This is a genomic window from Lysinibacillus fusiformis (genome assembly GCF_002845985.1).
Lineage (GTDB): Bacteria > Bacillota > Bacilli > Bacillales_A > Planococcaceae > Lysinibacillus > Lysinibacillus fusiformis_D.
In genome coordinates, this window is the sequence record NZ_PDFK01000005.1 from 115,343 (window position 1) to 209,310 (window position 93,968).

At 38.9% G+C, this 93,968-nt stretch carries 106 protein-coding genes, 1 tRNA gene, 2 pseudogenes and 2 other annotated features; of the genes and pseudogenes, 99 read left to right on the forward strand and 10 right to left on the reverse strand.

The window, feature by feature from the left end; all coding sequences use genetic code 11:
• Window positions 1-123: 123 nt before the first annotated feature.
• The 3 genes from CRI88_RS16565 to CRI88_RS22545 all read left to right on the forward strand — a co-directional run bounded on the left by CRI88_RS16565 (window position 124) and on the right by CRI88_RS22545 (window position 1,898).
• Entirely contained in the window at window positions 124-1,080 is a 957-nt protein-coding gene (locus CRI88_RS16565; protein ID WP_058845143.1) for an AAA family ATPase, read from the forward strand.
• A gap of 20 nt (window positions 1,081-1,100) precedes the next feature.
• Window positions 1,101-1,736 carry an RNA ligase family protein gene (locus CRI88_RS16570; RefSeq protein WP_036123890.1) on the forward strand — a complete coding sequence of 212 codons (636 nt, stop codon included), beginning with the start codon at window positions 1,101-1,103 and terminating at the stop codon, window positions 1,734-1,736.
• 94 nt (window positions 1,737-1,830) lie between these two features.
• Window positions 1,831-1,898: transfer RNA gene (locus tag CRI88_RS22545), tRNA-Ser, on the forward strand.
• Between the two features lie 52 nt (window positions 1,899-1,950).
• On the opposite strand, the gene CRI88_RS16575 is transcribed toward CRI88_RS22545, so the two are convergent.
• Window positions 1,951-3,141, reverse strand: a complete 1,191-nt coding sequence (locus CRI88_RS16575) for a coenzyme F420-0:L-glutamate ligase (protein ID WP_058845142.1) — start codon at window positions 3,139-3,141, stop codon at window positions 1,951-1,953.
• A gap of 122 nt (window positions 3,142-3,263) precedes the next feature.
• Here CRI88_RS16575 and CRI88_RS16580 point away from each other — a divergent pair, with 122 nt between their 5' ends.
• Entirely contained in the window at window positions 3,264-4,181 is a 918-nt protein-coding gene (locus CRI88_RS16580) for a LysR family transcriptional regulator (RefSeq protein WP_058845141.1), read from the forward strand.
• Between the two features lie 17 nt (window positions 4,182-4,198).
• Here CRI88_RS16580 and CRI88_RS16585 read toward each other — a convergent pair whose 3' ends face one another.
• A complete protein-coding gene (locus CRI88_RS16585) occupies window positions 4,199-5,080 on the reverse strand; it encodes a LysR family transcriptional regulator (RefSeq protein WP_058845140.1) in 882 nt (293 codons plus the stop codon).
• 113 nt (window positions 5,081-5,193) lie between these two features.
• On the opposite strand from CRI88_RS16585, the gene CRI88_RS16590 reads away from it, so the two are divergent.
• On the forward strand, window positions 5,194-6,213 hold the full coding sequence (locus tag CRI88_RS16590) for a YeiH family protein (RefSeq protein WP_058845139.1): 1,020 nt from the start codon (window positions 5,194-5,196) through the stop codon (window positions 6,211-6,213).
• A gap of 85 nt (window positions 6,214-6,298) precedes the next feature.
• On the opposite strand, the gene CRI88_RS16595 is transcribed toward CRI88_RS16590, so the two are convergent.
• Complete coding sequence (locus CRI88_RS16595; RefSeq protein WP_036123876.1) at window positions 6,299-6,631, reverse strand: heme oxygenase; 333 nt, start codon at window positions 6,629-6,631, stop codon at window positions 6,299-6,301.
• Between the two features lie 220 nt (window positions 6,632-6,851).
• On the opposite strand from CRI88_RS16595, the gene CRI88_RS16600 reads away from it, so the two are divergent.
• From CRI88_RS16600 to CRI88_RS16655, 12 genes are all read left to right on the forward strand, one after another.
• Window positions 6,852-7,538 (forward strand): response regulator transcription factor, encoded by a 687-nt coding sequence (locus CRI88_RS16600; protein WP_058845138.1) that lies wholly within the window; start codon window positions 6,852-6,854, stop codon window positions 7,536-7,538.
• Window positions 7,522-8,937 (forward strand): HAMP domain-containing sensor histidine kinase, encoded by a 1,416-nt coding sequence (locus CRI88_RS16605; RefSeq protein ID WP_058845137.1) that lies wholly within the window; start codon window positions 7,522-7,524, stop codon window positions 8,935-8,937. Before CRI88_RS16600 ends, CRI88_RS16605 begins: the two co-directional genes overlap by 17 nt.
• A 295-nt stretch (window positions 8,938-9,232) precedes the next feature.
• Entirely contained in the window at window positions 9,233-9,934 is a 702-nt protein-coding gene (locus CRI88_RS16610) for a polyphosphate polymerase domain-containing protein (RefSeq protein ID WP_058845136.1), read from the forward strand.
• Between the two features lie 20 nt (window positions 9,935-9,954).
• Window positions 9,955-10,638, forward strand: a complete 684-nt coding sequence (locus CRI88_RS16615; RefSeq protein ID WP_036123865.1) for a DUF4956 domain-containing protein — start codon at window positions 9,955-9,957, stop codon at window positions 10,636-10,638.
• 72 nt (window positions 10,639-10,710) lie between these two features.
• Window positions 10,711-12,474, forward strand: coding sequence for a CotH kinase family protein (locus CRI88_RS16620; RefSeq protein ID WP_231745140.1), 1,764 nt, complete (start codon window positions 10,711-10,713; stop codon window positions 12,472-12,474).
• A gap of 87 nt (window positions 12,475-12,561) precedes the next feature.
• Window positions 12,562-13,164: a hypothetical protein gene (locus CRI88_RS16625; protein WP_058845134.1), complete on the forward strand. Its 603-nt coding sequence runs from the start codon at window positions 12,562-12,564 to the stop codon at window positions 13,162-13,164.
• 378 nt (window positions 13,165-13,542) lie between these two features.
• Complete coding sequence (locus CRI88_RS16630) at window positions 13,543-14,763, forward strand: ABC transporter substrate-binding protein (protein WP_036123848.1); 1,221 nt, start codon at window positions 13,543-13,545, stop codon at window positions 14,761-14,763.
• Between the two features lie 146 nt (window positions 14,764-14,909).
• Window positions 14,910-15,785 (forward strand): branched-chain amino acid ABC transporter permease, encoded by an 876-nt coding sequence (locus CRI88_RS16635; protein WP_036123845.1) that lies wholly within the window; start codon window positions 14,910-14,912, stop codon window positions 15,783-15,785.
• A 12-nt stretch (window positions 15,786-15,797) separates the two neighbouring features.
• Window positions 15,798-16,733 carry a branched-chain amino acid ABC transporter permease gene (locus CRI88_RS16640; protein WP_036123842.1) on the forward strand — a complete coding sequence of 312 codons (936 nt, stop codon included), beginning with the start codon at window positions 15,798-15,800 and terminating at the stop codon, window positions 16,731-16,733.
• Complete coding sequence (locus CRI88_RS16645) at window positions 16,733-17,512, forward strand: ABC transporter ATP-binding protein (protein ID WP_036123840.1); 780 nt, start codon at window positions 16,733-16,735, stop codon at window positions 17,510-17,512. The genes CRI88_RS16640 and CRI88_RS16645 overlap by 1 nt, the downstream gene beginning before the upstream one ends.
• Window positions 17,512-18,219 (forward strand): ABC transporter ATP-binding protein, encoded by a 708-nt coding sequence (locus CRI88_RS16650; RefSeq protein WP_036123837.1) that lies wholly within the window; start codon window positions 17,512-17,514, stop codon window positions 18,217-18,219. Before CRI88_RS16645 ends, CRI88_RS16650 begins: the two co-directional genes overlap by 1 nt.
• Before the next feature lie 146 nt (window positions 18,220-18,365).
• Window positions 18,366-18,866, forward strand: a complete 501-nt coding sequence (locus CRI88_RS16655) for a cupin domain-containing protein (protein WP_036123834.1) — start codon at window positions 18,366-18,368, stop codon at window positions 18,864-18,866.
• A 41-nt stretch (window positions 18,867-18,907) separates the two neighbouring features.
• Here the strand turns inward: CRI88_RS16655 and CRI88_RS16660 are convergent, their stop codons facing one another.
• Together CRI88_RS16660 and rluF are read right to left on the reverse strand one after the other, a co-directional pair.
• Window positions 18,908-19,627, reverse strand: a complete 720-nt coding sequence (locus CRI88_RS16660; protein WP_036123832.1) for a DUF6904 family protein — start codon at window positions 19,625-19,627, stop codon at window positions 18,908-18,910.
• Between the two features lie 23 nt (window positions 19,628-19,650).
• Window positions 19,651-20,352: a 23S rRNA pseudouridine(2604) synthase RluF gene (rluF, locus tag CRI88_RS16665; protein WP_036123828.1), complete on the reverse strand. Its 702-nt coding sequence runs from the start codon at window positions 20,350-20,352 to the stop codon at window positions 19,651-19,653.
• A 240-nt stretch (window positions 20,353-20,592) separates the two neighbouring features.
• Between rluF and adh the strand changes: the two genes are divergently transcribed.
• From adh to CRI88_RS16690, 5 genes are all read left to right on the forward strand, one after another.
• A complete protein-coding gene (gene adh, locus CRI88_RS16670) occupies window positions 20,593-22,113 on the forward strand; it encodes an aldehyde dehydrogenase (protein WP_058845133.1) in 1,521 nt (506 codons plus the stop codon).
• 21 nt (window positions 22,114-22,134) lie between these two features.
• Entirely contained in the window at window positions 22,135-22,494 is a 360-nt protein-coding gene (locus CRI88_RS16675) for a DUF779 domain-containing protein (protein ID WP_101966871.1), read from the forward strand.
• Window positions 22,495-22,827: 333 nt separating this feature from the next.
• Window positions 22,828-23,796 carry a DUF4003 family protein gene (locus CRI88_RS16680; protein ID WP_101966872.1) on the forward strand — a complete coding sequence of 323 codons (969 nt, stop codon included), beginning with the start codon at window positions 22,828-22,830 and terminating at the stop codon, window positions 23,794-23,796.
• A 43-nt stretch (window positions 23,797-23,839) separates the two neighbouring features.
• The gene (locus CRI88_RS16685) at window positions 23,840-25,267 is read left to right on the forward strand and encodes an aldehyde dehydrogenase family protein (RefSeq protein WP_101966873.1); all 1,428 of its coding nucleotides are present in this window, start codon (window positions 23,840-23,842) and stop codon (window positions 25,265-25,267) included.
• A gap of 69 nt (window positions 25,268-25,336) precedes the next feature.
• Entirely contained in the window at window positions 25,337-25,816 is a 480-nt protein-coding gene (locus CRI88_RS16690; protein WP_016992152.1) for an acyl-CoA thioesterase, read from the forward strand.
• 43 nt (window positions 25,817-25,859) lie between these two features.
• Here CRI88_RS16690 and CRI88_RS23140 read toward each other — a convergent pair whose 3' ends face one another.
• Window positions 25,860-27,170, reverse strand: coding sequence for a globin-coupled sensor protein (locus tag CRI88_RS23140; RefSeq protein ID WP_036123811.1), 1,311 nt, complete (start codon window positions 27,168-27,170; stop codon window positions 25,860-25,862).
• Window positions 27,171-27,453: 283 nt separating this feature from the next.
• Here CRI88_RS23140 and CRI88_RS16700 point away from each other — a divergent pair, with 283 nt between their 5' ends.
• Window positions 27,454-27,663 (forward strand): hypothetical protein, encoded by a 210-nt coding sequence (locus CRI88_RS16700; RefSeq protein WP_036123806.1) that lies wholly within the window; start codon window positions 27,454-27,456, stop codon window positions 27,661-27,663.
• 50 nt (window positions 27,664-27,713) lie between these two features.
• Here the strand turns inward: CRI88_RS16700 and corA are convergent, their stop codons facing one another.
• Together corA and CRI88_RS16710 are read right to left on the reverse strand one after the other, a co-directional pair.
• The gene (gene corA, locus CRI88_RS16705) at window positions 27,714-28,676 is read right to left on the reverse strand and encodes a magnesium/cobalt transporter CorA (protein ID WP_101966874.1); all 963 of its coding nucleotides are present in this window, start codon (window positions 28,674-28,676) and stop codon (window positions 27,714-27,716) included.
• 37 nt (window positions 28,677-28,713) lie between these two features.
• Window positions 28,714-29,397 carry a class I SAM-dependent methyltransferase gene (locus tag CRI88_RS16710; protein ID WP_101966875.1) on the reverse strand — a complete coding sequence of 228 codons (684 nt, stop codon included), beginning with the start codon at window positions 29,395-29,397 and terminating at the stop codon, window positions 28,714-28,716.
• 124 nt (window positions 29,398-29,521) lie between these two features.
• Here CRI88_RS16710 and CRI88_RS16715 point away from each other — a divergent pair, with 124 nt between their 5' ends.
• The 75 genes and pseudogenes from CRI88_RS16715 to CRI88_RS17085 all read left to right on the forward strand — a co-directional run bounded on the left by CRI88_RS16715 (window position 29,522) and on the right by CRI88_RS17085 (window position 91,654).
• Entirely contained in the window at window positions 29,522-29,827 is a 306-nt protein-coding gene (locus tag CRI88_RS16715) for a DUF4870 domain-containing protein (protein ID WP_036123796.1), read from the forward strand.
• Between the two features lie 265 nt (window positions 29,828-30,092).
• On the forward strand, window positions 30,093-30,563 hold the full coding sequence (locus CRI88_RS16720; protein WP_058845128.1) for a CtsR family transcriptional regulator: 471 nt from the start codon (window positions 30,093-30,095) through the stop codon (window positions 30,561-30,563).
• A 13-nt stretch (window positions 30,564-30,576) separates the two neighbouring features.
• A complete protein-coding gene (locus CRI88_RS16725; RefSeq protein WP_036123855.1) occupies window positions 30,577-31,119 on the forward strand; it encodes a UvrB/UvrC motif-containing protein in 543 nt (180 codons plus the stop codon).
• Window positions 31,116-32,225: a protein-arginine kinase McsB gene (locus CRI88_RS16730; protein WP_036123789.1), complete on the forward strand. Its 1,110-nt coding sequence runs from the start codon at window positions 31,116-31,118 to the stop codon at window positions 32,223-32,225. Before CRI88_RS16725 ends, CRI88_RS16730 begins: the two co-directional genes overlap by 4 nt.
• On the forward strand, window positions 32,215-34,659 hold the full coding sequence (locus CRI88_RS16735) for an ATP-dependent Clp protease ATP-binding subunit (protein WP_036123786.1): 2,445 nt from the start codon (window positions 32,215-32,217) through the stop codon (window positions 34,657-34,659). Before CRI88_RS16730 ends, CRI88_RS16735 begins: the two co-directional genes overlap by 11 nt.
• Before the next feature lie 91 nt (window positions 34,660-34,750).
• Window positions 34,751-36,127, forward strand: coding sequence for a DNA repair protein RadA (radA, locus tag CRI88_RS16740; protein WP_036123854.1), 1,377 nt, complete (start codon window positions 34,751-34,753; stop codon window positions 36,125-36,127).
• Between the two features lie 285 nt (window positions 36,128-36,412).
• The gene (locus CRI88_RS16745; protein ID WP_036123784.1) at window positions 36,413-37,498 is read left to right on the forward strand and encodes a PIN/TRAM domain-containing protein; all 1,086 of its coding nucleotides are present in this window, start codon (window positions 36,413-36,415) and stop codon (window positions 37,496-37,498) included.
• Window positions 37,499-37,509: 11 nt separating this feature from the next.
• Window positions 37,510-38,205 (forward strand): 2-C-methyl-D-erythritol 4-phosphate cytidylyltransferase, encoded by a 696-nt coding sequence (gene ispD / locus CRI88_RS16750; RefSeq protein ID WP_058845127.1) that lies wholly within the window; start codon window positions 37,510-37,512, stop codon window positions 38,203-38,205.
• 271 nt (window positions 38,206-38,476) lie between these two features.
• On the forward strand, window positions 38,477-38,953 hold the full coding sequence (gene ispF / locus CRI88_RS16755; protein ID WP_058845126.1) for a 2-C-methyl-D-erythritol 2,4-cyclodiphosphate synthase: 477 nt from the start codon (window positions 38,477-38,479) through the stop codon (window positions 38,951-38,953).
• A gap of 90 nt (window positions 38,954-39,043) precedes the next feature.
• The gene (gene gltX / locus CRI88_RS16760; RefSeq protein ID WP_058845125.1) at window positions 39,044-40,504 is read left to right on the forward strand and encodes a glutamate--tRNA ligase; all 1,461 of its coding nucleotides are present in this window, start codon (window positions 39,044-39,046) and stop codon (window positions 40,502-40,504) included.
• A 50-nt stretch (window positions 40,505-40,554) separates the two neighbouring features.
• Window positions 40,555-40,774: a binding site (T-box leader), on the forward strand.
• Between the two features lie 197 nt (window positions 40,775-40,971).
• Entirely contained in the window at window positions 40,972-41,622 is a 651-nt protein-coding gene (gene epsC / locus CRI88_RS16765; protein WP_036123753.1) for a serine O-acetyltransferase EpsC, read from the forward strand.
• Window positions 41,619-43,019: a cysteine--tRNA ligase gene (cysS, locus tag CRI88_RS16770; protein ID WP_058845124.1), complete on the forward strand. Its 1,401-nt coding sequence runs from the start codon at window positions 41,619-41,621 to the stop codon at window positions 43,017-43,019. Before epsC ends, cysS begins: the two co-directional genes overlap by 4 nt.
• A 5-nt stretch (window positions 43,020-43,024) precedes the next feature.
• On the forward strand, window positions 43,025-43,444 hold the full coding sequence (locus tag CRI88_RS16775) for a Mini-ribonuclease 3 (RefSeq protein WP_036123747.1): 420 nt from the start codon (window positions 43,025-43,027) through the stop codon (window positions 43,442-43,444).
• Window positions 43,444-44,196, forward strand: coding sequence for a 23S rRNA (guanosine(2251)-2'-O)-methyltransferase RlmB (rlmB, locus tag CRI88_RS16780; protein WP_036123745.1), 753 nt, complete (start codon window positions 43,444-43,446; stop codon window positions 44,194-44,196). The genes CRI88_RS16775 and rlmB overlap by 1 nt, the downstream gene beginning before the upstream one ends.
• Before the next feature lie 2 nt (window positions 44,197-44,198).
• Window positions 44,199-44,711, forward strand: coding sequence for an NYN domain-containing protein (locus CRI88_RS16785; RefSeq protein ID WP_036123742.1), 513 nt, complete (start codon window positions 44,199-44,201; stop codon window positions 44,709-44,711).
• Window positions 44,712-44,779: 68 nt separating this feature from the next.
• Window positions 44,780-45,427: an RNA polymerase sporulation sigma factor SigH gene (gene sigH / locus CRI88_RS16790; RefSeq protein WP_036123738.1), complete on the forward strand. Its 648-nt coding sequence runs from the start codon at window positions 44,780-44,782 to the stop codon at window positions 45,425-45,427.
• A gap of 77 nt (window positions 45,428-45,504) precedes the next feature.
• Entirely contained in the window at window positions 45,505-45,651 is a 147-nt protein-coding gene (rpmG, locus tag CRI88_RS16795; RefSeq protein WP_004233588.1) for a 50S ribosomal protein L33, read from the forward strand.
• Between the two features lie 48 nt (window positions 45,652-45,699).
• Window positions 45,700-45,885, forward strand: coding sequence for a preprotein translocase subunit SecE (gene secE / locus CRI88_RS16800; RefSeq protein WP_036123733.1), 186 nt, complete (start codon window positions 45,700-45,702; stop codon window positions 45,883-45,885).
• 349 nt (window positions 45,886-46,234) lie between these two features.
• Window positions 46,235-46,768, forward strand: a complete 534-nt coding sequence (nusG, locus tag CRI88_RS16805) for a transcription termination/antitermination protein NusG (protein ID WP_036123731.1) — start codon at window positions 46,235-46,237, stop codon at window positions 46,766-46,768.
• Between the two features lie 230 nt (window positions 46,769-46,998).
• On the forward strand, window positions 46,999-47,424 hold the full coding sequence (gene rplK, locus CRI88_RS16810) for a 50S ribosomal protein L11 (protein ID WP_004233593.1): 426 nt from the start codon (window positions 46,999-47,001) through the stop codon (window positions 47,422-47,424).
• 116 nt (window positions 47,425-47,540) lie between these two features.
• Window positions 47,541-48,239: a 50S ribosomal protein L1 gene (rplA, locus tag CRI88_RS16815; RefSeq protein ID WP_036123728.1), complete on the forward strand. Its 699-nt coding sequence runs from the start codon at window positions 47,541-47,543 to the stop codon at window positions 48,237-48,239.
• A gap of 53 nt (window positions 48,240-48,292) precedes the next feature.
• Window positions 48,293-48,439, forward strand: a sequence feature (ribosomal protein L10 leader region).
• Window positions 48,440-48,471: 32 nt separating this feature from the next.
• Window positions 48,472-48,972, forward strand: a complete 501-nt coding sequence (gene rplJ, locus CRI88_RS16820) for a 50S ribosomal protein L10 (protein WP_004233596.1) — start codon at window positions 48,472-48,474, stop codon at window positions 48,970-48,972.
• A 73-nt stretch (window positions 48,973-49,045) separates the two neighbouring features.
• Window positions 49,046-49,405 (forward strand): 50S ribosomal protein L7/L12, encoded by a 360-nt coding sequence (gene rplL / locus CRI88_RS16825; protein ID WP_004233598.1) that lies wholly within the window; start codon window positions 49,046-49,048, stop codon window positions 49,403-49,405.
• 76 nt (window positions 49,406-49,481) lie between these two features.
• Window positions 49,482-50,084 (forward strand): class I SAM-dependent methyltransferase, encoded by a 603-nt coding sequence (locus tag CRI88_RS16830; RefSeq protein ID WP_058845123.1) that lies wholly within the window; start codon window positions 49,482-49,484, stop codon window positions 50,082-50,084.
• 241 nt (window positions 50,085-50,325) lie between these two features.
• Window positions 50,326-53,901: a DNA-directed RNA polymerase subunit beta gene (rpoB, locus tag CRI88_RS16835; RefSeq protein WP_170829859.1), complete on the forward strand. Its 3,576-nt coding sequence runs from the start codon at window positions 50,326-50,328 to the stop codon at window positions 53,899-53,901.
• A gap of 203 nt (window positions 53,902-54,104) precedes the next feature.
• On the forward strand, window positions 54,105-57,788 hold the full coding sequence (rpoC, locus tag CRI88_RS16840) for a DNA-directed RNA polymerase subunit beta' (protein WP_058845122.1): 3,684 nt from the start codon (window positions 54,105-54,107) through the stop codon (window positions 57,786-57,788).
• 137 nt (window positions 57,789-57,925) lie between these two features.
• A complete protein-coding gene (locus tag CRI88_RS16845) occupies window positions 57,926-58,174 on the forward strand; it encodes a ribosomal L7Ae/L30e/S12e/Gadd45 family protein (RefSeq protein WP_036123715.1) in 249 nt (82 codons plus the stop codon).
• 98 nt (window positions 58,175-58,272) lie between these two features.
• On the forward strand, window positions 58,273-58,692 hold the full coding sequence (gene rpsL, locus CRI88_RS16850; RefSeq protein WP_010860613.1) for a 30S ribosomal protein S12: 420 nt from the start codon (window positions 58,273-58,275) through the stop codon (window positions 58,690-58,692).
• Window positions 58,693-58,841: 149 nt separating this feature from the next.
• Window positions 58,842-59,312: a 30S ribosomal protein S7 gene (gene rpsG, locus CRI88_RS16855; protein ID WP_036123710.1), complete on the forward strand. Its 471-nt coding sequence runs from the start codon at window positions 58,842-58,844 to the stop codon at window positions 59,310-59,312.
• Between the two features lie 80 nt (window positions 59,313-59,392).
• Window positions 59,393-61,471 (forward strand): elongation factor G, encoded by a 2,079-nt coding sequence (fusA, locus tag CRI88_RS16860; RefSeq protein WP_036123709.1) that lies wholly within the window; start codon window positions 59,393-59,395, stop codon window positions 61,469-61,471.
• A 136-nt stretch (window positions 61,472-61,607) separates the two neighbouring features.
• Window positions 61,608-62,795, forward strand: coding sequence for an elongation factor Tu (gene tuf / locus CRI88_RS16865; RefSeq protein ID WP_036123706.1), 1,188 nt, complete (start codon window positions 61,608-61,610; stop codon window positions 62,793-62,795).
• Between the two features lie 155 nt (window positions 62,796-62,950).
• Entirely contained in the window at window positions 62,951-63,640 is a 690-nt protein-coding gene (locus tag CRI88_RS16870) for a response regulator transcription factor (RefSeq protein ID WP_080717086.1), read from the forward strand.
• A 5-nt stretch (window positions 63,641-63,645) separates the two neighbouring features.
• Complete coding sequence (locus tag CRI88_RS16875; RefSeq protein ID WP_036123704.1) at window positions 63,646-64,662, forward strand: sensor histidine kinase; 1,017 nt, start codon at window positions 63,646-63,648, stop codon at window positions 64,660-64,662.
• A gap of 96 nt (window positions 64,663-64,758) precedes the next feature.
• Entirely contained in the window at window positions 64,759-65,520 is a 762-nt protein-coding gene (locus tag CRI88_RS16880) for an ABC transporter ATP-binding protein (protein WP_036123701.1), read from the forward strand.
• The gene (locus CRI88_RS16885; protein ID WP_058845121.1) at window positions 65,510-67,489 is read left to right on the forward strand and encodes an FtsX-like permease family protein; all 1,980 of its coding nucleotides are present in this window, start codon (window positions 65,510-65,512) and stop codon (window positions 67,487-67,489) included. Before CRI88_RS16880 ends, CRI88_RS16885 begins: the two co-directional genes overlap by 11 nt.
• Before the next feature lie 160 nt (window positions 67,490-67,649).
• A complete protein-coding gene (locus CRI88_RS16890) occupies window positions 67,650-68,960 on the forward strand; it encodes a Na+/H+ antiporter family protein (RefSeq protein WP_101966876.1) in 1,311 nt (436 codons plus the stop codon).
• A gap of 351 nt (window positions 68,961-69,311) precedes the next feature.
• Window positions 69,312-69,620 carry a 30S ribosomal protein S10 gene (gene rpsJ / locus CRI88_RS16895; protein ID WP_004233624.1) on the forward strand — a complete coding sequence of 103 codons (309 nt, stop codon included), beginning with the start codon at window positions 69,312-69,314 and terminating at the stop codon, window positions 69,618-69,620.
• A gap of 46 nt (window positions 69,621-69,666) precedes the next feature.
• The gene (gene rplC / locus CRI88_RS16900) at window positions 69,667-70,296 is read left to right on the forward strand and encodes a 50S ribosomal protein L3 (protein ID WP_036124665.1); all 630 of its coding nucleotides are present in this window, start codon (window positions 69,667-69,669) and stop codon (window positions 70,294-70,296) included.
• 26 nt (window positions 70,297-70,322) lie between these two features.
• Entirely contained in the window at window positions 70,323-70,946 is a 624-nt protein-coding gene (gene rplD, locus CRI88_RS16905; protein ID WP_004233626.1) for a 50S ribosomal protein L4, read from the forward strand.
• A complete protein-coding gene (rplW, locus tag CRI88_RS16910) occupies window positions 70,946-71,230 on the forward strand; it encodes a 50S ribosomal protein L23 (protein WP_036124663.1) in 285 nt (94 codons plus the stop codon). Before rplD ends, rplW begins: the two co-directional genes overlap by 1 nt.
• A 48-nt stretch (window positions 71,231-71,278) precedes the next feature.
• On the forward strand, window positions 71,279-72,109 hold the full coding sequence (gene rplB, locus CRI88_RS16915) for a 50S ribosomal protein L2 (protein WP_036124661.1): 831 nt from the start codon (window positions 71,279-71,281) through the stop codon (window positions 72,107-72,109).
• A 60-nt stretch (window positions 72,110-72,169) separates the two neighbouring features.
• Window positions 72,170-72,448, forward strand: coding sequence for a 30S ribosomal protein S19 (rpsS, locus tag CRI88_RS16920; protein WP_008181911.1), 279 nt, complete (start codon window positions 72,170-72,172; stop codon window positions 72,446-72,448).
• Window positions 72,449-72,470: 22 nt separating this feature from the next.
• The gene (rplV, locus tag CRI88_RS16925; protein WP_004233639.1) at window positions 72,471-72,815 is read left to right on the forward strand and encodes a 50S ribosomal protein L22; all 345 of its coding nucleotides are present in this window, start codon (window positions 72,471-72,473) and stop codon (window positions 72,813-72,815) included.
• Between the two features lie 3 nt (window positions 72,816-72,818).
• On the forward strand, window positions 72,819-73,472 hold the full coding sequence (gene rpsC, locus CRI88_RS16930) for a 30S ribosomal protein S3 (protein ID WP_025116438.1): 654 nt from the start codon (window positions 72,819-72,821) through the stop codon (window positions 73,470-73,472).
• A gap of 1 nt (window position 73,473) precedes the next feature.
• Entirely contained in the window at window positions 73,474-73,908 is a 435-nt protein-coding gene (rplP, locus tag CRI88_RS16935; RefSeq protein WP_025116437.1) for a 50S ribosomal protein L16, read from the forward strand.
• A complete protein-coding gene (gene rpmC, locus CRI88_RS16940; RefSeq protein ID WP_004233646.1) occupies window positions 73,898-74,098 on the forward strand; it encodes a 50S ribosomal protein L29 in 201 nt (66 codons plus the stop codon). Before rplP ends, rpmC begins: the two co-directional genes overlap by 11 nt.
• A gap of 18 nt (window positions 74,099-74,116) precedes the next feature.
• Complete coding sequence (gene rpsQ / locus CRI88_RS16945) at window positions 74,117-74,380, forward strand: 30S ribosomal protein S17 (protein ID WP_008181723.1); 264 nt, start codon at window positions 74,117-74,119, stop codon at window positions 74,378-74,380.
• A 42-nt stretch (window positions 74,381-74,422) separates the two neighbouring features.
• Complete coding sequence (gene rplN / locus CRI88_RS16950; protein WP_004233650.1) at window positions 74,423-74,791, forward strand: 50S ribosomal protein L14; 369 nt, start codon at window positions 74,423-74,425, stop codon at window positions 74,789-74,791.
• Window positions 74,792-74,826: 35 nt separating this feature from the next.
• Window positions 74,827-75,135, forward strand: a complete 309-nt coding sequence (gene rplX, locus CRI88_RS16955; RefSeq protein WP_004233652.1) for a 50S ribosomal protein L24 — start codon at window positions 74,827-74,829, stop codon at window positions 75,133-75,135.
• 29 nt (window positions 75,136-75,164) lie between these two features.
• On the forward strand, window positions 75,165-75,704 hold the full coding sequence (gene rplE / locus CRI88_RS16960; protein WP_008181719.1) for a 50S ribosomal protein L5: 540 nt from the start codon (window positions 75,165-75,167) through the stop codon (window positions 75,702-75,704).
• A gap of 22 nt (window positions 75,705-75,726) precedes the next feature.
• On the forward strand, window positions 75,727-75,912 hold the full coding sequence (locus CRI88_RS16965) for a type Z 30S ribosomal protein S14 (protein WP_004233656.1): 186 nt from the start codon (window positions 75,727-75,729) through the stop codon (window positions 75,910-75,912).
• A gap of 29 nt (window positions 75,913-75,941) precedes the next feature.
• Window positions 75,942-76,340, forward strand: a complete 399-nt coding sequence (gene rpsH, locus CRI88_RS16970; RefSeq protein ID WP_008181717.1) for a 30S ribosomal protein S8 — start codon at window positions 75,942-75,944, stop codon at window positions 76,338-76,340.
• A 30-nt stretch (window positions 76,341-76,370) separates the two neighbouring features.
• Window positions 76,371-76,910, forward strand: coding sequence for a 50S ribosomal protein L6 (gene rplF / locus CRI88_RS16975; RefSeq protein WP_008181715.1), 540 nt, complete (start codon window positions 76,371-76,373; stop codon window positions 76,908-76,910).
• Window positions 76,911-76,942: 32 nt separating this feature from the next.
• On the forward strand, window positions 76,943-77,302 hold the full coding sequence (rplR, locus tag CRI88_RS16980; protein WP_101966877.1) for a 50S ribosomal protein L18: 360 nt from the start codon (window positions 76,943-76,945) through the stop codon (window positions 77,300-77,302).
• Between the two features lie 21 nt (window positions 77,303-77,323).
• The gene (rpsE, locus tag CRI88_RS16985; RefSeq protein WP_008181711.1) at window positions 77,324-77,827 is read left to right on the forward strand and encodes a 30S ribosomal protein S5; all 504 of its coding nucleotides are present in this window, start codon (window positions 77,324-77,326) and stop codon (window positions 77,825-77,827) included.
• A 13-nt stretch (window positions 77,828-77,840) separates the two neighbouring features.
• Window positions 77,841-78,023 carry a 50S ribosomal protein L30 gene (rpmD, locus tag CRI88_RS16990; RefSeq protein ID WP_004233668.1) on the forward strand — a complete coding sequence of 61 codons (183 nt, stop codon included), beginning with the start codon at window positions 77,841-77,843 and terminating at the stop codon, window positions 78,021-78,023.
• A 34-nt stretch (window positions 78,024-78,057) separates the two neighbouring features.
• Window positions 78,058-78,498, forward strand: coding sequence for a 50S ribosomal protein L15 (gene rplO, locus CRI88_RS16995; protein WP_036129082.1), 441 nt, complete (start codon window positions 78,058-78,060; stop codon window positions 78,496-78,498).
• The gene (secY, locus tag CRI88_RS17000; RefSeq protein WP_036129079.1) at window positions 78,498-79,793 is read left to right on the forward strand and encodes a preprotein translocase subunit SecY; all 1,296 of its coding nucleotides are present in this window, start codon (window positions 78,498-78,500) and stop codon (window positions 79,791-79,793) included. Before rplO ends, secY begins: the two co-directional genes overlap by 1 nt.
• Before the next feature lie 70 nt (window positions 79,794-79,863).
• Entirely contained in the window at window positions 79,864-80,517 is a 654-nt protein-coding gene (locus CRI88_RS17005; RefSeq protein WP_101966878.1) for an adenylate kinase, read from the forward strand.
• A gap of 252 nt (window positions 80,518-80,769) precedes the next feature.
• Window positions 80,770-80,844, forward strand: a pseudogene (locus CRI88_RS17010) (type I methionyl aminopeptidase); the annotation flags it as partial.
• Between the two features lie 86 nt (window positions 80,845-80,930).
• Window positions 80,931-81,149 carry a translation initiation factor IF-1 gene (gene infA / locus CRI88_RS17015; protein ID WP_004233690.1) on the forward strand — a complete coding sequence of 73 codons (219 nt, stop codon included), beginning with the start codon at window positions 80,931-80,933 and terminating at the stop codon, window positions 81,147-81,149.
• Between the two features lie 37 nt (window positions 81,150-81,186).
• A complete protein-coding gene (gene rpmJ / locus CRI88_RS17020) occupies window positions 81,187-81,300 on the forward strand; it encodes a 50S ribosomal protein L36 (protein WP_000868344.1) in 114 nt (37 codons plus the stop codon).
• A 24-nt stretch (window positions 81,301-81,324) separates the two neighbouring features.
• A complete protein-coding gene (rpsM, locus tag CRI88_RS17025; protein WP_004233729.1) occupies window positions 81,325-81,690 on the forward strand; it encodes a 30S ribosomal protein S13 in 366 nt (121 codons plus the stop codon).
• Window positions 81,691-81,715: 25 nt separating this feature from the next.
• Window positions 81,716-82,105, forward strand: coding sequence for a 30S ribosomal protein S11 (gene rpsK, locus CRI88_RS17030; protein ID WP_004233731.1), 390 nt, complete (start codon window positions 81,716-81,718; stop codon window positions 82,103-82,105).
• Between the two features lie 139 nt (window positions 82,106-82,244).
• Window positions 82,245-83,189 carry a DNA-directed RNA polymerase subunit alpha gene (locus tag CRI88_RS17035; protein ID WP_004233733.1) on the forward strand — a complete coding sequence of 315 codons (945 nt, stop codon included), beginning with the start codon at window positions 82,245-82,247 and terminating at the stop codon, window positions 83,187-83,189.
• A 56-nt stretch (window positions 83,190-83,245) separates the two neighbouring features.
• The gene (gene rplQ, locus CRI88_RS17040) at window positions 83,246-83,626 is read left to right on the forward strand and encodes a 50S ribosomal protein L17 (RefSeq protein WP_012296051.1); all 381 of its coding nucleotides are present in this window, start codon (window positions 83,246-83,248) and stop codon (window positions 83,624-83,626) included.
• Between the two features lie 426 nt (window positions 83,627-84,052).
• Window positions 84,053-84,898, forward strand: coding sequence for an energy-coupling factor ABC transporter ATP-binding protein (locus CRI88_RS17045; protein WP_036129072.1), 846 nt, complete (start codon window positions 84,053-84,055; stop codon window positions 84,896-84,898).
• Entirely contained in the window at window positions 84,874-85,746 is an 873-nt protein-coding gene (locus CRI88_RS17050) for an energy-coupling factor ABC transporter ATP-binding protein (protein ID WP_036129071.1), read from the forward strand. Before CRI88_RS17045 ends, CRI88_RS17050 begins: the two co-directional genes overlap by 25 nt.
• Window positions 85,743-86,540 (forward strand): energy-coupling factor transporter transmembrane component T family protein, encoded by a 798-nt coding sequence (locus CRI88_RS17055; protein WP_036129069.1) that lies wholly within the window; start codon window positions 85,743-85,745, stop codon window positions 86,538-86,540. Before CRI88_RS17050 ends, CRI88_RS17055 begins: the two co-directional genes overlap by 4 nt.
• 14 nt (window positions 86,541-86,554) lie before the next feature.
• Window positions 86,555-87,295 carry a tRNA pseudouridine(38-40) synthase TruA gene (gene truA, locus CRI88_RS17060; protein ID WP_101966879.1) on the forward strand — a complete coding sequence of 247 codons (741 nt, stop codon included), beginning with the start codon at window positions 86,555-86,557 and terminating at the stop codon, window positions 87,293-87,295.
• A 178-nt stretch (window positions 87,296-87,473) separates the two neighbouring features.
• Window positions 87,474-87,911 (forward strand): 50S ribosomal protein L13, encoded by a 438-nt coding sequence (gene rplM, locus CRI88_RS17065; RefSeq protein WP_004233742.1) that lies wholly within the window; start codon window positions 87,474-87,476, stop codon window positions 87,909-87,911.
• Window positions 87,912-87,936: 25 nt separating this feature from the next.
• Complete coding sequence (gene rpsI / locus CRI88_RS17070) at window positions 87,937-88,329, forward strand: 30S ribosomal protein S9 (protein ID WP_004233744.1); 393 nt, start codon at window positions 87,937-87,939, stop codon at window positions 88,327-88,329.
• Window positions 88,330-88,856: 527 nt separating this feature from the next.
• Window positions 88,857-89,681 (forward strand): annotated as a pseudogene (locus tag CRI88_RS17075) (DUF4822 domain-containing protein); the annotation flags it as partial.
• Between the two features lie 131 nt (window positions 89,682-89,812).
• Complete coding sequence (locus tag CRI88_RS17080) at window positions 89,813-90,526, forward strand: N-acetylmuramoyl-L-alanine amidase (RefSeq protein WP_036129063.1); 714 nt, start codon at window positions 89,813-89,815, stop codon at window positions 90,524-90,526.
• A 72-nt stretch (window positions 90,527-90,598) separates the two neighbouring features.
• Entirely contained in the window at window positions 90,599-91,654 is a 1,056-nt protein-coding gene (locus CRI88_RS17085) for a P-loop NTPase (protein ID WP_036129061.1), read from the forward strand.
• A gap of 54 nt (window positions 91,655-91,708) precedes the next feature.
• Here CRI88_RS17085 and gerD read toward each other — a convergent pair whose 3' ends face one another.
• On the reverse strand, window positions 91,709-92,317 hold the full coding sequence (gene gerD, locus CRI88_RS17090) for a spore germination lipoprotein GerD (protein WP_036129059.1): 609 nt from the start codon (window positions 92,315-92,317) through the stop codon (window positions 91,709-91,711).
• A 151-nt stretch (window positions 92,318-92,468) separates the two neighbouring features.
• Between gerD and CRI88_RS17095 the strand changes: the two genes are divergently transcribed.
• Window positions 92,469-93,143: a KinB-signaling pathway activation protein gene (locus tag CRI88_RS17095; RefSeq protein ID WP_009374014.1), complete on the forward strand. Its 675-nt coding sequence runs from the start codon at window positions 92,469-92,471 to the stop codon at window positions 93,141-93,143.
• A gap of 35 nt (window positions 93,144-93,178) precedes the next feature.
• Here the strand turns inward: CRI88_RS17095 and CRI88_RS17100 are convergent, their stop codons facing one another.
• On the reverse strand, window positions 93,179-93,835 hold the full coding sequence (locus CRI88_RS17100) for a hypothetical protein (protein WP_101966881.1): 657 nt from the start codon (window positions 93,833-93,835) through the stop codon (window positions 93,179-93,181).
• Window positions 93,836-93,968: the final 133 nt, after the last annotated feature.

Consider the following 93,968-nt stretch of genomic DNA (forward strand, 5'->3'; position numbering starts at 1 on the left):
TAATGAAGGCATGAGTATTGGTGTGGTAATGGCTCATGCCTTTTAAATTGCTTACAGTATGTATTGAAAACTAAAGGATTGTTCTTTTAATACGATATAGAAACTTGAAGGGAGGTGCAGAGGATGAAGGTAATCTTTACAGTGGGGTTGCCTGGAAGTGGAAAAAGTACATTTGTGAAACAGCTAGCGAAAAGTGAAAATGCGATTATTCTTTCCAGTGATGCAATACGTCAAGAATTGTTTGGTGATGCCACCAAGCAAAAATCACGAGTAGTCTTTCGCACGTTATATGAGCGTCTGAATGATTTAGTGGCAAAAGGTTATTCTGTCATTGTAGATGCCACCAATATAGAGCGGGAGCGCAGAATGTTTGCACTCCGCAAATTGTCGAGTGCGGTTAAGAAGGAATGCTATTACTTTGATACCCCTTATTCAATCTGTGTAGCCAGAAACCAACGGCGGAAGCGGCATGTACCATTATTGGTGATGGAAAAAATGAGAAAGCATCTAGAGTTTCCTACAGCAGGAGAAGGGTTTGATGAAGTGCATATTGTACATGAATCAAGTCCCTATGATATCTCTCGACAGCAATTTGTCTCACTTATACAAAGCCAACCCACTTATGAAGAACTGTTTCAAACACTTCGATCAGTCCCACTTTTTAAAGAAATTTATCATTTCAATCAAGAAAATCCATACCATCAATTTTTACTATGTCAGCATACGTATTTCGTGTTTGCCTATATCAATGAATACTACTTGGAAAGCGATAAACTGGCACTACAATTGGCTGCATTGTTCCATGATGTCGGCAAACCATTTTGCAAAAAATATAAACCATTGCAACAACGATATGGCTATTATGGGCATGAAAATGTATCTGCCCAATTGGTTTGTCATTTTCTCGTAGAGTTGGGCTTTGAAGAGGATTTTGTGTTGAAGGTTGTTCATTTAGTGCAATTTCATATGTTAATCCAGTATGGGGGCGATAAAGGCGGAAGCCAAATTTATCACTTATTAGATGGTGATTTATTAACAAGACTTTATTTCTTCCGAGAGGCAGATCAATTTGCTAAATAAAAAGGAAAGGAAGTGGAACTATGACGAAATTAATGAAATACCCAAGAAGCTTTCATTTACCCTGGAGCAGGGGCTATACCCATGATGATAAAGTTGCTAAAAATGTGAATCATTTTATAGGAAAAGAAGTGGTGGTCACTGAAAAACTAGATGGGGAAGGCACTACGCTTTACAAAGACTATATGCATGCCAGAAGCATCCATTCAGCCAATCATCCTTCTAGACATTGGATAAAAACATTTCATGCAAGTTTTGCGTATCGAATTCCTAATGATTGGCGCTTATGTGGAGAAAATATGTATGCGAAGCATTCCATTTATTATCAAGCCTTAACAAGTTATTTTTATTTATTTAGTATTTGGAATGAAGATAATATTTGTTTAAGTTGGGATGAAACGGTCGCTTTTGCAGCTGAGTTAGGTATTGAAACAGTACCCGTTTTATATCGGGGTATTTTTGATGAAGAACAAATAAAACGGACATTTACTGGTAAATCCATTTTTGATGGTGAACAAGAGGGGTATGTGATTAGAAACGCTGCCTCATTCCATTATGATGATTTTCGCTATAATTTAGGGAAATTTGTGAGACCGCAACATGTTCAAACAAGCGATCATTGGCTACAGGAAGAAATGATTCCAAATGGCTTAAAATAAAATGGATCTAACAAAATTACTTTGATTAAAGATTAAATAAAAAGGACTGAGAAAAATGTAATACTAAATCAATTACTCCAAAAATATATAATATGAGGAAGTGTGCAAGGAATGCATATCCCTTTTGAAAAGGGCTTACAGGTTCGATTCCTGTCATCCTCACGCAAAGGTAAATAAAAATGAACTCTCATTTCTACACGAGAGTTCATTTTTTTTATTTAGTATAGTTATCGAAGTAACCTTGAATATAAATCATAGGTGTTCCTTTGTCACCTGAGCCAGATGTTAGATCAGATAGCGAACCGATTAGGTCTGTTAAGCGACGAGGTGTTGTTCCTTGTGCAGCCATTTGACCCGTTAAATCTTCATCTTTATTTTGAATGTATTCAGAAATAGCGGCTTTTAATTCTTCACCTCGAAGGTTAGCAAAGTCGTTATCTGCTAAGTATTTCAATTTAACCTCGTTTGGTGTTCCATGCAATCCAGCCGTAAACGCTGGTGAAACAACAGGGTCTGCAAGCTCCCAAATTTTACCCACTGGATCTTTAAATGCACCGTCACCATAAATCATGACTTCTACCGTTTTGCCTGTTGCCTCTTTAATTTTTGCTTGGATTCCATCAACAATTGGCTGACAAGTATGGGGGAATAGTTTTACACTATCCTCTGTCGCTTTGTTAGAGCCAAGAAGACCATATTCTGCATTGAAGCCAGACCCATTAATAGACTCAGCTAAAATATTATCAAGGCTGTAAACTTTTTCAGCACCATTTGCTGTTAAAATGCGCTTTGTACGGAAGCGTGTATGAATATCACATGTTAATACACTCTTTGTATAATTTAAAATTGTTTTTGGGTTATTAGAGAAGATGACTTCACATTTAGCGCCTTCTGCTTCAATTAACTCTTTATAGTATTCGATATAATCTACACCCGTGAATGTATGTTTTTGGTAGCCAAAATGTTCACGGAATTCAACCTCATTTAATGTATCTGTCCAAGGGTTAATGCCTTTTACATCTAACTCATCAATATCTACAAGGTGATTACCTACTTCATCGGATGGGTAGCTTAGCATTAGTACAACCTTTTTAACACCTTTGGCAATACCACGTAAACAGTTGGCAAAGCGGTTTCGACTTAAAATCGGGAAAATAACGCCGACAGTATCATCGCCGAACTTAGCTGCCACATCTACAGCGATATCATCTATTGATGCATAGTTACCTTGTGCACGTGCTACAACAGATTCAGTTACTGTGACAATATCACGATCCTCGATTGCATAGCCTTCAATTGTCGCAGCATTTAACACTGTATCTACAACGATTTGTTCAATATTATCGCCTTCGTTAATAATAGGACCACGAAGACCTCTTACAACTGTACCGATTACACGTTCCAACTTAATCTCTCCTCATTCTATCAATCGTAAAGTGAAATAAAATCCATATGATTTTACTATACGCTCCAGTAATGATATAAGTAAAATTAATAGTTCATATAATAGCTATAAGAGGTGCTTATATGATAGGGAAATTAGATTTATATCGTATTTTTAGTGTTGTAGCAAAAAATAATAGCTTTTCGAGTGCGGCTAAGGATTTATATATGACACAGCCTGCTGTTAGTCAGGCAATGATGCAATTGGAGAAGGAGCTTGGAACACGTCTTTTTAATCGAACTCCAAAAGGTGTGACGCTGACAACAGAGGGTAGTCTTCTCTTTGAATATACGAATTCAGCTTTAGGGCTTTTAGATGCTGGTGAAGAAAAGTTGCTAGAGTTTAAAAATTTAACAACAGGGCAATTAAAACTAGGAGTAGGGGATACCATTTCACGCTTCTTTTTAATGCCTTATTTAGAAGCATTCCATACAATGTATCCGAATATCAAATTACAAATGTTGAATGGTACAACATCTGAAATATGTAATTTTATTAAATCGGGTGAGGTCGATATCGGATTTTGCAATTTTCCAATAGAGGATTCAACATTACAGTTAACCGTATGCACGAATATTCAAGATATCTTCGTGTGTGGGGAGAAATACAAGACACTTGCGTCTAAAAGTTTAAGCTATGAGGATCTTTTGAAATTTCCACTTATCTTTCTAGAGAAAAAATCGAATTCACGAAAGTATGTGGAAGACTATCTCTTTGCAAGAGGTATCCATATTGAACCCGAATTTGAGCTAGGTTCACATGATTTGGTGTTAGAGTTTGCTCGTAGTAATCTCGGTATTGCGTGTGTAACCAAGGAATTTTCAAAGGACTATCTCCAGCGAGGTCTTCTCTATGAATTAACCTTAATGGAAAGTATTCCAACAAGGAGTATTGGTATGTGTTATTTGAAAACAGTACCTCTTTCTAGAGCAGCGACAAAATTTGTGGAAATCATTGAAACTAAGCGTTTGAATACGAGAAGAACCATAAAGAAAGCTTAGCGACGAGAAAAAGTCAGCTAAGCTTTCTTTATTAATATATCTATGAGTATGTCGACATTGCGCTTATTTTTCATCGTTGGTGAGCAAAGATAAGAAAATGTCCGCAGAAAATGCTGTCCTTCAAGGGGCAAAATGGTCATATCTTCATTTTTTAATTCACGTTCAATAACACAAGCGGATAGTAAGGAAAGACCAAGTCCCTGCATAACGCTCTCTTTGACCCCCTGATTACTACTAATCGTCAAAAGTGATTGGATTTGTAGACCGTTAGCTCTGAATAAATGATCTAAATAATAACGTGTCCCAGAGCCTTCTTCACGGGCAACCCAGTTTTGCTGTTGAAGTTTATCAGGGGTAATGGGTTGTTGCTTTGTCAGTGGATGATTACTGGCACTGACAATAAATAGTTCATCCTGCATAAATGGCTTAATTACCAGTTCATTATCCTGTGCTTGCCCTTCTATCAGACCAATATCAACTTGCAATAATTTTGTATATTGAATGATTTCTTTTGTATTGCCAATAATAATTTGAAGCTCAAGTTGTGGGAACTGTTGCTGCAAGCTTGCTATGATGGGGGGCAATATATATTCGCCAATCGTAAAGCTTGCTCCAATGACTAATGTACCTTGTACCTCTTGATGATAGGCCGCAATATCCTCTTTCGCCGCTTCAGTTATAGCCATGATTTGCTTCCCTCGTTTATAAAGAATTTCGCCAGTTGGTGTAATTTGTACGGATTTTGGTGAACGAATAAACAAGGTTGTTTGTAATTCTTGCTCTAGGTTTTTAATGTGTAAGCTAACACTTGGCTGTGAAATATGAAGTATTTCAGAGGTTTTCGTAAAATTATTGACCTCAACTAGTGTGACGAACGTTTTTAAAGCTTCGTATTGCATAGTTTCACCTCTATTATTAGAAATGTTAATGATAATGATTATATATATGTATTTTACTAATAGTTCGCTTTTTATTAAAGTAATAATCAACAAGGGAGAAAGAAGTGAACAACATGGTTAATAGACAGAATAAAGTGAAATCCACCCTTAATCCTAATTTCTTGAAGGGAGTATTGTTAACACTCCTTATTGCTTTAGTAGCGAAATATATTGCCACATTTCCTTTCTTTTCAATATTAGGTCAGTTGGTTATTGCCATTATATTAGGAATGGCTTGGAGAGCAGCTTTTAAAGTACAAGATTCATGGCAAGTGGGTATTGCCTTCTCTAGTAAGAAGCTATTACGGCTTGGCATTATTTTATTGGGCATGCGCTTAAATTTGGCAGACATTTATCATGCAGGGGCAAATGTTTTTTTGATTGCAGTCATTAATTTAGTATTTGCTTTACTAGTTGTGTACGGATTAACAAAAATGTTTAAAGTGGAACAGAAGCTAGGGATATTAACGGCTTGTGGGACAGCAATTTGTGGGGCTGCTGCTGTAGTGGCAATCGCACCTCAAATAAAAGCAAATGAAAAAGAAACGGCAGTAGGGGCAGCAATTGTTGCCTTATTAGGGACTATATTTACGCTTATTTATACGGTTATCTATTCCATCATCGACTTAACGCCAACAGAGTACGGTATTTTTGCAGGTGGTACATTACATGAAATTGCCCATGTTATTGCAGCAGCGTCTGCTGGTGGAAATGAAGCCATTGATATAGCGGTTATTGTGAAATTAACACGTGTTGCCCTACTTGTACCAGTAGCAATTATGATCGGTATTTTCTATCGAAGAATAGACAAAAATAAAGAGAAAAAGGCATTTTCCTTCTCCATCATTCCGTGGTTTATTTTAGGGTTTTTAGCGATGAGTGCTATTAATTCATTGGGGATTATACCAGCTAATGTAGCACAAGCATTTGTCAATATTGCGTATATTTTAATCGCTATGGCCATGGCTGGCCTTGGGTTAAATGTGGAGATTAAAACCTTTAAGGAGCTTGGTGTAAAGGCATTTATTGCTGGTTTAATTGGCTCTGTTTGTTTATCCGTTTTGGGTTATATACTAGTCATTATTTTATCTTAAAAAAAGACCCTGCATAGTCGTTCAACATGCAGGGCTTTTTAGATAGAATCAGAAGATAATGTATAAATAATTTAATTGTCGTTCATTAACGTAAAGCTTCGATGGAAGATGCTAATTCAGCCACCACAATTTTGCTGCCAATCATTGGGCTGTCCGCTTTTTCTCCCTCAGAACCCGAACTTGGACGCTGATGGGCTGCTGCGAATGCATCGCTATTACGCCATGCTTGGAAATGCTCTTTGGATTCCCAATACATATTAACACTCATCTCGTCATAAGTAGGATCGTCGGTCGAAATTAACACCTCTACTTTATGGAAGCCTTCAAATTGTTGTAGTGGACCTGGCTTTGTAAAGTTAGGTGCCATTTTCGCAGCAAAACCAGGTTTCACTTGAATACGATTAGTTACAATAATCATGCTTTTACCCCCCTTAATTTCATTTACTTAAATTTTGAATGAATTATCATTGATTATCATTCGCAATCAATGATAAGTGGCTTAGGAAGACATTGTCAATAGATGCCCCTCTATATATTATCTCATAGCAGTTTATGGGCTGTATATAGGCTGACATTTAACTGACATAATCTGGTGCTATAATGAATGTAAGAGCGAACTAGTATCGAGGTGAATGCCTATGGCAAATATTTTAGTAGTAGAAGATGAATATGCAATAAGTCAGGTGTTAAAGGTATATTTACAAAAAGTGGGTTATGATGTGACACAATGTTTCAAGGGTGGTGAAGCCTTGGACATGTTTCGGGAAATACAGCCAGACCTAGTGTTACTAGATATTATGTTGCCAGAGAAAAACGGCTGGTCCATTTTAAAGGAAATTAGAGAGCTAAGTACTTGCCCTGTTATTATGTTGACAGCATTAGGTGAAGTAAACTACCGCTTAGAAGGGTTTGACCATGGGGCAGACGATTATATTGCTAAGCCTTTTATTGCAGATGAAGTTGTTGCAAGGGTGAGGGCTGTTTTAAGACGTGCTGAAGGAAGCACAGATTCATCCGTTATAAAACGTTATGGTTCTTTAACCATTGATAGTAAAGCACATAGGGTATTTCTTGGTGAAGAAGAGATTGTATTAACGCCAAGAGATTTATCGGTGCTTATGTTTTTAGCAGACCATCCCAATCAAACATTTACCCGTGATCAGCTCATAGATCAAGTTTGGGGTTGGGAGTATGAAGGTAGTGATCGAGCAGTAGATTTAGCTATAAAGAGGCTTAGAAGGGCATTAAAGGAATGGGATGGGGCAGAAGGAGAAATAAAGACACTACGTGGATTGGGGTATCAGCTAAGTGTTCAAAAAAAATAAGCGAATATCTTTACTCCAATATTGGACGAGCCGTTATTTATTAACACTTTTTATTGGCTTAGCTATAATTTCCTTCATCTCGGCTGCGTGGATTCGTCATACAACATTTGAAAATCGATTAGAATTGATGGCGTTTTTAGCAGACGAGACGGTCTATCGTTTAACTGATACAACAAATCCTAATAATGGGCCGATAAATGGTATTCCAGGCTTTATTGGGGATCGTGAGCGCTTCAATATGAGAGAGATTGATCCGATTTTGTATGTTGTTGACACAGAAGGCAATATACTGACGAGTAACCGCCCTGTGCCTCCTGGCAGTGCCAAAAATGTGACTGGTTTGTTGGATGGAGAAGAAGGAACGAAGGAAGTAACTGGGGAAAGAGAGCCCGAATATGTGGTTATAAGAAAGATAGAAAATAATGATCAGTTATTGGGCTGGGTTCTCGTGATGGAGAAGAAGGTAAATTTAACAAGGGTTAACCAAGCATATGGTCAGCTCGCCTTATTGATTGGAGCATTGGCTTTATTAGGCTGGATAGCCATTTACTTTTTATCAAAGCGTTTAGCCCGTCCAATCAAGCAAGTAGCAGAGGCAGCCAAGCATGTCCAGGAAGGTCATTATGCTGTTGATTTACCTCAAGATAGTAAAGAAAAAGAGGTCTATGAGCTTGTTACATCCTTTAAAAATATGGCGAGTAAGCTAGAACAACTGGAGAAAACGCGAACGGAATTATTAGCAGGTGTCACTCATGAGTTGAAAACACCTGTTACCTCGATAAGTGGTCTATTACAAGCTGTAAAAGATGGCGTTGTAACAGGGCAGGATGCGATAGAGTTCATTGAAATGGCGATGGTTGAAACAACAAAAATGAAAACAATGGTTGGTGATTTACTTGCCTTTAACCACTTTGCTGTGGATGCTATCCCCGTGAAGATCGAATCTGTAGATGTTAATCAGTTATTGCGTGATGCAGTGGCTCAGTGGGAAGTCATGCAGGATGATGAGCTTGTAAGTGTGAATTTGCACTTATTAGATCAACCTGTACTGGTAGAGGCTGATATTGTTCGTATCCAACAAATCATGACAAACCTTTTAACGAATGCCAAACAGGCGATGGACAAAGGAACAATCACCTTAACGCTGACAGATCAAGGGGATACGTTATCGATGATAGTCAAAGATACAGGGCGCGGTATCCCTCAGGAGGAACAGGCATTTATTTTTGAGCGTTTTTATAGAGGAGAAAATAAAAAATATACAGTTCGAGGCTTGGGTTTAGGACTACCACTTAGTAAAATGATGGCACAATCTGTCGGGGGGGATTTACGATTAATCGAAAGCAAGACCTCTGGTACATCCTTTGAATTAGTATTACAAAAGGCTACTACGCTGTAAGAGCGTGGTAGCTTTTTTATGTTGATGCAGCCAATCATTGTACCGAGAGTAGAGGAAGACGATAGTTATTTTTTTGCATGTCTCATAGAGATGGTGGTGAGCATTGAATTGTAAAAAATAGTTGAAGAATATGTAAAGCCGACATCTGCCTGACACAAAAGCTCTTTATAGTAAATGGTGTAGACGACGAGTACGAGCCTTATGAAGGTTTTGTCATCTTCATGTACTAGTTGGTAAACCATTCAAATGGGAAAGTAGCTGTCAGTATAACACTAAGACAAGGGAGCGTGATGAGATGCCGATAGTAACTTCATTTAATCCAAATGGTCGCCAAGAAATTAAACAAGCGATATCCTACCCAGATTATGCTTTATTAAAAGCTAAGCTTCAGCATGTTATGCAGCTAGACCAGCATGCGGGCAAGGACGGTAAATATTTGATCCGTAGTACGTATTTCGATAATTTGGCCAATAAAGTGCTAAATGAGAAAAAAGAGGGCTATATCAATCGGGATAAATATCGGGTACGCATATACGGGAAATCTAGTGCCATTATTAATTTAGAGCGAAAAAGTAAGCGTAACAATGTCACTTTTAAATCGAAGTGTAAGATATCTCAGGCTGAGTATGAACAAATGCGTGTCGGGGATATATCCTGGATGGAGAATGACGACCGAGCGCTAATTCGAGACTTATATCAAGAAATGAATTATAGCCAGCTTAGACCTACAACAGTAGTAGATTATGAGCGAGAGGCATACATTTATCCGTTTGGAAATGTCCGCGTTACGTTTGATAGTAAGGTCCAATCGAGTCTACGCAACACAGATATGTTTAATCAAAACCTGCCGATGGTAGATGTACTGGAGCCGAACCTTGTGATTTTAGAGGTAAAGTATGATGAATATTTACCAGACATTATCAAGTATTTACTACAATCTGTAGATACACGTGCAGAGGCCTATTCCAAATATCAGCTTAGTCGTATGTACGGCTAAATACAAAGGAGAATGAACAAATGGATACAATTAAATTTAGCGATATATTTAAATCCAACTTTTTAGAAAAAACAACATCATTTTCATTAATCGATTCTATTATTGGCTTAGTAGTGGCATTTTTTATAGGGCTTTTCATTTACGCCGTTTATAAGAAAACTTTTAATGGTGTCATTTACTCTCATTCATTCAATATCTCATTACTTATTATGACAATGGCAACTGCACTTGTAATTATGGGGATTAGTTCAAATGTTCTGTTATCACTTGGTATGGTTGGTGCTTTATCCATCGTACGTTTCAGAACACCTATTAAAGATCCAATGGATTTAGTCTATATTTTCTGGGCAATTGTTTCTGGTATTTTATGTGGAGCAGGGTTTATTCCATTAGTAATTATCGGTGCTGTGTTAATCGGTCTTGTACTACTAGTGTTCGTGAATAAAATTACGGTAGAGAATCCTTATTTATTGATTGTAAAGTTTGAAGAAGAGCTAGCAAATGCTGAGGTGGAGCGAATTATTGCTGCACAAACAAAAAAATTCGCACTCAAATCAAAATCCATTATGCATAATGATGAAATTGAAACAACTTACGAAATTCGTGTAAAGCAAAATGATGCGAAGCTGATGGATGAACTAACAAAAGTTGCTGGTGTTAAATCAGCCATTATGCTTAGCTACGATGGGAATTTCACAGCGTAATGACCTCATTAACAAAAAGGACTACGATGAGAGGTGATGGCTATGATTAAAACACGAATTGTCTACCTGTGCATGGCAATTTTACTCCTTCTCTTTGTCGTGATATATGCTGTACTTCCAAATGCAGGAATTGAAACGAAAAATTCCGAGTTCTCCTATGAGGATATGGTATTTAATAGCAATAAAGTAACCACTGTCGATATCGAGATTGCTGAGGAAGATTGGACTGACATGCTTGAAAATGCAGCGGACGAGGAATTAAAACAGGCGGATATTACAGTAAACGGCAAGAAAATTGAGAATGTTGCTATTCGCACAAAAGGCAATTTATCATTACGATCAGTTGTCAATAGTGACTCGGATCGTTATAGTTTAAAAATCGATTTTGATTACTATGATGATACTCAAAGCTTATATGGTTTGAAAAAATTAAATTTAAATAATAATTATAGTGATGCTACATTGATGCGGGAATATATCTCCTATGAAATGATGGAGCAAATGGGCTTACCAACACCAGCACACTCCTATATGTATGTCACAGTAAATGGTGAGGAACGGGGCTTGTTTTTAGGAGTGGAAGCAGTAGATGAGACATTCCTAGCCAATAACTATGGTTCTAATGATGGCTTTTTATTTAAGCCAGACGGAACTGGCAGTGATTTGAAATATATTAGTGATGATATTGCAGACTATACAGGCATGGGATTAAAAACAAATGAAGGTCATATGGATCAATCCAAGCTTGTGGAGATGCTAAATGCTATTAATAACGGTGGAGACATCGAAAAATACCTTGATGTCGATGAAATGTTACGTTATTTCGCTGTCAATACAGCACTTGTCAATTTAGATAGTTACCAGGGGAATATGAAACATAACTATTATTTGTATGAACAGAATGGTGTGTTTTCAATTATTCCATGGGATTACAATATGTCCTTCGGCGGCTTTGGTGTTGGCGGTGGAGGCGGTAGAATGGGTGGAGAAAACAGTCAAAATCCAGCTGATGCTCCGACAACTTTAGAAGAATCAGGAGCACAAAACAATGAACAACTTAATCAGGCAGGTGGGGGGAGGTTACAACAGCCAGATGGAGGCTTCAATAGGGGAATGGAAATGGGGATGTCAAGCAACCTGTTAGCCGAGAGTGCTATTAATTTTAGTGTGAAAACCCCTGTTTCTGGCACAACGTTAGAGGAGCGGCCACTGCTGAATGCCTTGCTTACTAATGAAGAGTACCGTGCTAAATATGAAGGTTATCTAGAAGAGCTAGCGACAACCTATTTAACAGAGGATTATGTACAAGCTATTACTAAAAACTTAGCACTATTAATAACGACCTATGTGGAGGCAGATCCCACAAAATTCTCTACTACAGAGCAATTCTTAGAGGCAGTTGAAGGTGAAAATAGCTTACCTGAATTCGCTAAACAGCGCTCCCAATCTATTTTAAAGCAGCTATCTGGAGAGCTGGTTGTAGAAGCGTCTACGACATCACAAGGAAATATGGGCGTACCAACTCCAAATGAAAATGGTGAGATGAATTCAATGCCAGAGAATTTTGACCCGAGTCAGCTACCAGAGGATTTTGATCCATCACAGAGCCCACCGTTTAATAGAGAAGGCAATGGCCCACGAGAAGGACAAAATGGCGAATCAATGCAACGTCCTGATGGAAGCGGAGGCCCAATCAGTATGCCAGGTGAAAATGATGGAGCGTCTAATCAAGCAACTGTAATTGATAAAAATACAGTGTTTACAGCCGCAGCCTGCCTTGTATTGCTTCTCTTAGCACTTCTCTTTGTTGTTAAATTTAAACGCAGAGGTCGTTGAAAAATAACCATATCCAACATGTTTGGGTATGGTTTTTGCATTTTATCGTGTTAAAATAAAGCATTCTTTTCTGAGGAGTCTTTTCATATGAATGAACAGCAGTTTGATAAATATTTGCATATTAACACAGTGGGAGAACAATACGGTTTCCCAAAACTCGCACACTATCACCGATATGAGCCAACACCATATAGGGGGTTGGAACAATTGTTTGAAGCGTACGAGATGCCGGACAATCCAGTATTCATTGATATGGGATGTGGAAAAGGAAGAGTACCCATTTATGTGCATCATAAGTTCCGTATTCCGACTATTGGGATAGAAATGGATGCAGGATTTTATGCAGAGGCTGAAGAAAATAAACGTAGTTATCTCCAAAAAATGAAAGCACATGCACCCATTTCGTTTATTCATACAATAGCTGAGGCTTATGAAATAAAGTCACGTGATAATGTGTTCTTCTTCTTCAACCCTTTTTCGATTCATATTTTTCGTACAGTCATTCATAATATTTGGAAATCCTATGAACAGCGAATGCGAGATATTCATTTAATTTTATATTATCCGCCTTATGATTATTTACAATTTTTACATCACGGAACATCATTTGAATTACTTCATGAGGTTCATTTAGAAAATGAAACCAATATTAATGAACGTCTTTGTGTGTTTGTCTTAAAAAGAGCTTAGAGCTTGGGAAACCAACTCTAAGCTTTTCTAATTTAAATAAAGTAACATCGCAGTAATTATTTTCAGGGAAATAATGATATGAGAAAATGAACGCTCTTACTTAGACTTTATTGTAAAAAAGTAATTTCATCTAATAGTTTTGTACTAGTCTTTATGTAAAATTAAAAGATAATTCACAAATAACTAATTATACTGAAAAATCACTCTAGACTAAATATAAAGAATGTTTTACAATGTAAAAGGCTTATATGAATAATATTTTTCATTCGTTTTAGGATAGTTATAAATAATTATTTTTGCTATTGAGTAAATGAATTTAATTGTTTATAATTATCAGAAATATCTAATATTTTAGAAATTTTCAGGGGGAATTTAATTATGAGAGAGAGCAAAAAGCTTAAGAAGTTCGGTTCACTTTTAGTAGCATCTTCATTACTTGCTGGTGTTCTTGCAGGTTGTGGTAACGGAGACGATTCAAGTTCTGGCGGAGGCTCATCATCAGGCGGAGGTTCATCTGATGGCGATACAATTAAAATTGGTGCCAACTTAGAGCTTTCGGGGAATGTAGCATCTTATGGTTCCTCTATTGGGCTAGGTGCAGAACTGGCTGTAAAAGAAATTAATGATGCTGGCGGTATTGACGGCAAGAAAATTGAACTGATTAAAGTAGATAATAAATCAGAGAACTCTGAGGCAACCTCAGCTGCTATTAAACTAGCAACGCAAGATAAAGTAGTAGCAATGCTAGCGCCTGCAACTTCAGGAAATACAGTAGCAACGGTTCAAATAGCCAATGATAATAAAATTCCAATTGTAACTGGTTCTGGTACAGCGCCAAATATTACAGTAAACGAAGATGGCAGTGTGAATGAATATGCATTCCGTACATGCTTTATCGATCCATTCCAAGGAATTGTAGCGGCTAACTTTGCCTCAGGCGAGCTAGATGCGAAAAATGTAGCTATTTTCGCAGATAATGCATCAGACTATGCAAAAGGTTTGGCAAAATCCTTTAAAGAAACAATTACTAAGAGTGGCGGAAAAGTTGTGAAAGAAGAAGCTTATGTAGCGAAGGATACAGACTTCCGTACACAGTTAACAAATATTAAAGCATCAAATCCAGATTTCATCTTTATCCCAGGATACTATGAAGAAGTTGGTTTAATCGTTAAACAAGCACGTGAAATGGGTATTGATGTACCTTTAATGGGTGCTGATGGTTGGGATTCTCCAACTTTAATAGATTTAGCTGGTGCGGATGCATTGAATAACACATACATCACAAACCACTATTCTGCTGAAGACCCAGACCAAAAAATTCAAGATTTCGTAAAGGCATTTAAAGCGGCAAATGGTGACAAAGCACCTGACGCATTTAATGCACTTGGTTATGACTCAATTTACTACATTGCAGATGCGATTAAACGTGCAGGCTCTACGGATGGTGAAGCAATTAAAAATGAATTAGCTGCAACAAAAGATCTTTCTTTAGTAACAGGTACTTTCTCAGTTGACGAAAACCATAACCCAATTAAAACAGCAACAGTTCTTGAATTCAAAGACGGTAAACAAGTGTTCAACTCTAAAGTTAATCCTTAATGTTTTGTAAGCAAGGGGGAGGCGGGTAAACACGCCTTCCTTTTTATGTTTTAGATAACTAGAATGCTAACGTAATTCATAACTTTCTAGTATAGATGCATGTACAGATTTCTCATTTTTCAGAAAATTCAAAGGAGTGAATGCGCATGGAATGGATACAGCAACTTGTGAACGGTATTTCACTTGGAAGTATCTACGCGTTAATAGCGTTAGGGTATACGATGGTATACGGTATTATCAAGCTGATTAACTTTGCTCATGGTGATGTTTTCATGATCGGGTCATTTATTGGCTTTTACGCAATTGCTAAATGGGAGCTTGGTTTCTTCCCGGCTCTATTATTGGCAATGACCGTTTGTGCGATCTTTGGTGTTTTAATTGAACGTATTGCCTATAAACGTTTACGAAATGCAACACGTATCGCAGCATTAATTACAGCGATTGGTGTGTCATTGTTAATTGAATACACTACTATTTTCTTCAGAGGTGCTCAACCAGCAGCTTATCCTGAAGTTTTCAAAAATAAATCATTTGATATTTTTGGTGTACAAATTAGCAGTACATCCATTTTAATTTTATCAGTCGCAGTTGTACTGATGATTCTTTTACAATTCATCGTACATAAAACAAAAATCGGTAAAGCGATGCGTGCCGTTTCTCACGATGCAGATGCAGCTCGCTTAATGGGTATAAACGTTGATAATACAATCTCTGCAACATTTGCTATTGGTTCAGCTTTAGCTGGTGCAGCGGGTGTTATCTTCGGTGTTTATTATACAAAGATTGATCCTTTAATGGGTGTTATTCCTGGCGTTAAAGCATTTATCGCAGCTGTTCTTGGTGGTATTGGTATCATTCCGGGCGCTATGGTTGGTGGTATGTTACTAGGCGTTGTAGAGTCCTTAGTAAGTGCGCTTGGCTTCTCATTATGGCGTGATGCAGCGGCATTCGTAATTTTAATTTTAATTTTAATCTTCAGACCATCGGGTATCTTTGGTAAAAATGCCCGTGAGAAAGTGTAGGTGAGCGGTTTTATGAAAAAGTCTAAAATTTTTTGGGGCTATGCCGTAATAGCGCTAGTCATCTATGCAGTTGTGCAATTATTGATTACAACAGAAGTAATTGATTTGTACTACAAAAATATGTTAATCACAATGTGTATTAACATCATGCTGGCTGTCAGCTTGCATATTGTTATTGGGGTTACTGGACAATTCTCAATTGGGCATGCTGGGTTCCTAGCAGTTGGTGCATATGTGTCCGCTATCATTACCACAAAATTAATGCTGCCATTCCCATTGGCTATCCTTTTAGGGGCAGTCGCAGCAGCGGTTGCTGGTCTAATAGTAGGGATTCCCACTCTGCGTTTAAAAGGAGATTATTTAGCAATTGCGACACTAGGCTTTGCTGAAATTATTCGTATTATCTTTTTAAATACGGATTATGTTGGTGGCGCAGCGGGGATGCAGGTTAAATATTTATCTAACTGGACATATGCATTTTTTGGTGTTGTGTTAACGATTCTCGTTATCTCGAACTTTACAAATTCTCGTCATGGTCGTGCGTGTATTTCCATTCGTGAGGATGAAATTGCAGCGGATGCTATGGGTATTAATACGACCTATTATAAAGTTGTTGCATTCGCGATTGGGTCTTTCTTTGCAGGTCTAGCTGGAGCTATTTTCGCACATAACTTTTATATTATCCAACCGACAACATTTGGTTTCTTAAAATCATTTGATATTTTAATTTATGTTGTACTCGGTGGCTTAGGGAGTCTTTCTGGTTCAGTGATTGCAGCGATTTTCTTAACTTTTGTATCAACTTATCTAGCAAACTTCCCTGAAACTCGTATGATTATTTATAGTTTAGTATTAATTATTGTCATGCTTTATCGTCCAACCGGCTTAATGGGAACAAAGGAAATTACGCAGTTATTTAAGTTTGGTAAAAAAGGAGGTACAAAATAATGACTGGAAACCTTCTTATAAAAGTTGAAAACATGGGGATTCAATTCGGTGGTTTAAAGGCGGTACAGGGTGTGAATATGTACCTTAATCAAGGTGAATTAGTAGGGCTAATTGGACCTAATGGTGCTGGGAAAACAACCAGCTTTAATATGCTGACAGGGGTTTATACCCCAACGGAAGGTATAATTACTTTTGATGGTATGAGATTAAATGGACTTGCACCATATCAGGTGACGCAAAAGGGTATTAGCCGTACGTTCCAAAATATTCGCTTATTTAAAGAGCTATCTGTTCTAGACAATGTTAAGGTAGCCAATCATTCTCTTGCTAAGCATTCCATGTGGTCTTCTATTTTCCGTTTGCCAACTCATTTCAAGGGTGAGGCAGCAATGGAGCATCAATCAATTGAATTCTTAAAAATCTTTGGCTTAGATGTCTATAAGGATGAACTAGCGAAAAATTTACCATATGGAATGCAGCGTCGTTTAGAAATTGCTCGTGCTTTAGCAGCGAATCCCAAGCTACTATTATTGGATGAGCCAGCAGCAGGGATGAACCCACAGGAAACACATGATTTAATGGAGTTAATTGCATTTATTCGTAAAGAATTTGGCTTAACCATTTTGTTAATTGAGCATGATATGAGCTTAGTTATGGGTATTTGTGAACGCATTTATGTACTCGATCATGGACAATTAATCGCTGACGGGACACCAGAAGAAATTCGCAACAATCCTAAGGTAATTGAAGCGTACCTTGGTGAGGAGGTTATCGGCTAATGCTAAAAGTACAAAATATCGATGTTTATTATGGCAACATCCAAGCATTAAAGGGCCTCTCTTTAGAAGTAAACGAGGGTGAAATTGTAACGTTAATCGGTGCAAATGGTGCTGGAAAAAGTACATTGTTAAAGACATTATCAGGTTTACTGAAGCCAAAAGGTGGCATTATTGAATACGAGGGCTTCTCTATTGCTGGGAAGGCAGCACAAACTATTGTTAAATCGGGGATCTCCCACGTTCCCGAGGGTCGTCGTGTTTTTGCCAATATGTCAGTAGAAGAAAACTTAGAGCTTGGTGCCTACCTACGTAATGATAAAGCTGGTATTAAAAAAGATATGGATCATGTTTTCGAGTTATTTCCGCGCTTATTAGAGCGTCGCAAGCAGCAGTCAGGCACATTATCTGGTGGGGAACAGCAGATGCTTGCGATGGGCCGTGCCTTAATGGCAAAACCAAAACTGTTATTAATGGATGAACCTTCGATGGGTCTTGCACCGCTAATGGTTAAAAACATCTTTAATATTATTGAACAGGTCAATAAAGAAGGTACAACTGTATTGCTTGTTGAGCAAAATGCTAATATGGCTTTATCTGTTGCTAATCGTGCGTATGTACTTGAAACAGGACGTATTGTTTTAGCTGGTTCAGCAAAAGAGCTTCAAGAGAGCGAGCAAGTAAAAGCAGCTTATTTAGGCGGATTATAGAATTTGAAGGGCATCTCAACAAAGAGATGCCCTTTCAGTTGATCTTCGATATATCAAGATTACCTCTTGATAAAGCTGATCCCTTGAAAAATCAAAGGTAGCCTTTTTACTTTATTTTTTGGTAAGGTGGAAAAAAGGAGTGATACATGTTGAAGTTTTCAGCACAATATTTTATTAAACAATTAAATTTAGCCGAACATCCAGAAGGAGGCTATTACATTTCATCATTTCGTGCCACAGACGAGCTAGCAGTGAGAGATGTTCAGAGACCTATTTATACGAGTATTTATTTCTTATTACGCTCACAAGATATCTCACATTTACATCGATTGCAATCAGATGAGCTATGGTATTACCATGCGGGAAGTCCACTAACAGTTCATATGATTTTCCCCGATGGTACTTATGAGGCGAAAAAGCTTGGTTTGAATGTAGAAGCTGGTGAGGTACCACAAATTGCAGTTCCGAAAAATACCATTTTCGGCTCATCGGTGGAGGATTCCGAGTCGTTTAGTCTAGTCGGGTGTATGGTTGCACCAGGATTTGACTTTGCAGATTTTGAATTGTTTACACAGGAAGAGCTTTTAGCAGACTATCCTCAGCACGAGGGAGTTATTCGTAAAATGACTTACAAAACCATTAAATAGAAAAGTAGCCGTCTCAAAGTTTTTGAGACGGCATGATTTGTTCACCATAGTATTTCTTCAGGATAATTCAGTTGTATTTGGATATCATGTAATGCTTGCTTAGTCGTAATGGCTGCTTCCATTAGAGTTGATTTTAATGCCAAATATTCATGATCCTCTACCATTAATCGCACCGCAAATGCCGCTAAATGTGCTTTTCGCTCCTCTTTACTTAATTGAATATATTCTAGATTCAGAACATCAACATATTGCGTAGCAAAACGGAAAGTGAATGGATTTTTAGCATGTAGCATTCGGACAAACATAACATAATCCTCCTCATCAATCTCCTGTTCCAAACAATCGGCAATAGCCGCTTGAAACTTGCGTAAAATGGCAATTTCATAATTCCACATGGACGCATTGTTTAACTGCTGATGCAAATCAATAAAATCATTTAAAGCAATCGCACTAAATATTATTTCTGGCCAAAGAATTTCTGTGGCAAAATAAACATTTTTATTAGGAAAGATCAGTTCATGTTGTGTCAGGACATTTTTATTAAGTCCGTTACTCACAAAATCAAGGTGATGTTCCCCGAGCATAGCATGTCTTAGTTTATAGCATACGCTTAAAATACGTAGTCGAGGACCTTGATAATCATAGTATTTATTTTCATCACCAGTTACTTTATAGATCGCATTGATTAGTTCATCTAAATCCCAATAATCCCCGCTAACCCGTACCCCTGTTAGTTGCTCTGTGCTTTGAATAGATATCATAGTCCTCGCCCTCCTTTAAGTGCTTATTTAGGTGTATAGTTGAGTAGTTTGAATAGTTCTGTTCGTTCCTTATCTGTTAAATCACGCCATTGGCCCACTTTTAAATTACCAAGCTTAATATTCATAATACGAATACGCTGTAGGCGCTTAACGGAATAACCTAGCGCTGAGCACATTCGGCGGATTTGACGATTTAAGCCTTGCTCTAAAATGATTTTAAAAACTTTGTCCGAAATCTTTTCTACACGACAAGGTAAGGTTGTTGTATCTAGAATATCAACACCGGCTCCCATTTTTTTAATAAATTGCGCTGTTATAGGCTGATCAACTTGAACGATGTATTCTTTTTCATGATGGTTTTCTGCACGCAGAATTTTATTGACGATATCGCCATCATTAGTTAATAACAATAATCCCTCTGATTCCTTATCGAGACGTCCGATATGAAAAATACGTAAGGGATGATTGACGAAATCAACGACATTGCCTTTTATATGACGCTCTGTTGTACTTGTAATGCCGACAGGTTTATTCAGAGCAATATAGACAAGCTGTTGTTCTTTCTTTACCTCTTTTCCATCAACGCAAACTATATCACCTGTTTCAACCTGACTACCGACAGTCGCCAACTGACCATTAATGGTTACTTTTCCTTCAGCAACCCATTTATCAGCACCACGACGGGATATGATGCCTGTTTCACTTAAATATTTATTAATACGCATATTGTTCTCCTATATTTTATATTATTTTTAAGTATACCTTAACGTGTACATGCCGTGAATTCTAGAAGCTTTTCTAGCAAAAATAAATTAAATGGAAAAGTTTTTTAAAAAGTTGAAATTATTTTATGTTTCTGACAATATAGTAGTTGAGAGGGTTTCTATGAAAATAGTGTTATTCCGATATAAAATAACGTTTTTTCTAGATAGTTCTCATTAAATTGTGTAAAGGGGAGAAGTAAAATGGTTTATGCATTTCCAAACACTGAAGGATCGGTAGTTCAATTCAAACAGAAATATGATAATTATATTGGTGGCGAATGGACACCCCCAGTGAAAGGTCAATACTTTGATAACGTCACTCCTGTTACTGGACAAGTTTTTACACAAGTAGCACGTTCCACAGCTGAGGATATTGAACATGCACTCGATGCAGCACATGCTGCTAAAGATGCATGGGGCAAAACATCACCAACAGAACGTGCAAACATTTTACTTAAAATTGCGGACCGTATTGAGGAAAATCTAGAAAAGCTAGCCGTTGCTGAAACATGGGATAACGGTAAAGCGGTGCGCGAAACATTAAATGCAGATATCCCTCTTGCAATTGATCATTTCCGTTATTTTGCTGGAGTCTTACGTGCTCAAGAAGGTTCCGTTAGCCAAATTGATAACGATACAGTTGCTTATCACTTCCATGAGCCGATTGGTGTAGTGGGTCAAATCATCCCTTGGAACTTCCCACTATTAATGGCAGTATGGAAGCTCGCACCAGCACTTGCAGCTGGGAACTGTGTCGTATTAAAACCTGCAGAGCAAACACCAGCATCTATTATGGTGCTTGTGGAATTAATAGAAGATTTATTACCACCAGGAGTCATTAATATTGTGAATGGATTTGGCTTAGAAGCAGGGAAACCGCTTGCATCCAATCCTCGCATTGGTAAAATTGCCTTCACAGGTGAGACGACGACAGGTCGTTTAATTATGCAATATGCTTCTCAAAATCTTATTCCCGTTACATTAGAATTGGGCGGTAAATCACCAAATATCTTCTTTGAAGATATTATGGATAAAGATGATGCCTTTTTAGATAAAGCAGTAGAGGGCTTCGTACTATTTGCTCTCAATCAAGGAGAAGTATGTACATGTCCTTCACGTGCACTGATCCAGGAATCTATATACGATAAATTTATGGAGCGTGTACTACAGCGTGTAGAAGCCATTAAAGTGGGCAATCCGCTTGATCCAAACACAATGATGGGTGCGCAGGCTTCAAGTGAGCAAATGGAAAAAATTCTTTCTTATTTAGATATTGGTAAGCAAGAGGGTGCACAATGCCTAATTGGTGGCGAGAAAAATAATGTAGGCGAGGGCTTCGAAAATGGCTACTACATTAAACCGACAGTCTTCAAGGGAAATAATAAAATGCGTATTTTCCAAGAGGAAATTTTCGGACCAATTGTTGCTGTAACAACGTTTAAAACAAAAGAGGAAGCACTAGAAATTGCTAATGATACATTATATGGCTTAGGTTCTGGCGTTTGGACGAGAGATATTAATACAGCTTATCGCTTCGGTCGTGAAATTCAAGCAGGTCGTGTTTGGACAAACTGTTACCATGCTTATCCGGCACATGCTGCATTTGGCGGCTATAAAATGTCAGGTGTTGGTCGTGAAAATCACAAAATGATGTTAGCGCATTACCAACAAACGAAAAACCTATTAGTTAGCTACAGCGAAAACAAACTTGGTTTCTTCTAATTTGTAGGGAGGTGCATGAGCGTGGTTGAACGTGTACTAGCTACAGAAGAAGCGCTGGCACTAATCAATCTATTAAAAGATAAACATGGACCTGTGATGTTTCATCAGTCCGGCGGATGCTGTGATGGCTCCTCGCCAATGTGCTATCCAGAAGGTGATTTGTTATTAGGAGATCAGGATGTGTGCCTTGGAGAGATTGGTGGTGCGCTTTTCTACATGCACAAAAATCAATATGATTACTGGAAGCATACACAAATCATATTGGATGTTGTTGCGGGCAGAGGAGGCATGTTCTCATTAGAGGGCGTAGAGGGAAAACGTTTCCTAACAAGGTCAAGAGCCTTCACATCTGAGGAGTTACGAGAACTAGGGTTAATTTAAATGAAGGATAGTACAGCGGCAGAAAAATTTGCCGCTGTTTTTTATATTAATTTTTGTGGAATAGAGTATGTAAAGCGATATTGGTTGATGAATTTCTTAAAAATAGGAATAAATGTAATCGATCCTTTAAGGTGACGGTAAATAATAGTTTTCTTGTGGTTTTTGCTATCATCCTCAAGACCTCCTTTTGATAGTTGTTAATATTTCCTATTAAATCAGATAAATGAAGTAACATACATTAAATTAAGTTTACTTTTTATGTTAATTGTTACAAAGAGGATTGAATCTTTCGCACAGATTGTCACGTAAAATGGGTAAAGGAGTGTGCTAAATATGGATTACGCGCTGATTGAAAATGAACTTATAAATACAGTTGAGGATGTATCAAAGGCTGCCGGTTGGACAGTCGATCGTAAAATTGTTTTAGCAATTGCTAGTAAATTTGTAGCGTCAGGAAAAACTTTTGATGCAATAAGATATAAAAATGTTTTGCAAGAGATGAAGAAGCAATCCTCGTGGATGTCCCCTTTACGAACAACAGTTGGATATAGTATTGCCGCCAATTTATTGGAGCAAGAAGATACTGAAAAGGCAGTCAAGGATTTACTTACAAATGTGAGTATCTTGAAGGAAGCAAAATTTAGAAGCGGCAATTTCAGCTATATCGGAGCACAGTTTTTGACTGAGGATGAACAAAATAAAAAAGCACATGCACAGGCAGCTAGAGCTTTATTCGATGCTATTCGTAAACATCATCCATTTTTAACATCTTATGAGGACATTCCTTATGCAGTGTTATTGAGTAGTCCATCTGATGATGTTGAGCTACGGGCAGAAACAATGAATCGATATTATAAAGAACTACGAACATATAATTTTAATGCTGGTAATGAACTACAGTGGCTATCACAGGTATTAACATTTTTATCCCCACAATTTGATGTTAACCTAGTACCAAATATTGTGGCACTCCGTGATACACTCAAAAACCAAAATGTAAAGGTCAAGGCTATGCATTATCCTTTACTCGGCTTTTTAGCCATACTAAGTCTTACTAAAGCACAGCTTCAAGATATTATTGATTTATATCAAGAATTAAAGGACTTGAAATTATTAAAATGGCACCGTGAATTTGTTCTTTTTATGGCTGTACAAATCGCTATTTATGATATGGCGAAGGTGCAAAAATCTTTGTCCATGACCATTATGTCTTCCATTGAATTATTAATCCAAGCACAGCAAGCAGCGATGATAGCTGCGGTTAGTGCAGCTGCTATTGCATCAAGTTCAAGTTCTTCATGATAGAATAAAGGAGAACTTGATTATTTGGAGGTGCATTTGAAGGATGAAGGAAACAAAACTATGGATGAATGGTCAGTGGCAAGATGCCAAGGAAAGCTATGAGCTAACATCTCCGTATAGTGGTGAGGTTATTGCTCAGGTAGCAAAAGCATCGATACAAGATGTAGAGAGAGCAATCGAAGGTGCACAGCAGGCATTCCAATCGTTTAAAAAGACTACAGCCTACGAACGTGCCGAAATATTATATAAAGTTGTTGAGATTATGCGACAACGTAAAGAAGAATTTGCCGAAATTTTAGCATTAGAGGCAGGGAAGCCTATAGTGGCAGGATTAGCCGAAATTGACCGTACAATCGCAACCTATCAATTTGCGGCAGAGGGAGCTAAACAGTCTAAAGGTGAGACTGTTCCGATGGATGCAGCACCTGGAGCTGGAGATCGTATAGGCTGGACAAAACGAGAACCATTGGGTGTAATCTCAGCCATTACGCCGTTTAATTTTCCGTTCAATTTAGTGGCACATAAATTAGGCCCAGCATTTGCAGTAGGTAATACGGTTGTATTAAAGCCAGCAACACAAACGCCGTTAAGTGCTATTGTGATGGCTGAAATTTTCCGTGAAGCAGGATTACCTGATGGCGCGTTACAGATCGTAACAGGAAGTGGTGGCGAGCTTAGTGATACACTTGTTACGCATCCATACGTCAAAAAAGTAACCTTTACAGGCAGTAGTAAAGTTGGTTTGAGCATTAAAGAAAAGGTCGGTTTGCGTAAAGTAACGTTAGAGCTAGGTTCTAATGCAGCCGTGATTGTCGAACCATCGACGCCAATTCATGAAATTGTCAGTCGTTGCGTAAGCGGTGCTTTCAACTTTGCTGGACAAGTATGTATTTCGTTACAGCGTGTTTATGTGCATTCGTCCATCATTGATGAATTTACTGAAGCATTCGTTGAAGAAACGAAAAAACTTATAGTAGGAGATCCGTTAGATACAAAGACAGATGTCAGTGCCATGATTAATCCAAATGAGGTAGAACGTATCCGAGCGTGGGTTGAGGAAGCACGGGAACAAGGGGCTGTTATTGCAACAGGTGGCGAATTTACAGAACGTACTCTAACACCAACAGTTATGACGAATGTAACAGCTGACATGAAAATTGTTTGTCAGGAAACATTCGCACCAATCGTCTCAATTGTTTCATATGAAACATTAGACGACGCGATTCGACTTGTGAACGAGTCGGACCTTGGTCTAAATGCGGGTATTTACACGAATATATTGTCAGATGCCTTATATGCTGCAGACGAATTACAGGCTGGTGCTGTCATTATTAATGATATTCCGACATTCAGGGTAGATAACATGCCATATGGTGGTGTGAAGATGAGTGGTTATGGACGAGAAGGAATTAAGTGGGCCATTGAGGAAATGAGCGATATGAAATTTATTTCGATGAAAAAATCGTTCTAAATTTGCATCAGCTCTTTTTCTGCGATACGATGACGAAAGAACATTACATGAAGGGAAGTTGCAAGTATTATGCCAAACAACGCTGTACCAATGAGCCAATCACGTACGGTTCAATCGCGTCTCGTATTACCCCCAGACACAAATAATCACAATTCTATTTTTGGTGGAAGAGTGTTAGCTTATATTGATGAAATCGCTGCTATTACAGCAATGAAACATGCGAAGGGACTCGTAGTTACAGCCTCTATCGATTCAGTTGATTTTTTATCGGCTGCACATGTAGGGGATATTCTTGAAATCGAGAGTATTGTTTCGTCTACAGGACGTTCTTCTATGGAAGTTTACGTTCGTGTTGTTTCTCGTAATATTGAGACTGGCGAGGAAAAATTAACGACAGAATCCTTTGTTACGATGGTTGCAGTAAATGAGGAAGGGAAACCAGTACCAGTTCCTGCGATTTATCCTGAAACAGATGAAGAAAAACGTTTGTTTGAAACAGGGCCAGCAAGACGAGAGCACCGTAAGCAAAAACGTGCATTACCACATTAAGGAAAAGGGGAATTCGCTTTTAAAAGTGAATTTCCCTTTCATTTTACATATTTAGTTCATTAACTACATTAATAAGAGAGTCAGAAGAAGAAGAAACGAGCGTAGCTCCCTGTGATAATTCAGTAATTAGATTAGAGATGGCTGAAATATCTCTTGATGTGTTGACATATTGCTGTTGAATGCCAGAAACAGCATCGGCAATATCATTAAATGACTTGGATAAATTCTCTTGTGTATTGACACTGTGCTGAATTTTTTGATCCACATTAAGAACGGAATTGGCCATCGTTGTAATATTGCTTTCTGTTTCTTTAATGAGGTGTGAAACATTTTGTACGGCATTTTTTGTTTCCTCAGCAAGCTTGCGTACTTCCTCAGCCACCACCGCGAAACCTTTCCCATGTTCTCCAGCTCGAGCAGCCTCGATGGAAGCATTTAAGGCTAATAAATTGGTTTGATCAGCAATACCTGTAACAAGTCCAACAATCTCAGAAATTTTCTGAGAAGAGGTACGTAGCTGATTCATCGTTACCTCCAGACTGTTGACACTTTGTAAAATGACTTGGATTAAATCATTTTGTTCTTTAAGCTGCAGTTGACCACGTCTTGATTTTTCTTGGGTATCTGCTACGAAGCTTAATCCTTGCTTTGTCGCCACAGCAATATCATCTGTCTGCGAGGAAATAACCAATAGTGATGCTGCTGTTTCTTCACTAATAGAGTTGAGCTCCTCTGCTGTACTCTGAATGGTTGTAACAAGAGAGTTTTTTGTTGCATCAGCCACTGAGCGAATACGTTCTTCTTCATTTTCATAGGCCTCAATCACAAGCTGTTGCTCGAAATTAATGATTTTACAAAAAGCATTTATGGCACGAATGGCATCTTGTTTTGAGATGTCCACCTCGCTCACAAAATTTGTAAATGTAGAAGTGAGTGATTGGAATGAGGCAATATACCATTTGGATTGTAAACCAATTCGCACGTGAGTCTCAGCAATTGCCTTTCTTTCGGCAATGTAGGCATCATTTATATGACTCTCAAAAATATCACTTAAATGTTTATGTAATGTAATTTTCAAACGGTCAATATGTGATGTTCTATTAATAATATCGATTAGATCTTGGCTCAAACTAATGGCAGCATAAAATTGCTCCACCATTGCAGGGATGAGATCCTTTGCAAGCGGTTGTAGTTGTTTAATGATTGCTAAATCGTCTACTGTTAAATTTAAAAGTTGCAATTGTTTTTGAAGATTTGGGTAGTTCGATACATCTAGTCGTACATCATTCTTAAAATTTTCAGGTGTTAATGTAATTGAATAGTTAGCACTACTGTTTTTGGAAAACCAACTCATTATTATTTGCTCCATTCCTAATATCTATAATAAATTGTAAGTAAAAAAGCCTTTTGAAATTTGTTAGGTTTGTAAATTTGATAAATAATTGGTATTAAATCTATTTTACTATTATTTGCTGAATATTTGGTTGAAAATTTGGCTATTTCTTTATTTTTTTACTTTATTGTCAGTTCAATTAGTGAAGCGAAGTAAATTTGTATTTAAAATAGGAAACCTGTAAAATACGAACTGTTTAGCAAGATAGAGATTGTACGTAAAAAAGGATTAGAGGAGGTATTATATGGAGAAAAAGCGTTTTAAATTTGTCATCCCAGTCATGGTTATTGTCGCAATTGGCTCTGTTTATATGTTACGAAACTATTATGCTGAGGTACCCTCTGTTGAGCGATTATTAATTACAATCTGTGCAACTTTGGGATCAGGCGTATTAGCATACTTTTTATTTCCGCAGCAAGGTGATAATAAAATTGATGATAGGGGACCCTATTAACTTCTTGAAAAAGGAGACTGCTCGTTTCATGACAAAACGAGCAGCTTTTTTTATGGTTTAAATAATTTAAACCAGCCTTTATGTTTAAAGATGGCTAGCATAAAGATCGCAATAATAATCATGGAGCCTAGTACAATAAAATAGCTGTAATGGCCATGAAGCTCAGGCATGTTATCAAAGTTCATGCCATATACACCAGCAATAAAAGTAAGGGGAATAAAGATAGTTGATACAATGGTTAAAGTCATCATAATGCCGTTCATGCGACTTGAGCTCATAGCCATATAGCTATCGCGCATATCCGCTGTCAATTCTCGATTGGATTCAACCATTTCAGTTAGTTTAATGAGATGGTCGTATATATCCCCGAAATAAGCTCTTTCTGATTTGTTTAAAGAAAAACGGTAAGAATTAAGAATTCGATATAAAAGATCTCGCATCGGTAAAATAGTGCGTCTAAGGTCAAGCAAATCGCTACGGAATTCGAAGACAATCTTCATGGCATTTACGTTGCTTTGGTATGTAAGTTCGCCTTCAAGTGCATTAAGATGATCTTCAATTTTATAAACAAGAGGGAAATAGCTATCCACGATTTTATCAATTGTTTGATATGTTAAATAAACCGTCCCCCGTTCCCAATTCTTTGGTTGGCTTGCTAGTATCTTTTGTACCTTATCTATTTCAGGAACAGGGTTTTTATGGAACGTCACAATAAATTTATTGGAGGCAAAAATATTAACCTCTTCTGCAGCAAGGTTCTCTTCGTTTACTCGATGAATAACAAAGAAATGAAAATCATCATAGAAATCGAGCTTTGGGCGCTGTAATCGCATTAAGCAATCTTCAATAGCAAGCGGATGGAAATGGAAAAATGTATCTAATAATGATTCTTCTTCGGCTGTAGGGCAATTAAAATCAACCCAATACCATTCAAATTCTTGCTGATGTATAACTTCCAATGGAAAATCTCTTAGTAATTGTTGTTGTTTTGTAATACCAATGGTGCTTATCACGGTTTTCACCTCAAATTATTTACTACAAAATATTTATTTAGTGCCCCTCTTTAAAGCATACCCAACCAGCAAATAAAGTAGTGGCAAAAAATCTAGAAGGTTTTGTAAAGCCCGCCTTTTGTAGCAGTGTTAAAATATCCTCTTCACGCATAAACGAAAGGGAGCGAATGGATTTTTCCATCTCTGCTACATCAGATGCAGAAAGCTTTGTATGTTGTAGCCAATAGGAACGCCATAAATCAAATTGTAGTTCAGTTTCTAAAGAGCCGGGCTGACCATATTTTGAGACAAGGACAAACGGTGCTCCAGGCTTTAAATGTCTTGCGATTTCTTCTAATGTAGATAGCTTTTCTTCATAACCCAGAATAAAATGCAGAACGAGAACACAACTTGCTGCATCGTATTTTATGGAGGGTAATTGAGTATCTAGTATTGTTCCTTGGTGGAAAGACAGCGTATTGGGTAGAGTGTGTAGACGTTCCTTTGCTATGCTGAGCATGGACTCTGATGGATCAATACCTGTGAATGACCAGTCGGGCCTTCCATCTGCAAGCTGTAAAATTTCATTGCCGCTTCCTGCACCCACAATTAACATATCAGCTTTATCTGGGAGTGTGGAATGATAAAAGGTTTGTATTAAACGTAGCATGGGATCATAGCTTGGCAATGTACGACGAATACCCTTTTCATATTCGTTTGCTAATGTGTTGTTAAATTCCATCTCTCATCACAGCCTTCCAAAAAAATTTTAATAAATCTTATTTAATGTGAAACTATTACGGGTATAGTTCCGTAAATAGTAGTACATAAAACATAGACAAAGTACAAAGAAAGGGTTGATATATATGGAGACTAAATGGTCTAAAGTAATCATACACGCAAGTGCATTTTTTGCGCCATGGTTAGTACCTATTATTTTCTTCTTAATTAGTTCGGATGAGGAAGTGAAGGCGATTTCTATTCAAGCATTGCTCTTCCAAATTGTTATGGGTATTTTAATCGCTATCTCAGTTGTTTTAAGTTTTGTGCTTATTGGGTTACCGTTTTTAATCATTTTCGGCATCATGTTATTTGTTGTACCAATTATCGGTATCGTAAAAGCATTGTCTGATGAGCCTTGGCGTTATCCAATTGTTGGTCGTTGGGTATAATTTTCATAGACGCAAGTATATGCTAGTTGCATATGCTTGCGTTTTTTCTATGACTAATAAGGGTACATTAGGTATATGAGCAAATTATAACCCGCGCAGATTTGACTGAAAAAGTACTGTTTTTTGTACTAAAATAGGCACTTTAAGACTTTTCACTTTTCTATGGGCGAAATCATTGCAATTTTTTTGAAGCGTTTTGTATAATATACTAAAAGAAAGTCAAAGATAGTCAAAGTCAGTGAAGCAAGCGAGGTGTATTCCTAAAATGCGTAATATATCAGACATCATAGAAGGTTACTTAAAGCAAGTACTTGAATTAGGTGGAGAAGGGCATATTGAAATTAAACGGAGTGAGATTGCTGATAAATTTCAATGTGTGCCATCACAAATAAATTATGTAATTAATACAAGATTTACTGCCGAGCGAGGTTACCTTGTTGAGAGCAAACGTGGTGGTGGTGGGTACATACGAATTTTACGTGTCCGCGCGCATTCACAGATTGATTTAATCGACGATGTTCTCAGACAAATAGAAGGTGGAGCATCTCAAACGATGGCAGAAGATTTAGTATATCGGCTCATCGATGAGCAGGTAATTTCAAAACGAGAAGCGAAATTAATGTTAGCAGCAATTGATCGCTCCACAATCGATTTACATCTCCCTTTAAGAGATACTATTCGAGCAAAGATCTTGCGAGCAATGCTGACAACAATCAAATATGAACAGCAAAAATAGTGAGGTGATGGAAATGATATGCGAACATTGTAAACAACGTAATGCGACAGTTACAGTAACACAAGTTCAAAATGGGCAAAAGGTGGAGCACCATTATTGTGACGTCTGCGCCTCACAGTTCCATCCATTTCATGCAGAGTTTAAACAAGAGCCAGTGTCTATTCAACAGCTATTGTCGAACTGGTTCGGCTCGCCTACATGGCAAAAGGTGGGGGAAAAACAACAAGTTCAACCACAACAGCAAACATGCCCACAATGTGGATTTTCGTATAAACAATTTTTAAAAGAAGGTAAATTTGGATGCCCGAGCTGTTATGACACCTTTAGTGAGCATTTGCCTAAGCTCTTTAATCGCATACAGGCAGGCCCTCAACACATTGGTAAAATGCCTGGTGCTCGCAGTAATGTGTATGTCATTAAAAAGCAAATAGAGGATATCCGCAAGCGTATGAAGGCCGCTGTAGCAGAAGAACAATTTGAGGAGGCGGCGAAGCTCCGTGATGAAGTTAAAGAGCTAGAGAAGCATCTACAATTTGAAGGTGGTGATGTGTCATGATGATTGATTCATTTTTAGAGCGTGCGACCCCAACGTGGATGCATATCAAGGATGATTATTCAGATATTGTCATTAGTACACGTATTCGCCTTGCTCGAAATTTAGATGGCTATCGATTTCCATTAGCTTTCTCAGAGAATGAGGCACTGCAGGTGGAACAGGCAGTTACACATGCACTAAGTGATAGCCCAACGCTTCAAAATGATTATGCTTATTTTGCTATTAAGGATTTAACGCCTCTACAGCGTCAAATTCTTGTAGAAAAGCATTTGATTAGTCCACAGCTTGCTAAAAAAGAGCAAGTAGGCTCCATACTTCTTTCTGAAGATGAATCCGTTAGCATTATGGTGAATGAAGAGGATCATTTACGCATTCAATGTATGACAGCAAGCTTTCAACTTCAAAGTGCCTATGAACAAGCAAATAAAATTGATCGTATCCTAGAGAAAGTATTACCGTATGCCTTTCGAGATACTTTTGGCTATTTAACAAGTTGTCCGACAAATATTGGCACGGGTCTTCGCGCATCGGTCATGATGCATCTACCCGCACTGACATTAACCGGGCAAATGAATCAAATTATTAATGCCATGACTCGCTTAGGAATGACTGTAAGAGGTATATATGGGGAAGGCAGCGAAAATTTAGGAAATGTTTATCAAGTGTCGAATCAAATTACACTTGGGAAGACAGAAGAAGACATTTTAGCAGACATACAAAGTGTCGCTGAAAAGATTATCCAAAAAGAGCGACACGCAAGAGGGAAGTTGATGGAAAAGGCAGAGCTTGCTCTAGAAGATAGAGTATATCGGGCTTTAGGTACCCTTACACATGCGAGAATTCTAACAAGTGAGGAAGCCGCTACCTGTCTATCTAATGTTCGTTTAGGAGTAGATCTACAGTTAATTGATGGGATTCAAGCAACAACCTTAAATGAATGTGTTGTTAGTATGCAACCAGGTTTTTTACAGCACTATGCAGGTGAGGCACTGCCCCCTGCTGAACGGGATCGTGTCCGAGCGGAAATGCTCCGTGAGGCATTATCTCAAGAATATGCGAATAAGCCTATAAATGGGGAAAAAGGAGAGGATTTATATGATGTTTAATCGTTTTACACAACGCGCGCAAAAAGTATTACAGCTTGCTCAGGAAGAGGCTATTCGTTGGAAGCACGAATCTATTGGAACAGAGCACATTCTATTAGGGCTTATACGTGAAGGCGGCGGTATTGCTGCGAAAGCGTTAGAAGCCATTGATATTAGTCCTCAAATGATTGAAGCTGGTATTGAGGAATTAGTTGGTAAAGGTAAAGAAGATGTCGGCCCAATTGTTCACTATACGCCAAGAGCTAAGAAAGTAATTGAACTATCTGTGGATGAATCACGTAAATTAGGTCACTCGTATATCGGCACAGAGCACTTATTATTAGCGCTTATTCGTGAAGGTGAAGGCGTGGCAGCTCGCGTCTTAAACAATGCGGGTGTCGGCTTAAATAAAGCACGTCAGCAAGTATTATTGCTATTAGGTAACAACGATAATGCACAATCTGGGCAACAAGCAGCTCAAGCTGCCAATACCCCAACTTTAGATAGCCTAGCGCGTGATTTAACACAAATTGCACGTGAAGGCACATTGGACCCTGTTATTGGTCGAAGCAAGGAAATTACACGTGTGATTGAAGTGTTATCGCGTCGTACGAAAAATAACCCTGTATTGATTGGTGAGCCAGGTGTTGGTAAAACAGCGATTGCTGAAGGGTTAGCACAGCAAATTATCCATAATGAAGTACCAGAAATCCTACGTGACAAACGTGTCATGACTTTAGATATGGGGACGGTTGTTGCAGGTACTAAATATCGTGGTGAATTTGAAGATCGTTTGAAAAAGGTGATGGATGAAATTCGCCAAGCCGGCAACATCATTTTATTCATCGATGAATTGCATACATTAATCGGTGCAGGTGGTGCAGAAGGTGCGATTGATGCCTCCAATATTTTAAAACCATCTTTAGCACGCGGTGAGCTTCAATGTATTGGTGCAACAACATTAGACGAGTACCGCAAATATATTGAAAAGGATGCAGCATTAGAGCGTCGCTTCCAACCAATCCAAGTGGATGAACCAACAGTGGAAGAAGCGATTCTAATTATTCAAGGCTTACGTGACCGTTATGAAGCGCATCACCGTGTAAAAATTACAGATGAAGCGATTGAAGCAGCGGCTAAAATGAGTGACAGATATATTTCAGACCGATTCTTACCAGATAAAGCAATTGACTTAATCGACGAGGCAGGTTCTAAAGTCCGCTTACGTTCATTTGCAGTGCCACCAAACTTAAAGGCACTTGAAGATAAACTTGAAAATGTGCGCTCTGAAAAAAATGCAGCCGTATCAGGCCAAGAATTTGAAAAGGCAGCCTCTCTAAGAGACACAGAGCAAAAGCTGAAAGATGAAATTGAAGCTACACGAAAAAATTGGAAAGAAGAGCAAGGCAAAGCGGAATCTAAAGTGACTGTGGATGATGTTGCAGCAGTTGTATCAATGTGGACAGGAATCCCAGTAGCTAAAATTGCTTCCGAGGAATCTTCGAAGTTATTACAACTTGAAGAAGAGTTACACAAACGTGTAGTAGGGCAAGGAGAAGCGGTAGAAGCGATTTCTCGTGCGATCCGTCGTGCAAGAGCAGGCTTAAAAGATCCAAAACGACCAATCGGCTCATTCATTTTCTTAGGACCTACAGGTGTAGGTAAAACAGAGTTGGCAAGAGCACTTGCTGAAGTGATGTTTGGCGATGAAGATGCGATGATTCGTGTCGATATGTCTGAGTACATGGAGAAGCATTCGACTTCTCGTTTAGTAGGTTCACCTCCAGGCTATGTGGGCTTTGATGATGGTGGTCAATTGACTGAAAAGGTTCGCCGTAAACCATACTCGGTTGTATTATTAGATGAAATTGAAAAAGCACATCCAGATGTTTTCAATATTCTACTGCAAGTTCTTGAAGATGGCCGTTTAACAGATTCTAAGGGCCGTGTAGTAGACTTCCGTAATACAGTAGTCATTATGACTTCAAACGTTGGTGCCGATGCTTTAAAATATCAAAAGAGCCTTGGTTTCAATGTAGGTGGAGCAGAATCTAAGCATAAAGATATGAAGGGTACGATGCTAGAAGAATTGAAAAAGGCATTCCGTCCAGAGTTCTTAAACCGTATCGATGAAATGATTGTCTTCCACGCATTAGATAAAGAGCATTTAAAAGAAATCATTGCAATGATGGGCAATGCACTAACAAAACGCTTAAAAGAGCAAGATATTTCGTTGGAGCTAACTGATGCAGCACTTGAGAAAATTGCTGAGGAAGGCTATGACCCTCAATATGGTGCTCGTCCGTTACGCCGTGCATTACAAAAACAAGTAGAGGATCGATTATCAGAAGAATTGCTGAAAGGTAATGTAGAGAAAGGTAATCAGGTAATCATTGATTATGTAGACGGTGAGTTTATTGTAAAGAAAAAAGAGGGAGTATCCATCTCTAAATAATTTTATGCAAAGACAGCGAGGCTTTAAGTGCCAAGCTGTCTTTTTTTCTGTACAATTAATGATAAGAACAAATATTCGAGGTGAAAGCAATTTGGCAAAGAAAAAAACAAAGTTTGTATGTTCAGGCTGTGGCTATGAAACTGCAAAATGGATGGGAAGATGTCCAGGGTGTGGAGAATGGAATAAGATGGTGGAAGAAGTTGAGATGGTCGCAAAGGGACCACGAGGAGCATTCCAGCATTCTGCTACAGTTACCCAAAAGGCTCTCCCAATTATTCAGGTCGAAGCGACTGAAGAATCCCGTGTAGCGACGGAAATGGGCGAACTGAATCGCGTATTGGGTGGTGGTATTGTACCCGGTTCGCTCGTATTAATCGGGGGAGATCCGGGGATTGGGAAATCTACACTATTACTACAAGTTTCAGCATTACTTTCGAATAAAGGGCATCGTGTGCTTTATATTTCTGGAGAGGAGTCCATTCGTCAAACAAAATTACGAGCAGAGCGTCTAGGAGTGGTTTCTCAAGAGCTTTACATATATTCCGAGACGAATCTCGAATTTTTAAACCAAACCATTGATGAAGTACAACCGAAATTTGTCATTGTCGATTCCATACAAACCGTCTTTCATCCAGAAGTAACAAGTGCACCAGGTAGTGTATCGCAAGTTCGTGAATGTACGGCAGAACTGATGCGAATCGCCAAGACAAAAGGCATTGCTATTTTCTTGGTCGGGCATGTAACAAAAGAGGGGCAAATTGCCGGACCTCGTATTTTAGAGCATATGGTTGATACAGTGTTATATTTTGAAGGAGAAAGACATCATAATCATCGTATTCTACGCAGCCAAAAAAACCGCTTCGGCTCTACCAATGAAATTGCGATATTTGAAATGCTTCAAGGGGGATTAAAGGAAGTGCTGAATCCTTCTGAATTATTTTTGCAGGAGCGGTCACAAGGAGCAGCGGGATCCACTATTGTTGCATCCATGGAGGGGACAAGACCCATCCTTGTTGAAATTCAATCTTTAGTAACACCTACAAGCTTTAATTACCCTAAACGTATGGCAACTGGTGTCGATCAAAACCGAGTGCAATTGCTAATGGCAGTGCTAGAAAAACGGATGGGCCTCATGCTACAAGCTCAGGACGCATATATTAAAGTGGCTGGTGGTGTCAAATTGGATGAGCCAGCAATTGATTTAGCGGTGTTGACAAGTATTGTCTCAAGCTTTAAAGATCAAGCTGTGCGAGCAACGGACTGCTTTATTGGTGAAGTAGGGCTGACAGGTGAGGTACGTCGAGTATCACGGATTGAACAGCGTGTTATTGAAGCGGCAAAGCTTGGGTTTAAAAGAGCTTTCATACCTGCCTCCAATATTGGTGGTTGGGATTTTCCACAGGGAATAGAAATAGTTGGAGTAGAAACGATCAAAGATGCATTAAATGCATGCTTTAGAGAGTTGTAAAGGGAAATTGTGCATGTTGGATACCATTCTGACATGCATTTTCCGTCATTTTTAACGTTAAAATCGGAAACTCAAGTAAGGGGATAGGCGTCCTAGATAATAGCAGGATAAAGTCATGCAAGAGTGTCATCGAAAACACAGTAAGATAGAGGTTGGAAAGAATGATGTCTAAATGATTTATCCCTGTGAATGAACATCAAAAATAATGATAATTTGATGAGCTCATGAAGGATTTTCTACAGTAAACTATGTATAATCTTAACTAACAATAGGAGGTGACAGCTTGTGAAAAAATTTGTTCAAATTGCCTTTTTACTGATTGGAGGAGCATTGGGCCTTGTTTTCTTACCGCCATTATACGAATTGCTTCATTTATCATCTAATCCTTGGCTAGATAATCCTTATGTATCAGTAGCATTAGGCGCGCTTTTACTATTTACACTGTCTTTTGCATTTTCCGATTATTTTGTGAAGCTCATTAGCTGGATGGAAGAGGTCCTGTTTAAGGTGCCTATCGGTGATTTATTTTTTGGTACGCTTGGTTTAATCATGGGACTGATTGTAGCTTATTTTTTAGGCTTCGCCATCGATAGTGTGCAATTCCCTGTAATTACAGAAGTACTCCCTATTATTCTGTCATTTGTATTAGGTTATTTAGGGTTCCGTTTAGGTTTTAGAAAAAGAGATGAATTAATACAGCTTTTTACTTTACGTAGTAATAATACAAAGAAAAAGGCTGCTGAAGGTGCTGAAATTCAAGAAATACGAGGGAGTTATAAGCTGTTAGATACGAGCGTTATTATCGATGGTCGTATTGCTGATATTTCTGGAACTGGCTTCATAGAAGGAGTCTTAGTCGTACCTCAATTTGTCCTTACAGAGCTGCAGCATATTGCCGATTCTTCCGATACGTTAAAACGTACAAGAGGACGTCGTGGATTAGATATTTTAAGAAAATTACAAGATGAACGTAAGACAAAAGTGGAAATTACGGATGAGGATTTTGAGGATGTGCAAGAGGTGGATTTAAAGCTTGTACGTCTTGCAAAGAAAATGGGGAATGACACACAGATTGTCACAAATGATTTTAACTTGAATAAAGTCTGTGAGCTCCATCATGTGAAAGTATTAAATATTAATGATTTAGCGAATGCGGTGAAGCCTGTTGTAATCCCAGGTGAAGATATGCAGGTTGTGGTCATCAAGGATGGTAAAGAGCATAATCAAGGGGTTGCCTATTTAGATGATGGAACAATGATTGTTGTTGAAGGTGGCCGTAGTTATATCGGACAGGCCATTACTGTGACAGTAACGAGTGTGCTGCAAACATCAGCGGGTCGAATGATATTTGCCAAGCCGAAGGACGATTAGGATGTGGGAAAATGCAGTATGAAGTAGTACTACCTGCGGCAGGAAGCGGAAAACGCATGGGTGCGGGACAAAATAAATTGTTTTTAAAACTTTTGGAGAAACCTATTCTGATCCACACGTTAGAAGTGTTTCAACAAGATCCTTTTTGCACTGGTATTTGGCTGGCTGTAAAACCAGAAGAACGTACTTATATTCAAGAATTGCTAGAGCAATTTGAAATTACAAAAGTGAAGGGCTTACCTGCTGGCGGTGCTGAGCGACAGCATTCAGTCCATTCATGTATGAAAGAGATGCAGCAGGTAGATATTGTGCTTGTTCACGATGCAGCTCGACCTTTTATTACACATGATATTATCGCCAGCCTTGTACAAAGTGCTCATGAGTCAGGTGCAGCTATTGCAGGGGTTCGAGCGAAGGATACAATGAAAAAGGTTCGCAATGGTATTATCGAAGAAACAGTCGATCGTGATAGCTTATGGATGATTCAAACGCCACAAGCCTTCCAATTTGATTTAATTGTGGAGGCAGAGGATGTTGCTGAGAAGGTGGGCTTTCTTGGTACAGATGAAGCCATGCTAGTCGAACGCTTAGGACATGCAGTGCATATTGTAGAAAGTAGCTATGAAAATGTCAAAATGACGACACAGGACGATTTAATATTTGGTGAGGCTATTTTACGTAAACGAGCATTGCAAATAAACGAATAGTAATCTAAAAATCTCATTGGCGATTGTTGCTAATGGGATTTTATCTTGATTTAACCAATGTTTATAGAGCAAGACACAAACTTATGCTGAGATGTAAGTAAGGGAAATGCTCACTATTTGCTATCAGCTCAATTTCCTAGGAAATATGTTAAAATGTGAGGGTATAATAGTGAGTAAATATAAAAGTGAAAGAAGGTGAATGAGACTGCGCTTACAGCAGGCAAGGAGCTGGTTTGATCCACATGTTTTGCTAAAGTAGTCTCTCTATCATATGTTTCGAATTGGACAAGGTTTTGACGTACATGCATTTGAAGAAGGTCGTCCATTAATTATTGGCGGTATCACGATTCCGCATGAAAAAGGGCTAGTAGGGCATTCTGATGCAGATGTTCTTTTACACACGGTTACGGATGCAGCTCTAGGGGCAATTGGAGAAGGAGATATCGGCCGCCATTTTCCAGATACGGACCCAGCCTTTAAAGACGCTGATTCAGCAAAACTATTAGCGTATATTTGGAAAATTGTTGAGGACAAAGGCTATGTGCTAGGGAATGTAGATTGTACAATTATGGCACAGCGTCCCAAAATGGCGCCTTATATTGAACAGATGCAAAATCGCATCGCTGAATTGCTTCATGCAGAGCCGTCTCAAGTCAATGTAAAGGCAACGACAACTGAACGTTTAGGTTTTACAGGTCGTGAGGAAGGTATAGCGGCTATGGCCACAATTCTATTGGTGAAGAAATAAATGCGGATGAACTCCGCTTTTATTTCCTGTAACAGAGTGGTAAAATGAACAAAGTCAATTTTTTGATCGAAAATTTAGGAGGCTTTTAATATGACGAAAGAAGTTCGCGTTCGATACGCGCCATCTCCAACAGGTTTTTTACATATAGGTGGAGCGCGTACAGCATTATTCAATTATTTATATGCAAAACATCATAACGGTAAATTCATTGTACGTATTGAAGATACGGATATTGAACGTAATGTAGAGGGCGGAGAAGCATCTCAGCTAGATAACCTAAAATGGTTAGGTATTGAATATGATGAGTCCATTGATATTGGTGGACCTTATGCGCCTTATCGTCAAATGGAACGTCTTGATATTTATAAAGAGCACGCTGAGAAATTATTAGAACAAGGTGTCGCTTACAAATGTTTCTGCTCATCAGAAAAGCTTGAAGCATCACGTGAAGAACAAAAAGCAAGGGGTGTAGCGGCCCCTACTTATGATGGGACATGTCGTCACTTATCAGCAGAGGAAGTCGCAGCTAAAGAAGCAGCGGGCGAGCCATATACAATCCGTATGCGTGTTCCTGAAAATGTAACTTATGAGTTTGAAGATTTAGTTCGTGGACCAGTTACATTTGAATCTAAAGACATTGGTGATTGGGTACTTGTAAAAGCAAATGGTATTCCAACATATAACTATGCGGTTGTGCTAGACGATCACTTTATGGAAATCTCGCATGTTTTCCGTGGAGAAGAGCATTTATCGAATACGCCAAAACAAATGATGATTTTTGATGCATTTGGCTGGGAATATCCACGCTTCGGTCATATGACATTAATTATTAATGAAAATCGTAAAAAGCTATCTAAACGTGATGAATCAATTATTCAATTTGTCACGCAATATAAAGATTTAGGATATCTTCCTGAAGCAATGTTCAACTTCTTTGCGCTACTTGGATGGTCTCCAGAAGGGGAAGAAGAGATCTTCTCGAAAGAAGAGTTTATTAAAATCTTTGATGAAAAACGTCTTTCTAAATCACCATCTATGTTCGATAAGCAAAAGCTGACATGGATGAATAATCAATATATTAAAAAACTATCTTTAGAAGAAGTCGTAGCATTGTCTTTACCACACTTGCAAAAAGCAGAGCTATTACCTGAAGAACTTACGGCAGAGCAATATGCATGGGCGACGGATTTAATCGCACTTTATCACGATCAAATGAGCTTTGGGGCAGAGATTGTGGAGTTATCTAGCCTATTCTTTAACGACCATATTGAATATGATGAAGAAGCAAAAGAGGTTTTAGCGGGAGAGCAAGTGCCTGAAGTAATGGCAGCATTTAAAGCAGAGCTTGAGCAATTAGAAGAATTTACACCAGATGCAGTAAAAGCTGCTATTAAAGCTGTGCAAAAAGCAACAGGTCATAAAGGTAAAAATCTATTTATGCCAATTCGTGTTGTAACAACAGGTGAAACGCATGGACCAGAGTTACCAAATGCGATTTGTTTAATTGGTAAAGAGAAAACAATTGACCGCGTAGAAAAATTTGCCCAATAAAGAGAAATTTATTGACAATCCATTCTTTCGTTGTAAAATGTATTTACATTGAAAAAGCGTTGATAAGGAGAAGTAAGTGGCGCATGCTCTTAAGAGAGGACCATCACCGGCTGAAAGTGGTCTGAGCCCAGGCAAAACTGAAATGCACCTTTGAGCATAGAGCTGAACTATAGTAGGCTTTATCGAGTCGTTCCCGTTAAAGAACGTCCAGAGTGGAAGGCATCTTTGCCTTCAAACAGAGTGGAACCACGCATTTTAAGCGTCTCTGTCATTCCCTTTTGGGGATGATAGGGGCGCTTTTTATTTTTTAGAAAAAGGCAATGATGCAGGCTTCATTAATTTACAAGGAGGCGTCAATACCACATCATCTACGCAGGGAATCTGAAGGAAATTGGCAATTGCTATCGTTTTAGTGTGTAGGATTTCAAAGGATTTGAGCAAGACCAACATGAAAAGGGGGAGTTTTTGTGTTTAAAAGAATGAAGGAAGATGTGGAAACAATTTTTGAGAATGATCCAGCAGCGCGTAGTGTATTTGAAGTGGTGTTAACCTATTCTGGTTTGCATGCGACATGGGCGCATCGAGTGGCGCATTGGTTCTTTAAAAGACGTTTTTATTTTATAGCTCGTGCCATTTCGCAAATTAGCCGTTTCTTTACGGGGATTGAAATTCACCCAGGTGCAAAAATTGGTCGTCGTTTCTTTATAGACCATGGTATGGGTGTTGTCATTGGTGAAACATGTGAAATTGGTAATAATGTTACTTTATATCAAGGTGTAACATTAGGTGGTACAGGGAAAGAAAAAGGAAAACGACACCCTACGTTAGAGGACAATGTGCTTGTTGCAACGGGCGCGAAAGTATTAGGCTCTATCACAATTGGTGAGAATAGTAAAATTGGTGCGGGATCAGTTGTTTTAAAAGAAGTACCGCCAAACGCTACAGTTGTCGGTATTCCTGGTAAAATAGTAATTAAGGATGGAGTTCGTCTAGAGAAAAAACTAGATCATCAAAATATACCTGATCCTGTGGAAGAACGTTGTCAAGTTTTCGAGAAGCAAATCACTGAATTGCAGCAGGAAATCGAACGCTTACAAAAGGAGAGAGAAACACAATGAGTATTCAAATATTTAACTCATTAACAAGACAAAAGGAAACCTTCGTACCGCTAGAAGAAGGAAAAGTTAAAATGTATGTCTGCGGTCCGACTGTTTATAACTATATCCATATTGGAAATTCACGTCCTGTCATTGTGTATGATACAGTTCGCCGTTATTTTCAATATAAAGGCTATGATGTAAAATTCGTATCCAATTTTACGGATGTAGACGATAAAATCATTAAGGCAGCAAATGAGTTAGGCGAAGAAGTGCATGAATTAACAGAGCGCTTTATTGCTGCGTACTTCGAGGATGTTACAGCACTAGGGTGCAAAAAAGCGGATGTTCATCCACGTGTAACAGAGCATATGGACGATATCATTCAATTTATTCAAGTATTAATTGATAAAGGCTATGCTTATGAATCTGCTGGGGATGTGTATTATCGCACACGTAAGTTTGATGGCTATGGTAAATTATCGCATCAATCAGTAGACGATTTAAAAATCGGTGCTCGTATTGAAGCAGGCGAGAAAAAAGATGATGCATTAGATTTTGCTTTATGGAAAGCTGCGAAGCCGGGTGAGATATTCTGGGAAAGTCCATGGGGAGATGGTCGTCCAGGCTGGCATATTGAATGTTCTGTAATGGCTCGTGAGCATTTAGGAGATACTATTGATATTCATGCTGGTGGGCAAGATTTAACTTTCCCTCACCATGAAAATGAAATTGCTCAATCAGAAGCACATAACGATAAAACATTTGCACGTTATTGGATGCATAACGGGTATATTAATATCGATAATGAAAAGATGTCTAAATCTCTTGGCAATTTCATTCTTGTTAATGATATTCGTAAACAAATTGATCCACAGATACTACGTTTCTTTATGCTATCGGTTCATTATCGTCACCCAATTAACTTTGCTAAAGATTTAGTAGAAGCTGCTGCAACGGGCTTAGAACGCATTCGTACAGCTTACAATAATGTGAAGCATCGTCTTACAACTACAGCAAGCTTAGGTGATCACTCGGAAGAATGGCTGAGCAAAATTGCTGAACAAAAAGCACAGTTTGAAGAGGCAATGGATGATGACTTTAATACTGCAAACGCTATTTCAGTATTATTCGAGGTAGCACGTATTGCTAATATTTACTTAAATGAAGCAAATACTTGCAAAAAAGTTTTAGAAACATTTATGGAAACTTTTGAAGTAGTAGGCGACGTCTTAGGTATTGAATTTGTAAAAGAAGAAGAGCTATTAGACGAAGAAATTGAAGCATTGCTACAAGAGCGCGTAGAGGCACGTAAAAACCGTGACTTTGCTCGTTCTGATGAGATCCGTGACCATTTGCAAGCCCAGGGTATCATTTTAGAAGATACACGACAAGGAACTAGATGGAAACGAGGGTAATAAAGTTGGATAAACTTCGCAATGAAGATGTTAAGCAATTAAATGCGCTGGCATTAGCCTATATGGGGGATGCCGTATTAGAACAAAAAATACGTGAGCATTTGCTACGTTCTGGCCGTGTTAAGCCGAATACGCTGCATCGAGAGGCAACTCGTTATGTTTCAGCAAAAGCGCAATCTAAGATCGTTCATCGCATGATGGATGAAAATTATTTAACAGAGGAGGAATTGGCTGTGTTCCGTCGTGGACGCAATGCCAAATCCGGCTCTGTACCAAAAAATACAGATGTCCAAACCTATCGTAATAGCTCAGGCTTTGAGGCAGTGCTTGGTAGTTTATATTTATTAAATGAACTAGAACGCGTGTATGAAATCATTGCATATGCTATTCAAATAATCGAGGAATCAAAGGGAGTGTCTAAATAATGGCAGAACAAAATGGTGAAATTATTGCCGGTAAAAACCCAGTGTTAGAAGCACTTCGTTCAGGCCGCGATATGAATAAAGTATGGATTGCAGAAGGTGTCAAAAAATCTGGTGTGAATGAATTGCTAGATTTAGCCCGAGAACGTGGTGTAATAGTTCAGTTTGTCCCAAAAAAGAAAGTCGATCAATTATCGAGTGCTAATCATCAAGGAATTGTTGCATCTGTTGCCGCTTATAAGTATGCTGAACTTGAGGATTTATTTGCAGCTGCAGCCAATAAACAGGAAGATCCTTTTTTCCTAATTTTAGACGAGCTAGAGGATCCTCATAATCTAGGGTCTATTATGCGAACGGCTGATGCTATCGGAGCACATGGTATTATTATTCCAAAGCGTCGATCTGTTAGTTTAACAGCTGTAGTGGCAAAAGCATCCACAGGTGCTATTGAACATGTTCCAGTTGTACGTGTGAACAATCTTGCTCAAACGGTTGATGAACTAAAAGAACGAGGTGTATGGATCGCTGGTACAGATGCGAAGGGCTCAGTGGATTATCGAAAAATGGATGCCACATTACCGTTAGCCATCATTATTGGCAGTGAGGGCAAGGGAATGGGTCGTTTATTAAAAGAAAAATGCGATTTTTTATATCACTTACCAATGGTTGGGCATGTTACATCATTAAACGCATCAGTTGCTGCAGCGCTTTTAATGTATGAAGTGTATCGTAAACGTCAAGAAGCGAATGAGTAACAATGAAAAACATTTTGCTTGTTGATGGCTATAATATGATTGGATCTTGGAAAGAGCTGCGGCCATTGCGTGATACAAATTTTGAGGATGCGCGCAGAAAGCTGATAGAAGTTATGGCTGAATATAAAGCGGCTATGGACTGGCGCGTAATTATTGTTTTTGACGCACATCTTGTACCAGGAGTTGAGCAATCTTATATAGAAAATGGTGTAGAAGTCATTTATACCCGTAAAAATGAAACGGCAGATGAACGAATAGAAAAAATGACGCGTGAACTAAAGGCTAGAAATGTACAGATACATGTAGCAACGTCCGATATGGCAGAGCAAAGCGTTATCTTTGGTAATGGTGCTCTAAGGAAATCGGCTAGAGAGCTAGAAATTGATACAAGCATTATCCAACATAAAATTTCACATGACGTGAGGCGCAAACAAGAAAGCAAGCCGCCTTCTCGTATAGAATTAAAGCCAGATGTTGCACTTGCTTTTGAAAAATGGCGACGAGGATTGAAATGATAGATTGACGCATATTTTCCAATTCCGTTATACTGTTCCTAATTATCTGTTGTGGCTGAGGTGATACCATGTTTAAAAATAGCATTGTACAAGTGACACAAGATTTTGAACGATTCAATGATGAAGAACTTATTGAAATGGTGCATCAAGGTAATACAGATGCGTTGGATTACTTAATTACGAAATACCGTTTGTTAGTAAGAGCAAAGGCAAGGTCCTATTTCTTAATTGGAGCAGATAAGGAAGACATCGTGCAAGAGGGTATGATCGGTTTATATAAAGCGATTCGTGATTTTAAAGGCGATAAACTGGCTTCTTTTAGGGCTTTTGCAGAGCTGTGTATTACAAGGCAGATCATCACGGCGATTAAAACAGCTACTAGGCAAAAGCATATTCCACTAAACTCCTATATCTCTTTGGACAAGCCTATATTTGATGAAGAGTCAGACCGAACGCTAATGGATGTGCTAACAGGTGCTATTATGGACGATCCAGAAGAATTGATGATTCATAGAGAAGAGTTCGGCTATTTAGAAGAAAAAATGAGTGAGATTTTAAGTGAATTAGAACTACAAGTTTTAGCTTTATATTTAGATGGTCAGTCTTATCATGAAATTTCTGAGAAATTAAATCGCCATGTGAAATCGATTGATAATGCATTGCAGCGGGTCAAGCGTAAATTAGAGCGACATTTGGTCCTTGAGGAAATGTCTTAGTCCATATAGGCCTTTATTGACATTGACAAATATAGGTGTTAGTCTTAAAAAGACAAAGTGCCGAAAAAGGTGAGTATATGGCAAAAAAAGTCGTGCTAAATTGCGAGAAATGCGGGTCGAGAAATTACACGTTCCCAGCTAAAGAAGGTTCAACTGTACGTCTCGAATTAAAGAAATTTTGCTCGCATTGCAATGAACATACAATGCATAAACAAACGCTATAAAATGATATGTAAATAGACAGATATGATTGATTCGGAGGTTAAGCTAGAATGGGCAAGATCAAAGGCTTTTTAAGTGATGTAATGTCTGAAATGCGCAAAACAAGCTGGCCAAAAAGTAAAGAACTAACGAAATATACAGTCGTTGTAATTTCAACTGTTGTCATTATGGCTTTATTTTTTGTATTAGTTGACTTAGGTGTTTCATCATTATTCCGCTGGTACTTAGATTTATAATTTAGTAAATAGCATATTTTTGAAATAGCCCGTCCATTGTAATAACGGGTTTTTTCGTTTGTTTTATCTTCATTCAGCAGAAAACTTTATCTATTGGTTTGACGACATGGTGAAGTGAAGGTCAGTAAAATACGCTCATGATGATAAGGATGCTACTAGGAGAGTATGATAGTAGTGATTGATGACTATGCTAGTTTCGGTATATATCATCGGGCTTTCGCTGGCTATTAGCGAAAGCTATATTTTTCTAATGAGATGTTTGTGAAAAGAGTAAGAATGCGTTTAGCATATCGCGATTCATTTTCACTTTTATTTGTAAGGGAGGGACGGACGAGGAGTCCTAGTAGTTATGGAGAAAAATTGGTATGTTGTTCATACGTATTCAGGGTATGAAAACCGTGTAAAAGCAAACCTAGAAAAACGTGTAGAAACAATGGGAATGCAAGATAAAATCTTCCGTGTAATTGTTCCTGAGCACGAGGAAACAGAAATGAAAGATGGGAAAAAGCGCACGATGATGCGTAAAGTTTTCCCTGGTTATGTGTTAGTTGAGTTAATTATGACAGACGATTCTTGGTATGTAGTACGAAATACGCCAGGCGTTACTGGCTTTATCGGCTCATCAGGTGGAGGAGCAAAACCAACACCTTTACTACCAGAGGAAGCAGATCGTCTACTACAACAAATGGGTATGACTGATAAGGTTGTAGAAGTTGATATAACTGTTGGTGAGGCTGTTGAAGTATTAGAAGGGCCGTTCGCTCATTTCCAAGGGCGTGTTGAGGAAATTGACACGGAAAAAGGAAAAATAAAAGTGTCGGTTGATATGTTTGGTCGCGAAACAATTATGGAGCTAGATTTCGAACAAATTCAAAAATTATAGTTCCAGTAATTGATCTATGACATGTCAATTGGTAGATGTTTCGCAGATTTTGTTAATTACTACTTGCTTAAAAAAATTAAAAGTGGTATCATTTCATAGGTCAGACTGTCATACTTTTAGTTGACGTCTGTATTGATAATTTTAATGTTATCGGCACTTAGCTGACAGACAGATATTGAGTGGGAGGGGCAACCCAATTACCACATCACGGACTTAAGGAGGTGTGTCTCGTGGCTAAAAAAGTTATTAAAGTTGTAAAACTTCAAATCCCTGCTGGTAAAGCTAACCCAGCTCCACCGGTTGGTCCTGCATTAGGTCAAGCGGGTGTGAACATCATGGGATTCTGTAAAGAATTCAATGCGCGTACTGCTGATCAAGCTGGTCTTATTATTCCAGTTGAAATTTCAGTATTCGAGGACCGTTCTTTCACTTTCATTACAAAAACTCCACCTGCAGCAGTGTTACTTAAAGTAGCAGCTGGTATCCAATCAGGATCTGGTGAACCAAATCGTAAAAAAGTGGCAACGGTTAAGCGTGATAAAGTTCGCGAAATCGCTGAAACTAAAATGCCAGACCTTAACGCTGCTTCAGTGGAAGCTGCTATGTTAATGGTTGAAGGTACTGCACGAAGCATGGGTATTGTTATCGAAGACTAATCCCATTTACTTGATGTTTTGTTTTTTGGAAGGTTGCGAAGTTTCTTTGTGAACACGCAACCTTTATTCGTGGGAGGTAAAATCCGCTATAACCACAATCAAGGAGGAAATATATAATGGCTAAAAAAGGTAAAAAACTGCAAGATGCAGTAAAATTAATTGATCGTAACTCACTATATAGTGCACAAGAAGCAATCGAACTTGCTCAAAAAACTAGCACAGTTAACTTCGACGCTACTGTAGAAGTTGCTTTCCGTCTAGGTATTGATACTCGTAAAAACGACCAACAAATCCGTGGTGCAGTAGTGCTACCAAACGGTACTGGTAAAACTCAACGTGTATTAGTATTCGCAAAAGGTGAGAAACTTAAAGAAGCTGAAGCAGCTGGTGCTGACTATGTAGGCGATGCAGAATACATCCAAAAAATCCAACAAGGTTGGTTTGATTTCGATGTAATCGTAGCAACTCCTGACATGATGGGCGAAGTTGGTAAACTTGGTCGTGTATTAGGACCTAAAGGTTTAATGCCAAACCCTAAAACTGGTACAGTTACTTTCGATGTAACAAAAGCGATCGAAGAAATCAAAGCTGGTAAAGTAGAATACCGTGCTGATAAAGCTGGTATCATCCACGCTCCTATCGGTAAAGTTTCTTTCTCAGCAGAAAAATTAGTAGAAAACTTCTTAGCTGTTTTTGATGTAGTGCAAAAAGCAAAACCTGCTGCAGCTAAAGGTACTTACATGAAATCTGTAAATGTTACAACTACAATGGGCCCAGCTATTAAAGTTGACGCTTCTAACGTAGTAGTAAAATAATTTATATATATGTGTTGACGACAGTGAGTATACATGATATTATAGTTGCTGTTGTGAATTATCCATTTGTACCGTAGACAGTAGGGGTGACTTGTCACTTAATGATCCTACCGAGGACATCGGAATTCAGATTCTTATTTTAAAGATGATGACTTTCAGCCTCTGCGTCTATTTGACCCAGAGGCTTTTCTTTTGTCGGTATAAATGACCCATTCTAATAGGAGGTGTCATCATGAGCAAAGCAATCGAAAACAAACAAGTACAAGTTCAAGAGATTACTGAAAAATTCCAAGGCGCTGCTTCTGTAGTAGTTGTGGATTACCGTGGTCTTAATGTTGCACAAGTAACTGAGCTTCGTAAACAACTTCGTGAAGCTGGCGTTGAGTTCAAAGTTTACAAAAATACTTTAACTCGTCGTGCTGCTGAGGCTGCTGGTCTTGAAGGAATCAACGACGTATTAGTTGGTCCTAACGCAATTGCGTTCTCAAATGAAGATGTTGTAGCGCCTGCTAAAATCATCAACGAGTTCGCTAAGAAAAACGAAGCTTTAGAAATTAAAGCGGGTATTATTGAAGGTACAATCTCTTCTGTTGAAGATGTTAAAGCACTTGCAGAACTTCCATCACGCGAAGGTCTACTTTCTATGCTTTTATCTGTACTTCAAGCTCCAGTGCGTAACTTCGCACTTGCAACAAAAGCTGTTGCAGAACAAAAAGAAGAACAAGGCGCGTAATTTAATACGCACTCAAACTTCTGCGGCCTGATCGCAAAAAAATAAAACATTATCCAATTAGGAGGAAATTATAATGAATAAAGAGCAAATCTTAGAAGCTATCAAAGCTATGACAGTTCTTGAATTAAACGATTTAGTAAAAGCAATCGAAGAAGAATTCGGTGTAACAGCTGCTGCTCCTGTAGCAGTAGTTGCTGGCGGTGCTGCTGCAGCTGAAGAAAAAACTGAATTTGACGTAGTATTAGCATCTGCTGGTGCAGAAAAAATCAAAGTAATCAAAGTGGTTCGTGAAATCACTGGTTTAGGTCTTAAAGAAGCTAAAGAAGTAGTAGATAACGCTCCTAAAGCTCTTAAAGAAGGCGTTTCTAAAGATGAAGCTGAAGAAATCAAAGCTAAACTTGAAGAAGTTGGCGCATCTGTAGAAGTTAAGTAATCTCGTATTACTTTTTAACAAAAGGAAAGCTCGTCATTTTGGCGAGCTTTTTTCTTCATTCTGAGGAGGCATGAAAATGTCAGATCATTATTATACAAGTAAGCCTCAAACTGAGAGTAAACCTCGTCACTGGACATTCAAGTTACTAGGGCATTCGTTTTCGTTTGAAACGGATGCAGGTGTATTTAGTAAAAGCGAAGTAGATTTTGGATCCCGTGTTTTAATAGACGCTTTTAAAATGCCTAATATTAATGGTGCGATATTGGATGTAGGTTGTGGATATGGGCCGATAGGATTATCGATTGCCAAAGCGAATCCAGACCGTACCGTTTATATGATGGATATAAATGAACGCGCAGTTACACTTTCGCAAAAAAATGCGCAAGTGAACGGTGTTCAAAATGTGCGAATATTTGTGAGTGACGGCCTATCGATGGTTGATACAGATGTAGAAGCTGCAGCTATCTTAACGAATCCACCAATTCGTGCAGGGAAGGAAACGATTTTCCGCTTTTACGATGGAGCTTATGATCGACTAGTGCCTTCGGGTGAGCTTTGGGTAGTCATCCAGAAGAAACAAGGAGCACCATCGACAGTAAGTTACCTAGAAGAAAAATTTTCAGAAGTCGATATTGTAGAGAAGAAAAAAGGGTACTGGATAGTACGCGCAAAAAAATAAATGAAATATGTATAATTTATTGACTTGACAAATCGGCTATGATAATATGATACAATGCAAAAATATTATTTTGAGGTCGTATGCCCTTTTGTATAGAAATGTTTTTATATGGGTATACTTGCCAAGATAAGTTTAGTTAACCGAAAATGAGATCTTTTTGAAGACTCGTTTTCTTTTTGTCTTTCGAAATCATACACTATTTGTATGATTTTGCAAAGACCTAATATCGCTTTATTGAGGGGTGAATGAGTTGACAGGTCAACTAGTTCAGTACGGACAACACCGCCAGCGTAGAAGCTTTGCGCGTATTAAAGAGGTGCTTGAGCTTCCAAATCTGATTGAGATTCAAACGGCGTCTTACGAGTGGTTCCTTGAAGAAGGTTTACGTGAAATGTTCCGTGACATTTCGCCGATCGAGGACTTTACAGGTAATCTTTCATTAGAATTCATCGATTATTCATTAGGTGAGCCTAAGTATGATGTTGATGAATGTAAAGAGCGAGATGTTACTTACGCAGCTCCATTACGTGTGAAAGTACGTCTTTACAACAAAGAAACAGACGAAGTGAAAGAACAAGATGTCTTCATGGGTGACTTCCCATTAATGACAGAAACAGGTACGTTCATTATCAATGGTGCTGAACGTGTTATCGTTTCACAATTAGTTCGTTCACCAAGTGTGTATTTCCATGATAAAACTGATAAAAACGGTAAAAAAGGTTTCGGCGCAACGGTGATTCCAAACCGTGGTGCATGGTTAGAGTATGAAACTGATGCAAAAGACGTAGTTTATGTGCGTATCGATCGTACTCGTAAGCTACCAGTAACAGTGTTACTACGTGCACTAGGTTTCGGTTCAGACCAAGAAATTATCGATATTATCGGTGATAACGAGTATTTACGTAATACGTTAGAAAAAGATAACTCTGAAAGTACAGAAAAAGCACTTTTAGAAATCTATGAACGTTTACGTCCAGGTGAGCCTCCAACAGTAGAAAGTGCGAAGAGTTTATTGTACTCTCGTTTCTTCGATGCAAAACGTTATGATTTAGCGAATGTTGGTCGCTACAAAATGAATAAAAAGCTTCATATTAAAAATCGTTTATTTAACCAAACGATTGCTGAAACGCTTGTAGATCCTGAAACAGGCGAAATTTTAGTAGAAAAGGGTACAGTGCTTGACCGTCGTACTTTAGATAAAATTCTACCTTACCTAGAAGATTCATCAAAAGGTATTGGTTACCGTACTTTATCGCAAGTTGGTGGCGTGCTTGAGGACGATGTAACAATCCAATCTATTAAGATTTATGCACCGAAAGATGAAGCACAAAAAGAAATTAATATCATCAGTAATGCGTACATTGATGAAGAAGTGAAGAATATTACACCAGCTGACGTTTTATCTTCAGTAAGCTATTTCTTCAACTTACTTTACCAAGTAGGCGCAACAGATGATATTGACCATTTAGGTAACCGTCGTCTACGTTCAGTAGGTGAGTTACTACAAAACCAATTCCGTATCGGTTTATCTCGTATGGAACGTGTAGTACGTGAGCGTATGTCCATTAACGACACAGCTGCAATCGTACCGCAACAATTAATTAATATTCGCCCTGTAATTGCGTCTATTAAAGAGTTCTTCGGTAGCTCTCAATTATCTCAATTCATGGACCAAACAAACCCTCTAGCAGAGTTAACACATAAACGTCGTTTATCTGCATTAGGGCCTGGTGGTTTAACACGTGAGCGTGCTGGTTTTGAAGTGCGTGACGTTCACTACTCTCACTACGGTCGTATGTGTCCAATCGAGACACCTGAGGGTCCAAACATTGGTTTAATCAACTCATTATCTTCATTTGCCAAAGTCAATAAATTTGGATTCATCGAAACGCCTTATCGTCGTATTGATCACGAAACAGGCCGAGTAACGGATCAAATTGATTATTTAACAGCTGATGAAGAAGATAACTACTATGTAGCACAAGCAAACTCGCTATTAAATCCAGATGGTACATTTACTAATGAAGAAGTAGTAGGTCGTTTCCGTGGGGATAACACAGTATTCAATAAAGCTCAAATGGACTACATGGACGTATCTCCTAAACAAGTAGTTTCTGCTGCGACTGCCTGTATCCCGTTCTTAGAAAACGATGACTCTAACCGTGCACTTATGGGTGCCAACATGCAACGTCAAGCAGTTCCACTTCTTAACCCAGAAGCACCATTCGTTGGTACGGGTATGGAACATGTTGATGCGCGTGATTCAGGTGCAGCTGTTGTAGCGAAATACGATGGTATTGTTGAGCACGTAGAGGCTCGCTCTATCCATGTTCGTCGCATTGAAGTTGTAGACGGCAAAGAGGTTAAAGGCGATTTAACAAAATATAAATTACAAAAATTCATTCGTTCAAACCAAGGTACTTCATATAACCAACGTCCACTTGTAAAAGTTGGCGAGCGTGTGAAACCTCGTGATATTTTAGCAGACGGTCCATCAATGGAAAGAGGCGAACTGGCTCTTGGACGTAACGTACTTGTTGCATTCATGACTTGGAACGGCTTTAACTATGAGGATGCTGTTATTATGAGCGAGCGCCTTGTAAAAGACGATGTCTATACATCTGTTCATATTGAAGAATATGAATCAGAATCTCGTGATACAAAGCTTGGGCCTGAAGAAATCACTCGCGATATTCCGAACGTTGGGGAAGATGCACTTCGTAACCTAGACGAACGTGGTATTATCCGTATTGGTGCGGAAGTACGTGATGGCGATATTCTGGTAGGGAAAGTAACACCTAAAGGGGTTACAGAATTAACTGCGGAAGAGCGTTTATTACATGCAATCTTCGGTGAAAAGGCTCGTGAGGTTCGTGATACTTCATTACGTGTACCACACGGTGCTGGCGGTATCATTCTTGACGTTAAAGTATTTAACCGTGAAGATGGCGATGAATTACCACCAGGCGTTAACCAATTAGTTCGTGCTTATATTGTTCAAAAACGTAAAATTCGCGTTGGGGACAAAATGGCCGGACGTCATGGTAACAAAGGGGTTATCTCTCGTATCTTACCGGAAGAAGATATGCCGTTCATGCCAGATGGCACGCCTGTTGATATCATGTTAAATCCACTTGGTGTACCTTCTCGTATGAATATCGGACAAGTTTTAGAGTTACACTTAGGTATGGCTTCCCGCTACCTAGGCGTCCACATGGCAACACCAGTATTTGATGGTGCTAATGAAGAAGACGTTTGGGAAACAATGGAAGAAGCAGGGATGAACCGTGACGGTAAAACAATCCTGTATGATGGACGTTCTGGTGAACCATTTGATAACCGTGTATCTGTTGGGATCATGTACATGATCAAACTTGCTCACATGGTTGATGATAAACTTCACGCACGTTCAACTGGTCCTTATTCACTTGTTACGCAGCAACCACTTGGTGGTAAAGCGCAATTTGGTGGACAACGTTTTGGTGAGATGGAGGTATGGGCACTTGAAGCATACGGTGCTGCATATACACTTCAAGAAATCTTAACGGTTAAATCCGATGACGTTGTTGGTCGTGTGAAAACATATGAAGCCATCGTTAAAGGTGAAAGTGTACCAGAGCCAGGTGTTCCTGAATCATTCAAAGTATTGATTAAAGAACTTCAATCTCTTGGTATGGATGTTAAGATGTTAACAGTTAATGATGAAGAAGTAGAGCTTCGCGATTTAGACGAAGAAGAAGATCTTCAACCAGCTGATGCACTTAACATTGCACCACAGCCAGATACAGAAGAAGAGCCAGTAGAGTCTTTTGAATAATGGAAACCCAAATTCACAATGGTGAATAAGGTCAAACTTATTTTTCAAATTAGCCGGGCAGGATTTAACGCCCTGCCTGGCTTTTTCTTTTAATAAATCATTCTATTTCTAATCCTTTGCCAAAGAGGCAATTCTTTGCAAGCGATTATCGAGCTGCGTAAAAGAGTCTTTATAAAGACCTATACTAGAGGGAGGTAGGCTCCTTGATAGACGTTAATGAATTTGAATATATGAAAATCGGTTTAGCATCCCCTGACAAGATTCGTTCTTGGTCATATGGTGAGGTTAAAAAGCCTGAAACAATTAACTACCGTACATTAAAACCAGAAAAAGATGGTTTATTCTGTGAACGTATCTTTGGTCCAACTAAAGATTGGGAATGTCATTGTGGTAAATATAAACGTGTACGCTATAAAGGCGTAGTTTGTGACCGTTGTGGCGTTGAAGTAACACGCGCTAAAGTTCGTCGTGAACGTATGGGACACATCGAATTAGCAGCACCAGTTTCTCATATCTGGTACTTCAAAGGTATTCCAAGCCGTATGGGTCTAATCCTAGATATGTCACCACGTGCATTAGAAGAAGTTATTTATTTTGCTTCATATGTTGTGATTGATGCGGGTGCTACTAATTTAGAAAGCAAACAATTACTTTCTGAAAAAGAGTACCGTGCATACCGTGAAAAATTCGGCAACACATTCGAAGCTGCAATGGGTGCAGAAGCAATCAAAAAACTATTAAGCAAAATTGACTTAGAGGATGAAACACATTCTTTAAAAGAAGAGTTAAAATCTGCACAAGGTCAAAGACGTACTCGTGCTATCAAACGTCTAGAAGTTGTTGAATCTTTCCGTAACTCAGGTAACTCACCTGAATGGATGATTCTAGATGTTCTACCTGTTATTCCACCAGAGCTTCGTCCAATGGTGCAATTAGATGGTGGTCGTTTTGCAACTTCCGATTTAAACGATTTATACCGTCGTGTAATTAACCGTAATAATCGTTTAAAACGTTTATTAGATTTAGGTGCGCCAAGCATCATCGTACAAAACGAAAAGCGTATGCTACAAGAAGCTGTTGACGCATTAATTGATAATGGTCGTCGCGGACGTCCTGTAACAGGTCCTGGTAACCGTCCACTAAAATCACTTTCACATATGCTGAAAGGTAAACAAGGTCGTTTCCGTCAAAACTTACTTGGTAAACGTGTTGACTATTCTGGTCGTTCCGTTATCGTAGTAGGTCCAAACTTAAAAATGTACCAATGTGGTTTACCAAAAGAAATGGCTATCGAATTATTCAAGCCATTCGTAATGAAAGAGTTAGTAGAGCGTGGTCTTGCTCATAACATTAAATCTGCTAAGCGTAAAATTGAACGTTTAAACAATGACGTTTGGGACGTTTTAGAAGATGTTATTCGTGAGCATCCGGTATTACTAAACCGTGCACCAACGCTTCACCGTCTTGGTATTCAAGCATTTGAACCAACACTAGTTGAAGGTCGTGCTATTCGTCTTCACCCATTAGTATGTACAGCGTATAACGCTGACTTCGATGGTGACCAAATGGCGGTTCACGTACCGTTATCAGCAGAAGCTCAAGCAGAAGCTCGTCTTCTAATGCTTGCAGCACAAAACATCTTGAATCCAAAAGATGGTAAACCTGTTGTAACACCTTCTCAAGATATGGTATTAGGAAACTACTACCTAACACTTGAACGTGAAGATGCTCGTGGTGAAGGTACTGTTTTCTATGGTCCAAATGAAGTCTTAATTGCATATGATACAGGTCATGTACATTTGCATACACGTATCGCGATTAAAGCAAGTTCGTTAAATAACCCAACATTCACAGAAGAACAAAATAATATGTTCCTATTGACAACTGTTGGTAAAGTAATCTTTAACGAAATCTTGCCAAAATCATTCCCTTATATTAATGAGCCAACTGATTTCAACTTAGAGCAAGTAACACCAGAGAAATACTTCGCTAATTTAGTAATTGACGAAGATACTCTGAAAGAGCTTGAATCAGATAGCGCTTATAATAATTTAGATGAAAAAGGGAAAATTGATGCACAACGTACAGCTGTATTGCGTAAATATTTTGCATCAGTACCAGTTGTAAATCCATTCCGTAAAAAATTCTTAGGAAATATCATTGCTGAAGTGTTTAAACGTTTCCACATTACTGAAACATCTAAAATGCTTGACCGCATGAAAAACCTAGGATTTAAATATTCAACACGTGCTGGTATTACTGTAGGTGTATCTGACATCGTGGTATTACCTGATAAAGGTGAAATTTTAGCTGTAGCTCAAGAAAAAGTGGATAAAGTTCAAGCGCAATTCCGTCGTGGTTTCATTACAGAGGATGAACGTTATGATCGTGTTATCTCAAGCTGGAGTGCTGCGAAAGACGAAATTCAAGCGAAACTGATGAAGTCACTTGAGAAAACAAACCCAATTTTCATGATGTCTGATTCAGGTGCCCGTGGTAACGCATCTAACTTTACGCAGTTAGCTGGTATGCGTGGTCTGATGGCCAACCCGGCTGGTCGTATTATTGAACTTCCAATTAAATCTTCATTCCGTGAAGGTTTAACAGTATTAGAGTACTTCATCTCTACTCACGGTGCTCGTAAAGGTCTTGCCGATACAGCCCTTAAAACTGCCGATTCAGGTTACTTAACACGTCGTCTTGTTGACGTTGCACAGGATGTTATTGTACGTGAAGATGACTGTGGTACTGACCGTGGCTTAACAATTGGTGCATTAATGGAAGGCACAGAACTGATTGAAGCTCTAGATGAACGTATTGTTGGTCGTCATACGAAGAAAACAATCGTACATCCTGAAACGGGTGAAGTTATTTTAGGAAGAGATGGTTTAATCGACCAAGATGTTGCTCGTGCAATTATTGAAGCAGGTATCGAGGAAGTGACAATCCGTTCAGCATTTACATGTAATACAAAACATGGCGTATGTAAAAAATGTTACGGCATGAACTTGGCAACAGGTGAAAAGGTTGAGGTTGGAGAGGCAGTTGGTATTATTGCAGCTCAATCAATCGGTGAACCAGGTACACAATTAACAATGCGTACATTCCATACAGGTGGGGTTGCCGGAGATGATATTACACAAGGTCTTCCACGTATCCAAGAGATCTTTGAAGCACGTAATCCAAAAGGTCAATCTGTTATTTCAGAAATCACAGGTACTGTTTCAGATATCACAGAAATTCGTGAAGGCTTAAAAGAAATTACTATTCAAGGTGACGTAGAAACGCGTAAGTATCAAGCACCTTATAATGCACGTTTAAAAGTTATCGAAGGTGATAATGTAGAGCGTGGTCAAGTTTTAACAGAGGGTTCTATCGATCCAAAACAATTGTTAAAAGTCAAAGATGTTTCAACTGTTCAAGAATATTTATTAAAAGAAGTTCAAAAAGTATACCGTATGCAAGGGGTAGAAATTGGTGATAAACATATCGAGGTAATGGTTCGCCAAATGCTTCGTAAAGTACGTGTAATTGAAGCTGGAGATACAGATTTATTACCAGGTTCATTACTAGATATCCACCAATTTGCAGAGGCAAATGCAGATGCTGTTATGAATGGCAAAAATCCTGCAACTTGTCGTCCTGTTATCCTGGGTATTACAAAAGCTTCTCTTGAAACAGAATCATTCTTATCTGCAGCATCGTTCCAAGAAACAACACGTGTGTTAACAGATGCAGCAATTAAGGGTAAACGTGACGAGCTTCTTGGATTAAAAGAGAACGTAATTATCGGTAAACTTGTTCCTGCAGGTACTGGTATGCAACGTTACCGTCAAATCCGCATCGAAAAAGATGAGCTTGACACAGAAGTTGTTTCTGCCGAATAGACATTAAAATAGGACCGAAGAGATGGAATTTCACCGTCTCTTCGGACTTTTTAAAGATATTAGTTGACAGTGTAAATTGGTAATGATAATATATTGAAGGTTGATAGTTAACTGTCTGTACTTCGGAGGATATGAAAATGTCTTATGATAAAGTAAGGGCTAGTCAAACAATCATAGGTACAAAGCAAGCAGTAAAAGCAATGCGAGCCGGTTCAGTGAAAGAACTTCTTGTGGCACTTGATGCAGACAATTGGGTAACCGATTCGGCCATATCTTTCGCGAGAGAAATCGGTATACCAGTTATTCTTGTTGAGTCGAAAAAGGAACTGGGCAAGGCCTGTGGAATCCATGTTGGAGCTGCGGTAGTTGCGATTACTGTAGAGTAGTTTTTGTGTATTAAACACAAAGACTTTGTTTTTACCCAAAAAATGAACCACCTGGATGTGTGGTATTAACAAGGAATAAATGAAGGGAGGAAATATCGATGCCTACAATTAACCAATTAGTACGTAAGCCTCGTCAATCTAAAATCACGAAATCAAAATCACCAGCGTTAAACAAAGGATATAACTCATTTAAAAAATCTTTAACTGATGTTAAATCACCACAAAAACGCGGTGTTTGTACTCGTGTTGGTACAATGACACCTCGTAAACCGAACTCAGCGTTACGTAAATACGCTCGTGTACGTTTAACTAACCAAATTGAGGTTACAGCTTATATCCCAGGTGAAGGCCACAACTTACAAGAGCACAGTGTTGTTCTTATCCGTGGCGGACGCGTAAAAGACTTAGCGGGTGTTCGTTACCATATCGTACGTGGAGCTCTTGATACAGCTGGTGTAAACGGTCGTTTACAATCACGTTCTAAATACGGAACAAAACGCCCTAAAGAAAAAAAATAATTTAACGTTAAATAACGTTATTTAATACTGAGCCTCATACTAATTGTCACAAATATCGAATCTTGCTAGCAGATTTGATATTTGATCGACAAATACGAAAAGGCCAACTTTATAAAATAATCGATAACTATTCGAAAGGAGGAAAACACATGCCTCGTAAAGGTCCTGTTTCCAAACGTGACGTGTTACCAGATCCAATTTATAGTTCAAAACTAGTAACTCGTTTAATCAATAAAATGATGGTTGATGGTAAAAGAGGTACTTCTCAAAAGATTTTATACGGTGCGTTCGAACTTGTTAAAGAACGTTCTGGTGAAAATCCAATTGAAGTATTCGAAGCCGCTCTAAACAACGTAATGCCAGTTCTTGAAGTTCGTGCTCGCCGTGTTGGTGGTTCAAACTACCAAGTACCGGTTGAAGTACGTCCAGAACGTCGTACAACTTTAGGTCTTCGTTACCTAGTTAACTATGCTCGTCTTCGTGGTGAAAAAACTATGGAAGAACGTTTAGCTAACGAAATTCTTGATGCTTCTAACAACACTGGTGCATCAGTTAAGAAACGTGAAGACATGCACAAAATGGCAGAAGCGAACAAAGCATTCGCTCACTACCGTTGGTAATTTAACCTATGTGTTAGCCAGTTAGCTAACACAAGGTCTCTTATACAGTCTTTACCCCAATATGGAAGGAGAAATTTCCTATGAAACGCGAATTCTCACTTGAGAATACTCGTAATATTGGGATCATGGCTCACATTGATGCTGGTAAAACAACAACAACTGAGCGTATCCTTTATTACACTGGTAAGATTCACAAAATCGGTGAAACTCATGAAGGCGCTTCTCAAATGGACTGGATGGAGCAAGAGCAAGAGCGTGGTATTACAATCACTTCTGCTGCAACAACAGCCCAATGGGCAGGCCATCGTGTAAACATCATCGATACTCCTGGACACGTAGACTTCACTGTAGAAGTAGAACGTTCATTACGTGTACTTGACGGTGCTGTTACAGTACTAGATGCTCAATCTGGTGTTGAGCCTCAAACTGAAACTGTATGGCGTCAAGCTACAACTTATGGTGTTCCACGTATTGTATTCATTAACAAAATGGATAAAACAGGAGCAGATTTCTTATATTCTGTAGGAACTCTACATGATCGTTTACAAGCAAACGCTCACCCTATCCAATTACCTATCGGAGCTGAAGATCAATTCTCAGCAATCATCGACCTAGTTGAGATGAAAGCTACTTTCTATGGCGACGAAAAAGGTACAGCAGTAACTGAAGGAGAAATTCCTGAAGAATACCGCGCACAAGCTGAAGAATACCGTGAAAAACTAATCGACGCTGTTGCAAGTGTTGATGAAGAAATCATGGAAAAATATTTAGAAGGCGAAGAAATTACTGTTGCGGAACTTAAAGCGGCGATCCGTCGTGCTACAATCGCAGTAGAATTCTACCCAGTAATCTGTGGTACAGCATTCAAACACAAAGGCGTACGTCCAATGTTAAATGCCGTTATCGATTACTTACCATCTCCAGTTGATGTACCAGCAATCAAAGGTACTTCAGTAGATGGTGACGAAGAGTTAGAACGTAAATCTTCTGATGCAGAGCCATTCTCAGCTCTTGCATTCAAAGTTATGACTGACCCATTCGTAGGTAAATTAACTTTCTTCCGTGTGTACTCTGGAACATTAGATTCAGGTTCATACGTGCAAAACTCTTCTAAAGGTAAACGTGAGCGTGTAGGTCGTATCCTACAAATGCACGCTAACTCTCGTGAAGAGATCTCAAAAGTATTTGCTGGAGACATCGCGGCAGCAGTAGGTCTTAAAGACACTACTACTGGTGATACTCTTTGTGACGAGAAGAACCTAGTTATTCTTGAATCAATGGAGTTCCCTGAGCCAGTAATTTCTCTTTCTGTAGAACCAAAATCAAAAGCTGACCAAGATAAAATGGGTCAAGCTTTACAAAAACTTCAAGAAGAGGATCCAACTTTCCGTGCTCATACTGACACAGAAACTGGACAAACAATCATCTCAGGTATGGGTGAACTTCACCTTGATATCTTAGTTGACCGTATGCGCCGTGAATTTAAAGTAGAAGCTAACGTAGGTGCTCCAATGGTATCTTACCGTGAAACATTCCGTAGCTCTGCAAAAGTTCAAGGTAAATTCACTCGCCAATCTGGTGGTCGTGGACAATACGGAGATGTAACGATTGAGTTCTCTCCAAATGAAGAAGGTAAAGGATTTGAATTCGAAAACGCTATCGTTGGTGGTGTAATTCCTCGTGAATACATTCCTGCAGTTGAAGCAGGTCTTCGTGACTCTCTTGACCGCGGTGTAGTAGCTGGTTACCCTCTAATCGACATTAAAGCGAAATTAGTATTCGGTTCTTACCATGACGTTGACTCGAATGAGATGGCGTTCAAAATTGCTGCATCTATGGCTCTTAAAGAAGCTTCGAAACAATGTGACGCTGTTATCTTAGAACCAATGATGAAAGTAGAAGTTGTAATTCCAGAAGAATACCTTGGCGATATCATGGGTAACATTACTTCTCGTCGCGGACGCGTTGAGGGTATGGATGCTCGTGGTAACTCACAAGTTGTTCGTGCGATGGTTCCTTTAGCAGAAATGTTTGGTTATGCAACAACACTTCGTTCTGCAACACAAGGTCGTGGTGTATTCTCAATGACATTCGATCATTATGAAGAAGTACCAAAATCAATTGCTGCTGAAATCATCAAAAAAAATAAAGGTGAATAATTGAATTTTCATCTTGCATAAAGTATAACTAATTTGTAAGCTATGATTGCAGGATAGGGGATGGGCCCGTTCTCTATCGGCATTCATTCTATAAATTTCAAAAATAAAACATATAATTTTGAGGAGGCAATCTCTAATGGCTAAAGAAAAATTTGACCGTTCTAAAACGCATGCTAACATTGGTACAATCGGACACGTTGACCATGGTAAAACTACTTTAACTGCTGCAATCGCTACAGTTCTTTCTAAAAAAATGGGTGGTACAGCTAAATCATACGCTGACATCGATAACGCTCCAGAAGAAAAAGAGCGTGGTATCACAATCAACACTTCTCACGTAGAATATGAAACAGAAACTCGTCACTATGCACACGTTGACTGCCCAGGACACGCTGACTATGTTAAAAACATGATCACTGGTGCTGCACAAATGGACGGCGGTATCTTAGTAGTATCTGCTGCTGATGGCCCAATGCCACAAACTCGTGAACACATCCTTTTATCTCGTCAAGTAGGTGTTCCATACTTAGTAGTATTCATGAACAAATGTGATATGGTTGATGACGAAGAATTATTAGAATTAGTAGAAATGGAAATCCGTGATCTACTATCTGAATATGACTTCCCAGGTGACGATATTCCTGTAATCAAAGGTTCTGCTCTTAAAGCTCTTGAAGGTGAACCAGAATGGGAAGAAAAAATCGTTGAATTAATGGACGCTGTAGATTCTTACATCCCAACTCCAGAACGTCAAACTGACAAACCATTCATGATGCCAGTAGAGGACGTATTCTCTATCACTGGTCGTGGTACAGTTGCAACTGGCCGTGTTGAACGTGGTCAAGTTAAAGTTGGTGACGTAATTGAAATCATCGGTATCGCTGAAGAAGCTAAATCTACTACTGTAACTGGTGTAGAAATGTTCCGTAAATTATTAGACTATGCTGAAGCTGGTGACAACATCGGTGCTTTACTACGTGGTGTTGCTCGTGAAGAAATCCAACGTGGTCAAGTATTAGCTAAACCAGGTTCAATCACTCCACACACAAACTTCAAAGCTGAAGTTTACGTTTTATCAAAAGAAGAGGGTGGCCGTCATACTCCATTCTTCTCTAACTACCGTCCTCAGTTCTACTTCCGTACAACTGACGTAACAGGTATCTGTAACTTACCAGAAGGCGTTGAAATGGTAATGCCTGGTGATAACATCGAAATGACAGTTGAACTTATCGCTCCAATCGCTCTTGAAGAAGGTACTAAATTCTCTATCCGTGAGGGTGGCCGTACTGTAGGCGCTGGCGTAGTTGCTTCTATCCAAAAATAATTTTAGCTTTCGCTAATTATCAAACCAATCTGTAGGGACGCTTACAGATTGGTTTTTTGTGTTAAAATAAGGGAAATCAAATGATTTTAATTAGTGTATGTATACATAACAGCTAGCATGTCATCTAGGAGAAATAAAGAAAAGGGGAATTGAACATGGACATGAAAATCTTGCTCATTGAAGATGATCCATCCATTTTTAACATGATTCAAGAACGTTTTGCACATTGGTCATTACAAGTGGTTGGTCCTAAAAATTTTCAAAAGGTGATGGACAATTTTATAGAGGAGAAACCACATCTTGTGCTGATTGATATTCAATTACCTGCCTATGATGGCTTTCATTGGTGTCGAGAAATACGTCATTTATCCAAAGTACCCATCCTTTTTCTTTCGTCTCGAGATCATCCAATGGATATGGTGATGGCTATGCAAATGGGAGCAGATGATTTTATACAAAAGCCATTCCATATGGAAGTGCTACTCGCGAAAACACAGGCGATTTTACGAAGAACCTATGACTATGTTGAGGAGAAAATGGACGTTACTCGTTTTAATAATGCCGTTATTGATTATACAAGGAGTGAGATTGTATTTAATGGGGCTACTGCTTCCTTAACGAAAAACGAGCTCTTCATTTTACGAATTTTAGTGGAACAGGTTAATCAGATTGTTTCAAGAGACGAATTAATGAGAAAGCTTTGGGATGATGAACGTTTTGTCAATGATAATACTTTGTCGGTAAATGTTAATCGATTACGTACAAAGCTAGAGGATATTGGTTTACCAGAAGTGATTCTAACTAAAAAAGGACTTGGATATATGGCAGTCAGCCAGAGGACGTGAAAAACATGCTATTATTATTTATAAGAGAACGCTTTGCATGGATTGGTTTTTTTATTTTCATTTTTACACTTCTAAATGTGCTATTTTCTTTAGATGTTGGTTTAAATAGTATTTCAATATGGTATGTAAACATTAGTTTGCTTGTTAGTTTTACACTCTTTTTTGTGTGGCGTTATGTCAATGAAGTTGGGAAATTAAAAGATTTCCTGGGAAATATGGACGGCTACCTTGATGAAGCACATAAAAACAGACTAGTTTTAACTCCTTTTCAGGAAGCATGCTTTCAAAAAATAGAAAGTGTCTTTTATGAGAAGAACATGGAGTTAAATCAAGCTAAAGTGCAACTACAAGAGTATTCAGATGAGCTGTTGGCTTGGGTTCATGAAGTAAAGGCCCCTTTAACAACGATTAATTTATTGTTAGAGCATATTGAGGATGTATCACTGCGCCGAAAATTAGAGAATGAATGGCTGAGACTACATCTTTTAGTCGATCAACAGCTACATCAAACAAGATTAGCCTCTATTGAAAAGGACAACTATTTAAATGAGGTCGAGCTGAAACCGATTGTCTATAAAGAAATCAGGGGTATGCAGGCTTGGTGTATTGAAAAAGGTATTGGCTTTGAAGTCGCTGAGCTTACAGATACGGTTCTGACTGATGGCAAGTGGCTGGCGTTTATTGTTCGGCAAATTCTCTCAAATGCCATAAAATATAGTCCAGTAAATTCTGAGGTCACAATTTTTACTGAACATGACCCAACAGGTGCGACATTATTACATATAAAAGATGTAGGTATAGGTATTCCTTTAGAGGATTTACCTCGAATTTTTCAAAAATCGTATACGGGAACAGCGGGAAGAGAATCCTCACAATCTACAGGAATGGGTCTTTATTTGGCATCCAATGCAGCCCGAAAAATCGGGATTCGCATCTATGTTCAATCGAATGTTGGAGACGGCTCATTATTTACACTGCGTTTTCCCTTACAAAATGAATATGTCAAACTAACAGGTAGATGACGAAATTGTCACCTACCTTTTTATATTGTCATGTAAAACGCACGAATGAATAGCTATGACAGGGTACACTTGGATTATAGAAAGGGGCGTTATCACGTGACAGTTTTAATTGGTCGTAAAATAAAGAAAGTATATGGCAAAAAATCAACGGCTCAAGAAGTGCTAAAGGGTATTGATTTAGAAGTAAATAAAGGTGAGTTTGTAGGCATTATGGGACCTTCAGGTTCAGGTAAAACAACACTTTTAAATGTCTTGTGTTCTATAGATTTCGCAACAGAAGGTGTAATTGAAATAAACGGTCATAATTTGCGTGATATGAAAGAAAAGGCATTAGCGAATTTTCGACGAGAGCAGCTAGGATTCATATTTCAAGATTATAATTTACTGGATACCCTCACAGTAAAGGAAAATATCCTTCTGCCATTAGCTATCAGTAAGTTACCAAAAGCTGTTGCGGAAAGCCGAGTGAAAGAGCTAACATCCCTATTGGGTATTACAGAAATTTTAAATAAATATCCCAATGAAATATCTGGTGGACAAAAGCAGCGTACCTCTGCTGCACGTGCACTTATTACGACCCCATCGTTGGTATTTGCAGATGAGCCTACTGGTGCATTGGATTCTAAATCGGCTACAGCCTTGCTCCAAAATCTCCAAAACATTAATGAGACGAAAGAAGCGACAATAATGATGGTTACACATGATGCAGTAGCTGCAAGCTTCTGCACACGTGTTTTATTTTTAAAGGATGGCCTGATCTATAGTGAACTTTATAAGGGTGATAAAACAAGGCAGGCATTTTTCCAAGAAATCATGCATACGCAAAGTGTGCTAGGCGGTGACGGGTATGAGTCTTAGTAAGCTAGTGATTAGAAGCATGAAGAAAAATATGAAGCACTACTATCTATATTTCTTTGCTCTTATTTTTAGTGTTACTTTGTATTTTTCCTTTGTTACATTGCAAAATAATTCTGAGGTATGGGATGCTGTTCAAATGAGTGGAACGGCTACGGCAGGATTTAAAGCAGCCACTTATATTCTCTATTTTATCGTTTTATTCTTCGTCCTATATGCAAATCATTTATTTATGAAACGTCGTAGTAAGGAAATAGGATTGTACCAATTGATAGGCATGACAAAGGGGCTAATCGTGCGTTTACTAGCGATTGAAAACATTCTCTTATTTATTGGTGCTGTTATTCTAGGGATGCTGGTAGGTTTCTTTAGCTCACGCGTATTTGCTATGATTTTACTACGTGTCCTTGAAAAAGAAGCTCTTGTAACCATGACATTTAGTACACAGGCATTACAGCAGTCGATGATCGTGTTTGCTATTCTTTTGGTTATTGTTCTTGTACAGATGGCTTGGATGATTCATCGTGTTTCATTATTATCACTGTTTAGCGCGGCAAAACAAGCAGACGAGCGTGTGAGACGTTTTAGTGCATTACAAATGGCAATTGGCTTTATGGGTCTTGTGCTGATTGCTTACGGCTACTATGCGTCAACAAAGCTATTTGATATTGATTCAGCTGGTCATTTATTTATCAATATGATGATAATTTTAGCTACGACTATTGGTGGTACATTTCTTGTCTTTCGTTTCTCCGTAGCCTTTATTATGAATACTATTCGCTTGAAGAAAAAAGGGCATTTATCTATCAAGGATGTATTAGCATTAACACCGATTATGCATCGCATGAAGAGCAACGCAAAGTCATTAACACTTATCACTGTATTAACAGGTGTGTCTCTAGGTGTAACGACGCTATCCTATATCGCCTACTATTCCTCAGAGGCATCGGCTTATAGCCAAGTACCTGGTGATTTCATATTGCTAGAAGAGCAGGGTCAGACCTTCTTAGAGGAGTTAGAGAAAAATAACATTACGTATGATAAAGTAGATTATCGTTTACAAGGAGTAACAGCCTCTGTAGGTCAATTAATGTCTAAAAAGCAGCAGGACAATCCTTTATATGATATGGAAGGAACAATCTATACTATCCCGCTTTCTGATTATCAGCAAAGCGTTCCTGAAGCATCGCTATCAGGCAACGATGTTATCTTAACCAACTATGGCGGTTATATGGCTGAAATGTTTCCATTAGAAAAAGATCGTGATGTAGTGGTATCTGCAGGAGAGCTTGAAGAAACTTTCCATGTAGTAGATGTTCATGATAAAAGTGTTATAAGTGGTATTGTCACGGCTGGAGGTGGCGGACCTATCTTTGTTGTGACAGATGACATGTTTACAAGTTTAACTACGCAAGCAGCGCTTTATCCTTGGCATCAACAAACGACCATTACAATAACAGCAAAAGAAGAATTAGAAACAGCAGAGAAATTATATATTCAAACAAATGCAGGAGTTATTACGGCTGTAGAAGGTGATGGTAAGACACAGCAATATACACAATCTTCCTTTGAAGAAAAACGTAAAGATAATATTGAAACATTAGGTCTTACGATTTTTACAACAGCATTTTTAGGATTAGCATTTCTAATGACAACTGGTAGTATTCTATACTTTAAACAAATGTCTGAGGCAGAGGAAGAAAGAAGTTCCTATACAATACTCAGAAAAATTGGTTTTGCCGAGAAAGACATCATGAAAGGCATTTATATGAAACAGGCCTTTAATTTTGGTGTCCCATTAGTTATTGGATTATTGCATAGCTACTTTGCTGTTAAGTCAGGATGGTTCTTATTTGGTACAGAGTTAACGGCTCCCTTGTGGATTGCGATGTGCTGTTACGTAGCGTTATATACGATCTTTGGCATACTTTCGGTTGGCTATTATAAAAAAGTTGTTCGTGAATCGTTGTAACAATTAAATATGAAGAAACTCAAAAACAGTGTAATGATTAATCCTTTACACTGTTTTTTTATATAAACATATTGAAATTGTGAAAACTATTGACTTTCAAATATCAGAATAATAAAGTTTAACATGTTAGTAATTTAGTGTATGAAAGTGAAGTGTAACAATGAATGCAGTAATTACGGCGGTAGCCGTTATGTTGATATTAAGCTTGCTTCGCATCAATGTCGTTCTTTCCTTAGTACTAGGAGCTTTTGTAGGTGGTCTTACAAGTGGAATGGGCATTGAGGCAACAGTACAATCATTTACAGAAGGGTTAGGCGCAGGGGCCACTATTGCATTGAGTTATGGTCTCCTTGGTGGCTTTGCTATTGCTATTGCCAAAACTGGAATACCAGAATTGATGATTGCAGGGATGTTAAAAATTTTAAATGGCAAAAGTAATAGAAAAGGCTTAGTGAAGGTTTTAATTTTTTTCCTTATTTTCGTGATGTCTATTTTATCTCAAAATGTTATTCCTATTCATATTGCCTTCATTCCATTATTGATTCCTCCTATTTTAAAAATATTAAATATGTTGGAGGTTGATCGACGTATCATTGCGGTCCTAATTGCAGTAGGCTTAATCGGTACTTATAGTTTCGTGCCAGCTGGTTTCGGAGCCATTTTTCAAGATATCGTTGCTACACAAGTGTCAGAGGCTGGAATGGCTGTATCTTCACGTGATGTACCGGCAGCAATGGCGATTCCGGTGCTAGGAATGCTGATTGGGCTGCTTGTCGCCTTTGTTGTATACCGTAAGCCAAGACAGTATAAGCACAATGAAGTAGAGACGGAATCTTTAAACGTGAACGTCAGTAAGTTTGTGATGTTTTCTACAGCTCTTGCATTAGTCGCATCACTTTGTGCTCAAGTATTAACAGATTCAATGATTGTCGGATCGTTTACAGGGATTATGTTGATGTATTTTACAGGTGCGCTTAAATGGAAAGAGGCAGATGACATTCTCTCTGAAGGGATGAAGATGATGGCCTTTATTGGCTTTGTCATGATTGCGGCCAATGGCTTCGCAGCCGTTATTAATGCTACTGGGGATGTGGATAGCTTAATTACAAGCTCAATCGCTGTGCTGAAAGGTAATAGAAGTCTCGCTGTCTTTATCATGCTAGTCATTGGATTAGTTGTGACGATGGGTATTGGTTCATCTTTTGCTACAGTACCTATTATTGCTACGTTATTTGTTCCTCTTGCACAAGGGTTGGGATTGAGTCCATTAGCGATTCTTTGTTTAATTGGTACAGCAGGTGCTTTAGGCGATGCAGGCTCTCCAGCTTCAGATTCTACGTTAGGACCAACAGCAGGCTTAAATGTAGATGGACAACATCATCATATTTGGGATACTTGTGTACCGACATTTGTTTTTATTAATATCCCTTTGATCCTGTTTGGTTGGATGGCATGTGTATTCTTTCTATAAAATAAGAAGTAGTTTCTTATCTATAGAAACTACTTTCTTAAAGAATTGTTTGAAAAGTACGGAAATGTTGATATGACAACCTTAACTATTGCAATATGTAATAAAATTTTATATACTAATAAACGGCTTAATAAAGCGAAGAAGTAGTAGTACTAAGAATATCTACAACATTTAAAAGAATTTAGCGAAAAGACTTGCTTATTCTTTTTTTATTGTATATAATGTTGAATGTTGGTCTTTGACTGCGATGAAGCGAGAGGTTGCCGACACACCCGGCCGCTTTGCCATGGCGGTGTGTGGGAAAATTTTCGTGGAGAATGTCTAGAAAATAGGCGAGAAGGAGGGAAAATAATGGCAAAACAAAAGATTCGTATTCGTTTAAAAGCGTATGATCACCGTATTTTAGATCAGTCTGCTGAGAAAATTGTGGAAACTGCAAAACGTTCAGGTGCAAGTGTATCAGGTCCGATTCCACTTCCAACTGAGAAGTCTGTGTACACAATTCTTCGTGCGGTTCACAAGTACAAAGATTCTCGTGAACAATTCGAGATGCGTACGCATAAACGTCTGATCGATATCGTTAACCCAACACCACAAACTGTTGATGCGTTAATGAAACTTGATTTACCATCTGGCGTTGATATCGAAATCAAACTTTAATGGTAAAAATAATATAACTTTTCAAAACTTACAGGAGGTGTGACAAATGGCTAAAGGAATCTTAGGTAGAAAAATTGGTATGACACAAGTTTTCGCTGAAAACGGCGATTTAATCCCGGTAACAGTTATCGAAGCTGCGCCAAACGTAGTTCTTCAAAAGAAAACTGTTGAAACAGACGGCTACGAAGCAATTCAAGTTGGTTTCGAAGACAAGCGCGTTAAGCTTTCTAACAAACCTGAACAAGGTCACGTAGCAAAAGCGAACACTGCTCCTAAGCGCTTCATTCGTGAATTCCGCAACGTGAACGTTGGAGAATACGAAGTTGGTCAAGAAGTCAAAGTAGAAATTTTCGCAGAAGGCGATGTAATTGATGTGACAGGTGTTACTAAAGGTAAAGGTTTCCAAGGTGTTATTAAACGCCACGGACAATCTCGTGGTCCTATGGCCCACGGTTCTCGTTACCACCGTCGTCCTGGTTCAATGGGTCCAGTTGCTCCGAACCGCGTATTTAAACAAAAGAAATTACCTGGTCAAATGGGTGGCAATGTAGTTACAATCCAAAACTTAGAAATCGTGAAAGTTGATGCTGATCGTAACTTACTACTTGTTAAAGGTAATGTTCCTGGTTCTAAAAAAGCTCTAGTTACAGTAAAAACTGCAATTAAAGCTAAGTAATCACTTCAAGAAAGGAGGAAACAGGAATGACAAAAGTATCTGTACTTAGTCAAACAGGTGCTTCAGTTGGTGAAATCGAATTAAACGATGCGATCTTCGGAATCGAGCCAAATGAAGCAGTATTATTCGACGCAGTAGTAGCTCAACGTGCTTCTCTTCGTCAAGGTAATCACAAGGTTAAAAACCGTTCTGAGGTTGCTGGTGGTGGTCGTAAACCATGGCGTCAAAAAGGAACTGGTCGTGCTCGTCAAGGTTCTATCCGTTCTCCACAATGGCGCGGCGGTGGTATCGTATTCGGTCCTACTCCACGTAGCTATTCTTATAAATTACCTAAAAAAGTTCGCCGCTTAGCTCTTAAATCTGCTTTATCAGCTAAAGTAGTAGAACAAAACTTCTTAGTTCTTGATGCTCTAACTCTAGCAGCACCAAAAACAAAAGAATTCACAAAAATTCTTAAAGATCTTTCTTTAGAGAAAAAATCTTTATTCGTAACTGCTGACCTAGATGAAAACGTAGCATTATCTGCTCGTAACATCCCAGGTGTAACAGTTTTAACTGCAAATGGAATCAACGTTCTTGATCTATTAGGTCACGACAAAGTTGTATTCACTAAATCTGCAGTAGAAAAAGTTGAGGAGGTGCTTGGATAATGGAAGCACGTGATATTTTAAAACGTCCGGTCATTACTGAGCGTTCTTCAGAACTTATGGCAGAGAAAAAGTATACTTTCGAAGTAGACACTCGCGCTAACAAAACTCAAGTAAAAGACGCTGTAGAAGAAATCTTTGGCGTAAAAGTTGAGAAAGTAAACGTTCTTAACTACAAAGGTAAATTCAAGCGTGTTGGCCGTTATGGTGGTTACACTAACAAACGTCGTAAAGCGATTGTTAAATTAACTGCTGATAGCAAAGAAATTGAATTATTCGAAGTGTAATCCTTAATGGATTTATGATTTGAACACTCAAGAAGGAGGGAAAACACAATGGCGATTAAAAAGTATAAACCTACCTCTAATGGTCGTCGTAACATGACGTCATTAGACTTTGCGGAAATTACAACTAACAAGCCTGAGAAATCATTGCTTGAACCAACTAAACGCAAAGCTGGTCGTAACAACCAAGGTAAAATCACTGTTCGTCATCATGGTGGTGGTCATAAGAAGCAATACCGTGTTATCGATTTCAAACGTGTTAAAGATGGCATTCCGGCAAAAGTTGCTACTATTGAATATGATCCAAACCGTTCTGCGAATATCGCATTAATCAACTACGCTGATGGAGCAAAAGCTTACATCTTAGCACCAAAAGGTCTAGAGGTTGGTCAAACAATCGTTTCTGGTCCAGATGCTGATATTAAAGTAGGTAATGCATTACCATTAGCAAACATTCCAATGGGTACTACAATCCATAACATCGAGTTAAAACCTGGAAAAGGTGGACAATTAGTACGTTCTGCTGGTACTTCTGCTCAAGTACTTGGTCGTGAAGATAAGTACGTAATCGTTCGTCTTCAATCTGGTGAAGTACGTTTAGTGTTAGCTACTTGCCGCGCTACAATCGGTCAAGTTGGTAACGAACAACACGAACTTGTACACATCGGTAAAGCAGGTCGTAGCCGTTGGTTAGGTAAACGCCCAGAAGTTCGTGGTTCTGTAATGAACCCTAACGATCACCCACACGGTGGTGGTGAAGGACGTTCTCCAATCGGACGTAAATCACCAATGACTCCTTGGGGTAAACCAGCACTTGGTTACAAAACTCGTAAGAAGAAAAACAAATCGGATAAATTTATCATCCGTAGTCGTAAAAAATAAAGTGGTTAAACTACGGTTCTATGTGAGAGCCGTGGTGGAATCACGGAGGGAGGTTCCTACATGGGTCGCAGCTTGAAAAAAGGACCTTTTGTTGATGACCACTTAATGAAAAAAGTGGAAGTACAAGAGGCTTCTGAGAAAAAACAAGTTATCAAAACTTGGTCACGCCGTTCTACAATCTTCCCGAACTTCATCGGTTTAACGATTGCTGTATATGATGGACGTAAACATGTTCCTGTATACGTAACAGAAGATATGGTAGGCCATAAACTTGGTGAGTTCGCACCGACACGTACTTACAAAGGTCACGGTGCAGACGACAAGAAAACAAGACGCTAATTTTGAGAGGAGGTAAATCCTAATGACACAAGCTAAAGCTATCGCTCGCACAGTACGTATTGCTCCTCGTAAAGTACGTCTAGTTGTAGACTTAATCCGAGGTAAGCAAGTTGGTGAAGCAGTTGCAATTTTACGTCATACTCCAAAAGCGGCGTCTCCAGTCGTTGAGAAAGTATTAAAATCTGCAGTTGCTAATGCTGAGCACAACTACGATCTTGACATCAACTCTTTAGTAGTTTCTGAAGTGTTCGTTGATGAAGGTCCAACTTTAAAACGTTTCCGTCCACGTGCGCAAGGACGTGCAAGCGCAATTAACAAACGCACAAGCCACATCACTCTAGTGGTATCTGAGAAGAAGGAGGGTTAATCCGTGGGTCAAAAAGTACATCCAATAGGACTGCGCGTTGGTATTATTCGTGACTGGGAGTCAAAATGGTACGCTGAAAAAGACTATGCAACTCTACTTCACGAAGACATCAAAGTGCGTAAATATATTGAAACGGCTCTTAAAGACGCTTCTGTTTCTAAAGTAGAAATCGAACGTGCTGCAAACCGTGTAAACATTACAATTCACACTGCGAAACCAGGTATGGTAATCGGTAAAGGTGGTACTGAAGTTGAAAACCTTCGTAAATACCTTAGCGAGTTAACTGGTAAACGCGTACACATCAACATCATTGAAATTAAACGTGCAGATCTTGACGCTCGTCTAGTAGCTGAAAACATCGCTCGTCAATTAGAAAACCGTGTATCATTCCGTCGTGCGCAAAAGCAAGCGATCCAACGCACAATCCGTGCTGGTGCAAAAGGAATTAAAACACAAGTATCTGGTCGTTTAGGTGGCGCTGATATCGCGCGTGCTGAACACTATAGTGAAGGAACTGTTCCACTTCATACTCTACGTGCTGACATTGACTATGCACACGCAGAAGCTGACACTACTTACGGTAAATTAGGCGTTAAAGTATGGATCTACCGTGGTGAAGTTCTTCCTACGAAGAAATCTGTGGAAGGAGGCAAATAATATGTTATTGCCTAAACGCGTAAAATACCGTCGTGAACACCGCGGCAACATGCGTGGCGAAGCGAAGGGCGGCAAAGAAGTATCATTCGGCGAGTGGGGCTTACAAGCTCAAACTGCTAGCTGGATTACTAACCGTCAAATCGAATCTGCACGTATCGCGATGACTCGTTACATGAAACGTGGCGGTAAAGTTTGGATTAAAATCTTCCCACACAAACCTTACACTAAAAAACCTCTAGAAGTCCGCATGGGTTCTGGTAAAGGTTCTCCTGAAGGTTGGGTAGCAGTAGTAAAACCAGGAAAAATTATGTTCGAAATTGCTGGTGTATCTGAAGAGATTGCACGTGAAGCACTTCGTTTAGCATCACATAAGCTTCCTGTTAAATGTAAGATCGTAAAACGTCAAGAAACTGGTGGTGAATCTAATGAAAGCTAATGAAATCCGTGACCTTGCCACTTCTGAAATTGAATTAAAAGTGAAATCACTGAAAGAAGAGCTTTTCAACCTTCGCTTCCAATTGGCGACTGGTCAATTAGAAAACACAGCTCGTATTCGTGAAGTGCGTAAAGCAATCGCGCGTATGAAAACTGTTATTCGTGAAAGAGAAATCAGTGCAAATAACTGATAAAGGAGGTTTTCAAGTATGACTGAGCGTAATCAACGCAAAGTTTACACGGGCCGCGTTGTTTCAGATAAAATGGACAAAACTGTTACTGTTTTAGTTGAAACTCACAAAAAGCACAAGCTTTACGGTAAACGTGTAAAATACTCTAAAAAGTTTAAAGCTCATGATGAGCAAAACCAAGCGAAAATCGGTGATATCGTACGTATCATGGAGACTCGCCCGCTATCAGCTACTAAACGTTTCCGTCTAGTTGAAGTTGTAGAAAAAGCGGTTATTATTTAATAACTATTTCGGAACAACCATTTCCGAAGGGAGGTAACCTAAGTGATCCAACAAGAAAGTCGTATGAAAGTTGCTGACAACTCAGGTGCACGTGAAGTTCTTACAATTAAAGTGCTTGGTGGCTCTGGCCGTAAAACTGCTAACATCGGTGATATCGTTGTTTGTACAGTTAAGAAAGCAACACCAGGTGGCGTTGTCAAGAAGGGTGACGTTGTTAAAGCTGTTATCGTTCGTACTAAATCAGGCGTACGTCGTAAAGACGGTACGTACATCAAATTTGATGAAAATGCTTGTGTAATTATTCGTGATGATAAATCACCACGCGGAACTCGTATTTTCGGACCTGTTGCACGTGAATTACGTGACAGCAACTTCATGAAAATCGTTTCTCTAGCTCCAGAAGTTCTTTAATTTCATGATAGTGCCAATCAAGGAGGTGCGACAGCATGCATGTAAAAAAAGGTGACAAGGTTAAGGTTATCACTGGTAAGGACAAAGGCAAAGAAGGAGTAATCCTAGCTGCTTTCCCTAAACAAGACCGCGTTCTTGTTGAAGGCGTTAATATCGTGAAAAAGCACGTTAAACCTAACCAATTGAATCCACAAGGTGGGATTGTAAGCCAAGAGGCTGCAATTCACGTTTCGAACGTAATGCTAATCGATCCTAAATCTGGCGAGCCGACTCGTGTAGGTTATAAAATCGAAAACGGTAAAAAAGTTCGTGTTGCAAAAAAATCAGGTGCAGTAATCGACTAACTAGTAAATAAAAGAAGGGAGGTACACACATGAGCCGCCTAAAAGAAAAATATTTAAATGAAGTTTCTCCTGCTCTTATGAGCAAGTTTGGATATAAATCAGTTATGCAGTTGCCGAAAGTTGACAAAATCGTTATCAACATGGGTGTTGGTGATGCTGTTCAAAACTCTAAAGCATTAGATGCAGCTGTAGAAGAATTAACAATTATCACTGGTCAAAAACCAGTTGTAACTAAAGCGAAAAAATCGATCGCAGGTTTCCGTTTACGTGAAGGTATGCCAATCGGTGCTAAAGTTACATTACGCGGTGAGCGTATGTATGAATTCTTGGACAAATTAATCTCAATCTCACTTCCTCGTGTACGTGACTTCCGTGGTGTTTCTAAAAAAGCATTCGATGGTCGCGGTAACTACACTCTAGGTGTTAAAGAGCAACTAATTTTCCCAGAAATCGATTACGATAAAGTTTCAAAAGTACGCGGTATGGACATCGTGATCGTAACGACAGCGAACTCTGACGAAGAAGCTCGCGAGTTATTGACACAATTCGGTATGCCGTTCCAAAAGTAATTTAAACAAGGAGGGCGAAAACGTGGCTAAAAAATCTATGATCGTTAAACAACAACGTAAGCAAAAGTTTAAAGTGCAAGAATATACACGTTGTGAACGCTGTGGCCGTCCACACTCTGTATATCGCAAATTCAAACTTTGCCGTATTTGTTTCCGAGAACTTGCATATAAGGGACAAATTCCTGGCGTGAAAAAAGCCAGCTGGTAATCCCCTAATTTGGGAAGGAGGTAAATGTAATGACAATGACTGATCCGATTGCAGATATGCTTACTCGCATTCGTAATGCGAACATGGTTCGTCACGAGAAGTTAGAAGTACCAGCTTCCAACGTGAAAAAAGAAATCGCTGAAATTTTAAAGCGTGAAGGTTTCGTACGTGACGTAGAATACGTGGAAGACAACAAGCAAGGTATTATCCGTATCTTCTTAAAATACGGTAAAGATAACGAGCGTGTTATCACTGGCTTAAAACGTATTTCTAAACCTGGTCTACGTGTATATGCTAAAACAAATGAAGTGCCTAAAGTACTGAACGGTCTTGGTATCGCTTTAGTGTCAACTTCACAAGGTTTATTAACAGATAAAGAAGCTCGCGCTAAACAAGTTGGCGGCGAAGTTCTAGCATACGTTTGGTAATTAGCAATAAATGAATGGAGGTGCAACTAAATGTCTCGTGTAGGTAAAAAAATTATCGAGGTACCAGCTAACGTAACTGTTACTGTTGCAGCTGACAACACTGTTACTGTTAAAGGTCCTAAAGGCGAACTTGTTCGTTCTTTCCACCAAGATATGAAAATTGAGCAAGAGGGTAACGTAATCTCTGTATCACGTCCTTCTGAATCAAAAGAACACCGCACAAACCACGGTACTACTCGTGCGCTTCTAGCGAACATGGTTACTGGTGTTTCTGCAGGTTTCGAAAAAGCTTTAGAACTTATCGGTGTTGGTTACCGTGCGCAATTACAAGGCAAAAAACTTGTACTTAACGTAGGTTACTCTCATCCAGTAGAGTTCACACCTGAAGATGGTCTTGAAATTGAAGTTCCTTCTAACACTAAAATCATCATTAAAGGTATTAGCAAAGAGCGCGTTGGTGCTCTTGCATCTAACATCCGTGACGTTCGTCCACCAGAGCCATATAAAGGTAAAGGTATCCGTTACGAAGGCGAATACGTTCGTCGTAAAGAAGGTAAAACAGGTAAATAATGCTGCCTAAGCATTAGAAAGGAGTGACCCTTGTGATTACGAAACAGGATAAAAATCAAGTTCGTAAAAAACGTCATGCGCGAGTTCGTTCTAAAATTTCGGGTACTGCTGAGCGTCCACGCTTAAATGTATTCCGTTCTAACAAGAACATCTACGCTCAACTTATCGATGACGTAGCAGGCGTAACAATTGTTAGCGCATCTTCTCAAGAAAAAGATTTTGAAGGCACTGGTAGCAATGTTGCAACTGCATCAAAAATCGGTGAAACAATCGCGAAACGCGCTGCGGAAAAAAATATTACTGCTGTAGTTTTTGACCGTGGTGGTTACTTATATCATGGACGCGTGAAAGCTTTAGCTGAAGCTGCACGTGAGAGTGGTTTAGAATTTTAATAAGAAGGAGGGACACATTTCATGAGTCGAATTGACGCAAACAAACTTGGAGAACTTGAAGAACGCGTAGTTACTATTAACCGTGTTGCTAAAGTTGTTAAAGGTGGACGTCGCTTCCGCTTCACAGCACTAGTTGTTGTTGGCGATAGAAACGGTCATGTAGGTTTCGGTACTGGTAAAGCTCAAGAGGTTCCAGATGCTATCCGTAAAGCTGTTGAAGATGCGAAGAAAAACTTAGTAGAAGTGCCACGTGTTGGTGGAACAACTCCACACTTAGTGCTTGGTCGCTTCGGTGCAGGAGAAATCTTAATTAAACCTGCTGCTCCTGGTACAGGAGTTATCGCTGGTGGTCCAGTACGTGCTGTACTAGAACTTGCTGGTATTACTGATATTCTTTCAAAATCTCTTGGATCTAACACACCAATCAACATGGTGCGTGCAACTGTTCAAGGTTTAACTGAATTAAAACGCGTAGAGGACGTAGCTAAATTACGTGGTAAATCAGTGGAAGAAATATTAGGATAAGGGGGGAAAGATAATGGCTAACAAATTAGAAATCACCCTTACTAAATCTGTGATTGGTACTAAACCTGCACAACGCAAAACTGTTGAAGCTTTAGGTTTACGTAAATTACACCAAACTGTAGAGAAAGCTGATAATGCAGCTACTCGCGGTATGCTTGATAAAGTAGCACACTTAGTTACTGTAAAAGAAATTTAATTTTCAATAATTGAACAAGGAGGTGCCACCCACTATGAAACTGCATGAGTTAAAACCAGCAGAAGGTTCTCGTAAGCAACGCAATCGCGTTGGTCGTGGTATCGGTTCTGGTAACGGTAAAACAGCAGGTAAAGGTCATAAAGGTCAAAACGCTCGTTCTGGTGGCGGTGTACGCCCAGGATTTGAGGGCGGTCAAAACCCATTATTCCGTCGTTTACCAAAACGTGGATTTACGAACATTAATCGTAAAGAATACGCGATTGTTAACCTTGATGCTTTAAACCGTTTCGAAGACGGTGCAGAAGTTACTGCTGCATTATTACTTGAAACTGGTATAGTGAGCAACGAGAAAGCTGGAATTAAAGTTCTTGGCAACGGAGCTCTTAATAAAAAGCTTACTGTTAAAGCTCATAAATTCTCAGCTTCAGCGAAAGAAGCAATCGAGAATGCCGGCGGAACTACTGAGGTGATTTAATGTTTCAGACAATCTCTAACTTTATGCGTGTTCGAGATATAAGAAATAAAATCATTTTCACACTTTTAATGTTAATCGTTTTTCGTATTGGAACTTTCATTCCAGTACCAAACGTTGACGCTGATGTATTAAAGGCAACTGATGAGTTTAACCTCGTTGGTTTCCTGAATACTTTTGGCGGTGGTGCTTTAAAGAACTTCTCCATCTTCGCGATGGGAATTATGCCTTACATCACAGCCTCAATCATTGTTCAGTTATTGCAAATGGACGTAGTACCGAAATTTGCTGAGTGGGCAAAGCAAGGTGAAGTCGGAAGACGTAAACTTGCACAATTTACTCGCTACTTTACTATTATTCTTGCTTTTATCCAATCATTCGCAATGTCATTCGGTTTTAATAGAATGTATGGTGGATCTTTGATTAAAGAAGAGGGCGTTCTAACTTATGTTACAATTGCTATAGTATTGACAGCGGGAACAGCATTCCTAGTATGGCTTGCTGAGCAAATTACTGCTCACGGTGTTGGTAATGGTATTTCTGTTGTCATTTTCGCAGGTATCGTTGCAGCATTGCCTACAGGGATCAACCAAATTTTTGCACAGCAAATCGAGGGTGCTGGAGATAAATTATTTATCAACATCATTGTCCTTGCATTGCTTGTATTAATTTTATTAGCAGTTGTAGTTGGGGTTATATACGTGCAACAAGCACTTCGTAAAATTCCAATTCAATATGCGAAACGAGTTACTGGACGTAGTCAGCAAACTGGTGGTCAACAAACGCATCTACCGTTAAAAGTAAATGCTGCAGGGGTTATTCCGGTAATCTTTTCAGTAGCGTTTCTTGTAACACCTCAAACGCTTGCTGTGTTCTTTGGTGAAAATAGTGTTACAAATTGGATTACGAAAAATCTGCAGTATACGCAGCCTATCGGTATGACAATTTATATTATTTTGATCGTCGCGTTCACATATTTCTATGCATTCGTTCAAGTGAATCCAGAAAATGTGGCAGACAACTTGAAAAAACAAGGTGCTTACATTCCAGGTATTCGTCCTGGAGAAAACACTCAAACGTATTTAACAAGCGTGTTATATCGTCTAACTTTTGTTGGTGCGATATTCTTAACTGTTATTGCTGTAATGCCGATTTTATTCATTAATTTTATGAATTTACCTGCCTCAGTGCAGATCGGTGGTACTAGTATTATTATCGTAGTCGGTGTAGCGCTGGAAACGATGAAGCAGCTAGAATCTCAACTTGTTAAACGTCACTACAAAGGCTTTATGAAATAATGTTGGTTTTTAGGGAACGTTCCGTCGTTTCCTTAAATCAGCAAACCTTTTGTGGGAGGAATATTTCCTAATGAATATCGTTTTAATGGGTCTGCCAGGTGCTGGTAAAGGTACTCAGGCAGATAAAATTGTTGAGAAGTACGCGATTCCTCATATTTCTACAGGCGATATGTTCCGTGCTGCAATTAAAGAAGGTACTGAACTAGGCTTACAAGCGAAATCGTTTATGGATCAAGGTGCACTAGTATCTGATGAAGTAACGATTGGTATTGTTCGTGAGCGACTGGCTAAACCTGATTGTGAAAAGGGCTTCTTATTAGATGGATTCCCACGTACTGTTCCTCAAGCTGAAGCATTGGATAGCATTCTTGCTGATCTAGGTAAAGCGATTGAGCATACATTAAACATTCAAGTTGAAAAGGATGAGTTAATTGCTCGTCTTTCAGGTCGACGTATTTGTAAAACTTGTGGTACATCATATCATTTAATTTTCAATCCTCCTAAGGTGGAAGGAAAATGTGATAAAGATGGTGGCGAGCTTTATACACGTGCAGATGATAATCCTGAAACGGTTGCAAACCGTCTGGAAGTAAATATGAATCAAGCACAACCTCTACTTGATTTCTATCAAGCTAAAGGTGTGTTAACTAACATTGATGGACAGCAAGATATTAACAAAGTGTTTGCTGATCTTGATGCTCTATTACAGGGCAGCCGCAGCTGATACCCGGCTCCGGGCGCAGAGTACTGCTTCCGCGGGAGGCATGCGGGAGCAACAACGAAACATAATTTTTTTGAGAGTTGCAAAAGCATATTGTGCCCGGTATATATTTCTTCTAAAGAGTGCAACATACCTTTTGGAGGAGTATAATGGGTTTCGTGGAAGCATCTGTGTAACGGGTATGAATATCTCATCAAAGACATTCCGGTATTCGTGTAAACATGGGAGGTTCAGTGCCCTTATTGGTTCTGTAAATTCCGTGGATTGTGTGAAGCGAAACCAGACGAGCGTCTTTCAAACATCTCTCATACAATCCAAACATATGTTGAAACGAGGTTGCTTCTAAAGTTGCAGCAGATATCCGTTTGATGTAACGATGAGAACTTTAATTTGCATATAGAGAGGAGACAGAGTAGATGGCGAAAGATGATGTAATTGAAGTCGAAGGGACAGTTGTTGAGACTTTGCCAAACGCGATGTTTAAGGTAGAATTAGAAAATGGACATGTGATTCTAGCACACGTATCTGGTAAGATTCGTATGCACTTTATCCGTATTCTACCTGGAGATAAGGTTACTATCGAGTTATCTCCTTATGATTTAACTCGCGGTCGTATCACATACCGTTTTAAATAATCTTTTGCGCTCCGGACTACTAAGGAGGTTAGGTTAGATGAAAGTGAGACCATCTGTGAAACCGATCTGCGAAAAATGTAAAGTAATTCGCCGACGCGGTAAAGTAATGGTAATCTGTGAAAATCCTAAACATAAACAAAAACAAGGTTAATTCTAAAGGAGGTGCACAACGTACATGGCACGTATTGCTGGTGTTGATATTCCTCGCGACAAACGCGTGGTAATTTCATTAACGTACATTTTCGGTATTGGTAAAACTACAGCTCAGAAAGTACTAGCTGATGCAGGTATTTCAGAAGATACACGCGTACGCGACTTAACTGAAGATGAGTTAAACAAAATCCGTGAACAATTAGATTCATACAAACTTGAAGGTGACTTACGTCGCGAAACTTCATTAAATATTAAACGTCTGATGGAAATCGGTTCATTCCGTGGTATCCGTCACCGTCGTGGCTTACCTGTTCGTGGTCAAAATACGAAGAACAATGCGCGTACGCGTAAAGGTCCTCGTAAAACTGTTGCGAACAAGAAAAAATAATTGGTAAAGGAGGTTCCTTCTTAACATGGCTCGTAAACAACAAACTCGTAAACGTCGTGTGAAAAAGAATATCGAATCTGGTATTGCACACATTCGTTCTACATTTAACAATACAATTGTAACGATTACAGATATGCAAGGTAACGCTGTATCTTGGTCAAGTGCTGGTGCTCTTGGTTTCCGTGGTTCACGTAAATCTACACCATTCGCTGCTCAAATGGCTGCAGAAACTGCTGCTAAAACATCCCTTGAACATGGTCTGAAAACGTTGGAAGTAACTGTTAAAGGTCCTGGTGCTGGTCGTGAAGCTGCTATTCGTGCACTTCAAGCTGCTGGTTTAGAAGTAACTGCTATTAAAGACGTTACTCCAGTTCCTCATAATGGTTGCCGTCCGCCAAAACGTCGTCGCGTGTAATGGGTGCGTCTCATATTGTATGAGAACATCATTTTTTGTACAGACTGTCTTGTGCAGATAATAAACGATACGTCATTGACGATCGAATCTATGATGGAAAGAACCTATACATTCGATGTTTTGAAGGAGGGTAAATAAAATGATCGAAATTGAAAAACCAAAGATTGAAACGGTGGAGATCAGCGAAGATTCCAAATATGGAAAGTTTGTTGTAGAACCGCTTGAACGCGGATATGGAAACACTTTGGGTAATTCTTTACGTCGTATCCTTCTGTCTTCATTACCAGGAGCTGCTGTCACTTCAATTCAAATTGATGGTGTTCTTCACGAATTCTCGACTGTAGAAGGCGTAGTAGAAGATGTAGCTTCAATCATTTTGAACGTGAAAAAACTAGCTCTTAAAATCTACTCTGACGAAGAAAAAGTTATTGAGATTGATGTAAAAGGCGATGGTACAGTTACGGCTGCTGACATTACACATGACAGTGACGTAGAAATTTTAAACCCAGATCTATATATTGCAACAATCGCTAAAAACGGTCATTTACGTATGCGTATGTATGCACAACGCGGCCGTGGTTACACTCCTGCTGATCAAAACAAACGTGAGGATCTTCCTATCGGCGTGATCCCGATCGACTCTATTTACACTCCAGTATCACGCGTCAATTTCCAAGTGGAAAATACTCGTGTAGGTCAGTCTTCTGACTACGACAAACTTTCTCTTGATGTGTGGACAGATGGTAGCATCGGTCCGAAAGAGGCGATTTCGCTCGGAGCAAAAATTTTAACCGAGCATCTTAACATCTTCGTTGGCATGACGGATGAGGCACAGACTGCTGAAATCATGGTCGAAAAAGAAGAAGATCAAAAAGAAAAAGTTTTAGAGATGACTATCGAAGAACTTGATCTTTCTGTTCGTTCTTATAACTGTTTAAAACGCGCTGGTATTAATACAGTACTAGAACTTGCGAATAAATCAGAAGACGATATGATGAAAGTTCGTAACCTTGGACGTAAGTCACTAGAAGAAGTAAAAGCGAAGTTAGAAGAGCTTGGTTTAGGATTACGCAAAGAAGACTAAGCGATTTAAACAACACTAATAAGATCAGATTTTTTCTATAAAGGAGGGAAACATCCATGGGTTACAGAAAACTTGGTCGTACAAGTTCTCAACGTAAAGCGATGTTACGTGACTTAGCTACTGATTTAATCATCAACGAGCGTATCGAAACTACTGAGGCTCGCGCTAAAGAAGTACGTAAAGCTGTTGAAAAAATGATTACTTTAGGTAAACGCGGAGATTTACACGCACGCCGTCAAGCTGCTGCATTCATCCGTCGCGAACTAGTAACAACGACTGATGCTGAAGGTAACGAAACAACATCATTTGCACTTCAAAAGTTATTTGATGATGTTGCACCACGTTATGCAGAGCGTCAAGGTGGTTACACTCGTATTCTTAAAGTAGGTCCTCGTCGTGGTGACGGTGCACCTGTTGTTGTGATTGAACTAGTTTAATCATAAGAGAAGACTTGTGGTGAAGAGGGTGGGAATCACCACCCTCTTTCTTTATAAATGATTTATACGACAAATAATTAAGCTGAGCGTTATGATGAGCGGGCACTTTAGGGTGTGGCGTCTCGTTTAGCTCTCCGCACCTCATTCAGGAGAAATAAGGGCTTGAGCACCCGTATTTCTTGTAAATGTAACGACAAGCGCATTTCTATCGAATGAGGTGCGCGCTTTTTTATTATGTGGGATAGCGCCAATTTGTGGTGCTTTTTTTAATATATGGGTTTTCTTTAGACGCTCAAAAGTGCACCATCAAATTGAGTTGTTATAGTAGTATTTTTCTTTTATCGACATACGGATTGTAGTAGAATTCATACATAAAAAAGTGTAAGTTAGTTAGTAGAGCTGAGCATGTAGAGAGGAGTTCTAGAAATGCCTGAAATTTTATCTTTAAATAATGTGACTTTTTCATATACACCAGAAATTCAAGACAGTCGTAATGCTGTAGAACATGTTAGTTTCGCTGTTGAAGAAGGCGAATGGATTGCCATAGTTGGACATAATGGTTCAGGTAAATCCACTATTGCCAAGCTGATGAACGGCTTGTTATTCCCTCAGCAGGGGGATGTGCGAATATTACGAGAACCCTTAAGTGAAGAAAACCTTTGGGAATCTCGCTCCTTAATGGGTATGGTTTTTCAAAACCCTGATAATCAGTTTGTAGGTGCCACTGTACAGGATGATGTTGCATTTGCCTTAGAAAACAATGGTGTGCCTTTTGAAGAAATGGTGAAACGTGTACACGCGGCACTAGAGCAAGTAAAAATGGACACGTTTTTAGATCATGAGCCACATCACTTATCTGGAGGACAGAAACAACGCGTTGCCATTGCTGGTGCACTTGCACTAAAGCCAAAGCTTCTCATTTTAGATGAGGCTACATCGATGTTGGATCCTCAGGGCCGTGCAGAGGTGTTACAAACTGTCCAAACATTACGTGCAGAAACGGGATTAACAGTAATATCCATAACACATGATTTAGAAGAAGCCATGTTAGCAGATCGAGTTCTTTTTATGAATGATGGCAAGAAGTTTGCAGAAGGTACACCTGCTGAAATCTTTGCACTTGGGGACAAGCTAGTTGAGTTTGGACTAGATTTACCATTTGCCTTGAAGTTATCAAAGCTATTGCAAAAGGAAGGTGTTCCATTAATGGGACAACATATGACAGAAGAAGAGTTGGTGAATGATTTATGGACATCAAACTTCAACAAATAAGCTATGCCTATGCACAGGGGACACCTTTTGAAAAACGGGCATTATTCGATGTAGACTTTGACATTCCATCCCATACTTATCAGGCAATTATAGGTCATACGGGTTCTGGGAAATCAACCATTCTTCAGCATTTTAATGCACTTCTAAGACCTACTTCAGGAGAAGTACATATAGGGGATCGCCTGATTGTAGCTGGGAAAAAAGCAAAGGATTTAAAAGCTGTAAGACAAAAGGTCGGTATTGTCTTTCAATTCCCTGAGCATCAACTATTTGAAGAAACAGTGTTAAAGGATATTATGTTTGGGCCAATGAACTTTGGTGTATCAGAGAAGGAGGCTGAAGCACGTGCAAGAGAACTTGTCAGCTTAGTTGGATTACCGAACAACGTGCTTGAGAAGTCTCCGTTTGATTTATCGGGTGGTCAAATGCGCCGAGTGGCAATTGCGGGTGTTTTGGCGATGGATCCAGAGGTAATTGTGTTGGATGAACCAACAGCTGGACTTGATCCACGAGGTCAAAAAGAGATCATGGATATGTTTTATCAACTCCATCAAGATCGTCGCCTTACAACGATTCTTGTCACACATAGTATGGAGGATGCGGCTCGATATGCAGATAATATTGTAATCATGCATGAAGGAAAAAATGTCTTAAGTGGACCACCACAAACTATTTTTAAAGATGGTGAAACATTAAAGAGTTTCCGCTTAGAGCCACCACGTATTGTCCGCTTTCAACAGAAGATTGAGCACATGATGGGTCGGTCCTTGTCAAAGGTTTGCTTGACGGAAGAGGAACTCGCTGCTGAAATTGCTCAAATGCTTAGAGAGGAGCGTGCAGAGCCATGATGGAAAAAATGATCTTTGGACGCTTCCTACCAGGTGACTCACCTGTGCATAAACTAGATCCACGATCAAAACTAATCTTTGTGTTTGCCTTTATTATTATTGTGTTTTTGGCCAACAATACAGTGACCTATGCTATGCTGCTAGCATTTACGCTCTTGATTGTATTAGTATCACGTATTCGTCTGTATTTTTTAATTAATGGTCTCAAACCGGTTCTCTTTTTAATGGCTTTCACATTTCTTCTTCATATATTTATGACGAAGGAAGGCGTCCCTGTTTTCGAGTCAAAGTTTATCACGATATACGATGAAGGAATTAGACGAGGAATATTTATTTCGGTACGTTTTCTAGTATTAGTATTTATGACATCTATCTTAACGTTAACAACATCACCGATCTCCATTACAGATGGTATTGAGGTTCTTTTAAATCCATTAAAAGCAATAAAAGTACCAGTTCATGAATTGGCTTTGATGATGTCCATTTCCTTACGTTTCATACCAACTTTAATGGATGAAACAGATAAGATTATGAAGGCACAAATGGCCCGAGGCTCAGATTTATCCTCTGGACCAATAAAAGATCGTATAAAGGCAGTAGTGCCATTGTTAGTACCACTTTTTGTCAGTGCATTTAAGAGAGCTGAGGATCTAGCAACTGCGATGGAAGTAAGAGGCTATCGTGGTGGTGAAGGTCGTACAAGGTACCGTAGGCTAAAATGGGATATGGGTGACACATTTGCACTTGTGTTACTAGTAGCAATAGGCGTATTGCTATTCTTTTATAGAAGTTAAAAGGAGTAGGCTTGATGCGACGATTAAAAGTAATTATAAGCTATGATGGAACGCTTTTTTCTGGCTATCAAGTACAGCCTGGAGAGCGCACAGTACAGGCTGAGCTTGAGCGTGTACTGTCCATTATGCATAAAGGAGAAAAGATTAAGGTAACTGCAAGTGGACGTACAGATGCAAGAGTTCATGCTACAGGACAAACATTGCATTTCGATACACCTCTTGCCATTCCAGTTGACAAGTATAGCAAGGCTTTGAATGTGCAACTACCAAGAGATATTCGCGTACTATCGGTAGAGGAAGTGGCACATGACTTTCATGCACGCTATAGTGTGACAGGGAAGCGCTATCGCTATATTTGGTCTTGTGAGCCTATCCAAAGCCCATTTCGCAGATATTACACAGTCGAGACAAGTGGCGTCAAACCTAATGTAGAGGCGATGCAAGAGGCAGCTAAGGCTATCGTTGGTACACATGACTTTTCATGCTTTTGTGCAGCGAATACAAGTGTGAAGGATAAAGTACGTACTGTCACGACACTGCAATTTGAATGGCATGGAGAAGAACTTCATATGGTGATTGAAGGCAATGGTTTCTTATATAATATGGTGCGTATTATTGCAGGTACACTTTGGGAGGTTGGCTTAGGTCGCCGCACGATTGATAATGTGGCACTTGTAGTCGCCTCTGAAGATCGCGATAAAGCGGGAAAAACCGCGCCACCACAAGGGTTATACTTAGAAAAAGTGTTCTATTAGTGATGTTTTAGAATTCTGAACAACTTTACCAGGCGTTTAATGAAATTGCTTGACTTTAAAAGTCATTCATTATATGATAACAGATGGTATTTTCATTACCACCACAAATAAGCCCCGAAACTTATAGTGTAGTCTAATGAAAAATAACGGTAATCGAATCGATTAGGAGGATATATACATGCGTACAACATTCATGGCTAAAGGTCACGAAGTAGACCGTAAATGGTTAGTAGTTGATGCAGAAGGCCAAACTCTTGGACGTTTAGCTTCTGAAGTAGCTGCAATCTTACGTGGTAAACATAAACCAACATTCACACCAAACGTTGACACAGGTGATCACGTAATCATCATCAACGCTGACAAAATCCATTTAACTGGTAACAAATTAGAGGGTAAACTTTACCGTCACCATACTCAATTTGCAGGTGGTTTAAAAACGCGTACTGCTGGTGAAATGCTAGATAAGTACCCAACAAGAATGATCGAATTAGCAGTTAAAGGAATGCTTCCTAAAAACTCTTTAGGTCGCAAAATGTTCACTAAACTTAACGTTTATACTGGAACAGAGCATCCACATGCTGCACAAAAACCAGAAGCATACGAGCTTCGCGGATAATATAAATTAAGAGGAGGATATTACTTTGGCACAAGTTCAATACATCGGCACTGGTCGCCGTAAAAGCTCTGTAGCTCGCGTACGTTTAGTACCAGGTACAGGTAAAATTGTTATCAATAAACGTGAAATCGAAGAATACGTACCATTCGCTGCATTACGCGAAGTAATTAAACAACCATTAGTAGCTACTGAAACTACAGGAAGCTATGATATCCACGTAAACGTTAACGGTGGTGGATACACTGGTCAAGCTGGTGCTGTTCGTCACGGTATCGCTCGTGCTCTACTTCAAGTAGACCCAGATTTCCGTGCTGCATTAAAATCAGCTGGATTACTTACTCGTGATTCACGCATGAAAGAACGTAAAAAACCAGGTCTACGCGGCGCTCGTCGTGCACCTCAGTTCTCAAAACGTTAATATCAGCGTTCTATATCAAGACTCTTTCTACTTTTGTGGAAAGAGTCTTTTTTGTTATTTAGTCATTAGACTAAAGGTTGCTTACTCTTATTTCTTATAAAGCGGATGATTGCAAATTCTAGATGCGATGTAACACTGCCAATGACTAGTGTGAACCAGTATGTAGCTGTCCCTTTTTACATAATCATTACTATTTCCGCACAGATTTAAGATATATTAAAAATATTTTCGCATAAGTTTATGTTTTTTTAAGAAATTATTTAGAGGGAGTTTAACATTCCACTTTAATATAGTTCTTGAAGGTACTACAAACCATGCATTTTCTTGAAATTGTCATTATGGGTTTGGCGTAACTCAAAAATAGAATGTAACGATGGAGGTAAGTAGGTATGAAAAAATTATTGATAGTATCGGTTGCGGCAATGGCACTACTTGCAGCATGTCAAGATAAGGAGCCTGAGAAAGGCAATAGTGAGGAAATAAAAACAGAAAGTGCTGCTACAACGAAGGATCAAGCAAAGGAGCAATTAACGAAGGGTGAAGAAATGGCCAATATATTAAGTAGTACGAATTGGCAAGGCACAAAAGTATATGATAAAGACAACAATGATTTAACTGCGGAGAATTCTAACTTTATTGGCTTAGCAAAATATGATGCTGAGGCAGGTCATTATGAATTCTTTGACGCTGCTACTGGTGAAAGCCGTGATGATAAAGGGACGTTCTTTATCACAAATGATGGGACACAAAGAATTTTAATTTCTGAATCCAAGGATTATCAAGCTATTGTAGAAATTACAGAGCTAAACGATAGTATCTTTACTTATAAAAGAATGGGCAAAGATGCTGCTGGCAATGAGGTAGAAGTGTTCGTTGAGCATATTCCATATAAAGAAAATGAACTGGCATTTACCGATTCAAATAAAACGCTGAATGCTTCAACAGGTAATATTGTTACAGACGTTGACGGAGATAAGATTTTAGCTGATACATTATGGCACGGAACTGTTGTATTAGATGAAGCAGGTAATGATTTAACAGAGTTTAATTCAAATTTTATCAGCATTGCAAAATATGACGCAAATACAAATAAATATGAGTTCTTCAACCCTGAAACAGGTGAGAGTCGTGGCGACTATGGTTATTTTAATGTCATTCATGGCAATAAAATAAGAGCTCATGTTTCAATCGGTGATAATAAGTATGGCGTTGCCCTTGAAATTACTGAAATCAATGAGAAGAAATTCACGTATAAACGTACAGGTAAAGACAAAGACGGTAATAATATAACTGTATTTGTTGAGCATGAACCTTATGAAGGTGGATTAAATCCTGTATTTACAATGCAATAAAATGATACTTCCTCCTTTATTATAGAAGAAAATCAAAACTCCTAAGTTTATTACTTGGGAGTTTTTTTTACTTTCTGGCATAGTTCATCTACTAATTTCGTACACTAAATGTAAAAGGGTGGTGGATATGGGTGAAGCGCTGGCTTGCACTAGGAGTAATTATGCTTATGAGTATAGTGGTCGTGGCATATGAAACAAATGCTTCGGACCGTAACTTCTTCTTACCAGACCCACTTGGTGGCATCAAAATTGTCATTGATGCAGGGCATGGTGGTGAGGACGGAGGAGCTTCAAAGGGCGAAGTAATTGAAAAGGAAATTACACTTGCAATTGCTCAGCATGTGGAGAAGAAATTAAAGAAAAAAGGCGCAACAGTCGTAATGACGCGAACAAAAAACGGGGATGTGATTGATGAGCATGCGCCGTCGGAAAAGTATGGAACTTTAAGAGAGCGGAAAAAGCAGGATATTTTCTTAAGAAAGGATATCGTTGAAAAAGAAAAGCCTGATGTATTTATTACAATTCATGCAAATGCTATACCCGAAACAAAATGGCGTGGTGCACAGGTGTTTTATCATAAGGAAGGACATGCCGATGGCGAAATTCTTGCCAAGAGTATTCAACAATCCATTCGCACTAATCTAAAAAATACAGACCGAGAAGCTTTGTCTATTAAGCAAATTTATTTACTGAAGAAAGTAGAAGTCCCTGCAGCATTAGTAGAGACTGGTTTTATCAGTAATGATGAAGAACGAGCATTATTAATCGATAAGAACTACCAGGAAAAAATGGCAGATGCCATAGTTGAAGGTATAGAAGAGTATTTATTAGCTAAGATTGAGTAGAGCAACATCTACAACGTAAACCATATCAGTATGATATACTAACATTGAGACAATATAAGGGGAGTGTTCGTCGTGATTACTGAACAACAAGTACGAGAAATACTAGGACAACTACAAGATCCATTTTTACATAAATCGCTTGCAGAAACAGATGGTATTACAAACGTAGCAATAAAAGAAGAAAAAAATCATGTTAGTGTAAAAATTGCGATCGCTAAATTAAATACACCTGAACAGCTACAGCTACAAATGAAGGTTGTTGAGGTGTTGAAAGAAGCGGGTGCAAATACGGTTGGCATTCGTTTTGAAGAACTATCAACAGAAAAATTACAAAGCTTCCGTGGCACTGCAACAGAGTCAGAAGCACAAGATATTTTATCTCCACTAAGCACAGTACAAGTGATTTCAATTGCTTCTGGTAAAGGGGGAGTAGGTAAATCTACAGTATCAGTTAACTTAGCTGTTGCTTTAGCTCGTCTAGGAAAGAAGGTCGGATTAATCGACGCCGATATTTATGGCTTTAGTGTGCCCGATATGATGGGTGTGACGGATATGCCTAAAGTAGTTGACAATCGTATTTTCCCCGTAGATCGCTTGGGTGTAAAAATGATTTCAATGGGCTTCTTTGTGGAAAACAACGCACCGATTGTATGGCGTGGTCCAATGCTAGGTAAAGTATTAGATCAGTTTTTCCGTGATGTTGAATGGGGAGAGCTAGACTATCTACTATTAGATTTACCTCCAGGCACAGGTGACGTAGCATTAGATATCCATCAAATGCTACCATCATCAAAAGAAATTGTTGTCACAACACCGCATCCGACAGCAGCATTTGTTGCAGCTCGTGCAGGAGCAATGGCTCTTCAAACAGACCATGAAATTTTAGGTGTTATCGAAAATATGGCTTGGTTTGAATCTAAATCAGGTGATCGAGAATTTGTCTTTGGACAAGGAGGCGGACCTAAGCTAGCTGATGAATTACGTACAGAGCTGCTTGGGCAGATTCCGCTTGGTCAACCCGATTGGACAGAAGAAGATTTTGCTCCGTCTGTTTATGCTGAGAAACATACGACAGGACAAATTTATTTAGACATCGCGACGAAAATCATTGATAAATTAAGTAAATAAATAAAAAACGGATTTCCACCTTTTATGGGGAAATCCGTTTTTAAATTGCTATGGTTACTCAGTACTTTTTTGCTCCTTATCCGATCCGCCATCACTTTCACCACTAGCTTCTTTCTTATCGCCACTTCCTGATGAACCCGTTTCGCCACTCTTTTTAATAAGTTCCTGCCATTTAGATTGCATTAAAGGGCTTTCGATCGTTTCCTTTACCACTTGCTCCATTTGCTTGCGCATATTGGATGATTTTAGGATGGTCTCTAGCTGCTTTTGCATATCGGGTTGCCCAAAAAAGGCCTCCATATCCTTTTGGAAAGTCGGATCTTTTATTAAGTCCTTCATAATATCCTGTTGCTGTTTTTGCATGCTTTTTGCAACAGTTTCTTTAAATTTTGGATCTTCAAAGGTTTTCTTCCAAAAGTCTTCTGCTTCCTTGGAAAGTAATGTTTCCTCAGTAGCCTTTTTCACTTCATCATGCTCTAAAATCAAAAGCTCACGGAAACTTGGCTCCTCCAAAAGCTGTCGCAATGCCTTTTTACCATCCTCTGTTTGCAAAGAGTCAATCATGATTTTTTTTATTTCATCATAGGACATGGTAGAGGTTTTATCTTGTGAACAGGCAGAAAGAAAAAGCATTAGAATCAATAATAAGGTGAATTTTCGCATCGACAATCAGTCCTTTCTCTAGATAGACTCTTTCAATTATTGTTCACATTTCTCGGGACTTTATGTATTGGTTAGGATGAGAAATAGCTTTTTTAACAAGGCATTGATAAAATAAGGACAGATATATTGAGAAATTGGGGGATTTTTAGTTGTGACGATACGAAATTGGGCAAAGTTTTTCTTCTTTGCAATGCTCGTTGGTGGTGCAGTCAACGGAGTTTTTAGTTTATTTATTCGCTGGGAATTTTTCCAACCATACATAGCAAATGGTCAATGGGGCGAATTTTTCGCTGGACTTTTATGGATGGTTTTCTTAGGGTTTACCATGAGTGTTATAGCACAAGCTGGTTTTTTTGCTTATTTAACACTTCATCAAGTAGGTGTTAATATTTTTAGAACACTGACATTATGGAATTGGGTACAGCTATTATTAATTGCCATAACGATTTTCGATATTATATTCTTCCGCTTTATTCCTGGTGTGAAGGATGGACAAAGCTGGTTGTTCTACGTTGGATTATTAATTGTTCTAATATTTGGTGCAATAGCAACAGCTGTTCAAAAAGTAAAATTAACGGGGAAAAAGCATGTAATGATTTCGGCTCTATTCTTTATGATTGTCATTACAACGCTGGAATGGACAATTGCATTAATGGGTCGTGATGAAAATATTAATGAATATGTTGCGCTTTTATTATTCCCATTATTGGCTGTTAATGCGTATCAACTATTAGTATTGCCTAAATATAATGCAAAATCCGATGAAGATCGTCAAAAATTAGAAGCACGCCGCAAAGCTCGTCGTGAACAGGCTAAAAATGCATAAGAAAAAATTGCCTCACTTTAGTGGAGGCAATTTTTTTATGGGGCTTTTTTAGTTTGAACTTTATAACCAAATATATTTTCTTCAATTGACATAAACTTATGTTGTTGTATTAGAGCGTTAAGCTCTTTAAAGGATATTTGATTATTTTGATGGAGTGGAAAAAATACAAAATCACCTTTTTGTAATTTAGGCGTTTTCTCACCCTGCCAAATAAGAGAAGGCGACAGTAAATTCATTTGTTGTTGGAATAAAGATTTCTGTAAATCCTGCGAATATTGATGATTTCGGGTAGCAAACCATAAAGGTTTTTCCTTTAAATACTTTTCATAGGTATTAATATCTTTTTGGATGAGCGTAATGTCAACGGGTTCTTCTATTGAATCATCTGGACCAAGTAGTCCTGTAGGCAATTTTCGTTGTTGTATAATTTTCAAATGTTCGGGTGAACGTTTAATCCAGTCGGTATCTAAAAGCAGAAGAGGATAAGGCTCTTTCACCGTTTGAAGCCATTCTAATAGAGAGTCATCAGAGAAAGAAATCTCTACAATAAGAGATGTGCCATAATGTCCTTTCGTGACCACTACTGGTGCATTCGCAATATTAAATACAGAAATCATCGTTGAGTTTATAGGCTTTAGAAAAGCAAAAAGGATTACAATCAAAAGCAGTGAAATCAACGTTTTGCGGACCATAATAATAACCTCATTTCTAAGATTTTAAATAAAAAATGAATCTCTTTAAAAAAACTTATGATTTAGTGTTGACTTTCATGAATAATCGATGTTATTATGTATAAGTCGCCAAGAGGTGACAGTGAAATAAAAA

Bases quoted from the DNA above. Each gene is read 5' to 3' on its own strand.
- secE (WP_036123733.1), top strand. From the start codon at position 45,700: ATGGGCAAGATCAAAGGCTTTTTAAGTGATGTAATGTCTGAAATGCGC.
- CRI88_RS16735 (WP_036123786.1), top strand. From the start codon at position 32,215: ATGATGTTTAATCGTTTTACACAACGCGCGCAAAAAGTATTACAGCTT.
- CRI88_RS16830 (WP_058845123.1), top strand. From the start codon at position 49,482: ATGTCAGATCATTATTATACAAGTAAGCCTCAAACTGAGAGTAAACCT.
- ispF (WP_058845126.1), top strand. From the start codon at position 38,477: ATGTTTCGAATTGGACAAGGTTTTGACGTACATGCATTTGAAGAAGGT.
- rpmC (WP_004233646.1), top strand. From the start codon at position 73,898: ATGAAAGCTAATGAAATCCGTGACCTTGCCACTTCTGAAATTGAATTA.
- CRI88_RS16630 (WP_036123848.1), top strand. From the start codon at position 13,543: ATGAGAGAGAGCAAAAAGCTTAAGAAGTTCGGTTCACTTTTAGTAGCA.
- CRI88_RS16645 (WP_036123840.1), top strand. From the start codon at position 16,733: ATGACTGGAAACCTTCTTATAAAAGTTGAAAACATGGGGATTCAATTC.
- CRI88_RS16585 (WP_058845140.1), bottom strand. From the start codon at position 5,080: ATGCAATACGAAGCTTTAAAAACGTTCGTCACACTAGTTGAGGTCAAT.
- CRI88_RS16620 (WP_231745140.1), top strand. From the start codon at position 10,711: ATGGCAATTTTACTCCTTCTCTTTGTCGTGATATATGCTGTACTTCCA.
- CRI88_RS16625 (WP_058845134.1), top strand. From the start codon at position 12,562: ATGAATGAACAGCAGTTTGATAAATATTTGCATATTAACACAGTGGGA.
- CRI88_RS16730 (WP_036123789.1), top strand. From the start codon at position 31,116: ATGATGATTGATTCATTTTTAGAGCGTGCGACCCCAACGTGGATGCAT.
- nusG (WP_036123731.1), top strand. From the start codon at position 46,235: ATGGAGAAAAATTGGTATGTTGTTCATACGTATTCAGGGTATGAAAAC.
- rpsE (WP_008181711.1), top strand. From the start codon at position 77,324: ATGAGTCGAATTGACGCAAACAAACTTGGAGAACTTGAAGAACGCGTA.
- rpsJ (WP_004233624.1), top strand. From the start codon at position 69,312: ATGGCAAAACAAAAGATTCGTATTCGTTTAAAAGCGTATGATCACCGT.
- CRI88_RS16690 (WP_016992152.1), top strand. From the start codon at position 25,337: ATGCCAAACAACGCTGTACCAATGAGCCAATCACGTACGGTTCAATCG.
- CRI88_RS17100 (WP_101966881.1), bottom strand. From the start codon at position 93,835: ATGGTCCGCAAAACGTTGATTTCACTGCTTTTGATTGTAATCCTTTTT.
- rluF (WP_036123828.1), bottom strand. From the start codon at position 20,352: ATGCGTATTAATAAATATTTAAGTGAAACAGGCATCATATCCCGTCGT.
- CRI88_RS16685 (WP_101966873.1), top strand. From the start codon at position 23,840: ATGAAGGAAACAAAACTATGGATGAATGGTCAGTGGCAAGATGCCAAG.
- CRI88_RS16660 (WP_036123832.1), bottom strand. From the start codon at position 19,627: ATGATATCTATTCAAAGCACAGAGCAACTAACAGGGGTACGGGTTAGC.
- ispD (WP_058845127.1), top strand. From the start codon at position 37,510: ATGCAGTATGAAGTAGTACTACCTGCGGCAGGAAGCGGAAAACGCATG.
- CRI88_RS17050 (WP_036129071.1), top strand. From the start codon at position 84,874: ATGGACATCAAACTTCAACAAATAAGCTATGCCTATGCACAGGGGACA.
- rplV (WP_004233639.1), top strand. From the start codon at position 72,471: ATGACACAAGCTAAAGCTATCGCTCGCACAGTACGTATTGCTCCTCGT.
- CRI88_RS16640 (WP_036123842.1), top strand. From the start codon at position 15,798: ATGAAAAAGTCTAAAATTTTTTGGGGCTATGCCGTAATAGCGCTAGTC.
- rplD (WP_004233626.1), top strand. From the start codon at position 70,323: ATGACAAAAGTATCTGTACTTAGTCAAACAGGTGCTTCAGTTGGTGAA.
- rplP (WP_025116437.1), top strand. From the start codon at position 73,474: ATGTTATTGCCTAAACGCGTAAAATACCGTCGTGAACACCGCGGCAAC.
- rplQ (WP_012296051.1), top strand. From the start codon at position 83,246: ATGGGTTACAGAAAACTTGGTCGTACAAGTTCTCAACGTAAAGCGATG.
- rpsQ (WP_008181723.1), top strand. From the start codon at position 74,117: ATGACTGAGCGTAATCAACGCAAAGTTTACACGGGCCGCGTTGTTTCA.
- CRI88_RS16655 (WP_036123834.1), top strand. From the start codon at position 18,366: ATGTTGAAGTTTTCAGCACAATATTTTATTAAACAATTAAATTTAGCC.
- rpsH (WP_008181717.1), top strand. From the start codon at position 75,942: ATGACAATGACTGATCCGATTGCAGATATGCTTACTCGCATTCGTAAT.
- CRI88_RS16845 (WP_036123715.1), top strand. From the start codon at position 57,926: ATGTCTTATGATAAAGTAAGGGCTAGTCAAACAATCATAGGTACAAAG.
- CRI88_RS17055 (WP_036129069.1), top strand. From the start codon at position 85,743: ATGATGGAAAAAATGATCTTTGGACGCTTCCTACCAGGTGACTCACCT.
- CRI88_RS16710 (WP_101966875.1), bottom strand. From the start codon at position 29,397: ATGGAATTTAACAACACATTAGCAAACGAATATGAAAAGGGTATTCGT.
- CRI88_RS16785 (WP_036123742.1), top strand. From the start codon at position 44,199: ATGAAAAACATTTTGCTTGTTGATGGCTATAATATGATTGGATCTTGG.
- CRI88_RS17045 (WP_036129072.1), top strand. From the start codon at position 84,053: ATGCCTGAAATTTTATCTTTAAATAATGTGACTTTTTCATATACACCA.
- CRI88_RS17005 (WP_101966878.1), top strand. From the start codon at position 79,864: ATGAATATCGTTTTAATGGGTCTGCCAGGTGCTGGTAAAGGTACTCAG.
- cysS (WP_058845124.1), top strand. From the start codon at position 41,619: ATGAGTATTCAAATATTTAACTCATTAACAAGACAAAAGGAAACCTTC.
- rplO (WP_036129082.1), top strand. From the start codon at position 78,058: ATGAAACTGCATGAGTTAAAACCAGCAGAAGGTTCTCGTAAGCAACGC.
- CRI88_RS16570 (WP_036123890.1), top strand. From the start codon at position 1,101: ATGACGAAATTAATGAAATACCCAAGAAGCTTTCATTTACCCTGGAGC.
- rpmD (WP_004233668.1), top strand. From the start codon at position 77,841: ATGGCTAACAAATTAGAAATCACCCTTACTAAATCTGTGATTGGTACT.
- rplM (WP_004233742.1), top strand. From the start codon at position 87,474: ATGCGTACAACATTCATGGCTAAAGGTCACGAAGTAGACCGTAAATGG.
- rpmG (WP_004233588.1), top strand. From the start codon at position 45,505: ATGGCAAAAAAAGTCGTGCTAAATTGCGAGAAATGCGGGTCGAGAAAT.
- CRI88_RS16610 (WP_058845136.1), top strand. From the start codon at position 9,233: ATGCCGATAGTAACTTCATTTAATCCAAATGGTCGCCAAGAAATTAAA.
- CRI88_RS16890 (WP_101966876.1), top strand. From the start codon at position 67,650: ATGAATGCAGTAATTACGGCGGTAGCCGTTATGTTGATATTAAGCTTG.
- tuf (WP_036123706.1), top strand. From the start codon at position 61,608: ATGGCTAAAGAAAAATTTGACCGTTCTAAAACGCATGCTAACATTGGT.
- secY (WP_036129079.1), top strand. From the start codon at position 78,498: ATGTTTCAGACAATCTCTAACTTTATGCGTGTTCGAGATATAAGAAAT.
- CRI88_RS16885 (WP_058845121.1), top strand. From the start codon at position 65,510: ATGAGTCTTAGTAAGCTAGTGATTAGAAGCATGAAGAAAAATATGAAG.
- CRI88_RS16700 (WP_036123806.1), top strand. From the start codon at position 27,454: ATGGAGAAAAAGCGTTTTAAATTTGTCATCCCAGTCATGGTTATTGTC.
- CRI88_RS16680 (WP_101966872.1), top strand. From the start codon at position 22,828: ATGGATTACGCGCTGATTGAAAATGAACTTATAAATACAGTTGAGGAT.
- CRI88_RS16580 (WP_058845141.1), top strand. From the start codon at position 3,264: ATGATAGGGAAATTAGATTTATATCGTATTTTTAGTGTTGTAGCAAAA.
- rpsL (WP_010860613.1), top strand. From the start codon at position 58,273: ATGCCTACAATTAACCAATTAGTACGTAAGCCTCGTCAATCTAAAATC.
- rplC (WP_036124665.1), top strand. From the start codon at position 69,667: ATGGCTAAAGGAATCTTAGGTAGAAAAATTGGTATGACACAAGTTTTC.
- gltX (WP_058845125.1), top strand. From the start codon at position 39,044: ATGACGAAAGAAGTTCGCGTTCGATACGCGCCATCTCCAACAGGTTTT.
- rpsG (WP_036123710.1), top strand. From the start codon at position 58,842: ATGCCTCGTAAAGGTCCTGTTTCCAAACGTGACGTGTTACCAGATCCA.
- CRI88_RS23140 (WP_036123811.1), bottom strand. From the start codon at position 27,170: ATGAGTTGGTTTTCCAAAAACAGTAGTGCTAACTATTCAATTACATTA.
- rplL (WP_004233598.1), top strand. From the start codon at position 49,046: ATGAATAAAGAGCAAATCTTAGAAGCTATCAAAGCTATGACAGTTCTT.
- CRI88_RS16565 (WP_058845143.1), top strand. From the start codon at position 124: ATGAAGGTAATCTTTACAGTGGGGTTGCCTGGAAGTGGAAAAAGTACA.
- rplJ (WP_004233596.1), top strand. From the start codon at position 48,472: ATGAGCAAAGCAATCGAAAACAAACAAGTACAAGTTCAAGAGATTACT.
- rpmJ (WP_000868344.1), top strand. From the start codon at position 81,187: ATGAAAGTGAGACCATCTGTGAAACCGATCTGCGAAAAATGTAAAGTA.
- rplE (WP_008181719.1), top strand. From the start codon at position 75,165: ATGAGCCGCCTAAAAGAAAAATATTTAAATGAAGTTTCTCCTGCTCTT.
- rplA (WP_036123728.1), top strand. From the start codon at position 47,541: ATGGCTAAAAAAGGTAAAAAACTGCAAGATGCAGTAAAATTAATTGAT.
- CRI88_RS16725 (WP_036123855.1), top strand. From the start codon at position 30,577: ATGATATGCGAACATTGTAAACAACGTAATGCGACAGTTACAGTAACA.
- CRI88_RS16590 (WP_058845139.1), top strand. From the start codon at position 5,194: ATGGTTAATAGACAGAATAAAGTGAAATCCACCCTTAATCCTAATTTC.
- truA (WP_101966879.1), top strand. From the start codon at position 86,555: ATGCGACGATTAAAAGTAATTATAAGCTATGATGGAACGCTTTTTTCT.
- rplB (WP_036124661.1), top strand. From the start codon at position 71,279: ATGGCGATTAAAAAGTATAAACCTACCTCTAATGGTCGTCGTAACATG.
- CRI88_RS16720 (WP_058845128.1), top strand. From the start codon at position 30,093: ATGCGTAATATATCAGACATCATAGAAGGTTACTTAAAGCAAGTACTT.
- CRI88_RS16875 (WP_036123704.1), top strand. From the start codon at position 63,646: ATGCTATTATTATTTATAAGAGAACGCTTTGCATGGATTGGTTTTTTT.
- rpsM (WP_004233729.1), top strand. From the start codon at position 81,325: ATGGCACGTATTGCTGGTGTTGATATTCCTCGCGACAAACGCGTGGTA.
- rlmB (WP_036123745.1), top strand. From the start codon at position 43,444: ATGGCAGAACAAAATGGTGAAATTATTGCCGGTAAAAACCCAGTGTTA.
- fusA (WP_036123709.1), top strand. From the start codon at position 59,393: ATGAAACGCGAATTCTCACTTGAGAATACTCGTAATATTGGGATCATG.
- CRI88_RS16600 (WP_058845138.1), top strand. From the start codon at position 6,852: ATGGCAAATATTTTAGTAGTAGAAGATGAATATGCAATAAGTCAGGTG.
- rplF (WP_008181715.1), top strand. From the start codon at position 76,371: ATGTCTCGTGTAGGTAAAAAAATTATCGAGGTACCAGCTAACGTAACT.
- CRI88_RS16635 (WP_036123845.1), top strand. From the start codon at position 14,910: ATGGAATGGATACAGCAACTTGTGAACGGTATTTCACTTGGAAGTATC.
- sigH (WP_036123738.1), top strand. From the start codon at position 44,780: ATGTTTAAAAATAGCATTGTACAAGTGACACAAGATTTTGAACGATTC.
- CRI88_RS16595 (WP_036123876.1), bottom strand. From the start codon at position 6,631: ATGATTATTGTAACTAATCGTATTCAAGTGAAACCTGGTTTTGCTGCG.
- CRI88_RS16615 (WP_036123865.1), top strand. From the start codon at position 9,955: ATGGATACAATTAAATTTAGCGATATATTTAAATCCAACTTTTTAGAA.
- rpsK (WP_004233731.1), top strand. From the start codon at position 81,716: ATGGCTCGTAAACAACAAACTCGTAAACGTCGTGTGAAAAAGAATATC.
- rplX (WP_004233652.1), top strand. From the start codon at position 74,827: ATGCATGTAAAAAAAGGTGACAAGGTTAAGGTTATCACTGGTAAGGAC.
- rplW (WP_036124663.1), top strand. From the start codon at position 70,946: ATGGAAGCACGTGATATTTTAAAACGTCCGGTCATTACTGAGCGTTCT.
- adh (WP_058845133.1), top strand. From the start codon at position 20,593: ATGGTTTATGCATTTCCAAACACTGAAGGATCGGTAGTTCAATTCAAA.
- CRI88_RS16870 (WP_080717086.1), top strand. From the start codon at position 62,951: ATGGACATGAAAATCTTGCTCATTGAAGATGATCCATCCATTTTTAAC.
- CRI88_RS16650 (WP_036123837.1), top strand. From the start codon at position 17,512: ATGCTAAAAGTACAAAATATCGATGTTTATTATGGCAACATCCAAGCA.
- gerD (WP_036129059.1), bottom strand. From the start codon at position 92,317: ATGCGAAAATTCACCTTATTATTGATTCTAATGCTTTTTCTTTCTGCC.
- rpsS (WP_008181911.1), top strand. From the start codon at position 72,170: ATGGGTCGCAGCTTGAAAAAAGGACCTTTTGTTGATGACCACTTAATG.
- infA (WP_004233690.1), top strand. From the start codon at position 80,931: ATGGCGAAAGATGATGTAATTGAAGTCGAAGGGACAGTTGTTGAGACT.
- CRI88_RS17035 (WP_004233733.1), top strand. From the start codon at position 82,245: ATGATCGAAATTGAAAAACCAAAGATTGAAACGGTGGAGATCAGCGAA.
- CRI88_RS16715 (WP_036123796.1), top strand. From the start codon at position 29,522: ATGGAGACTAAATGGTCTAAAGTAATCATACACGCAAGTGCATTTTTT.